We start from the raw sequence: 115,343 nt of genomic DNA on the forward strand, positions 1-115,343 counted from the left end.
ATTACTTCATGGTCACCTCTTCATTATTTGATGCTAAATTTAAGGCGTTAAGCGGTGAAGAATTTAACACCGCTTTCAATACCCGCTATGTAGGTAATCTGTTGGCCGGAAAAGAATGGACTACCGGCAAGCGCCAGAAGAATCTCTTCGGACTTAATGCCAAGCTAATCTACGCAGGCGGAAGAAGGTACTCTCCTATCCTTACTGCAGAATCTATAGAACGTGATGAATGGGTAATTGACCAGGCCCGCGTAAATACATTAAAAGCCGATCCATATGTTCGTCTTGACTATTCCATGAGCTACCGCATCAACAGTAAAAAGACATCGCACTTTATACTGCTGGATATACAGAACGTACTGAATAAAATAAACACAACAGGTTTCTTTTACAATTCCAGCAAGCGGATCGTTGAGCCCAACAAATGGGTAGGCATCATTCCAACCATCAATTATCGCATTGAAATGTAACGGTTTACAGCTGTCCGTTCCATAATACCTGCAAATTTTTAAATCAGAAAGGATTGTCTTAAAAGGCAGTCCTTTCTGATTTCATCCCCTATTTCTCAAGAAATTGTCAATAAAAATATAAAGTCTATCAATTTAGTAGATTATTTATTTATCTTTGTCCCATATTTGAGTTCTTACACATTATACTTATAAAGAAAGACTGAGGGAAAGGCCCTATAACGTCTTAGCAACCTATACTAACCGGAAGTAAAAGGTGCTAATTCCTGCTCTGTTAAAAGAGAAAGATAAGTGATAAAAAACCGTTGCATCCGCAATTGGCCATGCTATTACTTTGCCCTTCATTTTTCTGATTAAGTATTTGTCTGCTCCTATAAATTGAAAATATGGATATACACTTACAAAAAAACAGCATGAGAAAAGATGTGGTATTACTGGCCATACTGATACTGACCAGTTTAAAAATCTTTGCCCAGCAAGGTAATATCAAAGGATTCTCTACCAAGACTGCAGCTACTCAACTGCAATTGGAAAAAAGCTTTGATCAGCAGCTGAGTGCTGCCAACATTGGAAAAACGATCAAAGAACTCTCCGCCAAACCCCACCATTTGGGCTCTGCCCAGGGTAAATTAGTGGCAGAGTCCATTCAGCAAAAATTTAAGGAATATGGATGGGATGCAAAGATTGAAACCTACCATGTTTTGTTTCCTACCCCAAAAACCAGGCTGCTGGAACTTACTGAACCCTCAAAATTTACTGCACTACTAAAAGAGCAGGCCTTAGCAGAAGATGCCACATCAGGCCAGGATGGACAATTACCAACCTATAATGCCTGGGGTGCCGATGGCGATGTAACCGGGGCACTGGTCTATGTAAACTTTGGATTGCCTGATGACTATGAAACACTTGAAAAATTAGGCATCAGTGTTTCTGGTAAAATTGTAATCGCCAGGTACGGTCGTTCCTGGAGGGGTATGAAACCAAAAATTGCCTATGAGCATGGTGCCATTGGTTGTATCATTTATTCCGATCCGAAGGAAGATGGTTATTATCAGGGCGAACCTTACCCAATAGGACCATTTAAAAATGAACATACCGTTCAAAGAGGTTCAGTGATGGACATGGTTGTCTATCCCGGAGATCCGCTTACCCCAAATATCGGAGCGACTAAAAATGCTGTCCGCATCGACAGATCAAAAGCTGAGACCATCCTTAAAATACCCGTATTGCCGATCAGTTATCATGATGCACTGCCCTTGCTTTCTGCACTCGATGGCCTGGTAGCGCCGGAAGAATGGCGTGGCGCACTGCCAATTACCTACAAGATTGGTGCAGGAAAAGCAAAAGTCCACCTCAAAGTAGCATCCAACTGGGACATTGTACCTGCCTATAATGTGATCGCAAAGATTAAAGGTTCTGAATACCCCGATCAATGGATCATTCGGGGTAACCACCACGATGCCTGGGTAAACGGAGCAGCAGACCCAATTAGCGGATTGGCAGCAGAACTGGAAGAAGCCAAAGCAATTGGCTTATTGGTTAAGGCTGGCTACAAACCAAAAAGAACACTGGTTTATTGTGCCTGGGATGGTGAAGAACAATCCTTACTCGGCTCAACAGAATGGGTAGAAGACCATACCGATGAACTGCGTAAAAAAGCAGTAGCCTACATCAATACAGATGGCAATGGACGTGGTTTCCTGGAGGCAGGCGGTTCTCATGCCTTAGAACAGCTGGTAGATGGGATCGCGAAAGAGGTACCTGACCCGCTTTCCGGAGTAAGCATCTTTGAAAGAAGAAAAGCGAAAGGCATTGTAAGTGCAACATCCAGTGCTGCCAAAAGAAGCTTGATTAAAAAAGACAGCCTCACTTTAGGTGCACTGGGAACAGGATCAGACTATTCTGCCTTTTTACAGCATCTGGGTATCCCGTCGTTAAACCTGGGCTTTGGTGGCGAAGATGAAGGCGGCGAATACCATTCCATTTATGATTCTTACGATAACTATGTCAGGTTTAAGGATAAGGATTTTGTATATGGTGTGGCACTGGCTAAAACAGCCGGAAGAGCGGTGCTTAGACTGGCAGACGCTGAAGTACTGCCTTTTGATTACACGAACTTATATCAGACCGTTGGTAATTACGTCTCAGAAGTATCCAAACTAGCTACGCAGCTTAAGGAAAATTATGCGGTAGAAAACCAGCTTATTTCCGAAGGCAGATACCAGTATGCGTCAGATCCGGCCACTCCATATTTAGCACCTAAAAAAAACCCTGAAGTACCGGACTTCGATTTCAGCAAACTGAATAGTGCCCTGGACAGCCTGAAAAAATCGACAGCGAAACTCGCCCTGGCGTCCAGCAATGTAATTGATAACCTGCCTGAGAACGTCGAGAACGTGGAGAACGTGGAAAATGTCCAACGCGCTCAACGTGCTCAACGTTCTCAGTTAAATACCGTGCTTTTTCAGGCAGAAAAACAACTTTTAAATCCTGAGGGTCTCCCGCATCGCCCATGGTATAAGCATACCGTCTATGCACCTGGATTTTACACCGGCTATGGCGTAAAAACCCTGCCGGGTATCAGAGAATCCATAGAACAAGGCAATTGGGAAACTGCAAATCAACAAATTGAAATTGCTGCCCAAAGCATCCTTAACCTTTCCACCTACCTAAACACAGCATTAAATAAATAAACCTCTAAAATTAATAAAGCAATGAAATTAAAAATTACCCTTCTAACGATACTAGCTATCCTGCAGCTTGCGGTTTTCGCCCAGGACAGGAAGGTGAGTGGTGTCGTCACCCAGCAATCTGATAACAAACCGCTACCGGGTGTGGTTGTAAAAGTAAAAGGCTCCAAAAAAGGGGTCTCCACAGATACCGATGGTAAATATGTAATCACCCTCAGCTCCGCAGAAAACACGCTGGTATTCTCCTTTATCGGCTATCAAACCAAAGAACAGGCCGTTACCTCAAATGTGGAGAACGTTTCACTTTTATCTGAAGAGAATCAGCTTAGTGAAGTTGTCGTTGTGGCCTACGGAACAGCCAATAAAGCAACATACACAGGATCTGCATCCGTAGTGAACGCCAAAGATCTGGAAAACAGGCAAGTTTCCAGCGTATCCCGATCCTTACAGGGACTTGTACCGGGATTACAGTCGGTCGCCTCTGCCGGACAACCTGGTAGTGATGCTACGATCCGTCTGCGCGGGATCGGTTCAATCAATGCATCAAGTGCTCCGTTATATGTAGTAGATGGTGTTCCATTCTCTGGCAACATCAACTCCATCAGCAACAATGAGATCCAATCGGTGTCTGTATTGAAAGATGCATCGGCCAGTGCCTTATACGGATCCAGGGGAGCCAATGGTGTAATAATCATCACCACCAAACAAGGACAACTAAACAGCAAGCCAACAGTTACCTTAAATGCATCCACAGGCGTGTCTACAAGAGCATTTAAAGATTATGAATATCTGGACAATCCGCAGTATTTTGAATTGTACTGGGAAGCCTTAAGAAACAACCAGGTGGATCAGGGCAAAACTGCAGTACAGGCGGCCCAATATGCATCGACAGAATTGGTTGGTGCCCTAAAGGTTAATCCATTTGGTTCGGCCTATCCTCAGCCTGTTGGTTTGGATGGCAAGCTCGTTCCGGGCGCTGTTTCGTTGTGGAACGACGACTGGACAGAATCTTTGTCCAGAAAAGGCATCCGCACACAGGCCGAGATCGGCATTAGCGGAGGAAGTCCGGATTCCAAATACTTTGTATCCGGCGGTTACCTGGACGACAAAGGGTTTATTGTAGGCTCTGGTTTTAAAAGATTCAATACCCGCGTCAATTACACCACCAAGGTTAATAAATGGTTTGAAGCCGGGGTAAATGTAGCGGCAAATACCACCAGTCAGGACTCCCCTCCGCAGTCTGACAGCAATCAGGGAAACTTTGCCAACTTCGGCAGACTGGTTTCCAACATCTATCCGGTGTATGAACGCAACGCGGATGGCAGCTTAAAACTGGATTCAGAAGGAAACAAGATCTATGACTTCGGAAACTACAGGCCAAGTGCGGCAGCAACGGGTAACAACCTGCTTGGCGGTGTAGATCTCAACAAATACAGCAGCAAGCAGGATGCGGTCATCTTCCGCGGTAACCTGCAGTTCAATATCTTACAAGGCCTCAAACTGAAAAACAGTGTAAATGCAGATTATGTAAGCAGGCTAAACCACTCTTATACCAATCCCGGCTTTGGATCTGGATTATCCGGAAGGGGATCAGTGAGTAAAAGCAGTTCCAGATCAATGGGGGTAACCATCAATAACCTGCTGGATTATACGTTCGATCTGGGTTCAGCGCACCATTTTAATGTATTGGGCGGACAAGAGCTTTACCTGTTAAACACATCCGGACTTTCAGGTTCCCGCAGCAACTTTGGTTTCCAGGGTAAGGATGAACCGGCAGCCGCATCCTTATTAAACAGCTTTACAGGTGGATCCGATGAATATAAGCTGAGCAGCTTTTTAGGTAAACTGGACTATAATTTTAATCAGAAATATTATTTCACCGCAAGTTTTCGCCGTGATGGTTCTTCCAGGTTCAGTCCGGAATCCAGATGGGGTAACTTCTGGTCGCTCGGTGCTTCATGGAATGTGACTTCAGAAGATTTCCTTAAGGATGTTAGCTGGCTAAATAATTTAAGTTTACGGAGCAGTTACGGCGCACAAGGAAACGACAACCTGGGTGGTTATTATGCTTACCAGGATCTTTACTCGATCTACAATAGTTTAGGTGAAGCCGGATTGGTTACCTCCAGACTTCCTACACCAGGATTAAAATGGGAATCTAACCTTAATTTCAATTCAGGTATAGAATTCGGATTGTTCAACAACCGGGTATCGGGATCATTTGAGGTCTATCAGAGACGATCAAAAGACTTGTTGTTCAGCAGACCACTTTCTCCGTCCCTTGGCTTTACAGCAATCGACGACAACATTGGTTCCTTAAGAAACAATGGTTTTGAAGGGCAGATCAACGTGGTACCGGTTAGCACAGGCGACTTCCGCTGGGACTTTGGCATCAACTTCGGTCACTATAAAAACAAGATCACTGAATTACCTCAAAAAGAAATCATCTCCGGAGCAGTCGGACAGCTCGGATCAACCAAGAAACTGGTAGTAGGCGGTTCTGTGTATGACTTCTTTATCCGCGAATGGGCAGGAGTAGATGCTGCAAATGGTAAGCCATTGTGGTACAAAAATACCTATGAAACCAGTCCGGCAGGTGCTAAAACACTTACCGGCAGAACGACCACTTCTGTCTTTGCAGAAGCAGACCAGTATTTCCAGGGATCGGCTTTGCCGGATGTTTATGGCGGAATAACCAGCAGTTTTAAATACAAAAATGCAGAACTTTCATTTTTGGTGTCTTACAGTATAGGCGGTAAGATCCTGGATCTGGACGAGGTGATGATCTCTCACAATGGAGACAATCCCGGCAGAACCTGGTCGAAAGACATACTTAACCGCTGGACTCCGGAAAATACCAATACAGATGTACCCAGGTTAAATACCCAGGCTACCAATTGGAACAGCATTTCATCCCGGTTCCTATACGATGCTACTTATGCCCGTTTAAAAAACCTGACCTTAAGTTACAGTCTCCCGGACCAGTGGACTTCTGCTATCGGATTCCGGAATATCAAAATTTCTGCAGCCGGAGAGAACCTGTTCACCTTATTTGGTCATGACGGTCTGGATCCGGAACAAGCTGTAGACGGGGTTACCTTTTACAGGTATCCTGCGCAAAAAACGATATCGTTTGGTCTGAATGCATCATTTTAATTGACAACACCATGAAACTACAAAAAACAATATACAGCCTTTTACTCGCAGCCACTGCCATTTTTGCCAGCTGCAGTGATGAATTTTTTGATACTGCCCCGGCAGATGATCTAACGGGAAAAGAAACCTATGCATCCACAGCGAATATTGATGCGCTGGTAAACGGTACCCTGCGTTACCTGATGGAGTCAAGCACCTCTCAGGACAATCCGGGCTATGCCGCCATCATCCTTTCTCAGGAAGTGATGGGTGAAGATGCCATCGCCCGTGATGGCGTATACGGGTTCAGGGATTCTTACCCTTTCCGTGATCCTTATGACAACACAACCAGACGCGCCCTGTTCTTCTGGAGCTTTCAATACAAAGTGATTGACAACTGCAATAACATCATCGCTTATGTAGACCAGGCAAGCGGTCCGGAAGCTGATAAAAAATACCTGAAAGGTCAGGCTTTGGCCCTGCGGGCGTTCGTTTACCTTAACCTCGTTGGCCAGTACCAGTTTACCTATGCAAAAGATAAAACGGCAAAGGCTGTCCCTATTTATACAGAGCCGACTAGTCCGGCTTCACAGCCCAAACCAAGGGCTACCGTTGAAGAAGTATACAACCAGGTCATCTCCGACCTTACCGCAGCAGAAACACTGCTTCAGGGATTCAAGCGTGTGGTTAAGAACAGGCCGGATGTTAATGTGGTGAAAGGCTTGTTTGCCAGGGCCTATTTAAATACCGGGAAATGGGATCTTGCCGCAGCAAAAGCAACAGAAGCCAGAGTAGGATATGCCATTATGGAACCTGGTCAGTACCTGCAGGGTTTTAATGATGTAAGCAATGTGGAATGGATCTGGGGACATCCTCAAAAAGCAGATCAGAACCTTGGCGGTGCCTCCTACTTTGCCTACATTGATGTTACGCCTGCTACCGGGTACAGAAGCATTATGCCCGATCCGTTTTTCAGAAAGCTTTTCTTGGATCAGGACATTAGAAAGAGCCTGTTTGAACTCGTAACTACGCCGGCAGACCCGATGTACCGCTGGTACAAATACAAAAAGTTTGTAGATAAGACAGACCGCTCAGGAAACATTGTGCTGATGCGCTCGTCAGAAATGGCATTGATCCAGGCAGAAGGTAAAGCAAGGCTAAACGACCTTTCAGGTGCCATAACTGCGCTCAATGATGTTCGGATTAAAAGAAATCTTCCTGCAATCGTTGATGGCACACTTGACCAGCCCGCACTGATCGAAGAGATCTTACTGGAGCGGAGAAGAGAACTTTGGGGCGAGGGGTTCAGGTTACCGGATATCCTCAGGCTGCAGCGTTCGGTAGTTAGAAATGAAACTACCGACACGTTTAAATCGGGAACATCCGATGTAGTGATCAAAGGCCATTATATCCGGGTATTTCCAGACAACAGCCAGTTTGTACCCAACAGCCCATACTATCTGTTTTCGATACCTATCAATGAAATAAACACCAACCCTAACTTATAAATCATGAAAAAATTAAATATGCTTACTGCGTTCCTGCTGATTGGCAGCAGCGCAGTAACTGCTCAGCAAAAGCAGGACGTATCCATTGCCGGTACGGTAAAAGGAGTCAATTCAGGAAAGATCTATTTGCAGAAGTTCAATAATAAGATGTTCTTCTCCATTGATTCTGCGGAGATCAAAAACGGCAAATATGCGTTTAGCCAAAAGCTGGAACTTCCGGAATTGTATGGATTAACGTTGAATAAGGAGAAAAGCCCGCTGTATATCTTCCTGGAAAGCGGAAAGATTACGGCAGACCTGGATACGGCAAGGTATTACAGCGCATCAACCATCAGCGGTTCTAAGAGCAATGATTTGTTTACAGCCTATAAAAAGCAAAGGGATGTAAAGATTGATGAATTCATTAAACAGAATCCTGGATCCATTGTATCTGCCTATGTGCTTTACCGGGATTTCTCTTATCGGCTAACTCCGGATCAGATCAAGGAAAACATCAGTTACCTGGATCCTGCGCTGCAAAGCACACCCTATGTAAGCGTATTGAACGACCTGGTTGGCGTACTGTCTACGGTAAGCATCGGAAAGAAAGCACCAGATTTTACAGCGTTGGATCCTGACGGCAAATCTGTTAGCCTGTCTCAACACCGCGGTAAGTATGTGCTGCTTGATTTCTGGGCCGCCTGGTGCGGGCCTTGCAGAAGAGAAAATCCGAATGTAGTTAAGGCTTACCAGAAATATCATGCTAAAGGCTTTGATGTTTTTGGCGTATCGCTGGACAAAAGTAAAGCAGCATGGGTTAAGGCGATCAAAGATGACCAGCTGACCTGGACACAGGTATCAGACCTGGCATTCTGGGACAGCGCCCCTGCCAAATTGTATGGGGTGCGGGCCATACCAGCCAATGTGCTGATTGATCCTGATGGGATCATTGTTGGACGAAATCTGCGGGGAGCAGACCTCGACAAGAAACTCGAAGAGTTAATTAGATAGGATAGTCAATTTCAATGCTAATAATAAGGTTGAAATGCCCTACAAAACTTAATAGAATATCCTAAAAAGCGTGGAATACGCTATAATATCTAACAGAATAGCTAAAAGGAAATGCCTGCAAAATTTAGTAGAATATCTTAAAAGACTAAAATGCCCAAAAAAGTTTGTCTGACTTTTTTGGGCATTTTTATAAAGTAAAAACACCGCTTAGCATTAAATTAACTACCGTCAGATCTTATTTAGATCAGTGATTCTGCAATTTTCTTTGCATCTCTAATCGCCTGATCACTTTTGCTGATGCTTGCAATGGCTGTTGCCCCCTCAAAAATCATAAACAAGGCATTGGCAAGCATTTCCTGACTCAGGGCTTGTGGCTCGCTTAACTTCATTTGCTGAAGCAGTTCTGTAATATAAATTTTGAACCGCTCCTTTTGGTGATACACCAGTTCGAACGCATTCAAATCATCTTTTGGAACCTCTGCACCAATTTTAGAGAACAGACATCCCCCAAAATTTGAACGCAGCTGTCGTTCTATCCTAAAATCGAACAATCCGAGCAGTTTCTGTCTTGGATCTTTTAAAGTGGCCAGAAATTTATCCAGTTCCGCAAACCAGCGATCTTCTGCCTGCTGGATATAAGCCGTGAGCAAATCCCTCTTCGAAGGAAAATGGTTATAAAGTGATCCCCTCGCAATCTCAGCTTCCTCAATGATCTGGTTAATCCCTGTTGAATTATATCCTTGTTCATAAAACAATCTTGATGCAACATCAAGTATTCTTGTTCTGGCAGATGATTCTTTCATGTCACAAAGATAACCATAAAATAAATAGACAAGTCTATCTATTTTATGAAATATTTAGATAGCTTTGCAGACATTATGAAACACACCACATCTCCATGGATCGCGCTGATCATCGTATTGACTGCTCCCCTATTGTCAGTGATCGATATCTTTATTGTGAACGTAGCCATACCATCTATAAAAATTGGTGTTCATGCCAGCGACGGACAGATCCAATTGGTAATTGCCGGTTACTTACTGGGCTATGCTTCCTTCTTAATTACAGGCGGCCGTGCTGGTGACGACTTTGGCAGGAAAACCGTTTTCTTTTGGGGTATGCTGAGCTTTACCGTGTTTTCATGCTTGTGCGGTCTTTCACAAACGCCATTGCTACTCAATGTTACCCGGTTTTTTCAGGGCATGAGTGCTTCTTTTATGGTTCCCCAAGCTATCGCGTTTATACAAATACTGTTTACCGATCCTAAAGAGCGTGCCAAGGCATTTGGATGGTTCGGCATTACCTTAGGCATCGCATCCATTATCGGGCAGGTGCTTGGCGGATATTTATCAGAGATCCACACGTTTATAGATGGCTGGCGGTTTATATTTTTCATCAATCTGCCTGTTGGCTTAGTGGCATTATGGGCCACACATCACTTCTTACCAGAGACAGGGCGGCATGCAAAACTTGCATTTGATTATTCTGGAATAGCCATTTTAACCCTTGGCTTATTCTGCCTCATCTATCCTTTAACACAAGGCAGAGAAGCTGGATGGCCCCTATGGAGTATCGTGCTCTTGTTGCTCTCTATGGTCTCATTTGTATATTTCATTTACGATCAGAAAGAAAAGCTTAAAAAAGGTGTTAGTCCGTTGATCAATATGGAACTTTTTAACAATAAAGATTTTAGCATCGGTTTAATTGCCGTACTGTTCCAGTTTATGATGCATACGTCATACTTGCTTACAAGTGCGGTCTTTCTACAAAATGGTTTGGGTATTTCGTCTGCAAACGCGGGTCTGTATTTCGTACTGCCAGGCATACTGTTTACTTTATCATCGGTAACGGCATCAAAACTACTGCCCAGATATGGCAAGCTTATTCCACAATCAGGAATATTGATCATTATATTATCCTTTGCGCTTCAGATCCACTTTTTTAAATCATCTGTGAGCGGGGGCATCATTTTTATCTTAATGGGGATCTATGGAATGGGTAACGGATTGGTGCTGCCATCACTGTTAAATCTGGCTTTAAAAGGTGTTCCTCAAAAGTTTGCCGGTGCTGCCGCAGGGGTTTACAGCACCTTCCAGCAAACGGCGTCTGCATTGGGCATCTGTATCATCGGCGGCATTTTTTACAGCGTGGCTGATACAGGATCTAATACCTGGAATTATACCAAAGCATTTGAATACAGCACCTACGCCAATATCCTTTGCCTGGTATTGACCGGATTGATGCTTGCCCTGCTACCTAAAGCTAAAAATGACACGCATGAACTTCATATAGCAGAATAACTGGTCCGGATATTTCTCCATAAAATCAATTATGAATATTCATTTATTTCTTAAATTCGCCAGCGTAATTTAGTTATGATCACACTATGCCCGGGTATCCACATGACCTGGTCATATCTTTAGCTCTTAAAATCAATGGAATATTCAGTTACTGATTATTTTGAAGCAGATGCGAATTTAAAAAAGGCAATCCACGAGATTAACCTTCATAGTCATGCTATGCGCAAACAACCATTGAATGAAGCGAAGAAACGTATGAAGATTGCGGCTGAAAAAATAGATGAACTGACTGAGATCTTTACCTGGGAGACTACAAACACCGATCACATCCGACGTGCATTTATCACATTGGCTTGCAGTATTGAAAGCCAGCTCGTCGCAATCCGGCTTACTGGTCTGTTCCCTGATCTGTATAACGGCACAAACAATCCATCTCAGCTCATGGAAGACATTACCCGGGGGTTTCTTGAATCTTTAAAATCAAGAGGACGCTTTCAACCTGGTATCGTCATAAAAACGGGCATCCTGGCATGGAAAGATGAATCATTGATGTCTTATGTAAAAGATATGCAGCGTCATCTGGAACGTTCTACTTTTGACAATTTGCTCGAAGCGGTCACCTACTTCGAAAAAAGTGGACTGTTGCTGCAGCTTATGATCCAGCCTTCCAGCATTAAAAAACCTGCTAACAACTACATTATTTAGAATCCTTATAAATAATACCGTATATTTGTTTGGGTCATTAGTTGAAGATACTCACCTTATTTTATGTATAGCTCCCGGCAATGTTGATCAAAGCAAAAATAGAGAACCATAGCGAATGGCTTTTCCTGGAAGAGATTCCTGATAAATACCTGGCAGATCACCGCATCTCTGAAAAGCAAGTCACCATTAAAGATGCGCCCATCGGGATGAATAATTACCAGGTATCAACCAATGGCCTGTTCTTGTTGTATTCTGAAATGAGGTTTGACGAACAGGTACGCATACTTACTGAAGTTGAGGGAGAAGCCATAGCCTGTCAGTTTATCTTTAGTAAACAGGGGCCATCAAAAAACAAGGTTCAGAAGACTTTTGGTCAGAGCCGGCACAACATCCGGTATATTCCGTCCTCAAAAGATGCTTATGAAATAAAACCCAATGTAGATTATGTCTACTTTTTGGCGGTCCTGTCTAAAGATTACTACCTCCACCTGGTTGATGTGGCCTCGCCGCTGCATGAAGGCTTTGTGAGGGAAATGGAAAAAGGCATCTACACCTCCTTTGCAGATGCTGATCTTTTTGTAACTCCCGAGATGCGCAGATCCATAGATGAGATCAGGACATGCAAGCAGGATGGTGCATTGAAACGGTTGTTTACTGATGCCCGGATGCTGGAGCTGATCATGTACCAGCTGGAACAATTTAGTCATTCTATGGATGATGAGCAAGACATTCTGCGGGATGAGGACATTACCAAGCTGGAAATGGCCAGAGAAATCCTTCAGGAACAATACCGGCAGCCGCCTACCCAAAAGCAGCTTTCAAAACTGATCCTCCTGAATGAATTTAAGTTAAGAAGCGGCTTTAAGAAATATTTCGGTTCAACCATCTACGACTACATCACCCGGCTGAGAATGGAAGAAGCCAGGAAGCTGATCGTAAAGGAAAAAAAGAACATGTATGAGGTAGGTATGCTGGTGGGCTTTAAGCACCAGGCCAGCTTTACCAAATCCTTCAAAAAATATTACGGGATCACACCCAGTGATGTGAGGACTTAAACCAATATTCCGGCCAATGCCTCTCTCCAGGTTTCCAGTTCCGGAATACCCGGTTTGCGCTTGCCAAAGACCTGCAAGATCACTTCTCCATCTTTGTTATACAGTTCCAGGGAATTTACATCACCGTCTGTAGATGGCTTAACCACGTGCCATAAGCTGCTTACCCCATCTTCATTGACATGAAGATTAAACTCCGGATCCAGCACATTGAACCAGGAACCAGTTGGTGCCAGATTCTTTACACTGCCGGTATGGATCTGGATACACCCTTCATTACCGGTAAAGATCATTACAGGAACTTCATTTACCGCACAGTGGGCAATTGTTCTTCTAAAAGATTCAAGGCTCATCTGCATGGCACGGCCTTCCGGGGCCAAACGAAGTGCCTGCATCCGGTTAAGCCCGAATCTGTGCAGCAATCCGAAAAACTCATGACTGTCTTTCATCGTGTTCCAAGCCGTATGAAAACCCTGAATGTCTATTTCAGCATCACGGCGTTCCGGGCGGTTCGTTTTCAGGACTGGTTTAATCTCAAAGAAAGCTTGCTGTTCGGCTTTGAAATGGGCCACAAGTTTTATAAAATTCTCTTTGTCACTCTGCCCGGTCAGGTAGATCTTATGCACCGCATTTCCGCTTTCATCAAAAAACTGTAAACTGTTATTATCCCCTTCCGAAACTGAAAATGCCAGTTTCCATTTTGATAGAAAAAGACGGAGGTCAATATCTTCTCCTAAAAACAAGGCTGCATGCGGGGTTTGGGAGAAGTTCTGGTAAGTTCCCTTTCTTTCGTTTACACAATACTCATTCCGGGTAAGTGCCATCACATGGCCCAGGTTTTCCACTTGTTTTAAGATATTGTCCATTTCGGGTCTGAGCAAAGTGACCTGATCGCCTAAGCCGGTCATTAGTAGCTGTGCCTCGCTAATGTTAAAATCCTTCGCAATATCGAGGATCCGTTTTTTTGGGTGTGCCTGTTGATAGGCCTGGTATTTTTCTTTAAGGGTCATATTGTTATAGTTTATGGCCATGTTTGAATTGAATGTACCCGCATTGAGCAGTACGCCTTCAGGAACCACATGGGTGATGAGTGTTTTTGGATCTGTTTCTACCTGTGCATGCACGGCAAAAGCGGTATAAATATGTTGTGAGGTAAGCACTTCCATTGGGGAGCCATCCCACCATTTCCTTCCCCCTTTCAGCATCAGGATGCGGTCTGCATACTGAGCGGCCAGATTGATATCGTGTAACACAGAGATCACCATAAATCCCTTGCTTGCAAGTGCGGCAGCAATCGCTAAGGTTTGGTGCTGATATTGAAGGTCCATACCGGAGATTGGTTCATCAAGCAGCAGCAAAGCTTCCTTATTGTCCCACAGCTGGGCAAGTACCCGGGCCAGGTGCACCCGCTGCTGTTCACCTCCAGATAGCGTAAGCATCGAACGGTCTGCCAGGTAATTGATCCCGCATACCTCCATGGTTTCCTGCATGGCCCGCAGGTCGCGTTCTGCAGGATTGCTGCTATAGTGGCCATACCTGCCCATCATGACAACTTCCTGAACGGTAAAGGCCATTGTTACCGAATTCTGCTGGTATAGGGTAGCGCGTTTAGCGGCCATTTCTTTTGCGCTGTACTCACGAAGATCTTTGCCATCAAACAATACCCGGCCTGCAGTGGGCTGCTTCTCCCTGCAGAGGATCTTCATCAATGTGGATTTGCCTGCTCCATTTGCACCAAGAATAGCGACCATCTCTCCCCCTTTGATGCTAAAAGAAATGTCTTTTAACAACAAGCGGTTTCCCGTTTCATAACTGACTGATTCTACCCTAAGCATAACGTATCAATAAAGTATTTTTTTCTTGTCCTTAACCAATATATATAGAAACACGGGTGTACCCAGCAATGCCGTAATCACTCCAATTGGTAGTTCTATAGGAGCCGCCACGGTTCGCGCCAGCATATCAGATAAGGTGAGCACGAGTGCACCGAGTAAAGCCGAGGCCGGCAACACAAATTTATGATCCACACCGCCCATCAATCTAATGGTATGAGGAACCAGGAGGCCAACAAACCCGATAATCCCGGTTACAGAAACTGAGGCACCGACGGCCAGTGTGGCCAGAAACACTACCCGCGCTTTAATGCGTCCGGGGTTTAAACCGATCTGCTCCGCCTGGTGTTCTCCTATGGCAAAGAGGTTAAGTCCTTTGCTGTAAAAAGGCAGGCAAATGACGGGAATGAGTACAAAAGGAAATAATGAATTGACCACCTGCCAGTTGGCACCGCCAAGACTGCCGAGCATCCAGAAGGTAATGGTGCGCAGTTGCTGTTCATCGGCCAGGTAGGTGATCAGTCCGGTTAATGCACCCGCCAACGCGTTAATTGCAATGCCGGCAAGCAGCATCGTGGCCACATTTGGCTTGCCATCGGTTTTAGAAAGCTGGTAAACCAGCATCGCTGCAATTCCAGCCCCTGCAAAAGATCCGAAAGCAAGCAGGTAGAAACCCAGTACCTTGCCCAAACCTGCAAACAGCACGAATTCAAGACCAATGATGCTTACTGCCATGAAGGATGCACCGGCAGAGATCCCGATCAGGCCGGGTTCGGCAAGCGGGTTACGAAAGATGCCCTGTATGGCAGAACCAGATATACCCAGTGCAGCACCTACCAGTAAGCCAAGCAGTACACGCGGAAGGCGGACAAATTGCAGCACATTTTCATACATCGGATCAACAGTGATGTGTGCAGCCAAACCTGTTTTATTTAAAAAAATAGCCAGAACGTCTAAAACCGGAATTTTCATTGCCCCCATACCCAATGAAAAAAGAATGGCGAGGAGCAGCCCTGCGGACAGGCTGATGTATATTATTTTCTTTTTGAAACTACCCTCAACCCCCATATTCCATTAATATCTTATTCAATGCTAAAATTGCCTGATCCAGTCTGACACTAAAATTAATGAGTAAATCCCCATCCATAGCGACAATCTGGTTATTCTTCCCTGCCTTTGTAAATTCTACCCCCGGCATACCCATGATCCCTTTAACGCCGCCCAGGCTTTTCAGTCCAAAGTCAAACATCAGGATCACATCCGGGTTGGCACTAACCAGTGCTTCGGTACTGTAACTCTTATAGCGGTTAAATTCCTGTATGGCGTTATATCCGCCTGCCAGGTTAATAATAGCTTCCATGTTGCTGCCTTTTCCGGCTACAGTCATGGTGCCTGTTCCCCGCGCATATATAAAGAGTACCCTGGGTTTCTTTTTATTGGATCTGGTCTTTGTAAGTGCGCTTTGAATACGAAGCTCCGTTTGCTTTGCCAGTACCTGCGCTTTCTCAGCAACACCCAGTACGTCTCCAACCGCTTTAATGAATGTGATTGCCCCTTTCACAGAATATTCTTGTTTTAACGCAACAAAGCGGATGCCTGAAGCCTGAAGCTGCTGTACAAGTGCAGCCGGTACATCTCCATATGGAGCGATAACCAGGTCCGGACGGAAAGCCATAATGCCCTCGGCAGATATAGAACGGTTTCGGCTTACCTTAGGCAGTTTCTTAACAAAATCAGGATACTCACTGGTTACATCTACCGCAACAATCTGAGCCCCAAAACCCAAAGCATTTACGGTTTCTGTAATGGCCCCTCCAAGCGTAACAATTCTTTTAAACGGTGCAGCGGAACTTTCTATGCCAGTTAGAAACACCAGCAAAAGCATACTGCTATAGAAGATATATCTCATATTATTTTTACAAAACAACCATTTAATCAATCTAAATACAAGTACTGAAACTGTACGGATATTTGGCAATCCCGAATCACGGTATTCACATCCGGATAAAATAAATCAGTTAATAAGCTGACATAAAGATAAATGCAGGATAAATTTCAACTACCAACCCTGCTAACTCCAGATAAAAGCACCCCGAAATAATACGGATAGAACAAATCTTAATACACATTGAACAAATCTTAATACGGATAGAACAAATTAACTATCCGATCTAATCCCCACATTTGCACCGTCCTTTATTTAGAATGAATAAAAATAACAAATCCTATACTTATAGTTTTCTGCTACAGATCTTTTGTATGTTTTGCCTAATGGCCCTCCTTACACCTACCCGCTTAAATGCCCAGCAGATCAGGGGCAATTTTAAGGGTACCGTACAGGATGAGTTTGGCAAAACAATATCCGGGGCAACCCTGGTATTACAGCCAGACGGACATACGGTACAAACTGATGAAAAAGGTGTGTTTTCATTTAAAAATATCATTGCCGGTAACTATCAGTTACGGGTATCTCTCATCGGCAAAGCAGGTTTCAATGCTACTGTCCGCATCTATCCTTCAGAAACAACGGAGATAGAAATTAAGCTAACCGGCAAGGAGCACAACCTGGACGAGGTAAAGGTATCATCAAAACAAACTGACCCGGATAACCTGATTGATATAGAACGCAGTGCGATGCCCGTAACAGTGATCAGTCGCAGGCAGATCGAAATGATGGGCAGCCGAAGGCTGGATGAGGTATTAAAAGAACAAACAGGAATCGCCATTGTGAACAACATTGGCGGGGGCTCACGCTCTGTAGGCCTGCAAATGCAGGGATTTGGCAGCGAATATGTCATGATCCTGATTGATGGCCAGCCCATGATGGGCCGGAACAGCGGCAATTTTGATCTGTCACGCATTAGCGTAAACAATATAGAAAAAATAGAGATCATCAAAGGTGCTTCATCCTGCCTGTTCGGTAGTGAAGCATTAGGAGGTGCCATCAACATCGTTACCCGCCATGGAGCCGTACAGCCCCAGGGTATGGCTTCCTTAAGATATGGAAGTTTAAATATTTTAGATGCCGTTCTAGAGGGCGAAACCCCTTTTGCATCTCAGCGCGGATCGGTCAATCTTTCTGCAAACTACTACCGGACGGATGGGTTCAATACAGATCCAACCTACCTGTCTGGCGGCACAACCGCTCCGCCATATAACGACTTCAGCTTGCAGGGGCGGGCAAGATACCGCAGCAGTGAAAGTGCCACTTTGGGTGTTAGCGGGCGGTACTCCGTTCGCAAATCTTACATGGAGCAGATCTATTCAGGGGGCAAGGCCACCAATACATCCGGCGATACACAAAACATTACAGATCTCAACCTGTCGGCAACCTTTGATCAGAATTTTGACAATGGGCTTCGCAGCATGAGTCGTTATTATTTAACCAGTTATCGTTCCAAGATGAACGTAGTATGGCAGCAAAGCGGTGCAGAAGCAAGTTCTGAAGCATTTAACCAGATCCTGCACCGTTTTGAGCAGCAGTTTGCTTATGCTGCAGGTAATACGCTAAAATTTACCGGTGGACTTGGTGCCAGCCTCGAAAAGATGGATAACCGCGACTTTAGCGTACCCGGGGGACTTTGGAGCAGCTTTGGCTACCTGCAAAGCGACTGGCAGGCACTAAAGCAGCTGGAAATAACAGGTGGCCTGCGCTACGACCATCACAATAGATTTGGGGGCAAGCTTAATCCCAGCCTGGGTTTACAATATCATGTCACCTCAGAGCTAACCTTAAAAATGGCACTGGGCAGCGGCTTTAAAACGCCTGATTACCGGCAGCGCTACCAGGTATTCATGAATCCTGTTGCCAATTATTTGGTTGTAGGTACAGAGCTGCTCCGCGAAACGCTCAACCAAATGAAAGATGCCGGTCAGATCAGCGAGATTAGGGAATACCTGGTTAACCAGCTGGATCGAAACCTGGAGGCCGAACGTTCGTTGTCCTTCAACGGTGGCTTTACCTACACACCTGCTAAAAAGATCAAGCTGGACATCAATGGGTTTTACCACAACATCAGCAACCAGATCAACAGCATCCGTGTAGCAACCGGTACGGAGGTACGTGACATTTACACCTATCAGAATTTACCGGAATCATTTAACACCGGTTTAGAGAGTACGATCACCTTTAATCCAGGCACTCAATTTGAAATAAGTGCAGGATACCAGTACCTCGTATCAAAAGACAAAGGCGTAATGGACAGCATCAGACTGGGTAAAGGCGCTTATTCACGGGTACTGGACTTTAAAACCGGGATGGACAGACCCTCTAAGTTGTCTGACTATTTTGGCATCGAAAACCGGTCGCGCCATATGGCCAACATCAGGATGTCTTACCGATACCCGCTCTGGGACCTTACTGCAAGCGTAAGATTAAACTACCGCGGAAAATATGTCTTTGACGACTTAAACAACAACCGTTTCGCCGACCCTTACGACACCTTTGTGAGTGGATATTTCTTATTGAACGCTGCACTGGAAAAGAAAATGATGAACCAGCATATAAGCATACAGCTTACGGCAGACAATGTAATGGATTACACCGACAGGCTGATGCCCGGGCAGTCGGGCAGGTTATTACTACTGGGGCTCTCCTACCGGTTTTATAAAGACTAATAATTATACATGAATATGGAAAAATTGATACGTAGATATCTGTGGTTGTTTTTGGTTGTTCCGCTTACCTTTACCGCATGTAAAAAGAAAGAAGAAAATCCTTCGAATACACTTGAAGACGGCAAAAGTACCGTTATCTATGATTTGGCGGGAGATACGAACGGCTCTGTTGGTGATCCTGGCGATGGTAAAACGAAGATAGGATTTGATGTTTTCCTTTTCCGCCTTGCCGATCAAAGACAGACCTGGCTGCGCAACGCTGCAGATTCAGCAAGATGGCTCCAAACTGCGGAATGGGACCTGGCCTTTACCGGTCCTTACAATAGTGAAATATTTCTCAATAATGCCAGTTATTCAGGTAATCCCGGATATGCCGGTACTGTAACCCGGACTGCCGTAATATTGGTTAAACAAGCCTATGAAAACGTGAGTACCGCACCGTCAGATAACGAATTTGACAGTGCCCCGGTTAAGCATACAAAAATAGGTACGTATGCCAATGACAATCCAAATGGCTGGTTTACCTATGATCTGACTACACACCTCATGAAACGGATTACCAATAATACTTACGTATTAAGACTTGCGGACGGAAAGTATGCCAAGCTGGAAATTCTCAGCGTGTACAAAGGAAACCCTCCGGTAGTTACCCAGCTTTACTGGCCGGCACCGTATTTTACATTCCGCTACTTTGTGCAGCAGGATGGCAGTCGCAACCTTAACACCAAATAACTGATGAACCGGAAACTGATCTTAAAAACTTTCATCGCCATTGCCTCAATTGCCGGATTACTATCTTCCTGCGGTAAGATATACGATAAGAACGGGTTTGACTGGGAGCCCGACCTGGCACCAAGTGATTCGGTATTTAGTCGCGAGATCATGATCCGAAACCTTGGCGATAACCTGCCAGACGGACACATTCCTTTAGACAGCGATGATCCGATCTATTTCAGCCTGGAGAAATTCTCCTCTACACACCTCGCCTATAAAACGACTGATCGCTGGGACCTGGCTTTTCATGGTAATGCACGCGGCGAACTATCCGGAAATAATGGAAAAGTAAATGGCTTTGGATATGGTTCTTCTGCAATAGGAGGAATCATTGTCACCGACTCCGCATACAGTAAGATCCTGTCCATACCAGACGACAGCAAGTTCCAGATTCCCGGACATTCAGGGCTTGATGAAATTGGTTTTTTTGGAGAGCCTATGGGGCATGTAGCCTACACCTTTTTTGGTAATATATTCCGTCCTGATAAAGTGGTGGGATACCAGGATAATAGTTATGACCCTGCTGCTCAAGCAGAAGCAGGTAAATATGCGCATATGATGTACGCCCTGTCGGAAGGCTTTGCAAAAGCATTTCCGGTTACCACCAATGGTGACTCTACCAAATGCAGAACAATCCTGGTTAGAACTGCAGCCGGCAATTATGCCAAAGTGGAGATTTTGAGCTATTATAAAAACACCATCGATCCTTACGAAATGAACAGAGGGAGAAGCAATGCCGTCAGCTTTAGGTATATGGTGGTAAAGGCCGATGAGAAACGGTTTGGGTTCACCGCCCGCCGAAAGCCGATGACCGTAAACCTCAGTACCAGGAGCGTAATTGTGGGCCAATAAAACGAACTATTTTTTTTAATTATAAATTTTCAAGTAGATGAATAAAACTAAATTACCATTTATGGCGCTGGCCATAAGCGTGGGTATGCTCATATCTTCATGCAAAAAGACAGAGGTGGTGCCTTATGATGCTGAACCCGCAAACCACATTTCCGCTTACACGGTAACCAATGCACAGGAAGTGCTGAATGGTGTGGTAGACGATGTTGACAACACCATCACCGTATATATGCCTTATTATTTAAGCATAGACTTTATTGTTCCGGAGATCAAGCTGGAAGAAGGCGCAACCCTAATCGACGCCGATGGCAATAGCGTAGATATCAGAGAAGACCTTGAACCTGTTCCTTTTGATACCGTTGGATATAGCTATCGCGTTAAAGACAATAAAAATAACATCCGCAAATACACACTAATCACTAAGATCTCACCGCATAAAGACCCGCTAAAATTAGGTTATGCTACAAAACGTGATGCAAACGGAAATACCGTTGCAGATGATACTACGCCTAAGGATGTGCTGGTTAATTCCCGCTTCACCATTTACGGGAACCTGGAATCCAGCGCTAAAAATGCAAAGCTGACTTTAATCAACAAAGCCACAAATGCGGTTGTTCCCAATGCGCTAAAGGTAATTGAGGTAATCCGGTCAACTGAGATCCATTTCATCACCGCCTATGTATCTGCAGAGGTTCAAAACGGGGATTACTACATCCAGGTAGAACATCAGGGCAGAAAAACCACATTACCTACCATCCATCTGAATTATAAAAAACCATACTTTGACTTTTTGGGTAAAACGCATGCTGTTGGAGAAACGGTTACCTTAAATGTAAGGGGCAGTGACCAGTCTGGAAATTATAGCGGCGTAAACACCGGTGTTTCCCGTGCGTATATGAAATTGACAAAGAGATACCTCGTGCGTTTACCGGCTAATTTCCCTGAGGACCTATTTGACAAACCCGTTGAACTGGAGATCGTTAGCCAAACCCGCACACAAATTAAAGTTAAGTTCCCGGAACTGCCTCTGGGCTTCTATGAAGCGAACATTAGCAGCGGCGGTGGTGAAGCCGGCTATATACTGAACTATACCGGGCTGGGAATATATTTTGACTTTAATGATGCAGCATGGGGCAAAGACAATTTACTGAGCTCAGTTCCAAACAGCGCCTTTGAACTAACAGCAAAAAAATAATAAATATTCCATTACACTATAAAAATCAAATGATGTACAAAATATATAACCTCCTTCTTTTTGTCCTTTTTATTGGGGGATTGGGTTTACAATCCTGCAGCAAAACAGAATACGATTATCAAAAACGTCCATACAATAGTATTAAACAGTTTACCATTTTGGGCAGTGCCGGTGACTCTACCAAATGCCTGATCAGTGGCGACAGCATTACGGTTTACTGGAACCCTGATGTTGCCATGCCTGCTACCGTTGCACCGGTTATTGTTGTAGATGGTAAAGCCACGATCAGTCCGGCATCCGGAGCAAGTGTTCCCTTTACTAAAAGTACCGTTTACACCGTAACGGCAGAAGACGGGAGTGTTAAAACGTACCGGTTAAACCCAGTTACCAAAACACCGATCCCGGCGATCTCCAGCGTTTCCGGCCCTATCACGTGGTTAAACGGCACACAACTGAGCATTTTCGGAGAATACTTTTTAGGCAGCACAACCCCTGACCAGGTTATTGCTTACATGCAGCGGGTTTCGGACGGTGTTGAAATCCCGTTAACGCTGGTCAGCAACAGGACGACAAATTATTCACTCCTTGCAAATCTTCCGGCCTTTTCAGTAGAACAGGACACAGGAATGCATAAGGTTTTTGTAAAAACAGGAACAAGAGTGGCCAAAAGTGTGAATGTTAAATTTTTAACGCCGTTCATCAGCAATGCAAACCCGGTTTCCAGTCTTGTTGAAGATGGACAAGCAGTTCACTCCGGTGATAAAATAACCATCAATTATTCTTTCAGTGACAGTTACGGCGGTAAAATTGCAAGTTATTACCATGCAAGGAATATCGATTATGTGCTGATCTATTTTTCTCCATCTTTCGAAATTTTAACCATCAGAGACGGGATTGTTAAAGGAGACAACAAGGTAGAGGTTACCCTTCCTAACATTGATAAATACATTGGACAAACGGTTAACCAATACCGGTTTATCTATAAATCTGTTCCGGTTGAATCGGCTACGCTCTCTTCTTATTATATGCGTGGATTTTTGAGTAAAACAACGCCTGTTCAGGCGAGATAGGTGATATGGTCAAAATAATCCGTTATCTTCTTTTTTGTCCACTGCTGTGCCTGCTGGTTTCCTGCTACAAGCTGGAAGACATGGCCCCGAGTTATGAAGACGGCCGCAGTACGGTGGTGCATGATTTACCTGGTGACACCCTGGCCACCGATGGCTGGGATGATAATTATGCCAATGGGGATCTGTATTTACGCCAGCGTTATTATAACTCCAGCTGGACAGACTCCATCCGTTTTGTACCCTATGGCAATGAGATCATTAACGCAGCTGCTGGTGTAGATGCCAGCAGCGAGGCGGGTATTCAATGGCTTGCTAATGCCAGCAGTCACCCTGCTCCTGTAGCTGATAATGAGGCTTACCTGAATACAGCAGACGGCTACCGGTATATCTATCGCAGTAAGGCATGGTATCAAATGGGAATTGACGGAAATAAAGGAATAGCAGCAAACGACAGTATTTTTGTGAATTGGCGGGGTTATATCTCTTCCCCGCCAGTTAACCCGCAGGCGGGCTGGGCTTATCGCGACAATGACAACAACCGGGTGTACCAATTCAATGGAAAAGCATGGGCGCTCATGGTAAACGATGCCAATTATAACCAAAACACAAATTTTGTACAGATAGAATACAGCAAAAGTGGAAAGGCTGCCGGAAGATACAGCATGTTCCTGTTTCGTTTTAAGGATGGATGGCAGCAGTTTATCCGTGATGCGGCAGATTCTACGAGATACTTGAAAACGGCAGATTGGGATATTGCCTTTACTGGCGAGCTTAACGGTACTGTATGGCTCAATAACGGCCGTGCAAAATCTGGTCCTGGTGCAGGAAGCCCCATTACTAAGTCGTCATTGATTATGTATGAGTATGGTTATGACTTTATGAATGAAGCTCCGGAGGATGTGTTCTTTGACACCCCCCCTGCCGATTATATGCAGATTGGCTATGCTTCTGAATTTGGCCCTGGCGTTAATTCCTGGTACGAGTTCGGAACTACCTACATTGCCAAACCATTTCCGTACCGCGCCTATTACCTGCGTCTGGAAAGTATTGATCCCTCAACCGGTCAGCATAGCTACCGATATGGCAAGCTGCAGCTGATCAGCATGTACAAGGGAGCACCGGAAGTGCTTACCGACAGGAACTGGCCATCGCCCTACCTTACGTTCAGGTATTTTATACAGCAAGACGGTTCCCGCAATCTTAAAACGAAAGACTAAAGCAGTTAATATTCATGAAGAGAATTTCTATATTCCTGGTCCTTTTTCTAGGAAAATTTACGACGCTGCTTGCACAAGAAGCTATTTTACAGGGAAAGATCAGCAATAGTGATGGGCAGGTAATTGCAGGGGCAACCGTTACGGCAGGTCAGTCTGCAATAAGCAGCAGTGCCAAGGGTTTATATACGTTTAGAAACCTGACTGCCGGCAAAGTTGTGCTCAAAGTGAAAAATATTGGTTACAGTGATTACTTGGATACCCTTTCCCTATCAGCAGGGATCAATACCCGCAACATCATCCTGAAGAAAACGGAAAACGAGCTGGAGAATGTAAATGTATCGGCACTGAAGCTTGGAAACCGCAATGCAGAATCCCTCATCAAGATAGAGAACAGCATCATGCCCGTTACCGTCATTGACAGAAGGACCATTGAACTGATGGGAAGCCGCAGGCTGGATGAGGTAGTGAAAGAACAAACCGGTATTGCCATTATTAATGATGTTACAGGCGGGTCACGTTCCGTTGGTGTACAGATGCAGGGCTTTGGCAGTGAGTATGTACTTGTACTTTTAGACGGACAACCGATGGTTGGCCGTAATGGAGGCAATTTTGACTTGTCGCGCATCAGCATCAGCAATGTAGAACGCGTAGAGATCACGAAAGGAGCGGCATCACTGCTGTACGGAGGTGATGCCCTTGGGGGAACGATCAATGTGATTACCCGCCATCAAATAGATGCATCGCAAGCTTATGCATCCGTTAATTATGGTACAAACGAAACAATTGATGTGTCTGTGGATGGAGAAACTCCTTTATTGAATAGGAAAGGAAGCATTGCCCTGAACACGAACTATTATCATACCGGAGGATTCAATACCAGTCAGGGCATCATCAAAGGGACTACAGCACCTCCGTACGACAATTATGCAGCCCAAAGCCGTTTCCGATACCGTTTTAATGAACAGAACCTATTGTCTGTCATGGGCCGCTTTGGCTTGCGACGCAGTTTTATGAGTAAAGATTTTGGTGTAAAATATCAGACTGAAGATGTTCTGGATGAGCAGGACCTGAATCTTTCTGCCAATTTTGACCATCGTTTTAATAACCGATGGCGCGGCATGACCCGTTATTACTTTACCCGATACCATGCCGACATGAGCGTTACCCTATCGCAGGGCGACAGCATCAGTCAAAGCAAATTCGGACAGTTACTGCATCGGCTGGAACAGCAGCTTACCTATACCATTCCAGATCAGCTGGATGTGATCACTGGATTTGGTGGCACCACAGAAAATATAGATGAAAATATCCTGAGTGATCAGAACAGCATTACTGCATATTTTGGTTATACCCAGGCAAATTGGAAAGTATTTCCTAAACTGGAAATTACCGGAGGTCTACGCTATGACCATATCGTGAGCTATGGCTGGCGCCTTGATCCAAGTATGGCCTTGAAATATAAGCTCCATCCTACCCTAACGGTTAAAGCCGCCTATAGCACTGCTTTTAAAGCTCCCGATCTGCGCAAACAATACCAGACCTTTTACAATCCATCGTACAATTACATCATGGTGGGAAGTGCCGTATTGCGAAATACCATTAACCAGCTTCGTGAAAGCGGACAGGTTAGTCAATACGAACTGGAAACCGTGTACGACGAGATCAAAGGACTGGCACTCAATGCAGAAATGAGTAAATCCTATAATTTCAGCGTGATCTGGGAAGGCTTGGGCAATAAGGTTAGAACGGAAGCCAGTGTTTTTTATCACGACATCAACAACCAGATCAATACGGTTCTTGTAGGCCGGGATATTAGCGGCAACCTCATCTATTCCTACCGTAACCAGGCTAAAGCTTATTACCAGGGAGCGGAGTTATCTGTAAGCGTTACCCCGGTAAACGGGTTACAGATTAGCGGGGGCTATCAATACCTATTAGCTAAAGACCGTACCATTGGCGCTGAGATCAGGGAAGGCGGCAAATACAACGCTCCGCTGTTTGATCCCAATACTGGTTATGTAAATTATACGCCCTCTGCCAGTGATTACTGGGGTATCGAGAACCGATCAAAACACATGTTTAACGGCCGGATCTTTTATACCTATTCACCACTTCAGCTGAGTGCCAACGTACGGGTAAACTATCGCGGACAATATGCATTTAGTGACAAGAACAACAATGGTTATATGGATCGGTTTGATACGTTTGTAAGGGATCATTACCTGCTCAATGCGGGCATTGAAAAGAAATTAAAGGGCAACCGCATGTCTGTGCGGTTAACTGCAGAGAACCTGCTTAATTTTGTGGATCAGAAGGTACCATCACAACCGGGAAGGGTATTTCTTTTGGGATTGAATTATCAGTTTTATAAGTTATAGGGTCTTTTAAGACAAACGGTTTGTGAGCTATTGAAGCGTTATTCATGGTCTGTTGTATTTTATACAAACGTGTAGCCATTTCGAAACGCTCCTTATAGCTTCGTTTTAAACCTTCTTTTAAAAGCTCCAATTCTGCCTGATCAAATGTTTGTTCCTCTTTCTCCATGAAATATTGATCTTATAACCATATCAAATTTACATAAAACGCTTGTCATTTGTTTTTGAAATTACCTCAATAAAATTAGCTTGCAGACAACCAAAGCTGTTTAAGATTGTTAGTTAAGGTAATAACCAGTATATCATTTTATGAAAAACTATATTTACCCAATCGTATTCCTATTTTTAGTATCCTGCGGACAAAGTAAGGAGTCTGAAAACAGGGAAGCTGTAAAAAAAGAAAATATTCAGGATACCCCTGCTGTTGGCACCGATCCATCCAGCATTGCCATTAGTCCAAGCTCAGTTGAAGAAATTAAACAGGTTTATACGGCTACGGTTAATAAATTACAAAGTGGTTCGCTGGACTCTACCTCATTTAAATACGACTGCAACGGCGAAAGACGTGGCACGGTTACCTATTTCTTCGACAAGGGGAAATTGAGTATCATTAAACATGCCTATAGCGAGTATGATCATTATTCTGCTACCGACCAGTATTTTGTAAATGACGATGAGTTATTCTTCGCACATTTAAAAGAGGTAACCTGGAGTTTTGAATCTGGAGGTGCTGCAGAGGGTGCAACTAAGGATAATATAACTGAACGACGATATTATGTAGTCAAAGAAAAGTCTATTCATTGCCTGGAGAAAAAGTATACCATAAGGTCTCATTCTTCAGATAATCCACAACCTGAGCAGGTCCAAAGTAAGGAGGTGGCATGTAAACCAGCCAGTTCTTTAAATGTGGACTTTAGAAAGTTAATAGCTTTTAGAACGAGTTCTGATCACAGCTGTTTGAAGAAATAACCGTGAACCGATAACAACTATGAACCAGTAACGACTGTGAACCAGTTTTTCAAGAATTACCAGACCTTAACTTTTATTGACTGCAATTTTTAGCCCCAGAAAAATTGCTTTTAATGCTTGTTGACGAAGGGTATCATTGCCACGTGTTAAATCTGCTAGTAACCGTTGCTTTTTTTCTAAATAGCGGTACGCATCTTTGCGGTCATATTTTAAAACCCAATTGATATTATAGATCAAATCAGCATATTTAACCGTCTGAGCGGCTGGGCTGATACTGAGTAGGCGTTTTGATTCTCGTTCCTTTCGCTCTTTTTTGCTTAGATCTGGGTATGAAGTCTTTGTATAAACATCTGTAAGTTCCACGACACCACGGGTAATCAATCCAGCTTCGGCGTCGGTATATCCGATATTCAACAATGCTTCCTTTAACCCGGTATCCGTAGTATCTGTATCTTCCAGTAAATCATGACAAAGCCCGATCTCATATCCCAGTTCAACGAATGGTCCAGCTAGTTTAGCTACGGCAATCAGATGGTTCGTGTAGGGTTCGTTTGTCTGTTTGATCAACTGCCCGGCGTGCTTCCATGTCACCCATTCAAACAATTGTTTCTGCTTAGAAATCTTAACTGGATTATCTGTCACGGTGTGCTGTTCTACTAAATTTAGGGTATACTTTGTATTTTTCAATGGTTAAGAAGCTTTGAGAATTAGCAACAGCAATTATGAGCATAATGTTTTAAACGCAAATATGATTACCATAAATGATATGCCAATGTTGCCACACAATTTTGATGATTAAAAGAATAGCATCCTACAAGTTATTCAAAAATCACCTATGATTATGGGGTGTTATTCAGACTTTATTTTACCAATTTTATATTCTTCCAGGTTTCAATTGCCCAATTCAAATCTTCGTCATCATCAAAATAAACGACCACTTGCACAATTTGGTTGTCTATAATGGAGAAACCGTAGATTACGCCATAAGTTTTATTTTCATCCTCTTCCTGTATTAAATAACCGATCCTTGCCACTTCATCGTCTGAAAAATCAAAAGTCTCTAATGTTATGGCAATTGTTTGATCTCTGGTCTCAGAGATCTTTTTGTGTTCAACATATAGTGCTTCTTTATCCTTATCTGCTTCATTCCAGATCACAATCCTGACCGACTTATCCCCTGTTGTATAAAACAATTCACCGCCTTCCTCTATTCTTCGCTCAAATAGATTGTTGATTTCGATGACCCACTTTTCTGTTATTCTGTGGGTAACCATATAATCGTCTTCCATCTCAAAGTCGGTAACTTTGTACCATTCGCCGTCGTCCTCTATCCGTTCATAAACTGAACCGATACCTTTTAGTAAAATACCTGCAATAGAAGGGTCAATCTTTAGAATCGTTGAGGGGTTGTAGATGCCGGTGTTATCGGGATCATCGGTATATTCTTCAGTTTCAAAACCTGTAAAAATCCTCCAACCACTATCCTCGGGCCTTGTTCTTTTTTCCCGGTACATAAAACGTGGTTTGATCTGTTCATCAGCCACCATTTTTGAAACCATTAATCCGCCAATGGACAGAAAATTGTCGAAATTGTTTTCACTTTGGTCTTGTTCTTTGAAAGAATTCATTTGTAAGGGATATAGTGCATATAACAAACAAACAGCAAATTGGTTAGCATCAATGGTAAATTTAAGGCTGAATGTTTAAAATTATAAAAAATATAAGAGTTAGCCAGATTACCCTATTAAAAATGCAGATGTCCTTAGACACCTGCATTTTATTGATCAATTATTAAGTACTGCAAGCAAGTACAATACTTTCCTTCAGCTTTTCAGCAGCCAGGCTCTTTGGTTGCACCTGCTTCTTCAACTCCTTAAAATGATTGACCGCATACTGTACTTTGACTTCCATGAACAGGTCTTCATAAGTTGCAATGTGAAACGCAAGCCGGTCCAGAATATTTAAATAAACCCGATAGCTGTCTTCCAGCTCCAATCGTTTTGATTTAAGTTCTGCATATGGCTCCGGGCTCATCTCCAAACCGGCAATGAGATCTTCAAGTTGCAGCAGGGCATCTACCAAATGCAGATGCCTCGCTTTATTAATACCCTGCATAGGATGTGGTCAAAATTTTAATACCCATGCGATTATCTGGGAAAAATATTCACTAAATTCTCAGTCTGGAATCCCTTCGTGCCATTATTATCCACGTAGCGGAAGTACAGACTTTGTACACCCCCTCCCGGATAGCCATCTTTTAAAGGTAAATTGGCTTGCAAATAGCTCAATTCGAAGTTATTGTCTATCAAAAATTCCTTTTTTCCAGCCTTTAACAGGAACACATAAAGCTCCTGTCCGTCTAATGGCGGAATCTTTAAAAAATCAACCCATTGCTTTGGCTGTACATTTCTCGCTAAATATTGTACGGAATTCACATCTCCCGAAGCATCTCCATATACAATATCTGCTGGCATGTCTGAAGGGAAATCAAAATAAAAGGCAATCTGCTCAATACCCGGAATGGCCTCGGGATATGAATATTTTTCCTTAACCTCAACGCCATCGTAATAAAAGCTAACCGGCTTGTCTGTAGCCGCTGCATCCTGTTCAATATTCTTTGAATACAACACTTTGTTATCTCCTTTCCTTTTCAGCTCCATAAGAACTGGTCCTTCCTTATCGAAGACGATCCGGCCGTTATAAAAAGAAGTCGCATAAAATTCACGTAATTTCCTGCCATCAAAATATTGCTCCAGTGTATCACCGAGTACAAATCCACGGAAATTCAGTGTTTGTGCGGACCTGATCGGCTTGATTACCAACTCACCTTCTTTTTTACAGGCTGACATGAGCAGTATGATGATGCCTGTAACAATCATGTAATATCTTTTCATTATTTATTTTTCTATTAAAAGTTATAGGATATGGATAAACTGTAGGTACGCCCTACATAGCGGGTAAAGGTTTCGCGGTCGCCAATCAACTGCTTGGTATCCTTATCCGTATACCCTTTTTCAAATTTCTCTGAAAAACCTGGTTTATAGGCATACCGGTCTCCCCATTCAAGATTGAGTTGTCCATCTGTACCTGGCTTTGTTTCGTACGTAGCATGGTCATTGATAAAGAAGCGGTGCGGGGCATCAGTTAGATTGCCCATATTCAGCCTGGCTTCCATTTTTTTACCCATAAAGCGATAACTAAGCTGCAGGTCCATTTGTCCCCTTGGGCGTTCATACTCAGCCAGCATCGGCTCACTGGCAGTTACAAAAGTTTTATAATCCATGTAGTTGTACATGACATTGATTCCAAAACGCTTGCCGGCATACTCTGCACCCAGATTATAGAGCAGAGGAACCTGTCCGTACAGCTGACGGGGATATTTTAGGTATTTATAATAGGTAGAATCCCTGAAGTCTGCAGTTTTGGCATATACGATTTCGCGGCCCTGTACCTCAGACCGCTGGATCGTCAGGTTACCCCTAAGGTAGATGTCTTTCAGCACAGCGGATTCCTGACTGATAAAATTCAGGTTTTTACGCAGTTCAAACTCCCAGCCCCGTACTTTTGCCCATTCAGAATTGCCAAGGGCGATATAAGGTGAACCACCGGTATTATTGTTGAGTCTATAGAATTCGGCTGGTTTATCAAAGAATTTGTAAAAATATCCTGCTGAAATAATCTCTCCGGCACCAGGAAACCACTCTACCTTTGCATCGTAATTGTCAATCAAAGTGGTGGTTACACCCTGACTGGTTACCTCAGACCCATAGTTAAAGTCGTAGCGGGAAAATCTGGAGTTCTCCATTAATCCCGGCCTTATCGCAGATCTGGCGTATGCAGCCCTGATGTTCAGGTCAGCAACAGGGCTGTAGGTAATATTCGCCGAGGGCAGAAACTGCCAGTCTTTCTTTTCGCCTAAGATCAGCTTAAGATTTTGATTGTCTAACCTGCTTGACGGATTCCTGATGGTGTCCAGTCTAAAGTACTCTGCTCTGGCCCCCCATACCAACCTGAGCTTTGAACCAATCTTATTGTCCAGCATCAGGTAGGTTCCATGGGTAACAGATTTCCCTTCGAAACCAGCGTCAGAATATCTCGAAGGATTATAGAATAAACTTGTTCTCGGATTTGCCATGTCCATATAGTTTCCCCAATCCTTTAGCGGAATTTCCTGGTACGTGGAACTTCCGGCACTGGCTACTGCTATTGGGAGTATCATCCAGTCATACCAGGCATGCCGGTCCATAAAATTATACCCGGTCTTAATTGTATGCGTGGTATTCCCCAAATGGAAATTATAGCTTCCATTTACGATGATGTCCTTATTGATCTCTTTGTAAACAAATTGTCCGCGGTACAAAGTTCCCCACCCTGGATCGCTTGATTGTGCAGGAAAATAAAGGTACAAAGGGGCATAATTTGCGTATTCCTTATTGCCCAGATCTGCTGAGGAGGCATCTTCCTCCGCCTGTTTAAGATGAGTACGTGAAGCATTCCAGTCGACCTTAAATTTTCCCAGCGTATGCTTTCCTGTTAACTTGTTTTGCAGCAGGTCGGTAAATTTCGGACGCTCATTTTCCTGAATACCCGGATATTTATTATCAGCGCTTTTCGGGGATTCCCAGTCCCATCCGCTAATGCGGTTAAACACGTTGTCGAAGATCCGTGTATACAGATTATAGGTTTGCAGCTGGTGCTTTTCGGTATTAAAACCAGCATTTAACATGGCTCCCAAAGACGTATTGAAAACATATTGGTTCCCCGTGTTGACATCTTCCGGATCATCTGCATCGGTAGGCCTAATGCTCCAGCTACCGCGGCGCATATTTGCAATATAATTATTTCGCTGCGTATTGCGATAACTCAGGGAGCCCACAAATCCGATCTTCCTAACCTTTGTATTGCTCAGGTTATATACCTGTCCTAAGCTGAACTGATAATTCTGCGAAGGTGCGGCGGCATAGCTCCTGGTGCCTAAACGCTCAGTACCACCAATACGTTTATTTTGTTCGGCTACCTGTGCCGCTTTGATTACGTTTTGCGCATCTGATACCAGTGGGTTGTAAACGCCATTCAGGTGGATGAGGTCTTTTGGAAAGATCTTACGATCTCCATCATCAAACCCAAAGTAATCATATTTTCCGCGGCGATAGCTCATAAAATCTTCTCCCATGGTGCGATCGTTAAAGGACGTGCCTGCATTGAAAGATGTAAAGTTTTCAGTTGGGACTGCCTTTGTAGTGATCTGTACCAATCCCCCGGCAAAGCTGTAAGGCATATCCGGCGTAATGGATTTAGCCACCACAACCTGTTCTACCAGGTTGGTCGGAATGAGGTCAAACTCAAAATTTCTTTCCTGAACATCTGTACTTGGAAGTGTGCTTCCGTTTAACGTAGCCACATTGTAACGTTCTGCAATTCCCCTTACCACTACACGTTTACCTTCAGTAGTACTTACTCCGGTAATACGGGACAGTGTTTCTCCTACATGTCTGTCGGGTGTACGGGCTATTTGCTCGGCCGAGATACCATCCGTAAGACCTGCTGCATTTTTCTGCTGCAAGTATAATCCTGCGGTACTTTCTTTTTTAAAGTCTCCGGTAACCGTTACCTGCTGCAACGCATTGTTTGCCGGGTTTAAAACGATGTTCAACGATGTGGTTTGTCCGCCTTTAACCTGTACCTGGGTAACCCTTTTGGTTTGGAAAGAGATATAGCTCAGCTCCAGGGTATAAGTTCCATCGGCCATGCTCAGCTGGTATGTTCCATCCACGCTGCTCTGTGTAGTTTGTCCGGTCTCTAAAACCCTGATGTTTGTACTGGGCAGCGGCTCTCCCCTGTCGTCCATCACCTTGCCCGATATTCTTCCTGGCTTCTGTGATTTAACGGCAGGCGTTACATTTGAAGGTGCTGTTTTACTTTCCAGTTTTACAGAAATGGTTTTATTCAAAATGGCAAAACTGAATCTATAATTGTCTTCCAATTGTTTCAGCGCCTGTGCGAGCGTAACTTGTTTAAAATCTATGTTTTCAATTTTCACTGAGGCCAGCTGTGCTTGTGAATACGAAAAAGAATAGCTGGTTTGCTTATCCAGTTCTTTTACCACCGCTGCAGCATTGGTTATTTTTAACCGTATTGATACTTTTTCTGCCAGTGCATCGGGCTGTGATTCCGCACGCAGCGGATGGAATATGGTAACCAGTAAACAGATGATGAAGGTCATAAAAATTACCATCTGCTTTCGTCTGCCTGTTATAGGCTGATTTTTATTAGTTTTGTAGTTCATTTAAATACTTGTGTAAAACGGGTTTTTTAATGCTGAGGGAAGTGGTTGCTACACTTCCCTCTATTTATGAGGTATTGTATTTACTGTCTTCGTTAAAATCTTTCTATAATTATTTCTCCTTTCTTTGTTGTAAATTTCAGGTCGTGCATAAACAGGATGGCATGAAGCGCTTCTTCCAGGGATACATTTTCAAAAGAAGCCGTTACATTTTTACCCTGTAATTTCTGTGTGTTGTATTTAATTACGGTATGATACCTGGCAGCAAGCCTGTCGAGCGCCAGGGCAAGCGGAATTTCATCAAACACCAGGCCTCCGCGCATCCATGCAGACGGGTCTTCAACGGCGATCAATCTGACTTCCAGTTTTTTCTGGTCTTTGCTGTAGCAGATCATCTGCCCCGGACTAAGTTCTGCCTGGTTATGTGGATTTTCACGATCGTTTATTCTGACATGACCGCGAACAAGGGATACTTTGATCTGGTTTTCATGTGCGTGGGACTCTACGTTAAATGCGGTTCCCAGAACGGTTGTGGTTATATTCTGCGACTGCAGTATGAAGGGATGTGCGGCATCCTTTTTCACATCGAAAAATGCTTCACCAGACAGTTTTACCCGTCGTTCATGTTCACCAAAGTCACTGTCCCAGGATAGCTCAGCTGATGTATTCAGAACAACCTGGGTTCCATCCGGCAATGTGATCTTTTTGATGTTTTGGTTGCCGGCTTTTGCCGTAAACATTTCGGGACTTACCGATGTGCGGTACATGGTATACAAGCCAAAAGAAAAGACTACCAATATCAGGGCTGCAGCCACATAACGTGTCCATACGGGTAAACGCTGGATCAATGTACTTTTCTTTTGGAAGATGTGTGCATTGAGGTTGCCCAGCATGCGTAGCCTGGTCTGTTCTTCTGCATCCCCACTTGAAAACACCCGACCGCTTTTTAAGTCGAGCTGGTTGTACCAGCGGTCTGCAAGTGCTTTCTCACTGGTGTTTGCTTTGCCTTCATGGATCTTTTCAAAAAGGTCAGCTAAATTTCTTTTTCTGTGTGCCATCTATATACATGTTCCACAGTGCGGCATTAGTACCAGAAATAAATTGTTAGCTTTCTGTTAAGAAATTGTTAACCAGGTCAGGATACACAGTTGAGCGGTGGACAGGTTATGTTCTGATGTTGATTTTCTCAATCTCAGAAGTGCATTACTTACCTGATTTTTAACCGTTTGTGGTGACACATTGAGTTGTTCTGCGATTTCTGAAATGGAATATTGTCCGCTCCGGCTCATGATAAAAATTTCTTTCATTTTACCGGGCATTTGATCGATGGTGGTATGAATGACCTGGATGATACTGTCGTACTGCAGTTCGTTCTCCAGAATCTGCAATGGATCGGAAGCAAATTCTGATACACCCTCGTGCTTTAAGAAGGCTTCAAAGTTCTTTTGATGCTGTTCCCTGAATCCTTTAGTCCTGAAATATTTTGCAAGCTTAAAAAACACAGAACCATGTAAATAATTTTCAACAGCTACGGTAATTTCCGGAATGTTTCCGCGCCTGTCCCACAGTTCAATGAAGAGTTCCTGAACCAGATCAAATGCATCGTCTTCGTCACCAATCTTTTTAAGGGCATAGGTATAAAGAGATTTCCAGAACCGGTTATATAGTTCAGCATAAGCTTCTGTATCCGAAACCCTGACTAAATCCAGTAACTCTTTATCATTCCTGCTGTTCACGGCGGCAAAGGTATCATTTAACAGATTAAGTTTATATTAACATTGATCTGTTCGGAAAACACGGAGGCATTATGGTCTCTTTAAATAAAGAATAAAGCTTTTGAGTTAGACCTCGAATATGTTAAGACTTTTGCCAAAAGTATTCCTGGCCGCCTGTGACCTATTATTTGTGAACTCAGCAAATAGTTTTTACCCTGCGTTTACAAACGAAAGTCAGCTACAGCTGTTACTAGATCATGGACAAAATTGGTTTTGGCGGCAGCTGCCATTGGTGTACGGAGGCTATCTTTCAGTCATTAAAAGGAACAGGAGAAGTCTTGCAGGGATGGATCTCAGTTAGCGGAGAACCTGATCTTCTTTCAGAAGCAGTCATCGTTGAATTTGACCCGGCAGTTATTTCACTGAATTCGCTCATTGAAATTCACCTTCATACCCACAGCTGCACGTCCGTGCATTCCATGCGCGACAAATATCGCTCAGCAGTCTACTGTTTTACAAAAGAGCAATTTGCATCCGCCGGGACGGCGATTCAAGCATTGCAAAAAGATTTCAGTCAACCCATCATTACTGAGGTTCTCGATTTTGGGGATTTCAAATTGAACCAGCCTCAATATCTGAATTATTATTATACAGACACCGAAAGACCATTTTGTAAAAATATCGTAGACCCTAAGCTAAAGGAACTGATGAGTAAATTTTCAGATAAACTAGATTCCAATAAGCTCAGCCATCTAAATCCTTAGAAAGCATTGATTTCGCTTACACCAGCCATAAGTTCTACCATAAACAGGCGTTTATACGCCGCAGTATAAGCGTAACGGCTATAATAGAAAGGGCTGAAGAAATTGATCTCCAGCCCTTTAAACAAATTCATTAATCAAGTTTATTAATCAAACCGATTATTTAATCAATGCCCGTGGCAAAAAACAATCCTTAATAGTCCTTAGGATTAGGGAACAAATTGCATATATCTGCCTGCCAGCCCTGAGGAGAGGGCGTAACAAAATACGACTGTACTTTATTCAGGCTGTAGCCCTTATGCGGAATATAAAGACTATTCACATAGGCCTGACTCAGGTACTCATCTCCGTTAAAAGCCCATTCTGTAGTTCCGGCTTTCGTAAAATAGACCACGCATTGCTGGATGTCAGCTTTACTCAGAAAACCTGCGGAAGGTAAATAGTCAGTATATACCCAGGTTCCAGGGACAATATTTTTAGCCAGATAAAGCTGTTCCCCAGTGTTGAGATTGTACAAAGAGATGTCAATCGGATCATTGCTATCCGGATAGTGAATGTAAAAACCCAGCTTGTTCGTTGCGGGATCTGCCGGAGGGGGCGTCACATCGATCACCTTACCATCAACGTATACAAAAGGAAAGAAGAATTCCAGTTGTCCGCTGGATAGTGAGACGGTCTTCTGCAATAGTTCCGCTCCTGTAGTCTTGTTCTTGATCTGTACCCGGAGTTCGTTCTTTCCCGGGAAATAAGGATAAACCTTACTCAGATTGAACGGACCATTGGGTTGTATGATGTCCATGTTATACACTACGGTATCAAAGGTTGCTTCCAGCTGGTCGTCGCTGAGGTTATATCCGTGAAAGCCTACGTTTACGACTTTCGCCGTCTCTATTTCTTTATTGCAGGATGCCAGGCTTAAGACCGTAAGCAGGATAAAGGCAAATGCCTGTATGTTTTTCGTAATCATAACTATTTTTTAAAAGCTTTAAAATCTAACCTGAAGGTAACTATCGATCCTTTTATCGGCCGCTGAGCCCGCCTCTGTAACGCCTATCCGCTCAGGCTTAACGCTGGTGAGGTAAGGGAAAGTGGCATATTGACCGATGGTAAACCCTGCATCTTCGTAATATGGGATGTTGGTACCTGATTTAAAAAATTGGGTGGACTGGTTAACAAAATAGATCTTTCCATTGATCTCTGTACGTCCGCCTGTAAAAATAGGCGCTTCTATAAATGGAGAAAAGGTATTGGGCTTTGCGGTAATCCTGGCCAGTTCTTCAGATATTTCTGGTACAAGCATGCCATTGAGTACCACCTCGTGGTTTTTAAAATAGACGATATCGATATCTCCCGTATAACCGGACAATGCAGGGATGAAGAGGTAACTTGCCTGCCGAAAGCCTGGCTTATCGGCCGGAAGATCTGGCTTTTCGACCAATTTTCCACCTACATAAAGCAGGTCAATGGACAAGCTATATTCGCCCCTTTTCACTTCGCCTTCGTAGATCTTTTTACCGCTGTCCTTCTCTGTAATCATCAGCTTTACCTGATCTTGTCCTTCGCGAAAGGTATATTTATCAGTCCGCTTAAAACTGCCATTGGGCTCAATCGGATATTTTAAAGTCATGGTATCTATGGTAATTTGCAATTGGCTGCTGCTGCCATTGTAACCGCTGGTAATTACAGCAAATGCTTCCTCCTTGATTAAAAAATTATCATTTTTCTGACAGCCTGAAATACTCATTACCAACAGGAACAGCAGAATCGGTGTGTGTAAAAACTTCATATCTTTTATGTTTAAATTTGTTGTTAAAATGAATAAGAGAGAGAAAGGCTCATGGAACGGCCTATTTTCCTGGTAAAGGTATCGGTGTCACCAATGCGCATTTTGGTTTTGCCATCCTCAGAAGTCTCGTAATAACCTTCTTCATACTTTTCGGAAAAGCCGTATTTCCATTCATAGCGGTCAGACCACTCGAGCAGGCCCGGAGTTGCATTGGGTTTTACTTTATACGTAGTCCCATTATTTACATAGAAGCGATAAGGGTTGTCTGAGAGATTGCTTAAATTGAGTTTCATTTTTAATCCCTTATTTTTAAGAAAGGCATAGCCGATCTGTGCATCCAGCTGATTTCTGGGGCGCTCGTATTCTACAAATTCAGGCATCATGCCGACGGTAAAGGTCTTATAGCCCATGTGATTGTAAACCACATTGAGACTTAAGCGATCACCGCTATATAGCAGTCCGAGGTTATACAGCACCGGCACCTGGCCATAAAGCGGGCGCTTTTCCTTCAGCAATACCTTTTCGCGATATGCGTAGCTTAAACCTTCCTTGTCATACGTACCTTCTCCAAAACTGGTATAATTGAACCTGCTGGCCTGTACTTCCGAATTTTGCAGCGTCAGGTTGGCGCTCACAAACATATTTGCCAGCGGCTTCCATCCGGCATATAAAAAGCTCAGGCTTTTACGGAAGTCAAATTCCCATCCCCTAACTTTGGCCCAATCGGAATTGCCCGTGATGGCATCTATACTTTGGCTGGAATTGGTGATGTCGAGATATAACTCTACAGGATTTTTGAAATATTTGTAAAAATAGCCTACCGACAATACCTCTCCAGGAGCCGGGTACCATTCTATTTTCGAATCATAATGATCAATTATGGTAGACAGTACGCCTACATTGTGCTGGATCCTTCCAATTGTTGGATTGAGGCGGGAGAAACCAGAGTTTTCAATCAAGGAGGGCCTCACAACCGATTGGGCATATGATCCGCGGATATTGAAATCTTTAAATGGTGTAAGGGTCATATTTACCGAAGGGAGATAGCGCCATTTTTGCTCTTCTGTAGCGGCATCCAGGTATTTGTGTACCAGCTGACCAGTTGCCGGGTCTACATAACGACGCTTGGCTTCGGCCTGCTCGTCGAGGTGCTGACTAATCCCGCTGTTGGCGTCCTTTATTTCTTCATAGACATAAGATTCTGCCCTTATTCCCCATACCAGTCTCATCCAGCTAAAAATGCGGTTATCTACCATTCCAAAAAAGGCTGCATTGGTATTCTTTCCTTCGTATCCATTTAGTGAAAAAGATCCCGGGTAATAGAAAATATCATTTAAAGGATCATTAAACTCGAAGTACTTGCTCCATTCCTGTACCGGAATACCTCTGTAACGGGCACCGTTCAGTGATCCTACCGGCAGGATGTTCCAGTCATACTTGCCATGGCGTTTCAGGTACTGGTATCCGGCTTTGATCTTTTGGTTCTGTTTACCTATTTTAACCAGGTAGCTGGCTGCTATATCAGCCATCAGGTTGTCCTCATCATAAAGGTACTGTGCCCTGTTAAACACACCCACACCCGGATCTGTCACACTATTGGGAAAATAGCTGTACACGATCCCGTTTGCTGTTCCTTCCGGAACCAGTGAGGCTTCTACGGCATCATACTCATTGTTAGAGATCTTGTTGCGTGCTACATTCCAGTCCAGTAAAAGCTGTCCAAACCTATGTTCTCCGCTCAGCTTGGTCTGAAGCAGTTCAATAAATTTAGGACTGTCATTTTCCGTAACTGCGGGGTTATCGCCAAATCCGATGTCATTGCCCCATCCTGAAATACGTATAAACCGGCTCTGAAGGCTTCTGGAATAAAAATTCCGGGTAAACAATTTGTGGTTCCCCATTTCCCAGCCGCCATTCAGCAATGCGGCCCAGTTGGTATTGAAATTATATTGCTTGCTGCCTGTTTCATGAATTTCCTTACCCGTTATGGCATCATAAGAATTGGCCGTATTTTTTGCCCAAACTCCCCGTTCAAAATGAGAGATATCATCAATCATTTGTTCATTCCGGTAGCTAAGTGATCCCACAAAGCCCAATCGGCCCTTACCTGCATGGTAGCTTTCGCCAAGGCTAAACTGAAAATTCTGCGATGGTCGGGCCGTATAGATCCGTGTACCCAGTCGTTCAGTCCCACCAATTTTCTTGTTCTGTTCGGCAATCATTGCAGGTGTGATCGGTGTCATACCAGATCCCGGAGGTGTTACATCATCGTAGGGTCTGCCGGGACTATAACGATCCGTGCTATAAAAAAACAGGTCTTTCGGGAAATGGTCTTTTCTACCTCCGTCGTCAAAAGCAAAATAGTCACTCTTACCCCGCTGATAGCCCAGAAAATCCTTTCCGGTGCTGGCATCGTTGTATTTGCTTCCGAAGTTAAAGGTGATGAAATCTTTATTGGGTATGGTAAGCGTACTGATCTGTACCAATCCCCCACCAAAGCCAAAGCTCATGTCGGGTGTAAAACCTTTAGACACCACCACATTGTCGATGAGGTTACTTGGAATGATGTCAAATTCAAAGTCACGCACCTGTACATCCGTACTTGGCAGGGTTACCCCATCCAGCATGGCTACGTTGTATCGCTCTGCGATTCCGCGGATGACCACCCTGCGGTTGTCATTGGTACTAACCCCGGCTATGCGTTTCAGTACATCGCCCACATTCTTATCTGGTGTGGCTGCAATCTGCTCAGCCGAGATGCCGTTAGAAATTTCAGCGGTATTCTGCTGCTGCGCATAGAGCCCTGCTATGGAAGCTTTTTTGTAACCAGAGGTTACCACTACTTCAGACAAGGCATTGGCTGCTCCCTTCATAGCGATATCCAATGGTGTATTTTTGCCTATGGTGACAATTACGTTGGTAATGCGCTGGGTTTGGTAAGAGAGATAACTGATTTCCAGGGTGTAGGTACCTGCGGGAAGTTCCAGGCTATAGGTTCCGTCTACATTGCTTTGTACCCCTTTGCCGCCTGTTGTGACCTTGATATTGGCACCGGGCATGCCTTCGCCTTTTTCATCTACAATTTTACCCGAGATACGACCCGGCTGCTGGGCAACCCGCTTTTCATAGAGATAAATATCTTCCTCTACCTGCCGGTAACCCACATTGGTATTTTGAAAAAGCCGGTCGAGTATTTTCTTAACCGATTCGTTTTCCAGATGGAGACTGATGATCGTATTGCCACCAATCAGTGCCTTATTGTACATGAAGTTGAAGCCTGTGGACTGCTGCAGTTGCTGCAATACCTTGTCGCGGCTTATGGACTTCATATTTACGGAAGTTTTTACGGCTGTGATGCTTTGTGTATACGCGGGCCTGGCCAGCAGGGTGCCCCCCATGGCAGCAATGACGATACACGTGAGCGCTGAAAGTTTCATTAGCTTAAATAAATTAAATAGAACCCCATTTAATATTTGTTTCATTTGTTTGAATTTGTTCTCCATAACCGTAGTTTTCACTACTTTTGGATAGTTTATAATAAGATTAAGACACTTGTTTAAGACTGTATTGATACCGGGATTGCTGTCAACAATTCCGGTATTTTTTTTTAATTGAGTATATTATTACATAGGCTTCCTTTCTGATTGTCGGTGTTTGGTTTATTATTCTTATTTATTTTCTATTATTACTTCGGGTTTTATTTTCTGTTCCTGGTTGGTTTTATTTTCTGTGCCTATTTTCCGGCGTTATTTCCTATTCCTATTTCCGGCATTATTTTCTATGATTAGTTTTTTGCCTTTTAACTCGTACCGGAAATGATTGATGCGCTGTAAAGACTGCAGTACATTCTGTAAGGACTTATTGTAATATCTACCGGTAAACAGTACGGCTGGCTCTGATTTTGCCTGCAGACTGATCTCAATGCCATACCAGTTCTCCAGGCGCTGTTTCAATTCATTGAAGTCGGCATCCTTCAGGATCAGGATGTTGTTTTTCCAGGCCGCAAGATCTGCAGCATTCATGTCGTGATTTTTGAAGGTTCCTTTTTTAACGTTATAGGTCAGTCCCTGGCCGGGGGTAAATATGCCCATCGTCCTTTTAGATTTGTTGGTTACTTTAGTTACCTGTACCCTACCCGTGTTTACGGATAAGGTAAGCTGGTCTGAAGCCCGGTAACTGCTGATGTTAAACGAGGTGCCCAGCACACGGGTATCAATTTGATGTGCGGCATGAACGATGAACGGCTTATGGGGATTGGGTGTAATCTCAAAAAAAGCTTCCCCCTCTTCCAGAATCACTTCGCGGGTTTTTCCTTGAAAATGTTTAGGGTACTTCAGCACTGTAGCGGCGTTTAGCTGAACAACGGAACCGTCTGACAAAGTAATGATCGCCTGACGGCCTTTTGGAGTGCTATACGTTTCGTAAGTTTTGTCTGCCGTGGGATGATCTGCCTTTTTCTGGTAATTCTGGTATAGCAAAATCATACCGGTAAAAGCGGCTAGCATTGCGGCGATGCGCAGGTAAGGTTTGATAATCTTTATGATTAAGCCCCGCTCTTTATGCGTCTTGTTTGGAATGGACTGCCTGATTTTTTGAAGAATTTCCTCCTGCAGCCGCCTGCGTTTCAGATCAGTCATGACCTCTGTATTTTCTCCGGACTCATCCAGCCATTGATCGATGGCCTTGATCTCCGTTACAGAAGCCTTACCAGCAAGATAGCGATCAACCACTATCCCAAATTGTTTAATGTTCATTTATATAGCCTTTATATACATGCGTATAAAAAGGCCAAATCGTACTATCCGGAATATGTTATGGTTACATTAAGCTATTGTTAAATAGCTCCAGTTTTAGAGATTCGAGAACAAAATCACAATAAATGCTTCTTTTAGCCCGACACGGAGTTTTTTTAGTGCCGTGCTCAGTTGGTTCTTTACGGTCTGCTCGGAGATATTGAGCCTATTCGCGATTTCTTTGATACTCAGATTGTCATCTTTGCTCAGCAGGTAGATCTGTTTGAGCCGATCTGGCAGCAAATCAATTTGCAATTCTATGGCGGCAAGCAGTTCTTTTTGCTGTACGGGATCCAGTGAGGCGGTAAAATCAGGCATCACCACTTCAGTGTAATGCTTTATTTTTTGCTCCTTTTTGATGGCGTTTGATATTTTATGGAGCAGTTCATAGCGCACACTGCTGAACAAGTACTTTTCCAATGTTTCGTTAATGACCAGCGATGAAGACCTGATCCAGAAGTTGATAAAAACGTCCTGTACCACATCCTTTGCGTCATCTTCATCTTTCAGCTTTTTTAGTGCGAAGAGATATAGCGGTTCCCAGTACCGTTTAAAAATTTCTTCAAAAGCGGGTGCATGGCTGCTTTTAACCTTTTCAATTAATTCCGTATCAGATAGCGCTGCTAGATTCATGTCATTACTCCCGCCAAAGATAATGGAACATTATTACCATCATATTAACTTAATTCCAAATTCTCTTTTTTGAAATCTATGGTTTATTACCTGACAATGTATTGGATCAGTCTCCATTTAAAAGAAAAAAAGTGTATCATAAATAATGAACCCCAAAAGTTTTGTCCAACTTTTGGGGTTCACTTCGAAATGACCGCGCCCTGTTTTTATTCGTACCTCTTTCAAAGCGCATTTTCAAATATTGAATTCTCAGCGGCCGGGTTTCATTTACGATACTTCCTCAAATTAACGGGAGTATCTTCCTGTCAGTTTAACTATTGATCGATGTTAATTTAAATCTTCAACATAGCGGAATACGGCTGTTAACAGATCCGACGCACCTATTTCAGCAAAGGATGATTGATAAACTTTAACGAAGTCTATTCCTGGTAACTGAACTTTCTTTCCGTCTTTATCTACAGCCCAGCTAATGTCTATCGAAGGATCTTTAATGCCCCCGTAGCCCCAATCAAAAGTACCCACGTTGAATGTAATGCCAGTACCATCACTAATATCTTTCACAGGAACCTGCAATTTGGTACCTTTCATGGTATAGGAATCTCCAATCCATTGCGGGTAGTAGTTATAGCGTCTCCATTTTTTTGTTCTTGTAATTGAGCCGGATGCAGATTTATTATCAGTCCATTTCAGGTAGGTAGTATCAAACTGCCAATCGGCTGCGCCCGCAACAGCTGTTTTATTTGGATCAGGTTTATAATAGGTTATTTCATAATTTTTAACCGTAGAAGATTTATGGTATTCGCTCCCCGCTATTTCATACCATTCATTGTCGTCAGCTATTCCGTTTTTATTGGCATCGTATGCCACAAAAACGCTAACCGGAGCAAATCTTGTTCCGCTGTTGCTATTTTCCATTTGAACAGTAAAATCACGTTTTCCATAGGCATTGATCACCGTATGGTCGAACCGTGTGGTGATGTAGCCTCCAAAAGTACCCAGGGGAACAGATAGGTCTTCGTTAAGTTCTGTCTGGACTGCTTCTAAGGCTTCTGCTTTTGTGCTATACACATAATCGTTTAAAATAAACTCCGGGGAAGGCATGTAATCTACAACAGACCATGCTTTTGAATTGTAGGTTTTATTTGTTTCAGAAACTTTAACCAGCGTGGAGGCACGTCCGGTAACGTCGGCAGCCGTTACGGTAAGTTCTACCGTATAATCAGCAGCTTTAGGCGCAATGAAGGGTAAGACCTTTGTATCACCAATGACAGAATCTCTAACAACGCCATCCTTATTGGAGACCTTGATGGTCCATTTATACTGAGGAATCACTTCGCCACCATTTTCAATGGTCACTTCAGGATCTATAACAACTACGTTATACCTGCCTGCCGCAAAATCAGACTTTAACTTTATGGATATTGAAACCTCAGGATTGGTAACCGGGTTTACTTCATCCTTACTGCAGGAATAAAACGCGGCAATTGTCAATATGGACAGGCTATATTTGATATAATTTTTCATGTTTTTGAGTTTATCTTAGGTTGTATTTTTTTAATATATGAAGATCTGCCGCTCCGGAAAATCTGGCAGCCATGGAAGATTGCTGCTGACAAAGGCCCATAGGCTCACTCACACAGTTTACAACTTTTATAAAATCTATGCCTGGGAGATTTGCTTTAACTCCATTCTTGTCAACTGCCCAATCGATATCAATATCAGGATTTACGGAATTTACATAACCCCATTCCGGAGCTTCGAAGTTCCATAAGGTAGTTTGACCCGCCCGTGCAGCTTCGAAATTCACATTTAGCTTTATTCCTTCATAGACTATAGTATTTTGAGTCGCCCATGTCGGGTAAAATTCTTTTTTAGTCTTAGGTCTTGCCATGTAGTAAGACTGTCCCTGATTATTTTCACAATACAGGTGCTCAAGATCTGCAAAAAAACCATTCGGCCCGGTAACCACAACAGGTTTTCCTGTAGCAGGCTTATTGTAGGTAATTTTGAAATTCTTAACCGTATTGGCTTTAGCATGGCTGCTTCCAATGATTTCGTACCACTCGTCATCATCTGGCTTAGCATTGTCATTTTTATCATAGGCCACGTAGATCAGTCCAGGTGCAGGCGGATTCGTTTTATCTGTCAAATCCCCACCATAAACCCGCAGGTCTTTTTCTCCCGGAATATTAACCACGGTATGGTCAAAACCGACGACAATAGAACCTCCAAAGCCGCCCAGGTCTAATGGATAGCCCACGCTGGTTTCATTGATCCTGCCCAATGCAGTGTTCATCACATCAGCCTTTAAATTTCCTGTTTTAAACAGGTCATTGGCAAACATACCCGGTGCCGGGTCAAAATCGTAAATGTTGGTGATGTACGGGTTATAGTTTTTATCGTTAATTACGGTGATGGTCGTTTTTTTACTTCCCTTTTTTTGATCGGCCAAAACATTTAGGGTGAGCTCGTAGGTACCAGGATAAAGGGTAATAAATCTTAAGTCTTTGGTATTTCCGATCACAGAATCGGTAACCTGATCAACCGGATTTTTAGTAAGTACCCACTCGTAAGCGGGGTTATTGCCATTGGCAGAAGCAGTGATGTTTAAGACGCTGAAGGTAGCTACTTCATATTTTTCCTGAAGGGTGATGTCGCTGGGATTTATAACATCAGGTGTAACCTCATCTTTGCCGCATCCGGTAACTAAGAATGCGAGTGCAAAAAATAAATGGGTAAAGTTTTTTTTCATGATTGGGATTTAACTATTTTAATTTTTAACGGGATATTTATTGGGTGGATATTATTACCTGGTGGGGATATTTTCTTTCAGCAGGTGCAGATCGGATGCACCCATAATTTCGGTAGAGGTTTCTCCTAGCCAGCCTGCCTGCTGGTGAAGCCCATTGGATACTTTCACAAAATCTATCCCCGGAAGGTGGATCCTGTTTCCGTTCTTATCGATTGCCCAGTCGATGTCAACTGCAGAATCATCGTCGGTGTTGGGCGCATTGTCGGCATAGCCATATAAAAACGCATACTGAACAAAATAGCTTCCAGTTCCGCTTTCATCAATGGCATTGTCCGGCAGCCTGGTTCCTGTAAAGGTTAGGGTTGGCTGGTCTTTGAGCCACTTTGGCCAGTAGTCCAGAGAATGGTTATAGGCATTATTTTGGGTCAGGTAGCCATCTTTACCCTGGTTGTCTTTCCAGTAAATATATTCTGTGTCTGTAAAGAGCACGGTTCCTGTGCCGCCACCCGGAACGGGCTTCTTGTTGGGATCAGGTCTGTAATAGGTAATTTGATAATTATGAATGGTCTTTGCCATTTTATGACCGGCACCTTCAATCTCAAACCATTCATCATCCGGAAGTCCGTTTTTATTCTGGTCATAAGAAACCATGATCACCCCTGCTTCACTACTGCCGCCGCGCATCTCAGCATTTGGATTTGGATTGGCATCTGCCCAAAACGCATTGCCGGAAACCCTGAAATCGCGTTTTCCTTTTACGTTGACAATGGTATGGTCAAAGCCGAACACTATGTAACCACCGAATGCGCCAAGGGATAGCAGGTCGCCATTCTTCTTAGCGAGATAGGTATTGGCTCTTGTTAAGATTCGTTCAGCGGTTTCACCGTCATTGGCCGACGGTAAATCGTTTATAAACTGACCCGGAGCAGGCTTAAACTCGAATACTTTGGAAATGAAGGTTGTATATTCTTTCGCCTCTCTGGCCACAGATACCTTAACTTTTTGGGTTTGTGATGCACCCTTATCATTGATCACCACTGACAGCTCATAGTCTCCAGCTTCGGTAGCGGCAAACAGGGCTTCCTTTGCTGTGGCATTGGACAGCGCATAATTATCAGATGGCGCGTTCGTTACTGTCCAGTTATAAGTGGCTTCTGCAGTTGCACCAGCCTTCGGACTAACGGCAACAATTTTGGTGCGCTGAACAGTAAACAAGTTGATTTCAGCATCAGCATTGCCTTCTGGCCCTTTATCACTTTTGGAACAGTGGACAAGAACCAATGCGGAGAGCAGCAGCAGTAAGGAACGAAGGTGTTTTAAAGATTTATCGTACATGATTTTAATTTTTATATATAAAGGCAAAATGCGCAGGAATATTCCCGGCAGTAGTTTTCCATTTTAACCGCCCGTCAGGCGTAAAGCAGTAGATATAGCCGGTTACCACATAATTCTGTGCATCGGTTATATAGATCTCTTTGGTTTCCGGGTGCACCTGTAATCCGTAGGGAATCATGATTTTCTTGTCCGTTCCATCGGTGATGATCTTATCGCTGATGATCTTTTTGGTTTTGGTATCCAGTATTCCGTAGGCTATTTTATTGCTGTTGGTGAGGTAGCTCCATTCTACGCTATAGAAATAGAGCAGGTCGTCTACCAGGCACATGCCCAGTACCGGAAGGTCCAGGCTCATCTTCTTTTCATCTGTTTTGCTGTCGATTACAAAAAGGTTAGAAGGAGTACCATAGTAATCACCCCTGGAACTTACGTAGATGTCTCCTCTGCTGTCTATTTGCATTCCATAGAGGTTTATGCCCACATCTATCTTTTTAATCTCTGTGAAGCTCTCCAGGTCTATCACAGAAACTGTCCGGTCGTAATTTGGCACCCGATATCCGCCGGAATTTGCCACATACAGTTTGCCGTTGGTTACCACCATTTGTTCGGGTTGATACCCCACAGTAACCTTCCGTTTGATCTCTAATGTTGCCGTGTCGATCTCGGCCACGAAGCCGATCTCTGCATTTGGATTGATGGCTACCGGCCCGGAATAGGAACTTACATAGGCTTTGCCTTTGTAAAAGGTGACATATCTGCAATTCGGGATGTCTATTTTAGCAATGCGTTTGGCCGTCCATTTATCGATTACCTCTACTTTATTGGAGCAGTTGATGACCGCATACACCTTATTGCCATAGATCTTGATGTCGTTGCCCACATCGCCCAGTTCTTTGACCACCGTCGGATTACGCTCTGAATAAATGTCGGTCGTATAGGCACCGGTCCTGTAATTGAATACATCGATACTGGCCCTGTTCATGCCCATATTGCCTTCATTGAGCAGGTAAAATCCTTCTATGTTACCTTCACTTGCCGGCTGGGCAACGGTTTTGGTGGAGGATAAAAAAATCACTTCATCTTTCCTGCAGGAAATTAAAGCCAGGAGGATCCACAGACCTATCCCTATTTTTATTGAGCTCTTTTTCATAGTTCCATACTGATTATAAATTTGAACGTACGGCCAGGCATGGGATAGTTGTAGATGACCTCGTAATGCTGGTTCAGTGCATTGTTGAGTTCTATGGTCCCTTTTAACCTGTAATGATTTACGGTGAAGGATTTTTGTGCCGACAGATCGTGCGTGTACCAGGGCTGCACTTCATTGACCTTGATGTTGTTTACATTTCCATTGTACCGCTTACCTACATAGATAAAGCTGTAGTTGAGGTTCCATGATCCATAACCGGCGTTTAGTATAGCCGATCCGCTGTGCCAGGGTGCGTACGGGATCTGATCTCCATAAGAGGACATCTCTAAGCCTACAAATTTGGTATAATCCCTGCTTTCAGAATAGGTATAGGTCAGGTTTGCAGCCAGGTTTAATTTGCTGATGTGCGTACCCATATTGATCACTGATTCTATACCTTTTCCGCGCACTTGTCCCATGTTGGTCATCATCCAGCGGAACAGGTTTCCTGTCGGTGCTGCTACAATTTTATCTTTGGTGTGGGTATAATACGCATCTGCCTGGATAGAGAATTTGTCTAAGAATCCATTTTCTACCGGTACCGCATAGTTAAACCCAACATCGTACTGGTTCATATATTCGGGTCTTAACGTACTGGAGCCAACCATTGTGTAGTAGAGGTCGTTAAAAGTAGGCATCCTGAAAATGCGCTTTGCAAATGCCCTTAACGTAAGATCATTTTGTTTAAATGGCGTATAGCCAATGAAGAGCGCGGGTGTAAATTCTGTTTTATCGGGCGCTTTGGCATTATACCGTACCTGCTCGGTTACCTGGGTACCCAAAACACTTCCTAAAACCTTAAATTTCCCAAGTCTGAGGGAACTGGCCAGAGAGAACAAGGCGGTATAGCGCTGAGGAAATGAAAACTGGGTCTGGATCCCTCTCCGGGTTGCATCGAGCCTATTGTACTGAAAATCTGCCGACAGCGATACATCCCATATCGGCAGAATGCTGTACATATTTACTACGGATACATACATTTCATGCTGGTAGTAGCTATCGTCAGACTGTGCGCCTTCGGTTACGGTTTCTCCGAGGATGCTGGTGGTGTCCCTGGCAATGTAACGGGTATCATCATAGGCATATTTTGCCCTGGCCTGGAACTTATATTTTTCTGTAAAATCCTTAACAAAAAAAGCCTGCGTAAAGAAGCTTTGATCATTCTGCCGGTATCCGTCTGCAAACTTATTTTCTACGATGGCTCCCGGGGCTCCCCTTTTTGAATCGTAGTAGTAAACTTTGGCATCCCAGGAGCCTTTGTCTATTTTCCCATAAAGGCCTGATTCTATTCTCAATGCTTTGATGTCGCTGTTCTGCCTGGTGGCGGTGGTATCATAAGCTACTGTACCATCCTGGTTGTTTCTTTTATACCTGAACTGGTATTGACCATTGGACCTGATGTATTCTGAGCTCAGGCTCAGGCTTACTTTGTCGCCCAATTTCTGCTCCAACCTAAAAGAGGGGTCGTGGTAGTTGACCGACATGGTTTTATAGCGCAGCAGTAAATTGGTTTGCTTATGATCCTCAAATACCGGCCGTTTCGTTTTCATGTAGATGGTGGAAGCGGATGCGAAGTCTTTGGCCGACTGGAAGATCTCACTTTTCTGTCCATTGTACATGGTGAGGGCTTCCATATCATCGAGGGAATATTTACCGAGATCTGTAACGCCGTTCTGGGCATTACCCAGCTGGATGCCATCGTAAAAAACACCCACATGGTGGGTACCCATGTTGCGCACATCCACTGTTTTTAGTCCGCCGAGACCACCATAATCCTTAATCTGGGTTCCGGCGAAGTATCGAAGTGCATCGGCGACATTGTGGCTTGCCAGGTTCTCGAGCTGTTTACCGGAGAGGCTTTGTACCGGGATTACTTCCTGGAACGGTTTGGCATTGATGATTACGTTTTTTAAGGTCTTTATGCTGTCGGCAGAAACAGTATCTCTGCGCGCCTGAGCATGAAGCACGAGTGGTACAATGGTTAGGAAGAGGATTAAACGTGTTCTTTTCTTATTATACATCACAAATTTAATTGTAAAAACTTGCTGAGATGTAATGATTAAGAACGATAAGAAAAATCCGGTTATAAAAATAACAGGGGGCAGATTCTTGTTGTTCAACTTTATTCCTCGAAAGTCTTAAACTATGTGATTCTGGCAGGTATCCTGACTTGTTCCATCTTTAAACGACCTTCCCATTTCTCATCGAAACAGTGGCTTTAGTAGTGTTTAAAGACTTGTATAGAACTTACAGTAGCGGGTCTGTTCAGGATTTACACCTGATTCCCTTTTAACTATTTTTTCTCTGAAATTTCAAAAAAATAGACCAAAAACTTTTATGCAGCAAATATATGATCTATTTTCATAAAAAAGATAATTGATATTTAAATTAAATGGGGTTGGGAGATAGGAATAGGTAAGAAAATATTACTATATCTCAGAAAATAGGCTCGCGTCTCATTATCTTGAAGATACTTGTTAGGCCGCTACCATTTGTGTGTAGCTTTTTCTTTTCAGAATGTCACTGATAATCCCAGTCCATATTCTCTTCCATTATAAAAAGGCATAACAATCCCATTTCTTTTATATTTTTCTTTAAAAATTGTTTTTTTAATTAATGGCTGAACCCAATAAGCAATTTTGGTACTTAAAATTCCGATTCCAGCACCTGTGGCAACATCAGTAAGCCAGTGCTTTTCGTTGGACATTCTAAAAAGACCTGTGCCAGCAGCAACTACATAGCCGGTAATACCATACCAATCCGATATATCTTTATATTCTTGATGTAAAAATTCGGCGCCCATAAAAGCCGTGGCGGTATGCCCCGAAGGAAACGACCTTGTGTCTGAGCCATCTGGTCTGGTAACTTTTGAAGTTTTTTTTATGATGTTTACAGAGCCACCCATAATAAGATATGCCGTTGCCAAAACAATGGTTCTATCTTTAAAATTATTTTTTCCATGTATACCTAATGCATTTAAGGCATATACAGATAAAAACGGACTATATTGAGTATAATCATCTAGGCTTACTTTCTTATCATCATGCTCCCTAAATTCATTTTTAACACTGTTATTTATATCTTTTAAAGTAGGGCTCATAAGACCAACAACTCCATATCCGATTAAAACAGTTGGAATTATGAGCGATTTATATTTGAATTGAATATTTTCACGGTTTTTGGTTGAGTCAATTGAAGCGTTTTGTCCGTTAACCTTTAAAACAGATAGAAATAGAAAAAGCACCATTATTATTTTATTCATTTATTTTATCAATTACACACGAAAAATGTTGTTTCTATATGCTTTATAGCATTGCTTCAAGATTATTGAATAACCGAACTTTTCATGGAAAGAATAATTCCGATTTTTACTATAGGCACAACGCTTAATTACTTAATCCTATAGCTTTTAGTATCCATTTCTGCCAGCCTGAAATAGCCAAAAGCGTAATTATTGCTATTGGTTTGATTGATAATATTACCGCGAACTGCACTTGGTGTTGTAGGGAAAGGGTTGCCATCATTGCCAGTAGCCAATATTAATTTGAACATGTAATTGTAATAGCTTTTTGAAATTCCATACAGTTTAAAGTCTACCTGGTCCCCAGCTTTTAACTTTTCGTGCGAAAAGGACTCCTGCATCAATTTACCATTCGTGTGTTCATCATCTTCAACTTCAAGCTCGGGGAACGGCGAGTGCGGCTGGGTAATATTGTTTAGATAAGCATTTGCCTGACTTGCATTATCCTTATAGTAAAATGTTATTTCAATTTCATCGCCGACGTCACCTCCTTTGTCGTTCTGATCAATATTATCTTCAATTTTTGGGACAGGAGTAAATGTTTCTGATGCAGTATAGGTTTCTCCGTTTAAAACAATTTTTAAGTTATAAGTCTGGCCGATAACAGGAAGGAAATTGTGACAAACATATTGCCCCGTTCCCGGAGTTTCAACAAAATTAAAAACCGCATTTGATGCATTTGTTACAGTAACTACTGCTCCTGAAACGCTCGGGAATTCGGAACTGTAATAACCTGTTGTTGTCGACAATACGATCTTTTGTTCATTGCCAGCTGTATTTTTAACCCAATCTATAGATGCATCTATAACCAATCTTGGCGATGCTGTCTTAAGAGGCACATCAATAGCTTTTTCGCATCCTGTCACAAACAGTGCAACGGATATAATTATAATTTTTGGTAGTAGTTTCATTTTGTCTTTTTATATATAGTGAGTTGCTTTTAAAATTTTACGTTGTAAGTGACACTAGGGACAATACCAAAAATGGATACTCTTCTTGTCTCACTTGTTCCCGTATCTTCATTCTGTCTAAAAGAGTACGATGCTGCATTGTTTCTGTTATAAAGATTGTAGATACTGAAATTCCATTCACCCTGCCATCCTTTTTTCTTATCGGGTTTAGGCGTATAAGCTGCAGATACATCTATACGGTGGTATGCGGCTAAAGAATTTTCATTTCTTACTCCGTAACTCGCAACATTAACGCCCTGATATTGGTATTTTCCGTTAGGAAATGTTGCTGCTTTACCGCTCTGGAAGGTCAAAATAGCCCCAAATGACCATTTCGGACTTATAGCATAAGCGCCAGTAACAGATAAATTATGTAATTTGTCATAATTTGCCCTGTACCAATCTCCGTTATTTATACCCGGTTCATCTGCATTTCTGCCCGGTGTCCTTTGTTGTGCTTTAGAAAGCGTATAGGAAACCCAGCCTGTCAGCTTTCCTGTATTTTTTTTGAGCATCATTTCCAGACCATACGCTCTTCCTTCTCCATTTAAAAGCACGCTTTCTACAGCATCGATTCCAAGTAAATCTGCGCCGTCAATATAATCTGCTTTATTCTTTACTTTCTTGTAGAATGTTTCAGCTTCCAAAGAATACTTATCGTCTTTAAAATTGTGAAAGTAGCCCAGTGCTACCTGATCTAAAATTTCTGGCTTAAGGTATTGGTCAGAAGGTGCCCATATATCAAGTGGGCTTGCAGAAGCAGTATTTGAAATGAGATGAACATATTGGCTCATTCTATTATAACTAGCCTTAATGGATTGGTCATTGTTTAGCGAATAAGCTATGGCAAGTCTTGGTTCCAGGTTGTCAAAACTTGCTATCTTTTTATTTTTCAAATAGTTTATTGTTCCTGTTGGCTTGGTCTCTTCATAAATATGAAGTTCCTTATTGTAGACAACTGGTTGATTATTAGCATAGGTGTACACTTCCTGCGCGCCTAATCTTTGAAAATTACTGTAGCGAAGTCCATAATTCAGTGATAATTTATCAGAAAAGTTTTGGTCAGCACCAATATAGGCGGCATTTTCAAAAGCATATTTTCTAGCCAACTGGTCCGGATTTACGCCTGAACTTTCTCCAAAAGGCCTGATTGTTCCGGGATTAAAGTCGTAGTAAATTGAATTTATACCATAATTTAAAGTTAGGTTATTTGAAACATAATGTTTAAAATCATATTTAAAATTGTAATTTTTAACCTCTGCTTTCCAGTCAAGACCAGCGGATTTTACTTTGATCTGGTAGTCATAATCACTATAGATGGAAGATACATTAGAGAAAATCTTGTCTGAGAATACATGGTTCCACCTGAGGTTAAAAAGTTTGTTACCGTAGGTGTTTATAAAACTGTTATTAAAATTCAGGTTGTCGTTACCAAAGTATCCCGATACAAAAACATTGTTTTTATCATTGAATTTGTAATTGAACTTGGTGTTCAAATCATAGAAATAGGCTGAATTTGGTTCATTTGCCATCTTCAAAAAAAGATGTGCGTATGATCCTCTTCCCGCAACCACGAAAGAGCTTTTGTCTTTAACAATTGGCCCTTCAACAAGTAACCGGCTGGAGACTAACCCGATGCCCCCATTAACATGAAACTCCTTGTTGTTTCCTTCTTTTTGATAAATGTCCAGTACTGATGATATACGTCCTCCGAAATTAGCGGGAATACCTCCTTTGTACAGTTTTAGATCTTTGATCACATCTGAATTAAAAACAGAAAAGAATCCGAATAAATGCGAGGTGTTATAAACAACGGCTTCATCAAGCAACACGAGATTTCCATCAACGGAACCTCCCCTGACATTAAATCCCGATGCACCTTCCTGAGCATTGGTAACCCCGGGAAGCTGTAAGATAGATTTTAAGACATCCACTTCCCCCAGAATGGCCGGCATCTTTTTTATTGTGGCAATGGACAGTTTATTAGTACTCATTTCAGGTTTTCGGATGTTTGCTTTTGTTGTATTGGTTTTAATTACAACTTCACCCAATGTTTTACTGTTTTCTATCATCACAAAGTTCCTTTTTGTATTTTCGCTCAGCGTGATAGTTTCTTCTATATTATCAAAACCTACGTGACTTATGATAATGGTGTAAGTTCCTTTAGGCACTGTGGTGGTATAAAATCCATAAGAATTGGTAGTAATGCTTACTTTCGCTTCTGGAATATAAATAGTCACCCCAATCAATGTTTCGGTATTGGATTTATTAGATATTGCGCCGCTAAGGGTAACTTTTTCCTGCGAATATGCATGGCCTGCAAAAGCAAAAAAGAGTACTAGCAAGGATAGGATTCTACTTTTCATTTATTAATGTTTTGAGTTAAATGTTACAATTATTGGCTAAAGTATATTTTTGCTGAACCCGCATATTTTATATATACAAAATGCTTTACTTAATATATTAAAGCAGCTTTTGCATATAGTAAAATAAGTGCACACTAAGATTTCAGCGAAAGAAGTCGGATTTTAAAACAAAAAGTTCCTAATTGAAATCACAGATGGCCAAACCGTTTTTTCATGAATTGAAATATCTTTTTTCTAACTTATATGATATTATTTAATTCTTAGAAAAGGTTTACCATTTCTAAATCAATTTTGGTATATAATTTCTGTGCTTTTGTATATTATATGTATACATACTTTATATATATACATACTTTGCAGGTTGCTACATTTGCTCGAATCTAAAATAGGCTTATGAATAAAACTTTACACAGAAAAACTATGGATGCCAATTGGATGCTTGAGTTGATCATTTCAGAAAAATACCGGTTTCAACGTCATTTGTTACTTATCGCATTTTGTATTGTTGTCTTGTATTACAGTCCGCCGGACTATGTAGAACCTTTTGAAACCTATAATCGAATCGTTATTTTTTTTCAAATAATTTTATTGGCCTACAGTAATATGTATTTTTTTGTGCCTAAATTTTTGTTTAGAAAACAATATCTAAGTTATGGTCTTTTTGTGCTTTCAAGCATGATTCTTTCGTTCTACATTCATGAATTTTTTGCTTGTTATTTTAAGCCTGATTCACTGCCTTACCAGGATGACAGTATTAACTTTTTCACTTTTTCCTTTATGATCATGATGCTGATTATTGCATCGGCAGCAGTTAAATTGTTCCAGCAATGGATATCTGATGCTCAACTGATTTATGATCTGGAACTGGCAAAAACTAATGCTGAACTTGAACAGCTCAAGAATCAGATCAATCCGCATTTCCTTTTTAATATGCTCAACAATGCTAATGTTTTAATTGACGATGATCCTAAAAAAGCTTCGCAGGTTTTGATGAAACTAAGTGATCTACTTCGTTATCAGCTTTATGATAGTTCGAGAGATAAAGTTTTATTAACTTCAGAAATCCATTTTTTAGAGGATTTTTTAAACCTCGAAAAAGTTAGGCGGGATAATTTCAATTTTATAATATCCAAAGAAGGTGAATTGAGTGGCATTCAGGTTCCTCCCTTATTATTTATCTCATTTGTCGAAAATGCTGTAAAACACAATAATGACTCAGCGAAATTATCTTATGTAAATTTGTTTTTCGATGTTCGCCATACTGAGCTTTTCTTCAAATGCATAAACTCAAAACCCGCTGTAAGAGCGGTTAGCAAATCCGGGGGATTAGGTCTGTCCAATATTAAAAGAAGATTAGAACTCCTGTTTCCTTCTTCACATGATTTGAAAATAGAAGACAATTCGGAAACGTACTGCGTTACCTTAACTTTAAAATTATAAAAATGAATTGTATAATAGTAGATGATGAGCCTTTAGCAAGAAAAGCAATCCAAAAACTCGTTAATGAGACAGAAAATCTAGAATCTATAGCTTCATTTAATGGAGCAGATGCTACTAGAGAATTTCTGGCAAACAATGCTGTTGATTTAGTATTTCTTGATATTCAAATGCCAGGAGTGAATGGAATTGAATTTGCCAGAACTATCCCTAAAAAAACTTTAGTGGTGTTTACTACCGCTTTTCATGAATTTGCTTCTGAGAGTTATGAAGTCGACGCTATTGACTATTTGATCAAACCTGTAAAATTAGAACGCTTTCAAAAATCTGTTGAAAAAGCGCAAACGTATTGTAAATTATTCCATACTCATGACACAAACAGCAATATAGAAAACATAACCGATGATTATATTTTTGTAAGAGCAGACCGCAGGATGTTCAAAGTGCATTTTAGTGATATACTTTTTATTGAAGGGTTAAAAGATTATGTTATCATTTACATAGAAAATCAAAAAGTGGTTACTCTAATGAATATTAAAACTATTCATGATTTGCTACCGAAAAGTTTATTTGTCAGAGTCAGCAAATCGTACATCATAAATGTAAACAAAATAGATTCTGTAGATAACAATACTGTGTATATAGGAAAAAATGAAATACCCATTGGCAATATTTACAGGGATTTCTTTTTTAATGAATTTGTAACCAAAAAGATTTTGAATAAGTAATAAGAAGGGTTCTTCCGCATTTGTCAGAATAAAATATAAATATTTAATTTTTATAAGGCATTGAAATAATGTCTTTTACCTGGAAAGCTTGTACATTAACTATAGCCATAAGTCTTCTAATCTCTTCTATCCTATCTACCATGAACTGTAATATAAGCTTTCATCCTGAAATCTTTTTTATGACTGAGCAAAAATTCAATCCAAAATTGAACTAGAAAAAGGTTAAAATCCTCTCACTCAGTCAAACGTAGCAAAAGCAAATAATTTATATAAAATCGTCTCTATATAAAAGACGATTATGAATAATCAACCTCGAAGCATATAACAATATTTATATTGATGTAGAGGAAGTTAATCTTTACGCTTTGGCTTTGGCTTCGTCATTACAGTATTTGATATAAACTTGAATTCGGTAAATATATATAGCTTTTACCTGCCATTGTAACTGTTGTTTTGATCACGATTTTGCTGCTATTGAAGATATTAAGTAGTAAAATTATTTTTGTAAATTTGATTATGCAGAACACAGCATCCTTCCTTTACAAACTCAGGCAAAATGACAAGCTACCGATCAGGATCGTATCGCCGGAGTTCGGTCACCTATCTACGGAAGAGGCAGCCGGCTACGCTATTCCGAAATACACACCATATTATCTTTTCTTATTTATGCTGGATGGCCGCAGCTGGCACGATATAGATTTGCAACAGTATGAAGCGGACAACTACGATCTGATCTTTGTCATGCCACACCAGATCCATAGTCAGCCAGTAATGGGGCAATGTGCTAATTTTGTGAAACTTGGCTTTGATGAAAGCTGTTTGTCCCTGCTACCGAAACAATATCCTTTTTTGATAGATCCGCTAAATCATCCGAAAATGAGTTTTGAGCCATCAGCAGCGCTACGGGTGAAAGCCATCTTCGCCATCCTGCTTGATCTTTTAAAGCACTGGCATACCGAACCTGAACTGATCCTGGCACATCTTAACAGTTTACTTACCGAGATCAATACGGCTTATTTCAAAGCGGAGCATAATCCTGCAGAAGGTAATCTTTCAAAATTTGTAGCTTTTAAGGCTCTGGTAGAACATAGCCTGATGAACCACCTAAGCATAGACAGCATTGCCCAACAATTGGGTGTTAACACCAATGGGCTATATCAGATCGTCAAACGCTATTCCGGGCTTTCACCTAAAAAGTTCATCATCAACCGGCTGATCCTGGAGGCAAGGCGACGGATTTACCATGCTGAAAGTTTATCAATCAAGGAACTGGCTTACGGCCTTGGTTTTAATGACCCGGATTACTTTTCCCGCCTTTTTAAAAAGGTCACCGGGCAAACGATAGCCCAATTTTCTAAGGATTTGTCAGGTAATTAATTTTATTTGTCCGGGTTGTTCCGAGTCACCTTTCCGAGCTTTGTTTTCAATAAATCTCAAAAAATGAAAGAACTATTAGGAACAATCTTAGTAACTGGCGGGAATGGCCTGGTTGGCACACGCCTGTTACCACGACTTATTAATGCCGGTTTTGAATGTCGCGTACTAGTGCGCGGCAAAAAACAAGTTCCGGCCGGAGCGATCTCTGTAGAAGGCGATCTGTTCGAACCGGCATCACTGGCCGATGCAGTAAAAGGCGTTTCAGCGATTATTCATTTGGCAGCAGTATTCCGGTCGCCCGATACTGACCTGATCTGGAAGAGTAATCTGGAAGGTACCCGTAATCTTATTGCTGCAGCGAAAATACATGCGCCACAATCGCGTTTCATCTTTGCCAGTACGAGCCATGTTTACAACATCGATAACCCGTATCCAGGGCGTGAGGAGGATGAAGTTGCACCTCAACACGCCTACCCGGCCAGTAAGGTTGCTGCGGAAAATGAACTGCGGGAGAGCGAGCTTAACTGGTCGATATTGCGATTCCCTTTTGTATACGGTGATGGAGACGGACATTTGGAAGCATTACCGCAGCATGTTATAGCTGCAAAGTTTCATCCAGCCATGAGAATGAGTACGATCCATCACCGCGACATCTACACCGCTGTCCAGATGGCGTTAGATGGCATAATGGACAACAGCACGGTAAATATAGCTGACGAAGCTCCAACAACACTGTACGAGTTGCTGAAGCTCGCAGGTAATGCGATGGAGTCGTCGTCAGAGCCATTGATTAATCCATGGTATCTGCATTCCGATAGCTCGCTTGCAAGGAGTCTCGGCTTTCAGCCGGTGATCAGGACAGTTTACCAGGCGATACAAGAGGGTCTGCTTTGATGCAGACCTGTGTTTTGCTATTTTTGTGGCCGATCCAGCAGATTATGCTTTAGCTCGTTGAGCTTCGTAATCTATATTGCCATACTCACCATTATAAAAATCCTTATATGCATTTGCTATCTCCAGCTTAGAGTTCATGACAAAAGGGCCTTCAGCGACAATGGGTTCCTGGTAAGAAGCTCCGCCAAACAACAATATATCGCATGGTTCCTGTCCTTCATTTTTCAATTCGATCTCTCCCGCCTTTCTGTCAAATTCTATGAAATTACCTGCTTCAAAATTTTCATCATTTATCAAGGCCGGCAGTGCAGGCAAATAGGCGGCAACTTCAATTTCATCCACAAAACTAGTTGTGAAACTGGCACCCGGCTCCAGGTGGATGTGGTAAAGAAATTGTTCTGAATAATTCGGGATGGCAGAACTTAGATCTTCGAATGAGCCAACGATCACCTTGATCCATCCGCTTCCATCCGGCAAGGTTTTAACAGGAACTTCATTTCCTTCAATGGCTAAGTATGCCGGTTTTTCGGCTTTGATCTTTGATGGCAGATTGATCCAGAATTGAAATGCGTGGGTGAGCCTGGAATCAGTTCTGGAATCATAATTTAACGTTTCATCGTGAATGATCCCGTTACCGGCATTCATCCATTGAACTCCCCCGGAATGGACCATTGCATAGTTTCCGGCACTGTCGAAATGTTCATCTTCGCCATTCAGAATATAGCTTAACGTAGCTATTCCTCTATGCGGATGCGCGCCGGTTCCACGTTTATTAACTGAGGTTTGGATCTTCGGAACAATATGGTCTAAAAAAACGAACGGTCCGACCGCATCCGCGTACCTATTGGCCAGGATTCGATATATTACAAGGTCGCCAATATCTGCCCTTTGACCCTGGGTTGAAAAACTGCTTTTCTTCTTCATGTTAAATTGATCGTGAAATGGTTTAAAGTTTTGTTATTGTAATATAAAGGGATCTTAATTATCCCACTATTTTGAAGGATCATAAGGGTAGATCAGTTTGCCTGATGCATAGGCTTCCGGTGAGACGACGATTTGCACCTTGCTGTCCTTGAAGGTGTCGATGTCTCCGTTGGGTACGTGTTGAAACTGCACCTGAACCACCCTGGGTTCAACCCATTCACCACCTTCACCGAAGCTTATCGTTCCCATTACAGTCTCGAATGAATTGTTCCGGCAGTATTGAGAAAGTAAGGTATCATCAAGGCTTCCGGTCGCCTGTACAGCCTGCTCCAAAACCTGCATCTGGGCATAGGCTAATGGCACAACATAAAATCCCAATTCATCTACTTTTTCTTCTCGGGCACGTTTCTGGTATTTTTGAAGTACTTCTGTCACACCTGGAAAATTCATTTTGGGAACGGGCATCCAGTACTCATAATTAACGAAGCCGTTTAAAAGCGGACCGAGCTCGGTTTTAACTGCAGCACTTTGTGGCCCGATCATGGCACCGCCAACCATTTTTGGCCGGTAGTCACTGTTATGTATCGCGCGGATCAGGCCTTTTGAATCTTCCAGATAAGAGCAAAGGAACAGGATATCGGCATTTATTTCTTTGAGCTGATTGATGATCGGCTCAAAATCGGTTGTTGCCAGCGAATAGGTTTGCTCATGTATTATGCGCATACCGTACTTTGCCGCGTTTTCCCTTGCACCTATTACCGGATTACGTGAAAACTCCGCATCAAGTGTAAGTACTGCGACCGTTAACGGTTTCGGATGCTGCGTGGCCGCCAACTCAAAAAACCCTTCCGTAAGCGCAGCATTCGGACTTGGCCCGGTAGGGATCATTGCGAAATAGTTCTGATATTTCAGGCTTCCATTTACACCTAACCCCATCAGACCGATCAAAATGCGGTTCCGTTCTATAACAAGGGGTAAGGAAGCTTTGAGGGTGTTGGTACCGTAGCCGCCTATTAAGAGGTCTACTTTTTCTTCATCCAAAAGCCGTTTGTATATTCCATATACCTGGGATGCATCGCCACAATCATCGATACAAATGAGTTGAACCTTTCGTCCTAATAATCCACCTTTACTATTGATGTCCTCTTCCCAAAGCTGATGGGCAAGCCTGGCCGACTTTGTATTCTCTGCCACCGGCCCGGAAAGCGACAAACTGTAACCGATGCGGATAGGAGTTTGTTGTATAGGGCGTATGGTTCCCTTCATGGTATAAAAGCTGCCGTCCGGCAATGTCGCGTTACTATAAAGAATCCCATTTTCATGGTCTTCAATATGTGTTACGGTCGCACCTGTGGCCTCCTTCCATGCGACCACGTAGACTTGCGGTCGTACCTCGGTGACCGCGATCTGCACTTTCTCCGAATGACCTATTTCTGCTGGTCCGCCGCCTTCCAAGATCGTGAAGATCAGTGAATCATCCGACTCGAAAAAAAGTTCAGATTTGAATGCTCCGAGGTCTGCCAGAAATCTGCCACCTGTTAAATTATTTTTCATTTGCCGAATTGATTAAATTGAATGAGGTCATCGGGTTTCCGCTCGCGGTTTTTATGGCAGGCACCTCTTCCTGAACAACGTCCCAGTGTTCTGATATTTTCCCATTTTCGAACCTGAAGATATCTACTACGATCAACGGCACCGGGCCCCAGCCATGCACCTGGCTATGCGCCAATACGATGTCATTTGATTCTATGAAAATGCCCGGAACCCATTTGAAGCCCGGTTCAATATGCTGCAGGATATCTTTTAATCCCTGATGGCCGTTGATCATCGATGGATTGTGCTGTACATATGATTCGTGCCAGTAGCGTTCGATCGCATGGATATCGCGATCAACAAAAAACGCTTTCATTGCCTTTATTACAATTTCTTTATTCGTCATCTTTATAGGTTATATATTTTGTGCGCTTCATATTAATATTATTGGCTCTGATCTCGTCTGTATTTTTTCAACTATCAAGGAAGACTTAGAGCGACTTGATCTTGCCATTTTCGAAATGGGCGATATCCATTCCGGTGGCAGCAGGTGGCTGGATCATCTTCCATTATCCGGGCTTCTTCGCTACTCATTTTTCAGTTTTAGGTATTGTGGTCGTGATTGGATAAATCAAGCAACACCCTGATGTTTCAAGGTGTTGCTTGATGATAACATTTAGTCGTTTGAAGGTACCCGGGTAGCTAAAAGCTGCAGTTCCCATGCAAATGCTACTCCGCTTGCGCCGGCATGGTCCATAAGCAGACCGGCCAATTGACCTGCTGTTTCAGTACGCGCCCAGTCGCGCTGCCATTCAGAGGCAACGGCCATCCAATTGATCGGTGTTACACCTGCGTCTACCATACGGCGTACAGCCATATCGTGTGCTTCTTTTGATACCGCACCGCAGGCATCAGTAACTACAAATACATCATAACCTTCACCTACGGCCTGAATTGCTGGCATGGCTACACACACCTCTGTCCACAAGCCAGCCAGGATCAGTTGTTTGCGGCCGCTTTTTGCAACAATATCGGTAACATTAAGGTCCTGCCAGGTATTGATGAAGGTACGGTTGATGGGCTTTTGCTCAGGATATACTTCCTGTAATTATTTGATGATCAAACCACCGCGTTCTTCTATAACTGTTGTCAGGATGGTTGGAACGTTGAAGATTTTCGCCGCTTTAGCAAGTCCCGTTACAGCGTTGATGATCATTGTAGGCTCGTGGCTATTTAGATTTGCGAACTGGAAAGGCTGATGATCGATTAATACTAAGATACTGTCCTCTGGACGCAGAAGGGCTTCAAGGCCTGTTTTTGTAATTTTTGACATGTTGTTGATTTTATATGATTATTATTAAAATGAAAGTGCTAGTGTCAATTTCAGGCTGATCTATCCGCGAATCTTCCCGGTCTTGTATACATGATACTTTGTTCCTTGATTGACATAAGCAAAGTTCCTTAACCGGTGAGAAGAGAAAGATGATATAAGTCGAAAAATAAAGTAGACAAATGTCTACTGGTGGCCCCTTTCTCCAGGAATTTAGTCAATGGCATACGCTGGTTGAATGCTTAATAAATCATATATTTGTTTAATAAACAATTATTATTTAATAACATATTAATATTGTAGAGATTTCGGGGTTATGATGTATAAAGCTTTTTTTGACTATCTGCAAAAATTTAGTTCTGACCCGCTTTCAGAAGACGAAAAGGCACTACTAAAACAAGCTTTCATTCCTTCTAAATTGAGAAAAAGGCAATATTTGCTGCAGGCAGTGACCAGTCCAAATATTTTGCGTTCGTTGTAAAAGGTGCCATGCGACAATATTCGGTAGATGATAAGGGTACTGAACATATTGTGAGGTTGGGTGTGGAAGGCTGGTGGATGGGAGACCGTGAGAGCTGGGCAATGCTTTCTCCAAGTATGTACAATATCGATGCCTGGGAAGATTGCGAGATGCTTTTGATCAACAGGGATAATACACTCGAACTCATAAAGAACAGCCCAGCCTTTTGTGCAATGATACATAAGCTTGACGAGAGAAATAATATCGCCAATCAAAGAAGGCTTACTTCATCTATAAGTGCTACCGCAGAAAAACGCTATACTGATTTTATCGCCTGTTATCCTGAACTTTTAGAGCGTTTCCCACAGCATGTCATCGCCTCATACCTCGGGATCAATAAAGACACCCTAAGCCGCGTTAAACGTCAGATCCTGCAAAAATAACCGTCGCTCAGCGCCCAATTTTAACAGTTATTGATTTTTACCTGCTTTCATAAGTATTGATGGGAAAAGTCATTTACTAACCTACCAAATTTAAATAAGATGGTTAGTTTTGAACCAAATAATCTTATTTTATTATGAAAACACTGGTTATAGTTACACATCCTAATATTGAAAACTCAGCTGTAAATAAAAGATGGGTTAAGGAACTGAAAAAGTTCCCTAATGACTATGTTATACATCAACTCTACGAAGTTTATCCCGACGAAAAAATTGATGTATTGGCCGAGCAAAAATTGGTTGACCAATTTGATAAAATTATATTCCAATTTCCGTTCTACTGGTTTAACTGCCCCTCGCTTTTAAAAAAGTGGCTGGATGATGTTTTAATACATGGTTGGGCTTATGGCAGCAAAAGCGGTTTCAAATTAGCCGGAAAGAAAATTGCGCTTGCTGTATCAGTTGGTATTGATGAACATGAATATGCTCATGGCGAAAAGTATAAGTATACTGTGGACGAACTGTTACGTCCCTTTGAATTATCATTTGAGTACATCAAAGCAGATTATCAGCCATTTTTCGCTTATTATGGCTTGGAATTCAATTCAACCGAAGAATTGATTGAACGAAGCGTGCCGCTTTATATTGATTTTTTGAACCGGTTTAAAACTCGCTAAACAGGACACTTTCATCCTTATCAGGAATTATTTATCTATCTAATCCTTCAACTATTCCCTTATTTCCAAATTTCAACCAAAAAAGCATTCAAAACATCTTCCGTTAAACGCTCCAAATCAAGCAACTTGACTGGCTTTATTCTCTTCCACACTTTTTTAGGTTTGTTTTTCTCTTCAGAAAACACATTGCCTCCGCTGATGCTCTTTTGTTTAAAAGTAGAGAAATTCGTGCTCGATGAGAATTCTTCGCCACTGGCACGATGCATACTGTAATCATCATAACCTATAAGCTCGAATTTCTGATTTTGATACCGAAACGTATAATCAGCAACGTATACTTCCCAGGCTCCGCAACTGTAAAAATCTTTGTATTGGATTTTAAGCAGCCCTTTATTTATCGTGATGCCATCACTTTCCAATAATGGATCAAGCAGGCAAGGTCTTTCGTTATCGTTCTGCTCAGGGATAAAAGCGACATTCTTTGCTGCCAAAGCATAGCTTCCTCCTGAAGTTTTGAAGAGAACGATCAACATCCGTGGATTAATGTCCAGCGTATCCCCTCCCATCCTGCCTTCTTCATTGGCAATGATATTCTTCAGGTCTGTGTTTTGGATCACCATAGCCTCATCCGCCAAACCATCCTTATTTAGATCTCCTGCTCGTTGCATGATGACCTTCCATCCCTTTGGGATAAAAGATTCCATGCTTGGGCCAGTCTTTGGAATAATTGGGTACTCATCCTGCGCAAATGAATTCATGCTGATGATGAGCATCACAACGATTATTGTAGACTTCATCAATATAATATTTGATACAAACCTGAGCCCGGTAAATAAAGATATTTATTCCCCGCTATCTTAACTGTTGATGGATAGGTCATGTCTATTTCTATAAAATTTGATCTATCACTTCTTTAGTTAGGGTTTCTAAATTGAGAAGTTTACTGATGTTAACCTTCTTCCAAATGGTTTTAGGTTTATTGTCCTTGTCATTAAACTCGTTCCCACCAGTAGTTTCACTTCTTCTTTTAGTGGAAAAGTTGATGCTTGTTATGGATTGTTGCCCGCTTGATCTGTGCAGGCTATATTCATCATACCCAATCCATTCAAACTTCTGGTTTTGAAAACGAAAAGTATAATCGGTGTTGGTGACATACCACGAACCGCAGCTTAAAAAGTATTGATATTGAATTTTCAGTAATCCCTTTTCGATGGTTATACCACCCTCCCCAAGCAATGGATCGGAAAGACAGGTGGTCTCCTCATCATTTTCTGAGGGGATAAAGTTTTTGTTTTTAGCGGCTAGGTGATAACCTCCTGAGTTTGATTTAAAAAGCACCAGCAAGATTCTGGGGTTTAGGTTTAACTTCTTTGCACCGAAACCTTCATTTTTCAGGAAATTAGCCGTGTCTGTATTTTCAATTACGATCGCCTGATCTGCTATACCATCTTTGTTCAAATCTCCTTTGCTACTTTGCAAGATTATCTTCCATCCCTTTGGAATGAATGAGTTTAGGGTTGAACCAGACTTCGGAATGACAGGGTTGTTATTTTGCGCGAACAGTTGACTGGTGATTGTGCAGAGTAAAATTAAAAGGGATCTTTTCATAGGTTAACGCGATTGTTGGGCTTGTTGCTATTGTCTGGTTGTTGTTCTTGTCTAAAATGATTGCTATTGTCTGAATGATTTCTACTGTCTGAATGATTGCTAAAAACAGCTTAATCGTCCCGTTTAAAATACTCGGTGATGTCGTAAATCCAATCACCGCCATAGCCGAATAGAATTGCAACAATTAATAATATGATCGAATAAACAATAATCTGTTTGAGCAATCTGTAACTTTTAGCAGCCCTTAAAAAGTAATAATTGGCGACCATGAAAACCAAGGCAGCAATGATCCCCGATGGGATTCCTAACCAAATTGAGATGAACGCGCTTCCACGAATGACAGGAAAAGCGAAGTAAAACAAGATGAAACCAACTATTGAACTCACAAAAAGGAGTAAAAGTCCTTTAAAGAAGTTATTCCCCAATAGTCCAAACATACCCAACAATAGTGCTATGGCCAGCGTTAAAAAAGTATAGGGCAATTCTTCCAGAAAATAAGTCTTACTGCTTTCTATTGGGAAAATTACAGCAACACTGATGGCCAGCGTAATGATTCCTGCGATCAGAAATGCCTTTCTTATATTGGTAAAAGCCTTTGCAGGCTGACTTATATTTTCCATGTGTTAATCTTTAATTTCCTTGTATCTGAACTTATTTATTCATTTCTGAACAGCTTATTTGTACTTGAATTGCCTTTTTATTCCTGTGATCATGAAAAATGAAGTTCCTAAAATCAAAATGCCACAGATCCCTGCATCTAACATATAATGATCGCTCCAATGTTTTCCGTTGACAAATTCATCATAGGTTTCCTCTTCTGCTTTTAGTTCCGGAGGGTAATCTTTCGGCAGATCCTGCATCCCTAAGGGCGACTTAAACCAAACCTGAAAACTTGGCCTGTATTTTAAGAACACACTGCGATCACCAAATTCATCATCAACCTTAACACCCATAAATAACCAGCTTACCAGTAAAAGAATGAGCCCTATTTTTAACCTGTTGTTCATTCTAAACTGCATTACTACTTACTTTGTTTTTTCCTGATCGCGTAAACCCGGTATTTACCCGTAGAATACAGTGCAAACGTTAAACCTGGATCTGTAAAAATATTAAGATGGAATGGCGAGACCGATTGGTCCTTACCATTGCTCAGATAGTAGCGTTTCTGCGGATTGCCTGGTGTACCTTCTTCAACAATCAGGTTCGGTCTCTTCACTTTCAGCGTATCATCCAGTAAAGGGATATCAAAATAACCTGTACCTATCCAGCCTTTTACAGAAAAACTCTGCGACCCGCCGCCAATAGAATGGTCGTACTTTAGCTTTTCCTCTTTCTGATAGCCCTTCAGGCTAAAGTTTTGGATGGCATTCGGCATTTCATCATCAGAGCTTAAGAAAAAATTCTGCCGGTAACGGTTCAGTTTGTCCCGTTCATCCAAATGAATGGTTTCATCAAACCGCCGGTACAACACCTGCCATTTGCCAGCTAAACAATAAAAGAGTTTTTGTAAACTCCAACCCTCACCATCTGTAACGGGTTGATAATTCACGTCGTAAAAGTAATAGTCGGATTTTTGGATCAGCTCATCTTCTTGCTGCGCCACTTTCGCATCTGGCCAACTTAAATCCCCATTCACTACCGCTATCTTTTTTGGTGTTTTATCTCCATCTAAAGGCCATGTTGTATAATCAGAATCTCCATTAGAATTTGTATGAACCATATACTCGTTGATAAAGCCCGTACGATGGCCACCCGCCAGGGGCACATAAATGCTGTCGACCACTTTGGCATTTTCATCTAACTTGAAATAGTGATAACCAAATTGTCCCGAATTTTCATCCCTGCTTTCTTCCAATATCACTTGCTTGTTCACACTGTAGAACAGACGTATGGGATGGGGAATGCCATAGTTCAAAACTTCCGACAGCAAGATCACTTCGAAATTATCTGATGAAAAATCAGCATTCAACGTTGAATATTGACTAAGGTCTACCCCTGCCAATTCATTATCAACCGCCGTTTTACAGCTTTGAAAGCCCAATAAAGCCAACAGGAAAGATATGCTCATTTTCTTCATTTAATTTAGTTTATGAATTGAATTCTCATTGCCCAATCTATTGATGATCATGTAAAGCATTACACTAAAGATCAGCAGACTAATAACCAGCGATAAAGCTGTGGTAACGAACACATAATACCAAACCTCTGCAGATGAGAAAGTGCTCCATCCGGCAACCCGGTCTTTAAACTCAGCATAATTGATCAGGATCCAATACCCGGTCATCAATAAAGACACGGTTATGATCTGGCAGGTATTCCTTATGCTAAGCCGCTTAAGAACGAACAGGAGCGCCGTAATGACCAGCATTGGCCAAAGACACAACCATTCGATATAATCGATTGGAGAAGAGCTTAAATCTACCACCGACAAACCATCCGGAGATGCCCAAATCACCTGCAGACTAGTAGTTGCGATAATTAACAAGTTGACATAAATGATTCTCTTCAACATTTTAAGCTACTGATCATGATTAGGTTTCCAAATGGCTTGAGAATTATATTCTCCAACCGCCGTTTAGTTACATGGAAGGTGAACCTCCCTCAAAGTGCGTAGACTCATAAAACTTTTTAGTCTTAACATCCTGTAAGCGGATTATATTCTTATCCTGATCATAGAACAATTTAAACTTCCGCTCTGCTTTGGTATCTTTATCTGTAAGCGTTAAAAAGTCTTTAACAAGCATAGAATTATACTGCTTAAGTTGAGTGGTGATGCTAGAACGAACCGCTTCTTCGACATTATAGTCCTTTTCTTTGCTTCTCTTTAACGTGACCGGTTCCTCTTTATGAGAAGCCCTGCTGTTTACATTGTTGCCGCTAATTTCGATGATCTCCCTAAAAACAACATTTGCCGCTAAGGTAGTATCTGCATTAATCTGCCAGGCAAAAGCCTGGGGAAACATCGGTGTGGTTTCTGGTTCCTCTTTTGGCGGGTTGATTGCAGGGGGAATGTGATATATCTTTTTGGCGGGTGCTTTTTTAGCTGACTTTTTTTGTGCAAAGCCATTCGCGCTGACTAAGACCAATAGTAAGACTAGGTATTTCATAGGTTTTAATTTTAGATAAGTTATTCTGTTCCTCAAAATCGCATTTTATTCCATAACAAATCAGCAACGTTATTATTCGCTGCCTCCATAAGCGTATTGGTAATGGTCTATTTATTATTTGAAAAATTGGATGCTTCTTTTATCGGAATCGAGATGACAACCACCGTACCCTTATTTTCATCGATCTTAATATCGATGCCAGCGGACGAGCCATGCTCCTTTGCCAAAATAGCCAGCCTTTCTTTGGTGATGGTGGTCGACAATGATTTATGAGATGCTGGCTTTACTACAGTCGAAGGCCCCTTTCCGTTGTCCTTGATGGTTACTAAAAGAATTTCTTGCCGAACATCAAAGTTGACCGTGATGATTCCTTTCTTTCCATTTGGATCGATACCATGTAAAATTGCATTCTCTACAAAAGGCTGGATCAGCATGGGTGGCAAACAGATGCTTTCTATATCCTGTTCTTCATCGACATGAATCTGATACGTAAAACCGTCATCGTAACGCATTTGCTGCAGGCTGAGGTAGTTATTTAACGTATCAATTTCATCGCTCAGCTTAACCAGGCTTTCCCTTGACGATTCCAGGCTACTCCGCAGCAATCTGCCAAATTGATGAAGGTATTTTAATGCTTTAACATTGTCGTTGAAGCGGATAAAACTTTGCAATGCCGATAGGGTATTGAATATGAAATGGGGTTCCATCTGCGTACGCAGCAAACGCTGCTCCAGCTGGGCCTTTTCTGTTTCTGCTTTTAACTTCCGTTGCCTTTGGATAAAGTACAGTAAAAGTGCCACGGTGATAGCCAGCAGAAAAGCCAGCATGGTCACCGCCAGCCAGAGGCGATTTCTCTGTAATTTAGTTTCTGACAAGAGAACCGTCTCATTCAGGTGATTTATGGATTTGTCTTTAGCCTGCAATTGAAACAGCGCACCCATTTCGGCAATGGCCCTGGCATTCTCTGTTTCATAAAGAAACCTGGTTCGCTGCGATAAGATATTTTGCTCCTTTTCCGCTTCCGCATAATTCTTAATAGCGAAAAAGTAAGACAACCTGTTTTGCTCATAAAGGATCAGGCTTTCATCATCAATACTGCCGGCGTATTTTTTAGCGAAATCCTGACCTCGCTCCAAATAATACTTAGCGCTGTCCAGTTGCTTCAATTCTATAAAAACCCCTGCCAAATCTATGTAACTCACATACAGATTACCTGTTTTAACACTTGCCGCCAATGGGCCGAGATCTTCGGCATCTGCCAAATCCATAGCCAATCTTTTCCGGCTGTAGATCAATGCTGAATCGGTAAGCTCCCGCTGAATAAAGTACGATGCCTTTCTATCGTAAACAAACCTTTTCTTTTCATCGTCAGGGTGATCAACACTGATCTTTTCCATTTTTTTGATGTAGTGATGCAGTGAATCTGCATTTTCGCCTGACGCAGAATAGCACCATGCCATCTGACTATAAGCCCTGAAAGAATCTTTGGGATTATCCTCAAGATCCGGCAGCAGCGCAATGGCTTTACGGTTGAGCATAAACGCGTTTTCAAACTGCCGGAGTTGTGTGCATGACTGTGCAGCAGAGAAGTAGATGTTTATCTTTTGTTTTGCGGTGAGTTTTATACTGGTATCGGCAGTCAGCATTTGTGCAGCCCTGTTGTAATAGTAGTTTTCCTGGTGAAGCTTTTGTTCTAAATGTGCCACATTGCCCAGGCCACTATAGAGCTGGATCTTTTCTTCTTCGAACCCTGCTTTATTTTCCATGAGCAACCAGGCAATCTGCATGTGGTTTTTAATAGAGTCAAGCTTACTCATGGCATAAAAAACACCAGCAATGTTATAATGGATCTTTGACAGTAGTACAGAGTCGGCACTGAATTTTGGATTACTCAATTGATTGCTCCAAAATGCGAGCTTACTATCTAAATCAGGATTTTGACGTTGCTTTTCTAATGCCTGTTGCAGCACCAGCAGCATTGCTTCCGTGTTGCCCGACTTGTTTTTCTGAACCTTTTCTTTACAGCCATACCACGTGCAGCAGCACAGCAAGATCAACACATATAAAAAAGCACCCCTCATTATTCGATGTGGTTTATGTGCTGCAGGATGTAATCTTTCCTCCTGCTAGAGACGGGAATTTCTGTCTGGTCCTTAAGTACAATGGTACCTGACCTTAAAAATTTATCGACGTAGAGGACGTTAACCAAATAGGATTGATGCGGACGCAGGAACCATTTTTCGGGTAACAACTCATCGTAAAACTTAAGCGGTTTCGAGATGATGATCCGTCGGTCGCCAGTTAGAAAGAACCTGGTATAACCGCCTTCACTTTGGCAGTATATAATCTCTTTGAGCTGCAATACCTGCAAAAACTCCAGGGTGTGGAGAACGATCCGGCTTTCCAAATCATTTGTCGTTCCTGTAGCTTGCGACTTCAATATGGAGAGTTGCTGTTGTTGATGGGCCAGGCCATTGGCTCCTTCTGCTACCACTTTATCTAAAGCCTCTTTAAGTTCAAATTCATTTAAGGGCTTTAACAGGTAATCCAAAGCGCCATATTTAATGGCCTTGACGGCGAAATGGTTATAGGCGGTGATGAATATGATCCTGAAATTGATTTCATCCAACTGGTTTAAGATATCGAATGCGGTTCCATCCGTAAGCTGGATATCCATTAGAATCAGTTCGGGCTTAGTAGCTTTAATGAGCACTAAACTTTCTGATACGCTTGTTGCAGAGCCCAATAAGTTAAATTCATCTTCCTGCTGTAAAAGCCATTCTATTTCCTTTCGAACAGCAGGTTCGTCTTCTATAATTAAAGTTCTTATCATGCGGAGAGTTTTTCAAAATGCAGGTAGCTAAACATCGTGTTTTTTTCTGAATATTCTGTTTAAGAACGAGAGCGGTCAGATTTAATTACAACTCCATTTCTTTATCAGCCTGATCAATGTCCTTCAGTCAGTTGTTATGAGAGAAAAACCTAATCGCCGAATGTTGCTGATGAAATGATCTTTAACCTGCTGAGTCGTCGATCTTATTTTTTATTAGGTATTGGAGTAACCAAATAACAACCATCCAGTTCGTGTACATGGTCATTATCGTATCCTACTGTCAGGATCTGAAAACCATCCATTTTTTGTTTAAACAAGTCTAATTTACCCCATTCTCCATTGTAAAAATAGGGTTTGGAAGCCATATCCCCTCCAGGAAAATAGTTTATAGGATGCTTAAATTTTAAGGTGTCCTGACCAGCCTGAAGGTGGAAATAGCCTACACCGCTCCAGTTTGCCGGCCTTGTCATAGGAGCTGGTGAAAATGGTGATGGGTTCCTGGTTCCCGTGTATTCTTGTTTTAGGAAGTAATCGATATGTATTGGCGAGTTGATATTTTGCCAATCGTACCAATTTCCACCCTGAGCATCTGTTTCAGCTGCTATCAAGTGAAAATTATTCTGAAATTTATAGGGTACATCAATTTTGCTTGTTCCAGAGCTGAACACTCTTTGCACTTGTCCATCAATTGAGATGGCGTAAATTCTAAATTCACCGCGATCGTCTACCTTAACCGCATCTGCCTGCTCCCTTAATTCCCTGATCAGGCTCGTGAGTGCTTCTATACCAGTGGTTAAATCTTTGTTGATGTCTTTGTAGGGCAGTTTAGCTTTGCTGCCGTTTCTAAGATAGTTAGAATAACCATCTTCATAAAGCAAGTGGCCGCTAAATTCATACCCGAAATCTTTGCTGTCGCTCTTTTCGTTCAGACTGTCTAACGCTTCACCTTTATAATTAATCCTATAATAGGTAATGGATAAGACAGAGCCCTGATATTCTTCTTTTCCTTTAAATTCTTCCATTCTTTCAACAATGATCACGTTGTTAACAGAATCCCTGTAAATGGTTTTTGGCCGGGCCCCGGTAAATAGCGGCTTAACCTGGTAGCTGGCACTCTTTATGTTTTCATTTAGCGAGGGGTAGCTTTTGTATTTCTCCGGCAAGCGGGACAGGAAATAACCCTCACTTCTGAAATAGCGTCTAATGAGAAAACCCAGTATTACGGCTAATACGGTGATGATTATAAGGAGATACATTTTTCTTTTTTTCATTTATATTCTTGCGTTACGCGCACTAAATCCTGCAGAGCGTCTTTCTTCAAATCCCCTTTTCCCCGCATTTACAACGGTAAAAGGATTCGTTTTGTTTAAATAAGTAATTTTCTCATTCAACGCTTGCTTTAAAGTAACTGATACCTTTTACACGAGTATCATCTTTCATTGTCGTACCCGACGTTTTAACAATAAAAGTTTGATCGTTTAACCACCTGATGTCTTCAACCACAAATTTATTGCTCTCAAAACTGAGTTTTTCTTTAAACAGCTGGCTTGCTTTACCGCTCCTGTTTACCTGTAGCAAACCAATAAAGCAGCTCCCTCCATTAGTAAGCTGGTTATTATAGTAGATCAGATATTTGCTGTTTGGTGAAGGGATTGGTGTTTCGACAGCACCGTCGCCAATTGAGACGATACTGTAATAATTTGCAGTCAGGCTATCTAACAGGTTAAAGGATCCGAAACTCAAATTATCCAGCATGGTACTTTCAATGATGGCGTACATTTTAAGCTTTGAATAGTAACCCAAATATTCGTAACCGTTAAAATCATTTTGATCCTGGTTTGTTTTCTTTAATCTAATTTCTTTGCTTTTTGTGTAAAGTGTAAACTCTGTTTTGCTATCCTTAATACTAAGCATAACCAGATCATTTGCTGTTTTGCACTGATTATATTGCGCTTCATCAGTTTGCTCAAACTTAATTTTGGGCAGCTTTGCAAAGCTTTCGACATAACCCACATTTGTACTTTTACTCAACTGCGCAGATCCGCTCAATGAAAGTAACATCGAAACAAGTATGGCTATTATCCGCATCTTGTTACTTATTTTCACCTGGTTAATTTGAGTTGATATAAATCTATGTCCGACACTTTAAACTTTCCTGAAATTGATTTCATACGATCAATATCAAGCTGGATGATTTCATGGGTTATCAATTTCCAGGTACCACTGGCAGTTAATAGATCTGGTTCTTTATTTGGTCCGTCAAAAGTACTTTCATATTGCCTGGTCTCTTGCAGTTGAAGTGCCGCTTTTTCTGTATCGAATTGAACATTAATAAATCGCTTGATCATCCCTGCAGGAAGGTTCTTTGCCTGAGTGTGGTAATAATTATCTGTTAAAACTTCATATGCATTGTAAAACGGCTCACAACGCTCTGTTTTGCACCATTCTTTAAAACCGTCTTTTATTAAATAAATGGTATCTGCGTTTTTTGTATAGCTTAATTTCCAATTTCCACTGCTCAGCAATGCGGATATGTCGAATTGCTGATTGGTTTTTTTCAGGAAGATAGTATCGGCACTATACTTTGCTCCTTTACTTTGACCTCCACCGTGTGAACTAAACATGGAAATGGCATCCTTTTCATATCCATTTTTCTCAACCGGTTCATGAACCATCAATGGTGGTGCTTCCATTACCATCAATTCTGATAATATAAAAGCGTTGTAGCGTCTTTCTGGCAAGGTAAAACGGCCATCTTTGTTTGTAAACACCTCGCCAACTTTGCAGCCAGCTACCGGTTTCTTATCATAATCTACCACAACTCCGGTAATCTGTGGCCGGGACAACCTTGAAACACAGGAACAAAGGCTTAACACCATTAAGCTTACTGCAACAATTTGTATTCTCCCAATAGTTTTTGACATATCTAAAAATAGGGTTATTTCTTAGATGTTTAGGCTACAATTATTATTCGTTTGATCAGGGAGATGATTTGATGATGATCGGTTAGTATTCGTTACCAGATGACTATCGATTGATCTCGTTATTATCGGTAATGAATTTACGCGAATGCGATTGCATTAATCCAATTTATGCTGAACGCTTTTGAGCAGATCGTGCGGATAACCCATTTCTATGGCGCTAACACTTTCCAGTCGTTGCAGGTGATCTGGAGATAGTATGACCTCTAATGCCTGAAGGCTTTCTTCCAGGTGAACTGGCTTTCTGGCTCCAATTATCGGGAAAGCATTTTTGGTCATCGTCCATGCAAATGCGATCTGACCTGTTGTCGCATTGAGTTCTATTGCGATCAGCTCCAACTCATCAATTGTGGATTTTGTTCTGGCGTCTTCCACATATTCATGAGTTGAACCGGCATTTAAACGTCCGGAAGCTCCCGTACGATATTTGGCAGTAAGCAGTCCGCCAGCCAATGGCGAATAGAGCATCCTGCCCAATCCGAAATGATCTGACACAGCCATCAGCTCACGGTCGGCAGTTCGCTGAACCAGATTATATTCCATTTGTACTGCGGTAAGCGGGAGTACGCTGGCAATTGCTGCAACTTTCCAGGCCGGAAAATTAGCTAAGCCTGTATATAAGACCTTTCCCGATTTGACCAGATCTTCCAGACCACGCACAATTTCATCGATTGGGGTAAGTCCATCATCATAATGCGGCATGAAAATATCTATGTAATCTGTCTTAAGCCTTTTTAAACTCGCCTCTACACCTTGCCTCATCGCCTTGCGGTGGTTTCCTGAATTTACTGATGATGGATTATTTTCGGCACTCCGGGTGTATTTGGTGCAGATGATAAAATTGTGGCGCTGGGTTTCAAGGAATTTTCCAACAACCTCTTCGGCCTCACCAAGCTGGTACTGATCTGCCACATCAATAAAATTACCACCTGCACCGGCATAGGTGGTCAGGATCTTTTCAATATCCTTCTGATCTGCACCATACCCACGGCGACTGCCAAAATTTGCCGCACCAAGTATAAGTTCACTTGCAGGAAGCCCGGTATAGGTTCCAAATAATTTATTCTTCATAAGTCAAAGGTCGAAAAGCCTCAGTGCGCAATCAAGTACGGCTAAATTTAGCCATATCAGAAAAGACAAGCTGATGACTTATATTTGTATCATGTACGAGAAAAAGCTGCCTGTTGACCTTCAATGTGGTCTTCACCTTTTCATGGAAGTAATGAGTGGTAAATGGAAGATTGCACTAATCTGGTGCATTCATTTGGGTATTAAAAGACCGGGTGAATTGCATCGCCGCATACCAAAGGCATCCAGACGTATTTTGGATACCCAACTGAAACAGCTCACTACGCTGGGCATCATCGACAAGACGGTTTTTGAACAGCTACCGCTAAAAGTAGAATATGAACTCACTGCATTGGGTGAAACGTTGATTCCTGTAATCGAAACTACTGCACAATGGGGCGAGAAGCATAGAGCAATACTTGAACCTTTCTTTTTAAATCCCGCTGTGAAATGACAGCTGCCAATTAACGGGAGCGATCTCCACATTTAAAGCCAACCATCATATTTCGGATATCCAGAATATTTGTACCCGCTTTTCAATAGGTAAACAAACACAATCGCTTCAAAGTTGTTAAGAACTGTTGAAAGCGCTGTTAACAAACAGGCTTGTAAACTTTCTCTGAAACCAATACTGAAATGAATAAACCAACAGCACTTTTAATATTCCTATCTGCAATAATGCTTGTCTCCTGTAAAAAGCACAATAATGATCCTGAACCCCCTGAACAAGCTACTCATGTAGTTACGGGCAAATTATATGGAAAAGATTTCACCTTTGCTTCGGGTAAAGCCAGCAGGGAAATTATCGATTTCCAGGAAGAGGGTTTTGAGATTTTTCTATCATCGGCAAAAGCTGACGGATGTGCAAGTCCCGACGAAAATTTTCATGTTATTATCCGGACTCCACGCAAAGTGGGTAAATTTCCAGATTATTACGCCATCCTGGCTGATCCAGCTTCGAGCGATTATGCCATGTTTACTGATGGAAATGTTTTTGAAGTTACCTCCATTTCCGGCAATACAATTAAAGGATATTTGAAGGTAACTGACCCCGAAAGAAATAGCGCCATTGAAGGCACGTTTGAAGCTACCATCTGTAATTAATCGACTCTTACAGTATAGATGGATGCCCGATTGTTTCGATAAACGAAAGAAACTGTTCTTTCCCATCTTCATAGAAAGCTGTATCACCGGGTGCAATAAGTCTATAAAGTTTGTTTCATCGAATCGTCTTGAGGTCTTTTATGATGAATACAGTCCCAAAGAGTTATGCCGTATTGATCTCGACGCTATTCGCTTATATTAGACAATCTGCTACCGACTGCTTACAATACTCCAAAAATTTTATTTTTATAATCAATGATTACGGTGTTCTTTAGAAAGAACACATTTCCTGCCAGGCCCCAGATCTTTACAAACTTGTAAAAATCCTGAAAGGTCTCCTGCTCGTCATAGTAAACAAGCGAACCGTTAAGCACTTTATTACCAAACTTTATGGGTTTATTTGTTTTGACACCGTAATAGGTTAGCTTTTTTCCCCAGCTGAACACACTTAAAGAATCTATAATTTTAGGGCTTGCTACTTGCAGGGCATCCTTTTTTGTTGTTGTCAATGTAAAAATACTGGAACCGGTATCAAACATTACATCTTCAGTTTTATCATTGATCAGTAACGGAATCTTTGGCCTTCCATCGTCACTTTTAAAAGGTTGAAAAGCTGCCGATTTATATGGTTTGGGTAATTCTTCACAGATACCAATTCGTTTTTGGAGATAATCTATAATTAAGATCTTGTTTTGAAATAGGTCTGGTCCAATAGTACCAATGTGTTTTTCGGTATTGGATAGTATGGAATCCCGATCTATCTTACTTCCAAATCCTTTAAAATAACCAATGTCTATTCCTTTAAACGAAGTTGTTCCCATTTGGAGTACCATGTTCGTGAACATTGGATTGTTTGTGCCCTGGATTAAAAACTTTTTTGAGGTATCGATCTTGTTTTTTAAATTAGGATAAACATCTAAATAAGGCTGAATAGAATTTCCGTAAATAACAGTTTTAACTGCCCCCAAATCAAACTGCATATTGAAGTTTGCAGGAATATTATCTATTTTAACAGGGATGACTATTGAAAACTTGTCAAAGTATTTTCCGGAAATGGTATCGTCGGTCCATTTGAACGGTATCCATTTTACATCTTGCGCATTAGCTGTGGCAGTAGAAACAAAAAGCAGAAAAGCAATAGAAATTCTCAATATCATAAACCAAATATAACATTCATCGCGGATTTATTAATACCTTCAATTTCTCCAGCTTTGTCAATTTCCGCGTTTTTATCAAGAAGATGATCAACGCGCTTAGCAGGCAAGCAATGCTGATTACAATAAAAATACTGTTGCTGTTTCCCGTTTTATCTATTACATACCCCAGTAAAGGCTCACCAATTGCCGCAAAGATATAGCCGCACATATTCATGAACCCTATTCCTGTGCCGGTAAGCCGGTTGCCCAATATATCCGGACTTAAAGGCCAAAAACATGCCTGTGGACCGTACACACAAAAACCCGCCAGGAGCATCAGCACACCGCTGATGATGATATTGTGACCGGGTGTAAAATAGATTAAAATAGAGATCAGGGCACTGCAAAACATCCCCACGAAAATAGCCATTAACCTGTCCTTTTTGAATAGCGTGTCTGACAGCATTCCGAAGGATAGCGCCCCTAGAGCCATCCCTACGGGAAGCAAAAAGGTTACCCAGATATTCCCGGGGTTAGCTTTCCAGTTTTCACCGAGAAAATGAACAGGTACCCAAAAAATGAGTCCGTAACGAGCCATGCTTTCAAAACCGAAGGCAACTGAGATGAACATGAACTTAGGATTGCGGAATACCAATCCGTAGCGGGTAGTCCAGCTCAACTCTGGCTCTTCTTCCATTGAACGGATGGCTTTTTCAGATTCTTTTTCTGGCTTATCTTTTACGAAAATCAAAAAGATTGTGGCTGTAACGGCGAGCAATAAGATGGGCAGACGGAATAGCATGCGCCATTCAAATCCCTGCTGCAATAAAATGATAGACAGAAAATAGGTTACCGCTGAGGAAAGTCCTGCCGCCATGGTGTAAAATCCAAATGCCTTCCCCCGTTCACTTTCTCCCCACCAATTGTTGATGAGTTTGGCTCCCGGAGCCCAGGCCATGGACTGGAAAAAACCATTGGCACCCCATAACAACATGATCATTCCGGAAGTACTGGAAAAACTGATTGCAATATTCGTCAATATAGACAGGTAGGCACCAGTTACCACCATCATTTTGGGACTGAACTTATCGGCCAGGTTTCCATTGATCAGCTGACCTATGGCGTAACCGATCAGCATTGCAAAACTGATCCAGCCAATGGTACTGTATGAAATATCCAGTGCGGCAGACATACCCTTTACCGCCCAGCCAAAATTATGGCGTCCGGTGTAAAAAAACAGGTAACACAACATGGTTAACAACAACATCTTCCATTGTTGTTTTCGGAATGGACTAGTTTTCATTGTCTGCGTTTTTAAGCATGTTGATCCCTACCCTGATTGGCTTTTTAGCCACCGCATATTGAAATGCCTTTTCTGAATCATCTAAAGAGAACTCATCACTAACTATCTTTTCAAACGGGAATTCGGTATAGTATGCCGTAATGAATTTTACAGCGGCAGCAAAGTCGTCATAATTATAGTTGTGCAGACCTTTGATGACGTTGAGGTTCCTGACCATTTTTTCTGCATTGATCTGTACCGGTCTGGCCTTGAACACTGCGCCAATCCATATTGCTATCCCACCCAGGGTTAATGTTTCCAGACCAGTCTCCATGGCATCCGGGGAACCGCTCATATCAAACACAAGATCAATGTCGGTAGGCAGTTGATTAGTTTCTGAGGATAGGAATACACGATCTACGCCAAACTCCCTGGAAAGTGTTAACCGTTCGGCATTGATATCGGCCATACAGATCATGGATGCACCAAGTGTTTTGCACATGGCAGAACACACAATGCCCAGCAGACCACTCCCTGAAATGAATACTTTTTTATTACTCACTTCTCCGGCAAGGCGGATTGCTCCGGCCACCGTTGCAATTGCACAATTGATGGTTGCCGCCACACTTAAAGGGATTTCCAGGCTAAGCTTAAGAACGGTAGTTCCGGGCCTGATGATACAATGTGTAGACAGTCCCCCATGTAACGCATCATGATCCGTGATCTGGGCATGACCATATTTAAAAAGGTCATCTCCTTTTTGCGGCATGCCGGCAATGGCCAACGCAGAATTGGGATTAGAGGAAAAGATGCTCCAGGTTACCCGGTCGCCGATTTCCAGTACGTTTCCAGAATAATCTCTTTTATTATGGTTTGGGTGGAATTCAACAATTTCACCCACAATTTCGTGCCCCAAAACGGTTGGCACCTTTTCTTGCCTAAAGCCGCAAAATGTATGCAGATCACTGCCGCAAATGGTGGTATAAAGATTTTTAATCAGGATCTCCCCTGCTTTTAATACCGGTATTTCCCGGCTTAAAACTTCCATGGGCAAGCCATGTCCGTTAAATGCTACTAATTTGGCAATATCCATATATTTTTAATCGTTAAGAGAGGTTAAATGTTGAGGCGTCAACCGAAAAGGAAGTGGCCATATATTCCTTTGCATCCCTGCTAAGCACGTTGTCTACAAAGTAATAATCGGCACGAAAGGTATGCTTGCTAATATTGGCAATAAAATACCCGTGGCTTTTAATATCACCAAAGGCGAGATGAGGATTTATACTTTTGTCGCGCAACATCCGTTCAAATTCTATGATCTCTTCAGCCGGACGCCTGTCGCCATTTTTAGAGGTAATGGAGGGTGTAAGAAGTTCCCATGCCAATGGCTTTTTCTGCCAGGCTTTGGTGTACTGCATAAATTTATCCTCCTTGTGGAGTGCCAGCACAAAAGATTCGTGATGGTCTCCGGTAAGAAACAACACGTTGCTTACTTTTTCTTTAGAGATCATGTCGATGATCTTCCCACGTTCATGAGGGTAGCCCAGCCACCAGTCGTTATACTTTGGTAGTTTGAACCCTGTTGCCACGTTATAACCCGAAAACATCACCTGGTTTCCAATCAGCTTCCAGGTTGCTTTGCTATTCTTTAATTCATTGGCCAGCCAATTATATTGGGCATTGCCAATAATGGCCCTGTCTTCTCCATTAAAGCCAGGCTCATCGATTTCCATCTGTTTGGTTCTTGCCGTACTTCGCTCATCCATCAGATACAAGGCGATGTCATCACCGATCTCAAATTTTCTTCGGATTTGCGAGGCATTCTTTACCCTGATGGGAAGCCATTCCAGATACGCCTGAATGGCCGCCTTTTTACGAACATCCCAGTTCCCTTCATTGGGCTGGTGATTTTTAGCGCCGTCCCGATAGGCATCATTTGCAATTTCATGGTCGTCCCAGATGAGGTAAAATGGCTTGGCGGCATGCAAAATCTGTAAATCCGGGTCTGTCCGGTATTGCGCGTAACGCGTTCGGTAGTCCTGCAGCGTTAACGTTTCATTTCTGGGTTCATTGATCCGTCCGGATGCGGGGTTTCCATATTCCCCGGTTGCATATTCATAAATATAATCTCCAAGATGCAGCACCAGGTCTACTTCTTGTTTTTGAGCAAGAAACCTGAAAGAGTTGAAATAGCCATCTTCCCAATTGTTGCAGCTCACTACAGCCATGCAGAAGCTGGAATCCTTTAATGCTCCGGGCAGCGTCTTTGTAACCCCTGTAGCAGAGAAGGTATTTTGGTAAATGAACCTGTAATAATAGGTAATTCCAGGCGACAGCCCGTTGACATCTACCTTTACGGTATAGTCGCTGTCGCCTGAAATTGCCTTAATCCCTTTTTTTTCTATCCGTGAAAACCCAGGATCGGTTGACATCTCCCAGCGCACCCGTTTATCCGAATAATTTCGTGAAGAGATCCTTGTCCAAATGATCACCTTATCCTGTAAAGGATCACCTGAAGCCACACCATGCAGGAAATGATTCTCCCTGAATGTGATGCCCGACGCAATTAACCGGGGAATTGGAATCAGCAGTGCCGCTGAAAGCATGAATTTTCGTCTTGATATTTTCACGTAGAGAAACTAAAATTGATATTCGTAGATATCCTTGTAAGCATTGTATACCGGATGATCTGTTGTGTATTCTTTCACAACAATGGTGGAGTTTGCCTTAGAGGCATTTTCATCAAGCTTTAGGTTTGTAGATCCCGTTAACGTATAATATGCACTGGTTCCGCTAAAAGCGAAAGTCAGGTTCTTTGCATGTGTTGGCTTGACATACCGCATGATGCCTATGTTATTGAATACGCTCAATGGCCTGGTAGACTGGTAAGAGTTCTCTTTTGCTAAAAACCTGAAATGCTTAAGACCGGTACTTGACGACTGATAGATGTTCTGTAGCTCGCTGTAAAACTTTTTACCAAAATTGTCCATTTTCAGATGGTACATGTTCACCTTCAGGTAACGATCTCCGGTAACGGATGCCATTTGCGAAACGTATTTAGCCACCGGATTAAATGAAGTATCCCAGGCATTGCCCTGAACAGCAGAACTATCCGGCTGGCCCGGCACATAGTTTCCTGCCGGAGCAGACGGAATTGGTGTAAAGTAACTGCTAAAATGCAGGTCATCATAGTTCAGGCTATTTGAACTATGCATTGCCCTAACCGCGGTGTGAAAAGCAGATTGGCTGGTATTATTTGCATAGATCAGATCAAAGTAGGTGTTAAAGGATTCCATTAATTGTTGGTGGCCATTGATCAGAATACCCGACTGTACCCAATCTTTGCTTGTTGGAATACCGGTGGTTCCGTGATCATCGACGTTACCCGTGGTGCTGAATACAGAATTAAACACATCGGCTCCATCACCTGTATAATGGCTTACCGTCATATACTTGGCATGCATTTGCTGATAGGCTTCGGTGCCCCAGCTTACCTTACGCATTTTTAAGTAGTCTTTTACCTTTTTGCCGGGGTCTGTGGTGCATGGATCTTCCATGAAACCATTGATGTAATTATAAACACTTTCAGAAACATCATACTGGTACACAAAATCTACTTTTACCTGGTTCAATGCAGCCTTTACAATCGAATAGATCAGCTTCTCAGAACTCGTTCCGCCGTGGTCATTTCCCTTTACATATCCATAAGATGCATCTGCAGGATTGAAGCCTACATAAGAATCAAAACCGATCTTATACATCGCAAACTTTATCTGCACATCCACTAAGGGATGTGCATTTTTATAAGAAATTGCCCTGTTGAGCAAATCGCCGTATTTAAAGATCGGACTGTTTTTGGTATCACCTACATTACGTGAATATGCCTTTACCCTAACGGATTTACCATCGTAATCGAAGATCGCCTCATCGGATACTGTTCTTAACTGAACCCCTGAAATCGCGGAAGTTGCCTGGTATTGACTTGAACTTATCGTTAAGCTGGGCGCCTCGCTATCTTTGATTTGCGGTTGTTGAACCTCTAACAGTTCATTGTTATTTTTACAGCTACCTAGAATGCCGGCCAGCAATAGTGAAGCGTATATTAAGATCCTTTTCATAAAATTCTTATTAAATTTTAAATATTATTTAGAAACTCCAGTTTAAACCTACCCGTCCTCTTGCAGAGTACCATTCTGTTTGCTCAGGTCTGCTTTTTACACCGTGATAATAGCGTAAAGGAGCATTGGTCAGGTTATTGGCATCTGCAAAAAGTGTGATGTTTTTAGGGAAATTATACGACATGTTTAAGTCCAGGTGAAAGTCTTTATCCTGGTACCTGTCGGCTCCTGAATTGTCGCGGATTTCTACAAGGAATGCCTGGCGGTAATTTGCAGCAATTCTGAATGAAAAACGGTCGCGTTCGTAGAATAATGCACCATTGATGATGTTGGGCGACTGGTTTAACAGGCCGATTTTTTCATCAGGACGGTCGTCCAGCGTAGTCTCAGACTTGGTGTAGGTATAGTTCAGGTTGACCCCCAGGCCGCTTAGGAATCCCGGTAAAAATGTGAATTTCTGATTGTAGCCTAGTTCAATACCGTACAGTTTGGCATTGTCAGAATTTTGAGGCTGTGAAACCTTGAAATCTGCAGTAGTTCCGTCAACCGTTTGGCTTTCTGTGAAGGACTGGGTATATACTGCATCTTTGATGCTTTTGTAAAATACACCGCCGGTCAGGTAACTGGTGTGACTCAGGTAATAACTTCCAATCAAGTCATAGTTCCAGGAAAAAGTAGGCTGAAGATCAGGATTTCCAAGCGTGATGGTCAATGTATTTGGGTTTACCCTGGTTGTTGGACTGATCTCATTGAATGCAGACCTTGCGAAAGAACGGGTAACGGCTGCACGAAAATCTGTCTTTTCATTGGGCTTATAGATCAGATGCAGCATTGGCAATACTGCCGGTACATTTTTACTTCCACTTACCGGGCTCACCTTTTTGGTAATGTCATTGTAGATATAGCTATTGGTTTTGTTAGCTGTATATTCAAAACGCATACCACCCACCATCTGTAATTCAGTATTCAGGCTCCACTCTCCCATCAAATAACCTGCACCCACTTTTTCAGTTGCATCATAGTTACCTGCTGCATAAGAAGAATTGGTTGCATCGTTTGCTGTATAGGTAAGGTTAGCCGCAACAGAAGGGATACTGTTTGGATTGATAAATGACTGCTCAGTTGGATAGTTAAATTTCAGGTTATCATAAGCATTATTGATTTCCGGAAACCAGTTATTTGCTGGAAATGCCTCTTTTTCCCATAGTGGAAGATAAGCTTTTGCCGCTGTTGTTTTGTATACCCAGGTTTGGTAACGATAGTCATAATTGCTTGATTTGTGTCTAAACTTACCTCCAAACTTTAGAAGCAGGTCGTTGGAAGCCTGGTATTTAAAATCTACCGCAGCAACCTTATCGCTTTCCGTAATGTTACGGATTGAAGTTACGAACCTATCCAGATAGTAATTATCCGGGTTGTAAGGCGTTGAGGCAGAAAAGTGGGTCTGGATGTTCTCAGGATCATCCCCCTGGTATCCTTCTGGCCCGTCGCCTTTTAAGAACTTATAATCTTTTCCACCAATGTTCACGAGGTTATCATACTTTACAGTCTGAAACCAGTTTCCATAGTAGTAACCGCGGTTGTTTTTTTCTGCAGAGGTAGGGCCTTTATATCCTGCCCATGACTTATACCAGGCTGCCCTTGCATTCATCGTCAGCTTACTGTTTAGAGACGACTCGATTCCGGTTTCGCCACCGTAATTTTTGAAATAGTAATCGACTACATTCCACCTGAGTACCGCATTATTGGTAGTCTTGTCGAAATAATGCATTGTTTTACGGTTCCTTTCGTTGTCCAAAAGTTCCGTATAATATCCCCTTGCATAGATTTTCGTGCCGGGTTTAAATGTATAATCCAGTGAAGCATTCAGACCTTTATTGGTTCTGGTTCCCTGGTAATTTCTAACATCAAGTGTAGTGACATTGTGCAGCTGGTTTCCATAAACAACCTCATAGTCATCCGTACCATACGTACGCTGATTTACACTTCCCAACACTAAAAAACCTAATTTATTATTAAGCAGCCGGTCTCCATACAGCACACTTCCGTTGTAACCAAGTTTGTCATTTGGCCGCTCTGCATAGGGTAAAGCCCCCATTACACGGATGGTTCTCTTTTCGGGAGATGTTTTTGTAATAAAATTGATTGTTCCCCCGATTGCGTCTCCTTCGTATTCCGGCGTTATGGCTTTTACGACCTGGATATACTGGATAAACTCTGATGGCAGAAGGTCCATCGGAACCGTACGGTTTCCTAAAAGATCGCCCGATGTTTTTGCGGCCGGCATACGGTCTCCGTTTATTGTCGTTGAGCTCCATTGAGACGGCGTTCCCCTAACGGTAACGTATCGTCCCTCTCCCTGGTCACGGTCTATACTTACCCCAGCAATACGCTGTACAGCTTCTGCGGCGTTGATGTCAGGCAGCTTTCCTATTGCATCGGTGCTGGATACATCCATGATCGCTGTTGAGTTTCTTCTCATTGCAATTGCTTTCCGCTCGCCGGAACTATACATTCCTTTAATGGACACTTGCTGTAGCTCATTGCCTGCAGAAAGCTTAACTGCGCCGAGATGGGTAGTTTTTCCGTTGATGATATTTATTAATGTATCCACTTTAGTATAACCAATCATCGTGATAGATACCAGATGTTTACCTTCCGGGATGGATAGAGAAAACGTACCATCAAGACCGGATACGGTTTGCGCTTTAGCGTCAGCGACTTTAATGGTGGCGAAAGCGAGTGGGTTGCTGCCATCGCTAACATTGCCTTTAAGTGTACCTTGAGCGAAGGAACTGGCTATTCCAAGGAAAAGCAGGCCTAATGTCAGATAGAATTGTTTCACATCAATTGCTGATTTAAAAATGTTTGATTGATTAAGAGTGACCGGCTGACCAACCCAGGCATTGTGGCTCGAGGGCTCCGGAAGCGTGTATCTTTTTGTTTTAAGGAAGTAATTCATACCTTAGAAAAATAATTGTGATTAGAATTGACAGATTTGATTTTGATTCAATTGGCGAATGGGGGTGTTCAAGCACCTCCATTTACATTACCTTTCTTCAGCGTCCCAAAGAAAAGCAGAACCGGGTTAGCTATAATTATTGCAAAATATTTTACTGACCATGATTTAATAATTGGTTTATTATGCTTTGGTTTCTCTTCTTCATAATAGCTGAATAAGAATTCGGTCCCCTCTAATCTTGTTTAGCAAAACTAAACTTTGTTTATTAATAGAATACTATTGTTATGTTAAGATTGGATTAACAGAATTTCTAAAAATATTTAGTCAGAAGAATAAAGTAAGTATGGCGGTGGATTAGTCGATTAAGGGCAATAAATCAATTAGATCATTGATCACATAATCTGGATTTGCTGTTAAAAGCTGTGTTGCGGTGTGGGCACCAGTGGTGATTCCAATACTCAATCCACAACCTGCATTTTGTCCTTCTTCGATATCAATTGTTGAATCGCCAATTTTAACCACGCGGCTGCTATCCTGAATTTCAAAGCGTTTCATGGCAAGATGGATCATGTCTGGCTGAGGCCTGTTGTGCGACACGTCTGATGCGGTTACCAGTGCATCAAATTGTACCCCTTCTTTCCATCCCAATTTCTCGATAATTGAACTTGCTGTTACCCTGTCGTACCCGGTGTTCAGAACCGCTAGAATATTCCTTTCCTTAAGTGCGGAAAAAAGTTGGGTCACATTTGGCTGTGGCAGGATATCTTCATTGTTGTAGGCATCGGTAAGTGCAATCATGAACTCATCATAAATAACCGATATTAATCCTTCGTCACTCACTGCAGCATAAGTAGAAAGTACAGATCGGATTGCTTGTCTTTTTTCCTTACCTGCACCCTGGGCTAAAACTTCTGTCAGACTGAAATCGAAGCCTGCATTGTTAATTGCATTTTGAAGGGTTTTATAAACAAGGTTATTTTCATTTACTGTGGTGCCCGCCATGTCGAAGACCACCATTGCTATTTTGCTTTTTTTCATATCGAATTAGATTAATTGGCCTGTTTACTCTAGCCTATGGCGTATACAAGTAAACAATGTTTAGCAAAACTAAACATTGTTTAAAAGAACTAATCTATTTCAGTATTAAGTTTGTGTTAAGAATTCAGGACTCTGATCCTTCGAAGAAATAAATTACCAGCATTGTGGCCTTATCCTTACCTGTATTTGTAGGTGTATGGGATGTTCGTCCGTCGAAAAGAAGTGAATCTCCTGCAGACAGCTCATAGATTTCGTTATTGATGTTATATGAGACGCTTCCGCTTATAATGTACTTATATTCATAGGCTTCAGTCTCCACCATGGGTCTGACCGCATTGGGCTCCAGCTGGAGCATTACAATATCTACGGTACCTTTGTTAATAGATCTGGTAAAGATCCTTTGGTATAAAAATCCTTCGGCATCTTCTTTTTCAAAATGTTCGTATTCTGCGGCTTTTTTAACCAGTACTACCGGATGGTCGCCACTGTTACGGAAATCCCTAAAAAAAGAATTAAGATCTATATTTAATGCTTTAATAATGTCAATTAAGACAATGAGCGATGGTATTGTCCTGGAATTTTCAATTTGAGAGATCAGCCCCTTGCTCACCTTTGCCCGGTCTGCCAGTTCCTGAACGGTAATATTTTGCTCTCTTCGTTTCTCTTTTATCTTATTGCTGATCTGGACTATTGTATCTTCCTTCATTGAACGTTTTTAACAGGTTAGTAGTAGTTTTTATTAGCTGGGCAGATTTAAAGAATCATGTCCCGGTTTTCTAAACAACAAATATAGGTACACAAAGTTAAGTAATTGTAAACATAATAATACCTGCGGAAACCTTATCTGCAATTACGCTGCTTGCTGTCCTTAACATCCCGATTGCCGGTAAAAAAGAAAATTGACTACAATGATAATTTACTTAAATGAAGCCCTGAATTCTAAAGGCGACTGTTTGGTTTTGCTTTTGAACATTTTGCTGAATGACTGGGAATGTTCAAAGCCCAATTCATAGGCAATCTCAGTTACTGATAAATTGGTGGTCGATAAGTCTTCTTTCGCTTTGGCGACCAGCTTTTCATGGATGTGCTGTTGAGTATTGAGGCCGGTTGTCACTTTGAGGAGCGAACTGAGATAGTCCGACGATAAGTTGAGTTGATCTGCCAGGTAATTTACAGTTGGCAAACCGTTTTGTGAGGCCTTATCTGTAAAATATTCATTTAACAACCCTTCCAGTTTATCCAGGATCTGATGATTGGAAATTTTACGGGTTAAGAACTGGCGATGATAAAAGCGATCGCTATAACTAAGCAAGCTTTCAATTTGTGATATAATAATTTGCTGACTGAACTTATCCATATTACCCTGATACTCCCTTTTAATGTTTTGAACAATACCCAATACGATCGTTTCCTCCTGCTCAGATAAAAAGAGTGCTTCGCGTGCTGAATAACTGAAATACTCGTAGTTTTTTATGCTTTTTGCTAAAGATGTACGCCAAAGGAAGTCAGGATGAATGAGCAGCATCCATCCTGACCTGTCAGGAAGATCCTGGTTGACTTCAATTCTAAAAACCTTCCCTGGTGCAATAAAGAACATGGTACCTTCATCAAAATCATAATCCTGCTGACCATACTTCAATTTGCCTTCTATATTTTTCTTTAAAGCGACAAGGAAAAAATCGTGGACCCAGCTTACCTTGCTGGTGTCAGGAGAATGTTTAATTTCGCGATAATCGATAAGGCTGATCAATGGATGTAAGGGCTTAGATAGCCCCCTCAACCTGTGATATTCGCTTATCGTTCCAATCCTTTGAACCTGATTATTATTCATATACCTGCAATAGCTTTATCAGTACAATTTAGTCTTTTTTTAGCGAAGTTTCAGGAGCTTAACACGTTCCATTTTCTTTAAAAACCTGCCTGTAACGCTTCCGATTGGGTTTATAACAACTAACTCTTAAGATAAACATCTTTAATATCTTGTATAAGCTCCGTTCCTACTGGCTGCCAGCCCAATACGCGCTGGGTTTCATCGCTTGATGCCTGCACATCCATAGCGGCAAAATGAGCGAAAGAACCGAAGTGCGCAGTTGCCTCTTCTTTATTTTTGACTACGACAGGAATATTTAATGCCTGTCCAATAGCGACAGCAACATCCTTTAGCGGAACACCCTGTTCGGCAGAGGCATGGTAACGTGTACCGCCAGGCGCAGCTTTTTCCAGTGCGAGGCGATAAAGTTTAGCGGCATCGAGTCTATGTACCGCTGGCCAATAGTTTAGCGGTTCGTCCTGGTAAACAGAAATTCCGGTTTCTTTTGCAATACTGATCAGTCTTGTAATGAAGCCATGATCGCCCTCGCCGTGTACTGTAGGTGAAAGGCGTACTACAGCTATTTTCACGCCGCTTGCGGCAACTGTATCAGCTGCCTGTTCTGATGCGATCCTTGGGTTCGGTCCTGGCGCAGGACTATCACTTTCGTAAACGACACGGCCTCGCGGAAGTAGCCCCAATGCGGAAGTAATGACAATAGGGTTGTCACTGCCCATGAATACCTCTCCCAGGGCTTCGATAATGCGGCGATCATTCTCGCAACTTTCTTTAAATACGGTAAAATCGTCATGATTAAAGGCGGTGTGAATAACAGCGTCCGCTAAGGCAGCGCCATTGCAAATGCTTTCTATATTATTCAAATCACCAAAATGTACCTCTGCTCCGACTGAACGGAGTACTTTAGCTCCATTTTCTGACCGAACAAGTCCCAACACCTGGTGACCTGCCTGAAGTAATTCCTTAACGACAGCTGAGCCAACAAAACCTGTAGCTCCTGTAACAAATACTTTCATAATTTTTCATTTAATTTGTTGATGTTACGGGTCTTAAAGACCTGTCTTCATTGTAAATACAAATGTCAATGATATTTAATGCCCGGATGTAGCCAAATCCATGCTTGTTGTAGCAAATACCGGGAACCTGGTAATAGAAGCGTATGTTTTGATCGTATATTAATGATGTTTATTTAAAAAGGCCTTTCGCTTTATCCATTACATTGGTACTTTTCTCTATCAGGCTTTTTTTACCAGTTTCTACTATTGCCGGGCTCATATAACCACTAACGGCCTCGGACATTTTCTGAAAACGATCTATCGTTGTGAACAGTTCTGCAGTATGAGGTACCTTCTTTTCGGTCATTACCTGTTCCCAATTTATTTTGGCCAGTACAGAAAAGGTATATTTTGCTACGATTTTCGCGATAAAGAATTTATCATAAGCAGCATTGAGCGCGGCATCATCATCTCTGGACTCTATATAATCGATACTTTCCTGGATAGATTTTCGCTCTGCTTCGCTACATAGCGGACTTGCTTTGAGTTTACGCAATGCCGGCAGCGCTTTCTCAGGTTTACCTTTCTTTAGATAGAGAAAACTCTCAATTGCCCAAACGGTTTCATTTTCAATTCCCAGTTCATTAGCCTTTCCCAAAAACAACTCAAAATCTTTCAAAGCCCGCTCCTGATCAATATCGCGTTCCATCATTAAACGGTCGAATCCTCTGAAAAGGTAATTCATACTCAGGAATGCCGTCCGGGTCTGTTCATCATTAAAATTCCTCCAGCCAAAAAATGCCTTGGTATAGGGCAAAGGAATATCTGCATGTTTATCGAGCCAGGTAATATTTCTGGAAATACCGTCTTCTGACAAATAATGAAGTTTGTGACTAAAGAACAAAACGCCCCTGATAAACTCCAGCAAGGTTTTCTCTTCTGAATCCTTTAGTTTCTCCGGATTTGTCTTCGAACATTCATAAAGTGCGAAGTCTTTGCCCAGATCTTTTGTGCCCAATACAATCATACTGAGGATGGCATGCTCTACATTTTCATTGTACAACTTACTCTCTCCCATCAAATATACGACAGGGCTCGCCTTGTCGGCATAATTCATATTGATGGCTTCCACAACAGTAGGAAAAATATCTTCATCCGTTTCTTTTACCAGCTTGCTAACTGCCCTGTAATCCTTATACATCAAAATGGCATCAGTGACTGATATATCCTGATCACCACTCGTTGTCGCTTTACTAAAACTGTTGACCACATTGCGCGTCCTATTTGCAAAAAGCTGATATTCTGGCAAGGTGGTATCACGCACAGCCGAGGACCTTAAAGCTATTTTCGCAAATTTATAGAAAAATATCTTGTCGTAATTCAAGCTCTCGACTAACTTTTCTTTGTCCAGCGATAATAAATATTCATCCGTATCTTCTTTCCCGCATCCGGCTACGAATACCAATAGTACCAGCCACAACAATTTGTTTTTCATGTGTTTTTATTTGTGATGAAGCTATGCTAATCTTAATCATCCCAACCTGAGATTTGAAAGATCATGATGGTTTCATATTTGTTTCTTTTCGTATTTAACCTGATTTTATTTCAACAAGCATAGATTAACTTGTTAATTCGTGTTGTTATAAATAATTAAGCTTAAAATAGAGCTTTCATTTGAACTTATTTATGGCGCTTTATTATTCGTGATCAGCTGGATACAGATTTGGTGGGTTTAATCTACTATTTGTTTCTGGCTTGGTTAGTTACCTAGACAATTTTGGACTCCACATTATTGCTTATCAATCTTATTTAAAATTTCTTCTACAATTAATTTCTGCACCTGCTCTGCTTCCTCGGTTAATACGGAATGTCCTGCACTTTCAAATGAAAATATGTTCTTTTTAGGTGCTTTTAGAATCGTAAAGTAGTCTTTTGCCACGTTGAAATTGGTTTGCAAGTCTTTTTCTCCCAAAAAGAAATACACCGGGCAACTGACTTTTGGTAACGCTACGAAAAGATTTTGCCGAATTGCCTCGTTCCATGTCGGCATCCATGTTTTTGACCAATCATCAATATACTGCTTCAAGGCTGTAGTGTCTTTATCTGCAAATGGATGTCCATCATAGCTAAACATCCATTTTCTGGAGTAGTATAGCTGCTGGTAATTACTAAAAGGGATTTTAACCGTATTCAATTCATTTTGAGCTTGAGTGTTACCTTTCTCCTTTGCGTCAAGTTTTAATTTGTCCAGTAATATTTGTTCACTTTTTGTCTGGTTCACCACCGGACTGAATGCGATATAAGCATTTAAAAGTTCAGGATGTTTTTCTGCCATTTTGAAACCAAGAACGGTTCCCCAAGACTCCCCAACTAGATACAATCTCCTATGATTGAATTTTTTTAGAAGTAATTTTATTAATTCGTAAGTGTCATTTTCCATTAATTTCACCGTAATAGGAACCGAAGATTTGTTTAAGGCAAGCGTTCTGCCAGCGTCTCTCTGATCCCATTGAACGACCAGGAAATGTTTTTGAAGAACGTTAGAGAAAACTTCAGCCTGTTTCATCCTGGAACTTCCGGGTCCACCATGCAAAAACAATAAAAGCGGTAAGTCTTTATTTCCACTGTAAGAGATAACCTGTTTGATGTTGCCAACGGATACCGTGTCATAAGTGGGTTGAGATTGTGCAAATAAATTATTACTAAATAATATAAAAATAAATAGGGTAAGGATCTGTATTGTGCTTGCTTTCTTATCTTTCATGCTGCTGATTAATCTATAGTTAGCAAGATAGCCAAAATTAAATAACTGAAACAGCAAAAGAATAAATGTTCTGCTTATAAAATGAAGGTATTATGTTGTTGGATATTAAGTTTTTTGTGGCAGGCGGAATGCCGGAAGGATATAACTCCCTAAAAGATCAAAGGCCTTTTTTGCCTTCCATGACCCATAGTTACCCTGGGTAAACACGACCACCAGATGAAGATTTTTTATGACAAATATATACTGGCCACCATTGCCTGAGGTAAAGAGCAGTTCTTCATCCAGTGCTTTGGTTTTAATCCGCTCCCGATACCAGAAGCCACCATAAAAGGCATTTTGTGGTATTAGGTTCTGGCTTTTACTAACCCTGGCATAAGAAAAATCAGGAATCAGTTGGTTCGCATTGGTAGCATGATCGATAGATTTTTTTGTAATGACCTGTTTGCCTTTCCATTTACCTCCATCACGTACCAACTGACCAATTTTCACCATATCTTCTGGCAGCATAAAGAACGAGCCAGCGGTCATTCCATTTCCACTCAGATCCACTGTCCATCTATAACGACTGATGCCAAGCGGGGCAAACAGATATTTTGCAGCAAAATCCATGACCGACATGTGAGATACCTTGCTAATGATGCCGCTAATAATCATAGGGTTGCACGAGGTATACGCAAATACCGTCCCCGGTTTATTTTTCATAGGCAGATCCAGAGAGAATTTCACCCAATTATTAGTTTCTGACATCGGAGTTTCACAATCTTTGCCATCATTAAACTCTCCGCAGTCAAATCCGGAACGCATATCCAAAAGGTGCTGGATGGTGATACTCTTTTTCCAATTGTTGTTGTTTTTAATTGGTACATATTCTGGAAAAAAGTCAATCATTTTCTGATTGGTACTTTTAATTAAACCCTGGTCAATCGCAATCGCTACCAACAAACTGGTGACCGATTTAAATGATGAGCGGGTATCATGAATGCTGTCTTTTGTAAACCCATTGAAATACCTGGCATAATCAATTGTATCGTCATTTTTAATCAGGATGCTGTGGATTCCAGAATCTTTGTCTTTTAAGATACTTTCAGTCATTGCCGCTAAAATAGCAGATCTGTTAGCCGTTTGAGATCTGGCAATGCCGCTAGTCAGTAAAAAAATTACGATTATTGCTTTTAACAAGATCATCTTGTTTCTCATAAGTCGACCAATTTTGAATTTCTTTAAAGCGGTTTGTGAAAGAAAGTCTTCAGCCAAAATGACGACATCTTATCAGTGTAAAAATCTTTCAATAAGATTAAGGTAATCATCTTATTCATGAAAATGGATTTTGCCATAAAAATATTAATTTCCATAATGAATTATGTTTCGCAGTAAAGTGCAGGATTGCCAGCATTCGAGTTTTCAAGTATAAAAATTCGCAATCAAAGCCGAAGAATATCCTGAATATTTAAAAAGTTAGATTAGCTGTGTAATACCAAATCAGATAGAACAGGGAAATTTTCGGGTAGCTGCCATCTGTAATTAAAATTCAGCCGGGTAACTGAATGTTAGCTATTTTTTACAAATTGCAATTTTTACAACCCGCTACATGACAACTGACCTAAATAACGAGCTGGCCACCAAACCACACTATCCCATATTAGATGGCCTTCGCGGTGTCGCAGCAATTATCGTAGTAACCTTTCACCTTGCAGAGCCTTTAGCTACTGGTCATTTAGATATTCTTGTCAATCACGGCTATTTGGCTGTAGACTTTTTCTTTTTATTGTCGGGCTTTGTAATGGGTTATGCTTACGACGATCGCTGGCAAAAAATGACGGTCGGCAATTTTTTCAAACGCCGTATCGAACGTCTTCAACCCCTGGTGATTTTGGGAATGACCCTCGGCGCTATCGGATTCTATTTTACGGATTCTACGTTATGGCCGCTCATTCATACGGTACCTGTTTGGAAGATGCTGCTGGTGATGCTGATCGGCTATACGATCCTGCCTATACCATTATCGCTTGATGTACGCGGCTGGCAAGAGATGCATCCCCTGAATAGTGTGGGGTGGTCATTGTTCTTTGAATACATTGCCAACATTCTTTATGCCGTCTGGATCAGGAAGTTTTCCAAAATGGCATTAAGTATCTTAGTAGGCATTGCTGCTATTGCACTTGCACATCTGGCCATCACAAACGGTGATGTCAGTGGTGGCTGGACACTCAATGTGGAACAGGTACGCATAGGCTTCACCCGTACCATGTACCCTTTCTTTGCCGGTCTGTTACTTTCGCGTGTAGCGAAGCCGACCCAAATTAAAAATGCCTTTTTATGGTGCAGCCTTTTAGTAGCTATCGTACTTTATATGCCGCGCATTGGCGGCGCTGAGCATCTTTGGATGAACGGGATCTATGAATCTGTTTGTATCATTATCGTTTTCCCGCTTATTGTTTACCTTGGCGCCAGTGGTGTTATGCAAACTCAAAGAGAGAACAGGATATGCAAATTCTTAGGTGATATATCCTATCCGCTGTACCTGGTACATTACCCGCTGGTCTATTTTTATGTTGCCTGGATCAGTAATCATAAAGGTGTAACAATCGTACAGGCCTGGCCCTATGCGTTACTCATTTTAATAGGTGGGGTCGTTTTGGCCTTTGCCGCATTAAAATGGTATGATGAGCCGGTTCGCAAATGGTTGCGGAAAAAACTTGCCTAGGATCGGATTATTTTTGGTCCGGAATCTACTGAAAGTAAGCAGCCCCAATAGCCAATAGAAATTGTAATGACGAAGAAAATAATACCGATTATTATAAGTTTAACCATCATCTTTACAGGTGTGAATGCCCAGCCTTTTACGCTAAAATCGACAGGACAGGCCAAATCTTTCCAGCTTAAAATTTACTATGGGACACAAGGGAAAGGTGCATTTGTCCAATACATGGGGCAATCGGGAATCATCCTGTTAAAGATCAAAAGCAAGGTAAGCTCCCAAATGGGCCATTCCGCCCGAACGACATATGTGTGGAACGAAATTATTGAAGGAAAAATTAACGGAAGTTACGATCTTACTGAACAGGACGGACAACCATTAAGCGCCTGGTACAGAAGAAAGAAGGACGGCAGAGAATTCCAGCTTGAAAGCAAAGATCTGGCCGATAGCGAAATGGATAAGTATCTTCTACATGGCGCACTGATTTCATTTTACCATACTTATAACGATCAGCTCATAATCAGTTATCCAGGGAATAAGAAGGAAACCATGCAACTTCCGGATTTCGATCATCCTGATCCGCTTCGGCGGGGCACCATTGCAGATTACAATTTTGATGGCTATGACGATGTGGCCTTCTCTATTCCAGATGCCGGAATGGGTGTATATCGGATATTCAGCATTTTTCTTTACGATCCAACCGCTAAACGATTTAAAAAACTAGCAGAGCCAAATGACAGCAGAGCAAATTGTTCAGGGCTCTGTGATGTTACCATAGACAGTAAAAATACTTTATTAATGAGTGCCTGCAGAGGCGCAGCAACCTGGTGGAAGGATACTTATCGGTTCTCTAAAGGGAACAAGCTCATATGGGTGAGCTCAACGAAACAGGAATAGCGCATGATAGCTATTAATAATTGGCAACACTCTTGACAAAAATCAAGATATATACATAAAGGGATCTGGATAAGAACGAAATGCACGTATAGTGATAAATATAAAAATTTATCGCTATTTTTAAGACCAGTCATAACCTTCAAGTCTATGCTTTCACCGAGAAACAGAAGAAATATCGGCCGTATCATTCCTTACGGGGTACTATGGTTTATTTTCAGCGTGATTTACTGCATATTGGAGAAAAGCATTCTCGGAAACCTCGATCATTACCCGTCTACCGGAGTTCCATATAATTTTGCAAGAAACATTACTATAATCCCGGTTGCTGGTCTGATGATGGGCATGATGACCGGCATTCTTGAGATTGGTTATTTCAGTAAATGGCTGATTAAGAAAAGTTTCACCAGAAAGATCTTGTTCAAATCCCTTATTTATTTGGTTATTGTTGTTGTTTTTCTCATCATTATTACAGTAATAAATATGCTATATAACAAGGACAATTACTCTTTAGAAAACCTGTCTTCTCCAGCTTGGGCATTTTTCACTGATTATGCGCTGATGGGCATAATGCTATACATTGCTTCAATAATTGTGATCTCGCAACTCTATGCTGAATTTAGTGAAAGCATTGGAACGGGCACATTGCGCAATTTTTTTCTGGGGAAATACTATCATCCAATAGAGGAAGAAAGAATATTTATGTTCCTTGATATGAAATCTTCAACTACGATTGCTGAAAACCTGGGACATGTCAAGTACTTTGAAATGTTAAGGGAATATTTCTTCGACCTCTCAGGCTCTGTTATTGACTATGCTGGTACCATCTATCAATATGCTGGCGATGAGATGATCGTATGCTGGAAACTCAAAGATGGGTTAAGAAAAAACAACTGTATTGAGTGCTTTTTTGCAATGAAACGTTCGTTGGAAATGCAGACGGAAAAGTACAATAGCAAATTCGGCCTTCTCCCAGGATTCAAAGCGGGGTTGCATTACGGTAAGGTAGTTACCGGGGAGATCGGATCGCTGAAAAAGGAGATCATATTCACAGGAGACGTACTGAATACTTCAGCAAGGATACAGGGCCTTTGCAATCAATTCGATGTTGACCTGCTCGTATCGGAAGATCTGGTTAAAATACTTGATCTTCCCTTCGCATACGCCATAAGATCGGTTGGAGAGAACCTCCTGAAAGGCCGAAGTAAATCAATTGAAATCTTTGCAATTTCAATATCTGCTCAATAGAGAATGATAAAAGATTACCCTATTTTGGATTATGAAATTTAAAATGAGCATACATGACAAAAAGAGAACTAGTTAATCGTTGGAATTCTCCGGATGGACAAAACGTGTTGAAGGCGGTCTTGAGAGCACTCAAACGGAGTGAGCCGCTTGGTGAAGTGAATGGCTTAGAAATGATTGACAACCGATTTGACTTACGTGGTGCAACACTATCTACGGTGAAAGAACAACGAACGATTGGAACCAAGGAGCATTCCCTTACGCAAACCACAGGTTCCCTCAAGCTCAAGAATGCCGATATCGAAAGCATAGATTTTTCTCATGCCGACATCAGCTATGGCCTGTTTCAGGAATGCACCGTAACCGATTGCCTCTTCAATGAAACAATTGCAAAAGAAATGGATATCTATGCATCTGATTTTGAAAGCTGTGTATTCGGAAAAACAAACTTCGCCTATTCGTTCATGAACAAAAATGTGGCAGGCAATGCTGGGTCATTTAGAAACTGTAAATTTCTAAAAACCAATTTAAAAGAAACAATTTTTTCATTTCCCATCATCGATAACTGCATTTTTGAGGATTGCGAACTCGAAGGGGCAGATTTCGATGGATCGAGAATGAGGAATGTAACTTTTGCTGGAGATGTAGACTCTCCATTTATTAGGGGTTATTCCTGGACAGCTGAAACGTCATTATTCTGGATCTTCAATAAAATCAATCCACGCGATTATCCAAACTTAATGGAGAATATTGATTTTAGCAGGGCTAACATCAAAGATATTCTTTTCTTAGATGAGATCGATCTTACCAACTGCAAATTTCCTGCAACCGGTGACTTTATCATGGTGAATAACGTCACAAAACTATTTCCCAAACTCAGAGACATCGTTGTAAAAGAGTGGCAAGATGAAGATAAAAAGTATGCACTCTCTTTAATAGATAATCTTTATTATAGCCCCAAAAAACAAGGCATGACCTTGGATGTCATCTCCACCATCCATAGTGAACACCTTGGAAAAGAATTCCAGGAGCGGTTAGATCAGTTAATTAGGGAACATAATGTAGATCTTTAATTGCAATTGACATTGCATACAAACAAATAGTCTTTAATTCGGTTAATACATTATTAATATTTCCGGAAATAACAATGATTGTAGGAGTTAAAACAGAAGTAAAATGGATAAATTCTATTGCCGAAATCACATTAGTTGGAGGATTCTTTATTTTTCTGCTAATTTTCATTGTCCCCGTCCTATTGTCATTCTTAGCTCAGGCAGTTATTCCGGGATTATCGGATGAAGATGGGTTTACCAAAGCCCTAATGTTATTGTTACCGGGCTGGAATTTAGCCTTATGGCTTTTTAGAATCCGTCTGTATATTTTTTTTATACCTGCATGGGTGCTTGTAGGGGGTTTAGCACTAATCAGGCTTATCAAAATTATTGCTTAGTAAAGTTCATGATTGACCACTGTATTTATACTTTGGACGAATGTGCATTGCAATATGAGCAAAACTCCGATGATTAATTGTTCGTTTTCTTATTTCGGCTACAAATGTCCTCTGTATGACTACAATTAATCGGTTCAGGTAGTTGACCTTTGAATCATCAAAAATCAAATACTATGGCACATCAACAAGAAAAACAAAAGGTCTGGTTTATTACTGGTGCTTCACGCGGGTTTGGCAGAATATGGACTGAAGCGGTGCTAGAGCGTGGCGACAAAGTTGCTGCTACGGCGCGTCAGTTAAGCAGTATTGCAGACTTACAGGAAAAATATGGGGACAACATTTTACCATTGGAATTGGATGTTACCAATCACGAGCAGGTAAACGCAGTAGTGACCCAGGCTTATGAACACTTCGGAAGGTTAGACATTGTGCTGAACAACGCAGGATATTCATTAGTAGGCACCATTGAAGAGGCGAGTGCCGATGAAGTACGGGCCATGTATGAAACCAATGTTTATGGTCCGATGGCTGTAATTAAAGCAGCATTGCCCTACTTGCGTAGACAGGGATATGGACATATTTTAGGTACATCCAGCAACGTAGGTCATATCACATTGCCGGTTATTGGTTATTATTGCTCATCAAAATGGGCATTTGAAGCTATTCATGAAAGTCTGGCCACCGAGGTAAAAGCATTTGGCATTAAGGTAACTATCATTGAACCCGGTGCCTATGCTACCGAATTTGGCAGCCCGGAATCACTTAAATTTACTTCAGATCTTGATGTTTATTCAGATTTAAAAACGGAATTCTTTAAGACTTTACAATCTTTTGAAAGAGGCGACCCAAAAGCAACCCCAGAAGCAATCTTTGCTATTGTAGATGCTGAAAACCCTCCCTTGCGCTTTCATCTGGGCAGCCATAACTTGCCATTGGTGCGTAAAACTTATGAAGAAAGACTAGCACTCTGGGAAGAATGGGACAGTATTTCCAGTGCCGCACAAGGTTAATTACATGAATCAATGGCGACTAATATCTAATTCGGTCGCCATTTTATTATCTTTAGATATGAGAAAAGACGCACAGAGCCCACAGCGGTTTGAATCCCTCTCGGATGCACACCGGGCTTTAGGATTACCAGGTCCCAAGCATCCATTGATCAGCCTGTTATATGGTAGAAACGGATTAGTAGATTTAAACCCGGCACCAGCACCACATGTGTTGAGTTTTTATAAAATATCCTACAAGCCAAAGTTTGACGGGAAATTGAAATATGGCCAAAGCTATTATGACTTTGCTGAAGGTGGTTTATTGTTTGCCTCACCGGGACAGGTTGTTGGCAACCCGGAAAATCTTACTACAGCTTGTTCTGAATATACATTGCTGATCCATCCAGATTTCCTATTGGGTTATCCCTTAATGAAAAACATCAGGCAGTATGGCTTCTTCTCCTATACCATAAATGAAACACTCCATCTTTCAGCAGAAGAAAAGGCAACAATACTATCCATATTTAAATTTATGGAGGATGAACTGAACGCCAGAACAGATGACTTTAGTCAGGATGTGATTATATCTCAGATCGAGTTATTACTTAACTACGCTAACCGTTTTTATAAACGTCAGTTTATTACCCGGAAAGCAGTTAACAATGATTTATTGCAACGACTGGAAGAATTTATGGAGCAATACTTTAACAATGAGCAAGCATTAACAAACGGCATACCTTCAGTACAACTGATCGCTGAGCATTTGAATCTTTCCCCTGGTTATTTGAGCGATATGTTACGTTCGTTAACTGGTAGAAATGCACAGCAGCATATCCACGATAAACTGATCGAAAAAGCGAAGGAAAAACTATCTACCACTAACCTTTCTGTAACTGAAGTAGCCTATGCTTTGGGTTTTGAACACTCACAATCCTTTAGCAAGTTGTTTAAAACAAAAACTGATCTTTCACCGCTGGAATACCGACGCTCGTTTAACTAATCGGTTTAGTAAAAAGCTAAGACTCATTAACATATACTAAGGAGTTATTCCATCCCGCTTTTGCCCAAGTTTTAACGAACACATTCTATAAAATCTTTTCTGCTATAGCAACCTGTTTGATCAACTGCAGTATTTTTCGGTAAATAAATCAGGAGTATGCAAGATCGATAAACTGCTTAAGTGCCTTCTTGATCTCTTCCTGACCGGGAGGCTCCTGCAAGTCTATCCCGCAAAAAGGATTCTCCTGCATCTTAGCATGGAGGGTAAGGTAATATACTCCGCCCATCAATATCGCATACATCGCCCTAAAGTTTTTATCACTATTCTCAAAGTGCCTATCGAAGACCTCACTCAGTACCCGATTCCCCATGTCCTCGCGCTTCAGATCAAGTTCCTTTAAGATAGGCAACTTTTCGCTGAGTCCCCAGGTAATGATCCGGCGCATCTCCTCATTCCTGATCAGACTGTCGAACTGGTTCTCCAATACACTATAAGCAAGCGTTTTTCCAGAATCATCTTTGCTGGTCTGCACAATATCATCGATTTCATCTGGACTGATTTTCCAGTAGTCATTGCTATTGAGATACTCTTTAACCAGTCCATCCAGGCTACCAAAATAGTCATAGATCAGCCTCCTGTCTACCTTAGCCACATCAGCAACCCTGCTGATACTGAGTCCGGAAAAACCGTCATCTTTCAGGATTCTTCCCAAAGCGGAGATCAGGTTCGCCTTAGTGCGTTCTTTATTCCTAACCAGACCATCTGTAACTTTCCTTGCCATTTCGTTTAACTTTGGTGCAATTTGCGACTTTTTGTGCCATCATCAAAGATTTTGCCGTATAAACATACCGCATCTAAAACTATTATTTTCTTTTAGAAAGTAACTGGTATGGGGGCTAAAATTAAAGTTAAGCATTAGGCAAAATCTAATAAATAAATATATCACACATTTGTGATATAAAAGTTATTTATTTACTTTTGGCCCCATCAAAGTATTTATCCTTACCAATAACCATATGATATCCAATAACCCAACCACCCCAAAAGATCTCAAAGGTTTGACTAAACAAAGAGACTTTTTCAAAGGCCTGCTCATTGGAGCCTGTATCCTTTGGCTTTTTATCCTCGCAGCTGCCATTTATTTTTATTCCAAAAAAGATAATATTGCCTTATTCATCCCAGTATTTTCGCTGATCGTAGTATTTCTTCCTATCTTTCTACGGTTTAAATCATTGGATGCCGAAATAAAATCGAAGAAATTGGGTTAGCCAGTTTCGGGTATGGCAATTCTATCTGGATGATGCTATGGCTACAATAATATCGTGTTAAGTTTAGGTTTGCATATCATATTCTTTCAGGATCTTTTCCATTATGAATGCTGCACCCCAATTCTATAAGTATTTCGGCAGCATGCGCTTGTACGCTTAGCTTACTCATACACAAACGGTGCTTTTTCAAAGAGACCGAACTGTAATACAAAACACATCAACAACATTTTCGAAGAAAATGGACTTGAAGAAAAATGTAATGTGCAAAAAATGCACATTGCTAATTCGGACAAACCTGTAACATTTACAGCTTAGATGTTATAATTTCAGTGGGCTACCGGGTAAATTACATGGTTCAAAGCGCATTGCTGATAACGCACTCGCTGCACTGACATTGATGATTTCTGAAGTAAATCAGATGAAAAAGAAATGATGGTAAATTTGATCAACACAAACAATTAAACACACAAAAGCCTTAGATTTCTCTAAGGCTTTTAAGTTCTGTACCCCTTCCGCTAGTTACTTTGAACACTTGGAACGCTTTTGCAGGTTGTTAGAGCCCATTATTAATGTATGGGATCCATCAGTAAGCCGCTTTGGATGATGAGAATTCGTACGGCATATAATTGCAAAGTTACTTAAAACAAATACAATCAAAAGAGTCTCCAATTTTCATCAGAGCCTCAATAGTCAGTACTTTCAAGGTTAATATTAACCCAAAAATTCAATAAGATTTAATGATTTTCAAATGCCTCCAACATTGATTTGAACATCGAAATCGTTACTAACCTATATCTCTTAGTGAAATATATTAAAATAGTAATAATAATATACGCTGGCAGATGCAACAGTGGTATTGGAGACGCTAGGTTTCTAAGTCTTCTTGACCGATAATTGACGATTGAAAGTTACCCCGAAATCTGCCCTCATACATAATTACCTGTAAGCACATCGATAGCTCTTAATTTAAATTTGCAAGACAATTTTTTCATATGCCCGCCTTGGACTACCTCTGAAAGTCACCTCGCCACAATAAACGTATCCTAGCTTTTCAAAGGTTTTAATCATAGCGATGTTATCGAAATTCGTATCGACTTTTATGCTGAAAATATTCTTAGCAAGAGCAAGATTTTCAACTTCAAAAAGAATTTGCCTGGCCAATCCTTTACCAGCGTAATCTCCGGCAACAACAATCCTGTGCACAACCAAAAAGTCGCCATGGCTCAACCACTTGCCAACAATATTTGTATATTCAGGTTCATCATTAACAAGAACAGCACAGTAACCTATTACCTTTTCCCCTTCTGTAAGGACATAGCCAGCATCATTTTCAATATCAGCACCTAAGATATCCCGATTGGGGTATCCGTCCTGCCACTGGTTGCTGCCATCATTTTTCCTTCTTAAGATAGCCTCTTGGAGAATATCCCAAATTACTTCTGTATCCGAGGGATTCGCTTCACGAAATTCAAAAATCACGTCTTTTATTTTAAAGTTTAAGAATTAAAATTTTAATACTGATCCTGCTCTACCGTCATTCCTTCTTTGCGCCAGAACAAAATCAGATAGAAAAAGTTTTACCTGACCCGGCAAATCTTTTTTAATCTATGATAAATGTAACGTATTTCAAAAGCATGCTATTGTCCGCGGAGTGTTCAAAGAGAATCTGGCTTACGGTGGGGGTCAGTTTAGAACTAATTTCATTGACCCAACCTTCCACAATAACATACTGAAAATCAATGAAAAAGGACTGCTTTTTTATGAGCAATCCTCTTCAATTTTGGACAAAAAAATTTTATGTACCCAGAAGCAGATTCGAACTGCCACGCCCTTTCGAGCGCCACCCCCTCAAGGTGGTGCGTCTGCCAATTTCGCCACCTGGGTATACTATTTGCAAATATATATTTATTCGCAATATAAAGTCAAGCCATCGTACGCTAATTTAATATTAGCTGGTAATTCTTTTTCCACTTCCTCATGCAAGCCTAAATTGTGACTTATGTGCGTAAAATAAGTGGTCTCTGCTCCGATCTTCTCTGCAAATTCAATCGCCTCATCTAAAGTAAAATGAGAAATGTGCTCCGTTTTCTGCAATGCATTTACCACCAGGATCTTAGTCCCCCTGATCTTTGCAATCGTATCCTCAGATACCGTTTTCGCATCGGTTACATAAGTAAAATCGCCGATTCTAAATCCCAATATCGGCAGCTTATAATGCATAATATCTAACGGGACAATCGCCGTTTTACCGATAGAAAAAGGTTCATTAGAAATGGTATGCAGATCAATCTGTGGTAAACCCGGATAATGAATTTCAGAAAATATATAAGAAAACTCTCTTTTTAACGCATCCTGAACCCGCTCTGTAGCATAGATATCAATATTCTTTTTAAGCAGATAATTAAAGGGTCTGATGTCATCTAAACCAGCAACATGATCTTTATGCTCATGTGTAAATAAGATCGCATCCAGATCTTCTACATTTGCCCGTAACATCTGGTACCGGAAATCAGGACCACTATCAATCACGATGGTCTTATCCCCCGTCTCAACGAGCATTGAAACACGGAGACGCTTGTTCCTGAAATCGGCAGACTGGCAAACCTCGCATTTGCAGGTAATTACCGGTATTCCCTGTGAAGTTCCTGTACCTAAAAACGTTAATTTCAAAATAGAATGGTTACGATCATTCTTCAAAAATAATAAAAAAAACTTACCTTAAATCGACTACTTCTACACCAGGATATTTTTTAGCATCAAAAGCAAAGACAGCATCCGATACCTGAACATTTGGCGTAAACGTATTGATCTGGTAAGTGTACTTATTACCGCTCTTATCGAAGATCAAAACATTGGTAATCTGCTTTGCAACCTTATCAATGGTCAGACGAACCTTAAAAACAGATTGCTGGATATCAATAGGTGTTAAATCAATCATTTGATAAACCTTAGCGCCTACCTTTGTATCACCGGTATATAGGTATTTATAACCCTTTTCATATACAGTAAATATTTTAGCCGGGTTTATTGCAGAACTGCTGTTATCTACAGTGGTGATCTGAACTTCCTTATCTTCCTTTAGATACGTCCACTGACTCTTACCATCACTGAAAAGATCCTGGCTGGTCATCGTAACTTTATATTTATTTGCACTCGCTTTTACCAGTAAAGTACCTTTTTGGGTTTCTTTGATCTTTGCTTGTGTATTATCGAGGGTAAACGTAAAATCAGTTTTAACCACATTATATGAGCGGTATTTTTTACTTACATCGGCTAAAATGGCTTTAGCCTTAGCATCCTTCGTCACCGTCTGTGCCTGGGCAGAAAAGAAAAACATTCCTGCAGCCAGCATCACCACTATCTTTTTCATCTTGTGCGTTGTTTAATTATCATTTGTTGTTAAGTTCATTCAAGAACTGTTCCAAAGAATAATCATCCGGAATTAAAACTTCACGGGCTTTGCTTCCTTCAAAAGGACCAACCACGCCTGCTGCTTCCAGCTGGTCAATGATCCGCCCTGCGCGGTTATAGCCCAGTTTTAATTTACGCTGGATCAGTGAGGTAGAACCCTGCTGGTGCATCACGATCAGACGTGCCGCATCTTCAAACATCGAATCACGGTCGTTCGGATCAAAATCAAGCTTCGCCGATTCTGCAGCCTCATCAATATATTCAGGAAGCTGGTAAGCTTCAGGATAACCACGCTGTGTACCAATAAATTCAGAGATGCGGTCAACCTCAGGTGTATCTACAAAGGCACACTGAAGACGGATCAGGTCGTTGCCAGTTGACAACAGCATATCCCCGCGACCAATTAGCTGATCGGCACCACCGCTGTCCAAAATGGTTCTTGAATCTATCTTAGACAATACCCTAAAGGCAAGCCTTGCCGGGAAATTCGCTTTAATGGTACCTGTAATGATATTTACCGACGGACGCTGCGTAGCCAGAACCAGGTGGATCCCTACCGCACGGGCAAGTTGCGCAAGCCTTGCAATAGGTGTTTCAACTTCCTTACCAGCCGTCATCATCAAATCTGCAAACTCATCCACAATCAGCACAATGTAAGGCAGGAACCGGTGTGAATTATTAGGGTTCAGCTTGCGCTTGATGAACTTCTCGTTGTATTCCTTTAAATTCCTAACCTGGGCATCCTTTAACAGATCATAACGCTGATCCATTTCAATACACAAGGAATTCAGCGTATGGATCACCTTTTTCGTATCTGTGATGATCGCATCCGCTTCACCTGGAAGCTTAGCCAGGAAATGCCTTTCAATTTTATTAAACAGCGTTAACTCTACCTTTTTAGGATCGACCAATACAAACTTAAGTTGTGACGGATGTTTCTTATACAGCAGTGATACCAGGATCGCATTGATACCTACCGACTTACCTTGTCCCGTAGCACCAGCTACCAATAAATGGGGCATCTTAGACAGATCGGCGATGTAAACCTCATTCGAGATCGTTTTACCCAATGCAATAGGCAGATCCATTGTGGTTTGCTGAAACTTCTCTGTTGCCAGGATACTTCGCATAGATACCATTTCAGGATGCATGTTCGGCACCTCAATACCAATGGTTCCCTTTCCAGGCATCGGTGCAATGATCCGGATGCCCAAGGCTGCAAGACTTAATGCAATATCATCTTCCAGGTTCTTAATTTTGGAGATCCGCACCCCTGGTGCCGGGATGATCTCATAAAGGGTAACTGTCGGACCAATGGTTGCTTTAATCTTATCAATTTCAATATTGTAATGATTTAAAGTCTCAACGATCTTATTTTTATTGGCTTCCAGTTCCTCCGCATTCACAGAGATCTTATTGGAACCATAATTTTCAAGCAGGTCCAGGTGCGGGTATTTATAACTCGAAAGGTCTAATGTCGGATCGTAATTACCAAACTGCTCCACCAGTTCTTCTGATTTCTTATCTTCTTCCGTCTTTTCTATCGTCAGCTCAGGCTCAGCCTTAACTGGCAGATCAACAATAGCCGGCGAAAGTATGATTGGTGGCGGTGGGGTATGCATTACATTTACTGCCGGGGTAAACTCAGGCAGGATCTCCTCTTCTTCAACCTGCTCCTCAAATCGGGATGGCGTAATGATAATATTTTGTTCGCGCTTTCTCTGGCCTCCTAGCTTATCATTCAATGTAAACTCTACCGGCTCAGACCGTACTTCACTTACCAGTTCTATATTTTCAGGAACCTCAGGCACAACTTCATCAGCTTCTGTGCGCTTGCGTTCAGGGATTTTAAAATCGATATTATAGGCGATGATCAGCACTGTTAATGCTAAAAAAGCAATCAAACCGCCAACACCTGCCGAACCGATCTGCGCAACCAATAACCGGTTGCTCCAGTATCCAAATTCCCCTTCCAGGAAATGCGGCGCATCAGAAAATAAGGAATGGCCAAAGGCAAGCGTCAAGGAGATAAAAAGTAAAAAGAAGAAGCTATAAGCCAATGTCTTTTCGATCGCGAAGATCTTAACTTTAAACAATAAACGGTAGCCAATTACAAAAAAGACAAAAACAAACAGAAAAGACGCAACGCCAAACCATTCATAAATAAATTGGTGCGACAATAATGCACCAAACTTACCCAGCCAATTTTGTACCACCGGCGGCAGGTTTACTTGCTGCAATTCTTCAGATGTTTTAAAAAGATTGCCCCAGCCACCATTTGCATCGATCACATAACTATAATCTTCCTGCCAGGTAAACAGGTATGAAGTAAACGCAATTAGAAAATATAAAGATAAAATAATGAATACCAGTCCGATGATCTTAAAGACCCTCCCATTCTGAAAATCCAGACTCGGCATCGTACGCTCAACCCGCTCTTTGTATTTCTTTGCGCCAGATGATTTAGGACTTAAATTATCTGCTGGTTCGTTTTTAAAAGAATTGGACTTAAATTGGTTTCCCCTTACCGACATTTTCGTTACTAATATTAATAATCTTCAAACTTAGATAAAATTGTAAAATTTATTCAATATAACCGTATTTATTCAAAATCTTTTAGCGCATTAAACTTTTTAAAAGATCTATGGTCATACTTACAAATGCGCAGTTTTTTAGGTTAGGTATATAAGTTTTGTTTTAGGTAGATCCCGCTTGATATTTTTATTAAGCGGGATTTTTTTTAAATGTTTTTTTATATTTGTTTAATCTACAGGCAAATTTTTAAATGAATAGTCAGCAGCTGGAAAACTTAATCGCCGAAAACAATACGCAGGAAATCATTGACCTCCTGAATAGCAATCCTCAACTAGCCAGGGCAGCTACCAGTCATGGAACGTCTCCATTGCTCCTCGCCTGTTATTATAAGAAGCCTGAAATTGCTCAGATCATCGCTAAGTTTATAGACGATATAACCCTCTTTGAAGCCTGTGCACTTGGATCTTCGGAAATTGTACAACAGCAAATTTTAAAAGATCCAGAATCAATTCATACATTTTCTAACGATGGCTTTACTCCACTGGGACTGGCGGCCTATTTTGGACATGAGCATATTGTTGAGTTACTCATTGCCAATGGCGGTGAAGTAAACAACCCGACTAATAATGGGTTCAATGTTTTCCCTATACATTCTGCTGTAGCAGCCAGAAACTTCAACATTACCAAAATGCTGATCGATGCTGGTGCTGAAGTGAATGTTAAACAGCAAGCCGGCTTTACTCCATTGCATGGAGCGGCTCAGTATGGCGACATTGAGATCATCATCTTACTGCTGGAGCACAACGCCAATCTGCATGAAAGAATGGAAGGCGGAAAATTACCGGCAGACATTGCCCGGGAAAAAGGATTTTTAGAGATCGCAGAAATTCTCAGCACTTAAGAAATTAAATCCCAAGGCTGTCTTGAACTAAATTACAAGCTCAGTGAATTGAATGTAAGACCATTGGATGAAACTTATCTTGAATTAAGTGATAGCATCTATTCTTGAATTAAACTACAAAAAATCCTCGATTAAATGATAAGACCTCTGATCGGGTTAATTAAATAACGCTTAAACGTCCCAGATACGCAGACGGATTTTCTTAACGTAATGCCTCACATCCAATACCAATGCCGCAAGCACATAAAATATTATTGGAAATCCTACCGCCAGAAAAGAGGAGTAGATAAAAAATAACCTGATCTTACTGATCGATATGTTCAAACGATCTGCAAAGTAGGTGCATACTCCGAAACTTTGTTTTTCAAAAAACGTTATGATGCGCTGAAACATGTTATTTTTTTAATAGGTGAACTCCGATACTACAATTTAAGCATTTTTTTTGAGTACAGTAGTATTTATTTAATTGTAGTAACGCTTGCGATTGAAAAGAATTGTCTGGCACAACCCCTGAATTAACATACTGACTGATAACGGAATTGCGCTCTGCCGGGATTTGCTCCAGGAAATCCAAAGCCCGTTCTGTATACTGCGGCTGTGCCGTATATTTCCCATAAGCAAATAAAAAAAGGCATACGGTATTGATAACGAGATTCTGAACGGATTGCGCACCCAATTGTACATTTACAAAACGCGTACTTTTGTTAAAATGATAATGCTTTAACCAGAAATCATTTACCGGCAGCTTCCCAAATAACCGGTACACTTCCTTTAAGTTATTTAATTCCAGTACCTCTGAAAATAAATGCGGCCTGCTTAAGATCAATGCAGAAAATTGAGCAAGGCGGATGGTCGGAAAATTCTGAGGCCGCATTCTCAGGAACTTCCATAGCGAGCGGTCGACCGCCATCAACTTATATTTTTTCTTTAAAAACGCATATTCGAACTTCAGACTTTGATGATATTCATCTGAGTACTCCGGAGAAGTTCCAATCTCCAGAAAGCCCGCCTGTCCAAAGATCAACGCTTCAATCTGCAGCGCATTGTTCTTATGTCTCCCTAAAATCGCCAGGGGCAAATTCCCTGCCAGCTGGTCAAATGGCATCGCATTTACCTTAAACCCAAAGTTTCTTGCCATAAAGCAATAAAAAACAGCTTCCCAATCCCCTTTCAACTCAGCCAGCTTCTTATACACTTCATCTGACTTCTGCTCAAACCTTTCCACCACCAACCTGGACAGAAATCCATCCACCACAAACTTTTCTGCCGATCTGATCTGCGCTTCGCAAGGAAAATGCAGGGAAGAACTCAGCATATTCGTATAATTATCCAGCAGATGTTCAGAGAACAGATCCTTTAAAACCAATACCGGAAGCAAACTCCCGTCTTTCCGGTAAATGGGCTTATCATTTACATAAACCACATGTAAGATCACCGATTCAAATGAAGGATCATGCTGGTGACCATGCAGCAGCCAGTCAGACGATTTAACGTGGATCTCCACATCCCCAACCCAGGTAGTACCGTCAATGACTAATTTAGCACCATTAAAATCAGGGCCTGCATGGGTATTCTGCATGCCCGGTTTTACGATCCGCACCAGCGCTCCATCTTCACAATAAAGATCTCTGCGGTTAAACAAACGGAATTGCCAGATAAAATAAAGAAAGTTTTCCCTGAAGTACATCAGCTAACTTATCTCAAAAGAATTTAATTAACCAACCTGAAAGCTATATTTTTTGCTTTTTATAATTGGTAATAAATACACCAAGGATAATAAGTGCTGTGGCAATAAGAATATCAATGGTAATGATCTCGTCCAAAACAAGCCAGCCAAGGAACAAGGCAATGACCGTATTGAAATATGACAGCACAGAAACCTCTGTAGCACTTACTTTTTTTAGTGCATAAATGTAACAGAAATACCCCACCACAGAACCAAATACAGCCAGGTAAACCACTGCAGATAAACTAATCATGGTCCATGAACTGAAATCCGTATCTCCGGAAAAAACAAAAGCCAATATCCATTGGACGATTGCTGAGAATACAAACTGGTAAAAAAGATCCAGGAAGATATTTCCGGATGGCACACTATATTTCTTGGTATAAATGGTACCGGTAGCCCAGCCGGCGATTGCAAAGCACAAGAACAGTATCCCCGTTTTATAATCGGGATCTAAAAGATCACCTATCCCGTCTCTGAAAATAAAGGCAACACCAAGAAAACCGATGACCACACCAATAAAACCTTTCCAGGATGGTTTCTGCAAACCCACAAACAAGCTGGCAATAAACACCACGATTGGATTTAATGCATTAAGCAGTGAGGTCAGTCCGCTCGGAATAGTCTGTTCGGCCACAGTAGTCATGCCATTTGCCACGACGATCATTAAGAAAGACAACAGCATTTGTCTTCTTAAATATGGCCAGTCCTTCCATACCAGTTCTTTTTTACGAAGCAATACGACCAGGAGGATCAAAGAAGCAATGGTTTGACGGATAGCCGTTACAAACCACGGCGGTATGGTTTCTACGGCAATACGAATCCCCAGGTAAGTGGTTCCCCATACAATCGCTACCCCTAATAAAGCAAATATGAGTTTTAGATCTGTTTTTTTCGTCATATCAGTTGAGCAGCAGTTAAGATCTGCTCCATTTCAACCTGTAGCTTTAACGCTTCTTCACGCGCCTTTTCTGCAAAATCTTCACCCTTGCCAGCATAAATAATCCCTCTTGAAGAGTTAATGAGCAAACCGCATTCACTGTTTAAGCCAAATTCACACACATCAGCAAGGCTCCCGCCCTGGGCACCAACACCGGGAACAAGTAAAAAGTTATCCGGGGCCAGTCGCCTGATGTTCGCAAACTCATCACCCCTGGTAGCACCCACCACATACATCAGCTGTTCACTGTTTGCCCAGGCAGATGATACGCGGATTACCTCTTCATAAAGTTTACCATCAGGTGTCTGGTGCAGCTGAAAATCACTGTGACCTGCATTGGATGTTAAGGCCAAAAGAATGACCCATTTATCGGTATAATTTAAAAAAGGACTGACAGAATCTTTACCCATATACGGGGCAACGGTAATCGCATCAAAACTCATCTGGCTTTTAGATTCATTAAAGAACGCATCTGCATACATGGCAGAAGTATTGCCGATATCACCTCTTTTAGCATCAGCGATGGTAAAAATATCTTTGGGGATATGTGCCCAGGTTTTGATCAGCGTGTCCCATCCTTTTAAACCCATTGACTCATAAAAAGCGGTGTTCGGTTTATAGGCAACGCAAAGGTCTTTGGTTGCATCAATGATCTGCTTATTAAACTCCAATACCGGATTTTCATACTTCAGCAAATGTTGAGGTATGTTTTCAAGTACCGGATCCAGGCCAACACATAAAAAAGATTTCTTCGTCTTTATTTGATCAAATAACTGCTTCTTGTTCATCCAGAGTTAAAATTTGAGCACAAAGATGTTAATTTTCAGACGCATATTCTGGCAAATTCTGAACTTTTGAAATAATTAATTTAAAATAATTTGAGATATTTCTTGGAGATTAGATTACAAATACATACAATTGCATCATAATTCTCTAAAAATTTATCTGATCATTCCAGAAAGTCCCAGTAAAAATCTTGATTTCTATTTTTTTATCACCGCATTTTCTGCCTGTTCAACTTGATAAATATTTTTAAAAAAAATTCTCTACAACTATATAATGTTTAACAAAACAGAATTAAATGAAAAACTCACTGCTGAATTGCGTGAGATTGCAAAAGGTAAGGGTATTCTAAATGCAGACGAGTTACGCAAAGCTGAGTTGGTTGAAATTATCGCCCAGATTAGTGAAAACGAACCACAACCCGTTCCTGCAGAAACTCCAGCCGGAACCAAACCGGCAAAAGCCCCAAAAGCTGTAAAAGCAAAAGGAGTAACCATCGGAAAGTTAATTGAAACTCCTGCTGAAGAATTGCCGGCCCCAAAACCTGCTGAACAACCTGCCGAAATACCGGTTGAAGAAACAGCAAAAAAGCCAGCACCAAGACCAGTTGAAAAATTAGCCGAAAGACAGGTGGAGAAATCTGTTGAAAAACCAGGCGAAAAGTCAACCCGGAAAAGGATCAGGATTTCTAAAGAAGACGAGCCTAAAACCAACAACAATAATAATTTCAACAGGGCATCCTTATTCGATGAACTGCCTGCAGCCGCACAACCCCAGGAAACCCCCTCTTACCGGGAATCCCAGCCTGCAGCTCAGCCTGAAACCAGCAATGGAAATACAGGCAACGGAAACAATACCGGTAACGGCAATGCATCCAATGGAAACAACAGCAATGGCAATGTTGCTGATGTTAAAGAACCTGCCAATGCCCCTGCTGAAACTGCCGCTCCTTCTGAGATCAAAAAACCAAAACCTCAGCGCGACGACAACAGGCCGAAGCCTCAACAAAATAACAACAATAACAAACAAGCTGAAAATAGTTACTCCAACCTGGATTTCGACAACACCATCACCAATGAGGGTGTGCTGGAAATTATGCCGGATGGATATGGATTCTTAAGATCAGCAGATTATAACTACCTTTCTTCTCCGGATGATATCTATGTATCTCAGTCGCAAATCAAATTATTTGGTTTAAAAACAGGAGATACGGTTAAAGGAAGCATCCGTCCGCCAAAAGAAGGCGAAAAATATTTCCCATTGGTGC

Annotated in this window: 99 protein-coding genes, 1 tRNA gene, 1 pseudogene and 2 riboswitches (2 of these 103 running past the window's edge); of the genes and pseudogenes, 35 read left to right on the forward strand and 66 right to left on the reverse strand. The window is 41.7% G+C overall.

Features of this window, described 5'->3' with window-relative positions; genetic code table 11:
* From ATK78_RS13385 to ATK78_RS13405, 5 genes are all read left to right on the forward strand, one after another.
* Positions 1-470 carry the 3' portion of a TonB-dependent receptor gene (locus ATK78_RS13385; RefSeq protein ID WP_133576632.1) on the forward strand. It extends 1,921 nt beyond the left edge of the window, so the window shows 470 of its 2,391 coding nt (coding positions 1,922-2,391); its start codon lies beyond the left edge, outside the window; its stop codon occupies positions 468-470.
* Between the two features lie 183 nt (positions 471-653).
* Positions 654-761: riboswitch (SAM riboswitch) on the forward strand.
* A 92-nt stretch (positions 762-853) separates the two neighbouring features.
* Positions 854-3,160, forward strand: coding sequence for a transferrin receptor-like dimerization domain-containing protein (locus ATK78_RS13390; protein WP_243732523.1), 2,307 nt, complete (start codon positions 854-856; stop codon positions 3,158-3,160).
* Between the two features lie 21 nt (positions 3,161-3,181).
* On the forward strand, positions 3,182-6,313 hold the full coding sequence (locus tag ATK78_RS13395) for a SusC/RagA family TonB-linked outer membrane protein (RefSeq protein WP_133576633.1): 3,132 nt from the start codon (positions 3,182-3,184) through the stop codon (positions 6,311-6,313).
* 11 nt (positions 6,314-6,324) lie between these two features.
* A complete protein-coding gene (locus ATK78_RS13400) occupies positions 6,325-7,800 on the forward strand; it encodes a RagB/SusD family nutrient uptake outer membrane protein (protein WP_133576634.1) in 1,476 nt (491 codons plus the stop codon).
* 3 nt (positions 7,801-7,803) lie between these two features.
* Entirely contained in the window at positions 7,804-8,790 is a 987-nt protein-coding gene (locus tag ATK78_RS13405) for a TlpA disulfide reductase family protein (RefSeq protein WP_133576635.1), read from the forward strand.
* Positions 8,791-9,029: 239 nt separating this feature from the next.
* Here the strand turns inward: ATK78_RS13405 and ATK78_RS13410 are convergent, their stop codons facing one another.
* A complete protein-coding gene (locus tag ATK78_RS13410; RefSeq protein ID WP_133576636.1) occupies positions 9,030-9,593 on the reverse strand; it encodes a TetR/AcrR family transcriptional regulator in 564 nt (187 codons plus the stop codon).
* 45 nt (positions 9,594-9,638) lie between these two features.
* Here ATK78_RS13410 and ATK78_RS13415 point away from each other — a divergent pair, with 45 nt between their 5' ends.
* The 3 genes from ATK78_RS13415 (at position 9,639) to ATK78_RS13425 (ending at position 12,850) form a co-directional block, all read left to right on the forward strand.
* On the forward strand, positions 9,639-11,090 hold the full coding sequence (locus ATK78_RS13415; RefSeq protein WP_133576637.1) for an MFS transporter: 1,452 nt from the start codon (positions 9,639-9,641) through the stop codon (positions 11,088-11,090).
* Between the two features lie 135 nt (positions 11,091-11,225).
* Positions 11,226-11,795 (forward strand): hypothetical protein, encoded by a 570-nt coding sequence (locus ATK78_RS13420; RefSeq protein WP_133576638.1) that lies wholly within the window; start codon positions 11,226-11,228, stop codon positions 11,793-11,795.
* Between the two features lie 80 nt (positions 11,796-11,875).
* On the forward strand, positions 11,876-12,850 hold the full coding sequence (locus tag ATK78_RS13425; RefSeq protein ID WP_133576639.1) for a helix-turn-helix transcriptional regulator: 975 nt from the start codon (positions 11,876-11,878) through the stop codon (positions 12,848-12,850).
* Here the strand turns inward: ATK78_RS13425 and ATK78_RS13430 are convergent.
* Genes ATK78_RS13430 through ATK78_RS13440 form a run of 3 tightly spaced genes read right to left on the reverse strand, consistent with a single transcriptional unit; the run spans position 12,847 to position 16,588 of the window.
* A complete protein-coding gene (locus ATK78_RS13430) occupies positions 12,847-14,682 on the reverse strand; it encodes a heme ABC transporter ATP-binding protein (RefSeq protein ID WP_133576640.1) in 1,836 nt (611 codons plus the stop codon). The two genes, ATK78_RS13425 and ATK78_RS13430, sit on opposite strands and share 4 nt — an antisense overlap.
* Positions 14,683-14,688: 6 nt before the next feature.
* A complete protein-coding gene (locus ATK78_RS13435) occupies positions 14,689-15,747 on the reverse strand; it encodes a FecCD family ABC transporter permease (RefSeq protein ID WP_133576641.1) in 1,059 nt (352 codons plus the stop codon).
* Positions 15,737-16,588 (reverse strand): heme/hemin ABC transporter substrate-binding protein, encoded by an 852-nt coding sequence (locus ATK78_RS13440; RefSeq protein ID WP_133576642.1) that lies wholly within the window; start codon positions 16,586-16,588, stop codon positions 15,737-15,739. Before ATK78_RS13440 ends, ATK78_RS13435 begins: the two co-directional genes overlap by 11 nt.
* A 362-nt stretch (positions 16,589-16,950) precedes the next feature.
* On the opposite strand from ATK78_RS13440, the gene ATK78_RS13445 reads away from it, so the two are divergent.
* From ATK78_RS13445 to ATK78_RS13480, 8 genes are all read left to right on the forward strand, one after another.
* Positions 16,951-19,296 carry a TonB-dependent receptor gene (locus ATK78_RS13445; protein WP_243732524.1) on the forward strand — a complete coding sequence of 782 codons (2,346 nt, stop codon included), beginning with the start codon at positions 16,951-16,953 and terminating at the stop codon, positions 19,294-19,296.
* Between the two features lie 15 nt (positions 19,297-19,311).
* Positions 19,312-20,028, forward strand: coding sequence for an HmuY family protein (locus tag ATK78_RS13450; RefSeq protein ID WP_133576643.1), 717 nt, complete (start codon positions 19,312-19,314; stop codon positions 20,026-20,028).
* Between the two features lie 3 nt (positions 20,029-20,031).
* On the forward strand, positions 20,032-20,922 hold the full coding sequence (locus tag ATK78_RS13455) for an HmuY family protein (protein WP_133576644.1): 891 nt from the start codon (positions 20,032-20,034) through the stop codon (positions 20,920-20,922).
* 37 nt (positions 20,923-20,959) lie between these two features.
* Complete coding sequence (locus tag ATK78_RS13460; RefSeq protein ID WP_133576645.1) at positions 20,960-22,117, forward strand: hypothetical protein; 1,158 nt, start codon at positions 20,960-20,962, stop codon at positions 22,115-22,117.
* A gap of 29 nt (positions 22,118-22,146) precedes the next feature.
* Entirely contained in the window at positions 22,147-23,187 is a 1,041-nt protein-coding gene (locus ATK78_RS13465) for a hypothetical protein (RefSeq protein WP_133576646.1), read from the forward strand.
* Positions 23,188-23,192: 5 nt separating this feature from the next.
* Positions 23,193-24,404 (forward strand): hypothetical protein, encoded by a 1,212-nt coding sequence (locus ATK78_RS13470; protein WP_133576647.1) that lies wholly within the window; start codon positions 23,193-23,195, stop codon positions 24,402-24,404.
* Positions 24,405-24,418: 14 nt separating this feature from the next.
* Positions 24,419-26,782, forward strand: a complete 2,364-nt coding sequence (locus ATK78_RS13475) for a TonB-dependent receptor (RefSeq protein WP_133576648.1) — start codon at positions 24,419-24,421, stop codon at positions 26,780-26,782.
* 306 nt (positions 26,783-27,088) lie between these two features.
* Positions 27,089-27,748: a hypothetical protein gene (locus ATK78_RS13480; protein WP_133576649.1), complete on the forward strand. Its 660-nt coding sequence runs from the start codon at positions 27,089-27,091 to the stop codon at positions 27,746-27,748.
* 66 nt (positions 27,749-27,814) lie between these two features.
* On the opposite strand, the gene ATK78_RS13485 is transcribed toward ATK78_RS13480, so the two are convergent.
* The 7 genes from ATK78_RS13485 to ATK78_RS13515 form a co-directional block, all read right to left on the reverse strand.
* Positions 27,815-28,435: a metal-dependent phosphohydrolase gene (locus ATK78_RS13485; RefSeq protein WP_133576650.1), complete on the reverse strand. Its 621-nt coding sequence runs from the start codon at positions 28,433-28,435 to the stop codon at positions 27,815-27,817.
* A gap of 173 nt (positions 28,436-28,608) precedes the next feature.
* Positions 28,609-29,376, reverse strand: a complete 768-nt coding sequence (locus tag ATK78_RS13490; protein WP_133576651.1) for a DUF2185 domain-containing protein — start codon at positions 29,374-29,376, stop codon at positions 28,609-28,611.
* 163 nt (positions 29,377-29,539) lie between these two features.
* Positions 29,540-29,863, reverse strand: a complete 324-nt coding sequence (locus ATK78_RS13495; protein ID WP_133576652.1) for a hypothetical protein — start codon at positions 29,861-29,863, stop codon at positions 29,540-29,542.
* Positions 29,864-29,895: 32 nt separating this feature from the next.
* The gene (locus ATK78_RS13500; protein WP_133576653.1) at positions 29,896-30,642 is read right to left on the reverse strand and encodes a hypothetical protein; all 747 of its coding nucleotides are present in this window, start codon (positions 30,640-30,642) and stop codon (positions 29,896-29,898) included.
* 14 nt (positions 30,643-30,656) lie between these two features.
* On the reverse strand, positions 30,657-34,034 hold the full coding sequence (locus ATK78_RS13505) for a TonB-dependent receptor (RefSeq protein ID WP_133576654.1): 3,378 nt from the start codon (positions 34,032-34,034) through the stop codon (positions 30,657-30,659).
* A 92-nt stretch (positions 34,035-34,126) separates the two neighbouring features.
* A complete protein-coding gene (locus tag ATK78_RS13510; RefSeq protein ID WP_133576655.1) occupies positions 34,127-35,089 on the reverse strand; it encodes a FecR family protein in 963 nt (320 codons plus the stop codon).
* Positions 35,090-35,146: 57 nt separating this feature from the next.
* Positions 35,147-35,767, reverse strand: a complete 621-nt coding sequence (locus ATK78_RS13515; RefSeq protein ID WP_166664883.1) for an RNA polymerase sigma factor — start codon at positions 35,765-35,767, stop codon at positions 35,147-35,149.
* A 236-nt stretch (positions 35,768-36,003) separates the two neighbouring features.
* Between ATK78_RS13515 and ATK78_RS13520 the strand changes: the two genes are divergently transcribed.
* The gene (locus ATK78_RS13520; RefSeq protein ID WP_133576657.1) at positions 36,004-36,510 is read left to right on the forward strand and encodes a peptide-methionine (S)-S-oxide reductase; all 507 of its coding nucleotides are present in this window, start codon (positions 36,004-36,006) and stop codon (positions 36,508-36,510) included.
* On the opposite strand, the gene ATK78_RS23055 is transcribed toward ATK78_RS13520, so the two are convergent.
* From ATK78_RS23055 to ATK78_RS13585, 14 genes are all read right to left on the reverse strand, one after another.
* A complete protein-coding gene (locus ATK78_RS23055) occupies positions 36,507-36,641 on the reverse strand; it encodes a hypothetical protein (RefSeq protein WP_262712170.1) in 135 nt (44 codons plus the stop codon). The two genes, ATK78_RS13520 and ATK78_RS23055, sit on opposite strands and share 4 nt — an antisense overlap.
* Before the next feature lie 59 nt (positions 36,642-36,700).
* Entirely contained in the window at positions 36,701-37,474 is a 774-nt protein-coding gene (locus ATK78_RS13525) for a hypothetical protein (protein WP_133576658.1), read from the reverse strand.
* An 18-nt stretch (positions 37,475-37,492) separates the two neighbouring features.
* Positions 37,493-38,293, reverse strand: coding sequence for a hypothetical protein (locus ATK78_RS13530; protein WP_133576659.1), 801 nt, complete (start codon positions 38,291-38,293; stop codon positions 37,493-37,495).
* 23 nt (positions 38,294-38,316) lie between these two features.
* Positions 38,317-41,775 (reverse strand): TonB-dependent receptor, encoded by a 3,459-nt coding sequence (locus tag ATK78_RS13535; RefSeq protein ID WP_243732525.1) that lies wholly within the window; start codon positions 41,773-41,775, stop codon positions 38,317-38,319.
* Positions 41,776-42,039: 264 nt separating this feature from the next.
* On the reverse strand, positions 42,040-43,047 hold the full coding sequence (locus tag ATK78_RS13540; RefSeq protein ID WP_133576660.1) for a FecR family protein: 1,008 nt from the start codon (positions 43,045-43,047) through the stop codon (positions 42,040-42,042).
* Between the two features lie 96 nt (positions 43,048-43,143).
* Positions 43,144-43,719, reverse strand: a complete 576-nt coding sequence (locus ATK78_RS13545; RefSeq protein ID WP_133576661.1) for an RNA polymerase sigma factor — start codon at positions 43,717-43,719, stop codon at positions 43,144-43,146.
* 327 nt (positions 43,720-44,046) lie between these two features.
* Entirely contained in the window at positions 44,047-45,243 is a 1,197-nt protein-coding gene (locus tag ATK78_RS13550; RefSeq protein WP_133576662.1) for a hypothetical protein, read from the reverse strand.
* Between the two features lie 10 nt (positions 45,244-45,253).
* The gene (locus tag ATK78_RS13555) at positions 45,254-46,471 is read right to left on the reverse strand and encodes a hypothetical protein (protein WP_133576663.1); all 1,218 of its coding nucleotides are present in this window, start codon (positions 46,469-46,471) and stop codon (positions 45,254-45,256) included.
* A gap of 54 nt (positions 46,472-46,525) precedes the next feature.
* Positions 46,526-47,806 (reverse strand): cell surface protein, encoded by a 1,281-nt coding sequence (locus tag ATK78_RS13560; protein ID WP_133576664.1) that lies wholly within the window; start codon positions 47,804-47,806, stop codon positions 46,526-46,528.
* A gap of 4 nt (positions 47,807-47,810) precedes the next feature.
* Positions 47,811-48,956, reverse strand: coding sequence for a YncE family protein (locus ATK78_RS13565; RefSeq protein ID WP_133576665.1), 1,146 nt, complete (start codon positions 48,954-48,956; stop codon positions 47,811-47,813).
* Positions 48,953-51,016, reverse strand: coding sequence for a TonB-dependent receptor (locus ATK78_RS13570; RefSeq protein WP_133576666.1), 2,064 nt, complete (start codon positions 51,014-51,016; stop codon positions 48,953-48,955). The genes ATK78_RS13565 and ATK78_RS13570 overlap by 4 nt, the downstream gene beginning before the upstream one ends.
* A 117-nt stretch (positions 51,017-51,133) precedes the next feature.
* A riboswitch (cobalamin riboswitch) is annotated at positions 51,134-51,340 on the reverse strand.
* A gap of 167 nt (positions 51,341-51,507) precedes the next feature.
* A complete protein-coding gene (locus ATK78_RS13575) occupies positions 51,508-52,257 on the reverse strand; it encodes a phosphatase PAP2 family protein (protein WP_133576667.1) in 750 nt (249 codons plus the stop codon).
* A 128-nt stretch (positions 52,258-52,385) separates the two neighbouring features.
* Positions 52,386-53,207, reverse strand: coding sequence for a DUF4249 domain-containing protein (locus ATK78_RS13580; protein WP_133576668.1), 822 nt, complete (start codon positions 53,205-53,207; stop codon positions 52,386-52,388).
* Between the two features lie 29 nt (positions 53,208-53,236).
* On the reverse strand, positions 53,237-55,612 hold the full coding sequence (locus tag ATK78_RS13585; protein WP_133576669.1) for a TonB-dependent receptor: 2,376 nt from the start codon (positions 55,610-55,612) through the stop codon (positions 53,237-53,239).
* Between the two features lie 393 nt (positions 55,613-56,005).
* Between ATK78_RS13585 and ATK78_RS13590 the strand changes: the two genes are divergently transcribed.
* The 4 genes from ATK78_RS13590 (at position 56,006) to ATK78_RS13605 (ending at position 60,048) form a co-directional block, all read left to right on the forward strand.
* The gene (locus ATK78_RS13590) at positions 56,006-57,052 is read left to right on the forward strand and encodes a sensor histidine kinase (protein ID WP_133576670.1); all 1,047 of its coding nucleotides are present in this window, start codon (positions 56,006-56,008) and stop codon (positions 57,050-57,052) included.
* A 2-nt stretch (positions 57,053-57,054) separates the two neighbouring features.
* Complete coding sequence (locus tag ATK78_RS13595; protein ID WP_133576671.1) at positions 57,055-57,777, forward strand: LytR/AlgR family response regulator transcription factor; 723 nt, start codon at positions 57,055-57,057, stop codon at positions 57,775-57,777.
* A 516-nt stretch (positions 57,778-58,293) separates the two neighbouring features.
* On the forward strand, positions 58,294-59,154 hold the full coding sequence (locus tag ATK78_RS13600) for an AraC family transcriptional regulator (RefSeq protein ID WP_133576672.1): 861 nt from the start codon (positions 58,294-58,296) through the stop codon (positions 59,152-59,154).
* A gap of 63 nt (positions 59,155-59,217) precedes the next feature.
* Positions 59,218-60,048 (forward strand): NAD-dependent epimerase/dehydratase family protein, encoded by an 831-nt coding sequence (locus ATK78_RS13605; RefSeq protein ID WP_133576673.1) that lies wholly within the window; start codon positions 59,218-59,220, stop codon positions 60,046-60,048.
* Between the two features lie 42 nt (positions 60,049-60,090).
* Here ATK78_RS13605 and ATK78_RS13610 read toward each other — a convergent pair whose 3' ends face one another.
* The 5 genes and pseudogenes from ATK78_RS13610 to ATK78_RS22905 all read right to left on the reverse strand — a co-directional run bounded on the left by ATK78_RS13610 (position 60,091) and on the right by ATK78_RS22905 (position 63,838).
* Entirely contained in the window at positions 60,091-60,972 is an 882-nt protein-coding gene (locus ATK78_RS13610) for a pirin family protein (RefSeq protein WP_133576674.1), read from the reverse strand.
* Between the two features lie 66 nt (positions 60,973-61,038).
* A complete protein-coding gene (locus ATK78_RS13615; RefSeq protein ID WP_394346943.1) occupies positions 61,039-62,526 on the reverse strand; it encodes an amino acid ABC transporter substrate-binding protein in 1,488 nt (495 codons plus the stop codon).
* On the reverse strand, positions 62,516-62,911 hold the full coding sequence (locus ATK78_RS13620) for a nuclear transport factor 2 family protein (RefSeq protein WP_133576675.1): 396 nt from the start codon (positions 62,909-62,911) through the stop codon (positions 62,516-62,518). The genes ATK78_RS13615 and ATK78_RS13620 overlap by 11 nt, the downstream gene beginning before the upstream one ends.
* A 270-nt stretch (positions 62,912-63,181) precedes the next feature.
* Positions 63,182-63,592: pseudogene (locus tag ATK78_RS22900) on the reverse strand (isochorismatase family protein); the annotation flags it as partial.
* Positions 63,593-63,613: 21 nt separating this feature from the next.
* Positions 63,614-63,838 (reverse strand): cysteine hydrolase family protein, encoded by a 225-nt coding sequence (locus tag ATK78_RS22905; protein ID WP_208112367.1) that lies wholly within the window; start codon positions 63,836-63,838, stop codon positions 63,614-63,616.
* Between the two features lie 486 nt (positions 63,839-64,324).
* Here ATK78_RS22905 and ATK78_RS13630 point away from each other — a divergent pair, with 486 nt between their 5' ends.
* Positions 64,325-64,738 (forward strand): Crp/Fnr family transcriptional regulator, encoded by a 414-nt coding sequence (locus ATK78_RS13630; RefSeq protein WP_243732526.1) that lies wholly within the window; start codon positions 64,325-64,327, stop codon positions 64,736-64,738.
* A 134-nt stretch (positions 64,739-64,872) separates the two neighbouring features.
* Positions 64,873-65,412 carry an NAD(P)H-dependent oxidoreductase gene (locus ATK78_RS13635; protein WP_133576676.1) on the forward strand — a complete coding sequence of 180 codons (540 nt, stop codon included), beginning with the start codon at positions 64,873-64,875 and terminating at the stop codon, positions 65,410-65,412.
* Between the two features lie 59 nt (positions 65,413-65,471).
* Here the strand turns inward: ATK78_RS13635 and ATK78_RS13640 are convergent, their stop codons facing one another.
* The 13 genes from ATK78_RS13640 to ATK78_RS13700 all read right to left on the reverse strand — a co-directional run bounded on the left by ATK78_RS13640 (position 65,472) and on the right by ATK78_RS13700 (position 77,012).
* Entirely contained in the window at positions 65,472-66,209 is a 738-nt protein-coding gene (locus ATK78_RS13640; RefSeq protein WP_133576677.1) for a hypothetical protein, read from the reverse strand.
* Positions 66,210-66,300: 91 nt separating this feature from the next.
* Positions 66,301-67,020 (reverse strand): hypothetical protein, encoded by a 720-nt coding sequence (locus ATK78_RS13645; RefSeq protein ID WP_133576678.1) that lies wholly within the window; start codon positions 67,018-67,020, stop codon positions 66,301-66,303.
* Positions 67,021-67,130: 110 nt separating this feature from the next.
* Complete coding sequence (locus tag ATK78_RS13650; protein WP_133576679.1) at positions 67,131-67,640, reverse strand: hypothetical protein; 510 nt, start codon at positions 67,638-67,640, stop codon at positions 67,131-67,133.
* A 54-nt stretch (positions 67,641-67,694) separates the two neighbouring features.
* Positions 67,695-68,027 carry a hypothetical protein gene (locus ATK78_RS13655; protein ID WP_243732527.1) on the reverse strand — a complete coding sequence of 111 codons (333 nt, stop codon included), beginning with the start codon at positions 68,025-68,027 and terminating at the stop codon, positions 67,695-67,697.
* A gap of 14 nt (positions 68,028-68,041) precedes the next feature.
* Complete coding sequence (locus ATK78_RS13660) at positions 68,042-69,097, reverse strand: hypothetical protein (protein ID WP_208112368.1); 1,056 nt, start codon at positions 69,095-69,097, stop codon at positions 68,042-68,044.
* Positions 69,098-69,532 (reverse strand): hypothetical protein, encoded by a 435-nt coding sequence (locus ATK78_RS13665; RefSeq protein ID WP_133576682.1) that lies wholly within the window; start codon positions 69,530-69,532, stop codon positions 69,098-69,100.
* A 67-nt stretch (positions 69,533-69,599) separates the two neighbouring features.
* Positions 69,600-70,127, reverse strand: a complete 528-nt coding sequence (locus tag ATK78_RS13670) for a hypothetical protein (RefSeq protein WP_133576683.1) — start codon at positions 70,125-70,127, stop codon at positions 69,600-69,602.
* A 107-nt stretch (positions 70,128-70,234) separates the two neighbouring features.
* On the reverse strand, positions 70,235-72,208 hold the full coding sequence (locus ATK78_RS13675) for a histidine kinase (RefSeq protein WP_133576684.1): 1,974 nt from the start codon (positions 72,206-72,208) through the stop codon (positions 70,235-70,237).
* Complete coding sequence (locus tag ATK78_RS13680) at positions 72,208-72,960, reverse strand: LytR/AlgR family response regulator transcription factor (RefSeq protein ID WP_133576685.1); 753 nt, start codon at positions 72,958-72,960, stop codon at positions 72,208-72,210. The genes ATK78_RS13675 and ATK78_RS13680 overlap by 1 nt, the downstream gene beginning before the upstream one ends.
* Positions 72,961-73,163: 203 nt before the next feature.
* Positions 73,164-74,216, reverse strand: coding sequence for a hypothetical protein (locus ATK78_RS13685; protein WP_133576686.1), 1,053 nt, complete (start codon positions 74,214-74,216; stop codon positions 73,164-73,166).
* A 127-nt stretch (positions 74,217-74,343) separates the two neighbouring features.
* Complete coding sequence (locus tag ATK78_RS13690) at positions 74,344-75,066, reverse strand: hypothetical protein (protein ID WP_133576687.1); 723 nt, start codon at positions 75,064-75,066, stop codon at positions 74,344-74,346.
* Complete coding sequence (locus ATK78_RS13695; protein ID WP_133576688.1) at positions 75,063-75,884, reverse strand: carboxypeptidase-like regulatory domain-containing protein; 822 nt, start codon at positions 75,882-75,884, stop codon at positions 75,063-75,065. The genes ATK78_RS13690 and ATK78_RS13695 overlap by 4 nt, the downstream gene beginning before the upstream one ends.
* 156 nt (positions 75,885-76,040) lie before the next feature.
* A complete protein-coding gene (locus tag ATK78_RS13700; protein WP_133576689.1) occupies positions 76,041-77,012 on the reverse strand; it encodes an aldo/keto reductase in 972 nt (323 codons plus the stop codon).
* A 91-nt stretch (positions 77,013-77,103) separates the two neighbouring features.
* Between ATK78_RS13700 and ATK78_RS13705 the strand changes: the two genes are divergently transcribed.
* Entirely contained in the window at positions 77,104-77,463 is a 360-nt protein-coding gene (locus ATK78_RS13705) for a winged helix-turn-helix transcriptional regulator (protein ID WP_133576690.1), read from the forward strand.
* A gap of 182 nt (positions 77,464-77,645) precedes the next feature.
* The gene (locus tag ATK78_RS13710) at positions 77,646-78,113 is read left to right on the forward strand and encodes a hypothetical protein (RefSeq protein WP_133576691.1); all 468 of its coding nucleotides are present in this window, start codon (positions 77,646-77,648) and stop codon (positions 78,111-78,113) included.
* 221 nt (positions 78,114-78,334) lie between these two features.
* On the opposite strand, the gene ATK78_RS13715 is transcribed toward ATK78_RS13710, so the two are convergent.
* The 13 genes from ATK78_RS13715 to ATK78_RS13775 all read right to left on the reverse strand — a co-directional run bounded on the left by ATK78_RS13715 (position 78,335) and on the right by ATK78_RS13775 (position 95,433).
* On the reverse strand, positions 78,335-79,270 hold the full coding sequence (locus tag ATK78_RS13715) for a hypothetical protein (RefSeq protein ID WP_133576692.1): 936 nt from the start codon (positions 79,268-79,270) through the stop codon (positions 78,335-78,337).
* Between the two features lie 16 nt (positions 79,271-79,286).
* A complete protein-coding gene (locus ATK78_RS13720) occupies positions 79,287-80,552 on the reverse strand; it encodes an MFS transporter (protein ID WP_243732528.1) in 1,266 nt (421 codons plus the stop codon).
* Complete coding sequence (locus ATK78_RS13725; RefSeq protein ID WP_133576693.1) at positions 80,542-81,624, reverse strand: zinc-binding dehydrogenase; 1,083 nt, start codon at positions 81,622-81,624, stop codon at positions 80,542-80,544. Before ATK78_RS13725 ends, ATK78_RS13720 begins: the two co-directional genes overlap by 11 nt.
* Before the next feature lie 13 nt (positions 81,625-81,637).
* Complete coding sequence (locus ATK78_RS13730; RefSeq protein WP_133576694.1) at positions 81,638-83,137, reverse strand: alkaline phosphatase D family protein; 1,500 nt, start codon at positions 83,135-83,137, stop codon at positions 81,638-81,640.
* Between the two features lie 33 nt (positions 83,138-83,170).
* Positions 83,171-84,649 carry a hypothetical protein gene (locus tag ATK78_RS13735; RefSeq protein WP_133576695.1) on the reverse strand — a complete coding sequence of 493 codons (1,479 nt, stop codon included), beginning with the start codon at positions 84,647-84,649 and terminating at the stop codon, positions 83,171-83,173.
* Positions 84,650-84,677: 28 nt separating this feature from the next.
* Positions 84,678-87,611 carry a TonB-dependent receptor gene (locus ATK78_RS13740; protein ID WP_133576696.1) on the reverse strand — a complete coding sequence of 978 codons (2,934 nt, stop codon included), beginning with the start codon at positions 87,609-87,611 and terminating at the stop codon, positions 84,678-84,680.
* 354 nt (positions 87,612-87,965) lie between these two features.
* A complete protein-coding gene (locus ATK78_RS13745; RefSeq protein WP_208112369.1) occupies positions 87,966-88,649 on the reverse strand; it encodes a phosphonatase-like hydrolase in 684 nt (227 codons plus the stop codon).
* Positions 88,650-88,773: 124 nt separating this feature from the next.
* Positions 88,774-89,355 (reverse strand): helix-turn-helix domain-containing protein, encoded by a 582-nt coding sequence (locus tag ATK78_RS13750; RefSeq protein ID WP_133576697.1) that lies wholly within the window; start codon positions 89,353-89,355, stop codon positions 88,774-88,776.
* Between the two features lie 210 nt (positions 89,356-89,565).
* A complete protein-coding gene (locus ATK78_RS13755; protein WP_133576698.1) occupies positions 89,566-90,480 on the reverse strand; it encodes an AraC family transcriptional regulator in 915 nt (304 codons plus the stop codon).
* Positions 90,481-90,599: 119 nt separating this feature from the next.
* Positions 90,600-91,493 carry an SDR family oxidoreductase gene (locus ATK78_RS13760; protein ID WP_133576699.1) on the reverse strand — a complete coding sequence of 298 codons (894 nt, stop codon included), beginning with the start codon at positions 91,491-91,493 and terminating at the stop codon, positions 90,600-90,602.
* A 169-nt stretch (positions 91,494-91,662) separates the two neighbouring features.
* Entirely contained in the window at positions 91,663-92,967 is a 1,305-nt protein-coding gene (locus tag ATK78_RS13765; RefSeq protein ID WP_133576700.1) for a short-chain dehydrogenase, read from the reverse strand.
* A 294-nt stretch (positions 92,968-93,261) separates the two neighbouring features.
* Complete coding sequence (locus ATK78_RS13770; RefSeq protein WP_133576701.1) at positions 93,262-94,236, reverse strand: alpha/beta fold hydrolase; 975 nt, start codon at positions 94,234-94,236, stop codon at positions 93,262-93,264.
* A 105-nt stretch (positions 94,237-94,341) separates the two neighbouring features.
* Entirely contained in the window at positions 94,342-95,433 is a 1,092-nt protein-coding gene (locus ATK78_RS13775) for a serine hydrolase domain-containing protein (protein WP_133576702.1), read from the reverse strand.
* A 391-nt stretch (positions 95,434-95,824) separates the two neighbouring features.
* Between ATK78_RS13775 and ATK78_RS13780 the strand changes: the two genes are divergently transcribed.
* The 7 genes from ATK78_RS13780 to ATK78_RS13810 all read left to right on the forward strand — a co-directional run bounded on the left by ATK78_RS13780 (position 95,825) and on the right by ATK78_RS13810 (position 102,512).
* Positions 95,825-96,940 carry an acyltransferase family protein gene (locus ATK78_RS13780; protein ID WP_133576703.1) on the forward strand — a complete coding sequence of 372 codons (1,116 nt, stop codon included), beginning with the start codon at positions 95,825-95,827 and terminating at the stop codon, positions 96,938-96,940.
* 66 nt (positions 96,941-97,006) lie between these two features.
* Positions 97,007-97,831 (forward strand): XAC2610-related protein, encoded by an 825-nt coding sequence (locus ATK78_RS13785; RefSeq protein ID WP_133576704.1) that lies wholly within the window; start codon positions 97,007-97,009, stop codon positions 97,829-97,831.
* A gap of 147 nt (positions 97,832-97,978) precedes the next feature.
* Positions 97,979-99,076 carry an adenylate/guanylate cyclase domain-containing protein gene (locus ATK78_RS13790; RefSeq protein ID WP_133576705.1) on the forward strand — a complete coding sequence of 366 codons (1,098 nt, stop codon included), beginning with the start codon at positions 97,979-97,981 and terminating at the stop codon, positions 99,074-99,076.
* A 119-nt stretch (positions 99,077-99,195) separates the two neighbouring features.
* Positions 99,196-100,146 (forward strand): pentapeptide repeat-containing protein, encoded by a 951-nt coding sequence (locus tag ATK78_RS13795; protein WP_166664885.1) that lies wholly within the window; start codon positions 99,196-99,198, stop codon positions 100,144-100,146.
* 74 nt (positions 100,147-100,220) lie between these two features.
* A complete protein-coding gene (locus ATK78_RS13800) occupies positions 100,221-100,523 on the forward strand; it encodes a hypothetical protein (RefSeq protein ID WP_133576707.1) in 303 nt (100 codons plus the stop codon).
* A gap of 173 nt (positions 100,524-100,696) precedes the next feature.
* Positions 100,697-101,533, forward strand: a complete 837-nt coding sequence (locus ATK78_RS13805) for an SDR family NAD(P)-dependent oxidoreductase (RefSeq protein WP_133576708.1) — start codon at positions 100,697-100,699, stop codon at positions 101,531-101,533.
* A gap of 58 nt (positions 101,534-101,591) precedes the next feature.
* Complete coding sequence (locus ATK78_RS13810; RefSeq protein ID WP_133576709.1) at positions 101,592-102,512, forward strand: helix-turn-helix domain-containing protein; 921 nt, start codon at positions 101,592-101,594, stop codon at positions 102,510-102,512.
* 148 nt (positions 102,513-102,660) lie between these two features.
* Here the strand turns inward: ATK78_RS13810 and ATK78_RS13815 are convergent, their stop codons facing one another.
* Positions 102,661-103,293, reverse strand: coding sequence for a TetR/AcrR family transcriptional regulator (locus tag ATK78_RS13815; RefSeq protein WP_133576710.1), 633 nt, complete (start codon positions 103,291-103,293; stop codon positions 102,661-102,663).
* Positions 103,294-103,528: 235 nt separating this feature from the next.
* Here ATK78_RS13815 and ATK78_RS13820 point away from each other — a divergent pair, with 235 nt between their 5' ends.
* Entirely contained in the window at positions 103,529-103,780 is a 252-nt protein-coding gene (locus ATK78_RS13820) for a hypothetical protein (protein WP_133576711.1), read from the forward strand.
* 966 nt (positions 103,781-104,746) lie between these two features.
* Here ATK78_RS13820 and ATK78_RS13830 read toward each other — a convergent pair.
* From ATK78_RS13830 to ATK78_RS13850, 5 genes are all read right to left on the reverse strand, one after another.
* Positions 104,747-105,259: a GNAT family N-acetyltransferase gene (locus ATK78_RS13830; protein ID WP_208112370.1), complete on the reverse strand. Its 513-nt coding sequence runs from the start codon at positions 105,257-105,259 to the stop codon at positions 104,747-104,749.
* A 321-nt stretch (positions 105,260-105,580) separates the two neighbouring features.
* Positions 105,581-105,664: transfer RNA gene (locus tag ATK78_RS13835), tRNA-Leu, on the reverse strand.
* Positions 105,665-105,685: 21 nt separating this feature from the next.
* Positions 105,686-106,450 (reverse strand): MBL fold metallo-hydrolase, encoded by a 765-nt coding sequence (locus ATK78_RS13840; protein ID WP_133576713.1) that lies wholly within the window; start codon positions 106,448-106,450, stop codon positions 105,686-105,688.
* A gap of 43 nt (positions 106,451-106,493) precedes the next feature.
* The gene (locus ATK78_RS13845) at positions 106,494-107,150 is read right to left on the reverse strand and encodes a LolA family protein (protein ID WP_133576714.1); all 657 of its coding nucleotides are present in this window, start codon (positions 107,148-107,150) and stop codon (positions 106,494-106,496) included.
* Positions 107,151-107,169: 19 nt separating this feature from the next.
* Complete coding sequence (locus tag ATK78_RS13850) at positions 107,170-109,725, reverse strand: FtsK/SpoIIIE family DNA translocase (protein ID WP_133576715.1); 2,556 nt, start codon at positions 109,723-109,725, stop codon at positions 107,170-107,172.
* A gap of 251 nt (positions 109,726-109,976) precedes the next feature.
* Between ATK78_RS13850 and ATK78_RS13855 the strand changes: the two genes are divergently transcribed.
* On the forward strand, positions 109,977-110,627 hold the full coding sequence (locus tag ATK78_RS13855) for an ankyrin repeat domain-containing protein (protein WP_133576716.1): 651 nt from the start codon (positions 109,977-109,979) through the stop codon (positions 110,625-110,627).
* Positions 110,628-110,798: 171 nt separating this feature from the next.
* On the opposite strand, the gene ATK78_RS13860 is transcribed toward ATK78_RS13855, so the two are convergent.
* From ATK78_RS13860 to pyrF, 4 genes are read right to left on the reverse strand one after another with little or no spacing between them, the layout of a single operon-like run.
* Complete coding sequence (locus ATK78_RS13860) at positions 110,799-111,020, reverse strand: PspC domain-containing protein (RefSeq protein WP_133576717.1); 222 nt, start codon at positions 111,018-111,020, stop codon at positions 110,799-110,801.
* 1 nt (position 111,021) lies between these two features.
* On the reverse strand, positions 111,022-112,314 hold the full coding sequence (locus ATK78_RS13865; protein ID WP_133576718.1) for a DUF2851 family protein: 1,293 nt from the start codon (positions 112,312-112,314) through the stop codon (positions 111,022-111,024).
* Between the two features lie 43 nt (positions 112,315-112,357).
* Complete coding sequence (locus ATK78_RS13870; protein ID WP_133576719.1) at positions 112,358-113,254, reverse strand: DMT family transporter; 897 nt, start codon at positions 113,252-113,254, stop codon at positions 112,358-112,360.
* Positions 113,251-114,081 carry an orotidine-5'-phosphate decarboxylase gene (gene pyrF, locus ATK78_RS13875; RefSeq protein ID WP_133576720.1) on the reverse strand — a complete coding sequence of 277 codons (831 nt, stop codon included), beginning with the start codon at positions 114,079-114,081 and terminating at the stop codon, positions 113,251-113,253. Before pyrF ends, ATK78_RS13870 begins: the two co-directional genes overlap by 4 nt.
* A gap of 271 nt (positions 114,082-114,352) precedes the next feature.
* Here pyrF and rho point away from each other — a divergent pair, with 271 nt between their 5' ends.
* Positions 114,353-115,343 carry the 5' portion of a transcription termination factor Rho gene (rho, locus tag ATK78_RS13880; RefSeq protein ID WP_133576721.1) on the forward strand. It continues 905 nt past the right edge of the window, so 991 of the gene's 1,896 nt are visible here — the first part of the coding sequence; it begins with the start codon at positions 114,353-114,355; its stop codon lies beyond the right edge, outside the window.

This window comes from Pedobacter metabolipauper, from assembly GCF_004362715.1.
GTDB classification, from domain to species: Bacteria; Bacteroidota; Bacteroidia; order Sphingobacteriales; family Sphingobacteriaceae; genus Pedobacter; species Pedobacter metabolipauper.

What these genes read in the sequence shown, in the direction of transcription:
- ATK78_RS13775 (WP_133576702.1), bottom strand. Translation starts at nt 95,433, where the DNA reads ATGAGAAACAAGATGATCTTGTTAAAAGCAATAATCGTAATTTTTTTA.
- ATK78_RS13645 (WP_133576678.1), bottom strand. Translation starts at nt 67,020, where the DNA reads ATGAAAAGATCCCTTTTAATTTTACTCTGCACAATCACCAGTCAACTG.
- ATK78_RS13560 (WP_133576664.1), bottom strand. Translation starts at nt 47,806, where the DNA reads ATGTACGATAAATCTTTAAAACACCTTCGTTCCTTACTGCTGCTGCTC.
- ATK78_RS13450 (WP_133576643.1), top strand. Translation starts at nt 19,312, where the DNA reads ATGGAAAAATTGATACGTAGATATCTGTGGTTGTTTTTGGTTGTTCCG.
- ATK78_RS13820 (WP_133576711.1), top strand. Translation starts at nt 103,529, where the DNA reads ATGATATCCAATAACCCAACCACCCCAAAAGATCTCAAAGGTTTGACT.
- ATK78_RS13495 (WP_133576652.1), bottom strand. Translation starts at nt 29,863, where the DNA reads ATGCAGGGTATTAATAAAGCGAGGCATCTGCATTTGGTAGATGCCCTG.
- ATK78_RS13605 (WP_133576673.1), top strand. Translation starts at nt 59,218, where the DNA reads ATGAAAGAACTATTAGGAACAATCTTAGTAACTGGCGGGAATGGCCTG.
- ATK78_RS13740 (WP_133576696.1), bottom strand. Translation starts at nt 87,611, where the DNA reads ATGAATTACTTCCTTAAAACAAAAAGATACACGCTTCCGGAGCCCTCG.
- ATK78_RS13510 (WP_133576655.1), bottom strand. Translation starts at nt 35,089, where the DNA reads ATGGCACACAGAAAAAGAAATTTAGCTGACCTTTTTGAAAAGATCCAT.
- ATK78_RS13755 (WP_133576698.1), bottom strand. Translation starts at nt 90,480, where the DNA reads ATGAATAATAATCAGGTTCAAAGGATTGGAACGATAAGCGAATATCAC.
- ATK78_RS13490 (WP_133576651.1), bottom strand. Translation starts at nt 29,376, where the DNA reads ATGAATTCTTTCAAAGAACAAGACCAAAGTGAAAACAATTTCGACAAT.
- ATK78_RS13585 (WP_133576669.1), bottom strand. Translation starts at nt 55,612, where the DNA reads ATGAAAAGTAGAATCCTATCCTTGCTAGTACTCTTTTTTGCTTTTGCA.
- ATK78_RS13850 (WP_133576715.1), bottom strand. Translation starts at nt 109,725, where the DNA reads ATGTCGGTAAGGGGAAACCAATTTAAGTCCAATTCTTTTAAAAACGAA.
- ATK78_RS13710 (WP_133576691.1), top strand. Translation starts at nt 77,646, where the DNA reads ATGAATAAACCAACAGCACTTTTAATATTCCTATCTGCAATAATGCTT.
- ATK78_RS13465 (WP_133576646.1), top strand. Translation starts at nt 22,147, where the DNA reads ATGATGTACAAAATATATAACCTCCTTCTTTTTGTCCTTTTTATTGGG.
- ATK78_RS23055 (WP_262712170.1), bottom strand. Translation starts at nt 36,641, where the DNA reads ATGAATTTGTTTAAAGGGCTGGAGATCAATTTCTTCAGCCCTTTCTAT.
- ATK78_RS13580 (WP_133576668.1), bottom strand. Translation starts at nt 53,207, where the DNA reads ATGAAACTACTACCAAAAATTATAATTATATCCGTTGCACTGTTTGTG.
- ATK78_RS13700 (WP_133576689.1), bottom strand. Translation starts at nt 77,012, where the DNA reads ATGAAGAATAAATTATTTGGAACCTATACCGGGCTTCCTGCAAGTGAA.
- ATK78_RS13655 (WP_243732527.1), bottom strand. Translation starts at nt 68,027, where the DNA reads ATGAACAACAGGTTAAAAATAGGGCTCATTCTTTTACTGGTAAGCTGG.
- ATK78_RS13620 (WP_133576675.1), bottom strand. Translation starts at nt 62,911, where the DNA reads ATGACGAATAAAGAAATTGTAATAAAGGCAATGAAAGCGTTTTTTGTT.
- ATK78_RS13790 (WP_133576705.1), top strand. Translation starts at nt 97,979, where the DNA reads ATGCTTTCACCGAGAAACAGAAGAAATATCGGCCGTATCATTCCTTAC.
- ATK78_RS13460 (WP_133576645.1), top strand. Translation starts at nt 20,960, where the DNA reads ATGAATAAAACTAAATTACCATTTATGGCGCTGGCCATAAGCGTGGGT.
- ATK78_RS13400 (WP_133576634.1), top strand. Translation starts at nt 6,325, where the DNA reads ATGAAACTACAAAAAACAATATACAGCCTTTTACTCGCAGCCACTGCC.
- ATK78_RS13500 (WP_133576653.1), bottom strand. Translation starts at nt 30,642, where the DNA reads ATGAAAAGATATTACATGATTGTTACAGGCATCATCATACTGCTCATG.
- ATK78_RS13440 (WP_133576642.1), bottom strand. Translation starts at nt 16,588, where the DNA reads ATGAGATATATCTTCTATAGCAGTATGCTTTTGCTGGTGTTTCTAACT.
- ATK78_RS13670 (WP_133576683.1), bottom strand. Translation starts at nt 70,127, where the DNA reads ATGAAATACCTAGTCTTACTATTGGTCTTAGTCAGCGCGAATGGCTTT.
- ATK78_RS13535 (WP_243732525.1), bottom strand. Translation starts at nt 41,775, where the DNA reads ATGAAACAAATATTAAATGGGGTTCTATTTAATTTATTTAAGCTAATG.
- ATK78_RS13505 (WP_133576654.1), bottom strand. Translation starts at nt 34,034, where the DNA reads ATGAACTACAAAACTAATAAAAATCAGCCTATAACAGGCAGACGAAAG.
- ATK78_RS13395 (WP_133576633.1), top strand. Translation starts at nt 3,182, where the DNA reads ATGAAATTAAAAATTACCCTTCTAACGATACTAGCTATCCTGCAGCTT.
- ATK78_RS13780 (WP_133576703.1), top strand. Translation starts at nt 95,825, where the DNA reads ATGACAACTGACCTAAATAACGAGCTGGCCACCAAACCACACTATCCC.
- ATK78_RS13735 (WP_133576695.1), bottom strand. Translation starts at nt 84,649, where the DNA reads ATGAAAAGGATCTTAATATACGCTTCACTATTGCTGGCCGGCATTCTA.
- ATK78_RS13445 (WP_243732524.1), top strand. Translation starts at nt 16,951, where the DNA reads ATGGCCCTCCTTACACCTACCCGCTTAAATGCCCAGCAGATCAGGGGC.
- ATK78_RS13570 (WP_133576666.1), bottom strand. Translation starts at nt 51,016, where the DNA reads ATGTATAATAAGAAAAGAACACGTTTAATCCTCTTCCTAACCATTGTA.
- ATK78_RS13650 (WP_133576679.1), bottom strand. Translation starts at nt 67,640, where the DNA reads ATGGAAAATATAAGTCAGCCTGCAAAGGCTTTTACCAATATAAGAAAG.
- ATK78_RS13805 (WP_133576708.1), top strand. Translation starts at nt 100,697, where the DNA reads ATGGCACATCAACAAGAAAAACAAAAGGTCTGGTTTATTACTGGTGCT.
- ATK78_RS13525 (WP_133576658.1), bottom strand. Translation starts at nt 37,474, where the DNA reads ATGATTACGAAAAACATACAGGCATTTGCCTTTATCCTGCTTACGGTC.
- ATK78_RS13845 (WP_133576714.1), bottom strand. Translation starts at nt 107,150, where the DNA reads ATGAAAAAGATAGTGGTGATGCTGGCTGCAGGAATGTTTTTCTTTTCT.
- ATK78_RS13770 (WP_133576701.1), bottom strand. Translation starts at nt 94,236, where the DNA reads ATGAAAGATAAGAAAGCAAGCACAATACAGATCCTTACCCTATTTATT.
- ATK78_RS13640 (WP_133576677.1), bottom strand. Translation starts at nt 66,209, where the DNA reads ATGAAGTCTACAATAATCGTTGTGATGCTCATCATCAGCATGAATTCA.
- ATK78_RS13475 (WP_133576648.1), top strand. Translation starts at nt 24,419, where the DNA reads ATGAAGAGAATTTCTATATTCCTGGTCCTTTTTCTAGGAAAATTTACG.
- ATK78_RS13800 (WP_133576707.1), top strand. Translation starts at nt 100,221, where the DNA reads ATGATTGTAGGAGTTAAAACAGAAGTAAAATGGATAAATTCTATTGCC.
- pyrF (WP_133576720.1), bottom strand. Translation starts at nt 114,081, where the DNA reads ATGAACAAGAAGCAGTTATTTGATCAAATAAAGACGAAGAAATCTTTT.
- ATK78_RS13765 (WP_133576700.1), bottom strand. Translation starts at nt 92,967, where the DNA reads ATGAAAAACAAATTGTTGTGGCTGGTACTATTGGTATTCGTAGCCGGA.
- ATK78_RS13695 (WP_133576688.1), bottom strand. Translation starts at nt 75,884, where the DNA reads ATGTCAAAAACTATTGGGAGAATACAAATTGTTGCAGTAAGCTTAATG.
- ATK78_RS13575 (WP_133576667.1), bottom strand. Translation starts at nt 52,257, where the DNA reads ATGAATAAAATAATAATGGTGCTTTTTCTATTTCTATCTGTTTTAAAG.
- ATK78_RS13750 (WP_133576697.1), bottom strand. Translation starts at nt 89,355, where the DNA reads ATGAAGGAAGATACAATAGTCCAGATCAGCAATAAGATAAAAGAGAAA.
- ATK78_RS13870 (WP_133576719.1), bottom strand. Translation starts at nt 113,254, where the DNA reads ATGACGAAAAAAACAGATCTAAAACTCATATTTGCTTTATTAGGGGTA.
- ATK78_RS13435 (WP_133576641.1), bottom strand. Translation starts at nt 15,747, where the DNA reads ATGGGGGTTGAGGGTAGTTTCAAAAAGAAAATAATATACATCAGCCTG.
- ATK78_RS13550 (WP_133576662.1), bottom strand. Translation starts at nt 45,243, where the DNA reads ATGAAAAATTATATCAAATATAGCCTGTCCATATTGACAATTGCCGCG.
- ATK78_RS13420 (WP_133576638.1), top strand. Translation starts at nt 11,226, where the DNA reads ATGGAATATTCAGTTACTGATTATTTTGAAGCAGATGCGAATTTAAAA.
- ATK78_RS13410 (WP_133576636.1), bottom strand. Translation starts at nt 9,593, where the DNA reads ATGAAAGAATCATCTGCCAGAACAAGAATACTTGATGTTGCATCAAGA.
- ATK78_RS13425 (WP_133576639.1), top strand. Translation starts at nt 11,876, where the DNA reads ATGTTGATCAAAGCAAAAATAGAGAACCATAGCGAATGGCTTTTCCTG.
- ATK78_RS13610 (WP_133576674.1), bottom strand. Translation starts at nt 60,972, where the DNA reads ATGAAGAAGAAAAGCAGTTTTTCAACCCAGGGTCAAAGGGCAGATATT.
- ATK78_RS13630 (WP_243732526.1), top strand. Translation starts at nt 64,325, where the DNA reads ATGCGACAATATTCGGTAGATGATAAGGGTACTGAACATATTGTGAGG.
- ATK78_RS13785 (WP_133576704.1), top strand. Translation starts at nt 97,007, where the DNA reads ATGACGAAGAAAATAATACCGATTATTATAAGTTTAACCATCATCTTT.
- ATK78_RS13405 (WP_133576635.1), top strand. Translation starts at nt 7,804, where the DNA reads ATGAAAAAATTAAATATGCTTACTGCGTTCCTGCTGATTGGCAGCAGC.
- ATK78_RS13555 (WP_133576663.1), bottom strand. Translation starts at nt 46,471, where the DNA reads ATGAAAAAAAACTTTACCCATTTATTTTTTGCACTCGCATTCTTAGTT.
- ATK78_RS13810 (WP_133576709.1), top strand. Translation starts at nt 101,592, where the DNA reads ATGAGAAAAGACGCACAGAGCCCACAGCGGTTTGAATCCCTCTCGGAT.
- ATK78_RS13660 (WP_208112368.1), bottom strand. Translation starts at nt 69,097, where the DNA reads ATGAAGAAAATGAGCATATCTTTCCTGTTGGCTTTATTGGGCTTTCAA.
- ATK78_RS13745 (WP_208112369.1), bottom strand. Translation starts at nt 88,649, where the DNA reads ATGAAAAAAAGCAAAATAGCAATGGTGGTCTTCGACATGGCGGGCACC.
- ATK78_RS13855 (WP_133576716.1), top strand. Translation starts at nt 109,977, where the DNA reads ATGAATAGTCAGCAGCTGGAAAACTTAATCGCCGAAAACAATACGCAG.
- ATK78_RS13480 (WP_133576649.1), top strand. Translation starts at nt 27,089, where the DNA reads ATGAAAAACTATATTTACCCAATCGTATTCCTATTTTTAGTATCCTGC.
- ATK78_RS13430 (WP_133576640.1), bottom strand. Translation starts at nt 14,682, where the DNA reads ATGCTTAGGGTAGAATCAGTCAGTTATGAAACGGGAAACCGCTTGTTG.
- ATK78_RS13600 (WP_133576672.1), top strand. Translation starts at nt 58,294, where the DNA reads ATGCAGAACACAGCATCCTTCCTTTACAAACTCAGGCAAAATGACAAG.
- ATK78_RS13705 (WP_133576690.1), top strand. Translation starts at nt 77,104, where the DNA reads ATGTACGAGAAAAAGCTGCCTGTTGACCTTCAATGTGGTCTTCACCTT.
- ATK78_RS13815 (WP_133576710.1), bottom strand. Translation starts at nt 103,293, where the DNA reads ATGGCAAGGAAAGTTACAGATGGTCTGGTTAGGAATAAAGAACGCACT.
- ATK78_RS13520 (WP_133576657.1), top strand. Translation starts at nt 36,004, where the DNA reads ATGGACAAAATTGGTTTTGGCGGCAGCTGCCATTGGTGTACGGAGGCT.
- ATK78_RS13540 (WP_133576660.1), bottom strand. Translation starts at nt 43,047, where the DNA reads ATGAACATTAAACAATTTGGGATAGTGGTTGATCGCTATCTTGCTGGT.
- ATK78_RS13455 (WP_133576644.1), top strand. Translation starts at nt 20,032, where the DNA reads ATGAACCGGAAACTGATCTTAAAAACTTTCATCGCCATTGCCTCAATT.
- ATK78_RS13415 (WP_133576637.1), top strand. Translation starts at nt 9,639, where the DNA reads ATGAAATATTTAGATAGCTTTGCAGACATTATGAAACACACCACATCT.
- ATK78_RS13715 (WP_133576692.1), bottom strand. Translation starts at nt 79,270, where the DNA reads ATGATATTGAGAATTTCTATTGCTTTTCTGCTTTTTGTTTCTACTGCC.
- ATK78_RS13590 (WP_133576670.1), top strand. Translation starts at nt 56,006, where the DNA reads ATGAATAAAACTTTACACAGAAAAACTATGGATGCCAATTGGATGCTT.
- ATK78_RS13530 (WP_133576659.1), bottom strand. Translation starts at nt 38,293, where the DNA reads ATGAAGTTTTTACACACACCGATTCTGCTGTTCCTGTTGGTAATGAGT.
- ATK78_RS13470 (WP_133576647.1), top strand. Translation starts at nt 23,193, where the DNA reads ATGGTCAAAATAATCCGTTATCTTCTTTTTTGTCCACTGCTGTGCCTG.
- ATK78_RS13730 (WP_133576694.1), bottom strand. Translation starts at nt 83,137, where the DNA reads ATGCTTTCAGCGGCACTGCTGATTCCAATTCCCCGGTTAATTGCGTCG.
- ATK78_RS13615 (WP_394346943.1), bottom strand. Translation starts at nt 62,526, where the DNA reads ATGAAAAATAATTTAACAGGTGGCAGATTTCTGGCAGACCTCGGAGCA.
- ATK78_RS13860 (WP_133576717.1), bottom strand. Translation starts at nt 111,020, where the DNA reads ATGTTTCAGCGCATCATAACGTTTTTTGAAAAACAAAGTTTCGGAGTA.
- ATK78_RS13665 (WP_133576682.1), bottom strand. Translation starts at nt 69,532, where the DNA reads ATGTTGAAGAGAATCATTTATGTCAACTTGTTAATTATCGCAACTACT.
- ATK78_RS13595 (WP_133576671.1), top strand. Translation starts at nt 57,055, where the DNA reads ATGAATTGTATAATAGTAGATGATGAGCCTTTAGCAAGAAAAGCAATC.
- ATK78_RS13680 (WP_133576685.1), bottom strand. Translation starts at nt 72,960, where the DNA reads ATGATAAGAACTTTAATTATAGAAGACGAACCTGCTGTTCGAAAGGAA.
- ATK78_RS13725 (WP_133576693.1), bottom strand. Translation starts at nt 81,624, where the DNA reads ATGGATATTGCCAAATTAGTAGCATTTAACGGACATGGCTTGCCCATG.
- ATK78_RS13545 (WP_133576661.1), bottom strand. Translation starts at nt 43,719, where the DNA reads ATGAATCTAGCAGCGCTATCTGATACGGAATTAATTGAAAAGGTTAAA.
- ATK78_RS13720 (WP_243732528.1), bottom strand. Translation starts at nt 80,552, where the DNA reads ATGAAAACTAGTCCATTCCGAAAACAACAATGGAAGATGTTGTTGTTA.
- ATK78_RS22905 (WP_208112367.1), bottom strand. Translation starts at nt 63,838, where the DNA reads ATGTCAAAAATTACAAAAACAGGCCTTGAAGCCCTTCTGCGTCCAGAG.
- ATK78_RS13675 (WP_133576684.1), bottom strand. Translation starts at nt 72,208, where the DNA reads ATGAGGGGTGCTTTTTTATATGTGTTGATCTTGCTGTGCTGCTGCACG.
- ATK78_RS13760 (WP_133576699.1), bottom strand. Translation starts at nt 91,493, where the DNA reads ATGAAAGTATTTGTTACAGGAGCTACAGGTTTTGTTGGCTCAGCTGTC.
- ATK78_RS13865 (WP_133576718.1), bottom strand. Translation starts at nt 112,314, where the DNA reads ATGTACTTCAGGGAAAACTTTCTTTATTTTATCTGGCAATTCCGTTTG.
- ATK78_RS13635 (WP_133576676.1), top strand. Translation starts at nt 64,873, where the DNA reads ATGAAAACACTGGTTATAGTTACACATCCTAATATTGAAAACTCAGCT.
- ATK78_RS13685 (WP_133576686.1), bottom strand. Translation starts at nt 74,216, where the DNA reads ATGTATCTCCTTATAATCATCACCGTATTAGCCGTAATACTGGGTTTT.
- ATK78_RS13565 (WP_133576665.1), bottom strand. Translation starts at nt 48,956, where the DNA reads ATGAAAAAGAGCTCAATAAAAATAGGGATAGGTCTGTGGATCCTCCTG.
- ATK78_RS13390 (WP_243732523.1), top strand. Translation starts at nt 854, where the DNA reads ATGGATATACACTTACAAAAAAACAGCATGAGAAAAGATGTGGTATTA.